Source organism: Paenibacillus ottowii, from assembly GCF_050516475.1.
Lineage (GTDB): Bacteria > Bacillota > Bacilli > Paenibacillales > Paenibacillaceae > Paenibacillus > Paenibacillus ottowii.
In genome coordinates this window covers 1,912,261-2,026,481 of record NZ_CP191577.1, presented here as the reverse complement: position 1 = coordinate 2,026,481, position 114,221 = coordinate 1,912,261, and the positions used below count along the sequence as shown (strand labels likewise).

General features: G+C 43.9%; 113 protein-coding genes, 10 tRNA genes, 3 pseudogenes, 1 CRISPR repeat array and 1 riboswitch (1 of these 128 running past the window's edge). Of the genes and pseudogenes, 81 read left to right on the top strand and 45 right to left on the bottom strand.

Annotated elements, in window-relative coordinates:
* On the top strand, window positions 1–203 hold the end of the coding sequence (locus ACQQ6X_RS09660; RefSeq protein ID WP_305165152.1) for an MFS transporter. Its footprint begins 1,051 nt before the window's first position; only the last 203 of its 1,254 coding nucleotides appear in the window; its start codon lies off the left edge, out of view; its stop codon occupies window positions 201–203.
* A 70-nt stretch (window positions 204–273) separates the two neighbouring features.
* Here the strand turns inward: ACQQ6X_RS09660 and ACQQ6X_RS09655 are convergent, their stop codons facing one another.
* Window positions 274–1,512 carry an NAD(P)/FAD-dependent oxidoreductase gene (locus ACQQ6X_RS09655; protein ID WP_305165151.1) on the bottom strand — a complete coding sequence of 413 codons (1,239 nt, stop codon included), beginning with the start codon at window positions 1,510–1,512 and terminating at the stop codon, window positions 274–276.
* Window positions 1,513–1,625: 113 nt separating this feature from the next.
* On the opposite strand from ACQQ6X_RS09655, the gene ACQQ6X_RS09650 reads away from it, so the two are divergent.
* From ACQQ6X_RS09650 to ACQQ6X_RS09595, 12 genes are all read left to right on the top strand, one after another.
* Entirely contained in the window at window positions 1,626–1,862 is a 237-nt protein-coding gene (locus tag ACQQ6X_RS09650) for a hypothetical protein (protein WP_142611785.1), read from the top strand.
* 32 nt (window positions 1,863–1,894) lie between these two features.
* Entirely contained in the window at window positions 1,895–2,281 is a 387-nt protein-coding gene (locus ACQQ6X_RS09645) for a spore coat protein (protein ID WP_305165150.1), read from the top strand.
* A 143-nt stretch (window positions 2,282–2,424) separates the two neighbouring features.
* Window positions 2,425–2,925: an Lrp/AsnC family transcriptional regulator gene (locus tag ACQQ6X_RS09640; RefSeq protein ID WP_013370105.1), complete on the top strand. Its 501-nt coding sequence runs from the start codon at window positions 2,425–2,427 to the stop codon at window positions 2,923–2,925.
* 12 nt (window positions 2,926–2,937) lie between these two features.
* Complete coding sequence (locus ACQQ6X_RS09635) at window positions 2,938–4,149, top strand: aminotransferase class I/II-fold pyridoxal phosphate-dependent enzyme (protein WP_142611786.1); 1,212 nt, start codon at window positions 2,938–2,940, stop codon at window positions 4,147–4,149.
* A 114-nt stretch (window positions 4,150–4,263) separates the two neighbouring features.
* Window positions 4,264–4,470 (top strand): aspartyl-phosphate phosphatase Spo0E family protein, encoded by a 207-nt coding sequence (locus ACQQ6X_RS09630; RefSeq protein ID WP_063209923.1) that lies wholly within the window; start codon window positions 4,264–4,266, stop codon window positions 4,468–4,470.
* Between the two features lie 100 nt (window positions 4,471–4,570).
* On the top strand, window positions 4,571–5,140 hold the full coding sequence (locus ACQQ6X_RS09625) for a hypothetical protein (protein WP_305165149.1): 570 nt from the start codon (window positions 4,571–4,573) through the stop codon (window positions 5,138–5,140).
* A gap of 18 nt (window positions 5,141–5,158) precedes the next feature.
* Entirely contained in the window at window positions 5,159–5,722 is a 564-nt protein-coding gene (locus ACQQ6X_RS09620) for a cob(I)yrinic acid a,c-diamide adenosyltransferase (RefSeq protein ID WP_025676377.1), read from the top strand.
* 21 nt (window positions 5,723–5,743) lie between these two features.
* Window positions 5,744–6,703 (top strand): RluA family pseudouridine synthase, encoded by a 960-nt coding sequence (locus ACQQ6X_RS09615; RefSeq protein ID WP_305165633.1) that lies wholly within the window; start codon window positions 5,744–5,746, stop codon window positions 6,701–6,703.
* Between the two features lie 44 nt (window positions 6,704–6,747).
* A complete protein-coding gene (locus tag ACQQ6X_RS09610; RefSeq protein ID WP_142611787.1) occupies window positions 6,748–7,113 on the top strand; it encodes an arsenate reductase family protein in 366 nt (121 codons plus the stop codon).
* Window positions 7,114–7,184: 71 nt separating this feature from the next.
* A complete protein-coding gene (locus ACQQ6X_RS09605) occupies window positions 7,185–8,081 on the top strand; it encodes a 5'-3' exonuclease (protein ID WP_305165632.1) in 897 nt (298 codons plus the stop codon).
* A 220-nt stretch (window positions 8,082–8,301) separates the two neighbouring features.
* A complete protein-coding gene (locus ACQQ6X_RS09600) occupies window positions 8,302–9,180 on the top strand; it encodes an ROK family protein (RefSeq protein ID WP_149035910.1) in 879 nt (292 codons plus the stop codon).
* Window positions 9,181–9,343: 163 nt separating this feature from the next.
* Entirely contained in the window at window positions 9,344–10,351 is a 1,008-nt protein-coding gene (locus ACQQ6X_RS09595) for an HRDC domain-containing protein (protein WP_305165148.1), read from the top strand.
* 123 nt (window positions 10,352–10,474) lie between these two features.
* On the opposite strand, the gene corA is transcribed toward ACQQ6X_RS09595, so the two are convergent.
* Complete coding sequence (corA, locus tag ACQQ6X_RS09590) at window positions 10,475–11,410, bottom strand: magnesium/cobalt transporter CorA (protein WP_063209916.1); 936 nt, start codon at window positions 11,408–11,410, stop codon at window positions 10,475–10,477.
* A 548-nt stretch (window positions 11,411–11,958) separates the two neighbouring features.
* Window positions 11,959–12,084: riboswitch (SAM riboswitch) on the top strand.
* A 117-nt stretch (window positions 12,085–12,201) separates the two neighbouring features.
* Here corA and metA point away from each other — a divergent pair.
* The 4 genes from metA (at window position 12,202) to mqnC (ending at window position 17,046) form a co-directional block, all read left to right on the top strand.
* Complete coding sequence (metA, locus tag ACQQ6X_RS09585; RefSeq protein WP_063209915.1) at window positions 12,202–13,119, top strand: homoserine O-acetyltransferase MetA; 918 nt, start codon at window positions 12,202–12,204, stop codon at window positions 13,117–13,119.
* Between the two features lie 124 nt (window positions 13,120–13,243).
* A complete protein-coding gene (locus tag ACQQ6X_RS09580; protein ID WP_305165147.1) occupies window positions 13,244–14,428 on the top strand; it encodes a PLP-dependent transferase in 1,185 nt (394 codons plus the stop codon).
* On the top strand, window positions 14,425–15,603 hold the full coding sequence (locus ACQQ6X_RS09575; RefSeq protein WP_305165146.1) for an aminotransferase class I/II-fold pyridoxal phosphate-dependent enzyme: 1,179 nt from the start codon (window positions 14,425–14,427) through the stop codon (window positions 15,601–15,603). Before ACQQ6X_RS09580 ends, ACQQ6X_RS09575 begins: the two co-directional genes overlap by 4 nt.
* Window positions 15,604–15,912: 309 nt before the next feature.
* Window positions 15,913–17,046 (top strand): cyclic dehypoxanthinyl futalosine synthase, encoded by a 1,134-nt coding sequence (gene mqnC, locus ACQQ6X_RS09570; protein WP_305165145.1) that lies wholly within the window; start codon window positions 15,913–15,915, stop codon window positions 17,044–17,046.
* Between the two features lie 147 nt (window positions 17,047–17,193).
* Here the strand turns inward: mqnC and ACQQ6X_RS09565 are convergent, their stop codons facing one another.
* The 4 genes from ACQQ6X_RS09565 to ACQQ6X_RS09550 form a co-directional block, all read right to left on the bottom strand.
* On the bottom strand, window positions 17,194–18,054 hold the full coding sequence (locus ACQQ6X_RS09565) for a YitT family protein (RefSeq protein ID WP_305165144.1): 861 nt from the start codon (window positions 18,052–18,054) through the stop codon (window positions 17,194–17,196).
* Window positions 18,055–18,138: 84 nt separating this feature from the next.
* On the bottom strand, window positions 18,139–19,365 hold the full coding sequence (locus ACQQ6X_RS09560) for a cation:proton antiporter (protein WP_305165143.1): 1,227 nt from the start codon (window positions 19,363–19,365) through the stop codon (window positions 18,139–18,141).
* Between the two features lie 4 nt (window positions 19,366–19,369).
* The gene (locus tag ACQQ6X_RS09555) at window positions 19,370–19,864 is read right to left on the bottom strand and encodes a cation:proton antiporter regulatory subunit (protein WP_305165142.1); all 495 of its coding nucleotides are present in this window, start codon (window positions 19,862–19,864) and stop codon (window positions 19,370–19,372) included.
* Window positions 19,865–20,060: 196 nt separating this feature from the next.
* Window positions 20,061–20,456 (bottom strand): hypothetical protein, encoded by a 396-nt coding sequence (locus ACQQ6X_RS09550; RefSeq protein ID WP_305165141.1) that lies wholly within the window; start codon window positions 20,454–20,456, stop codon window positions 20,061–20,063.
* A gap of 239 nt (window positions 20,457–20,695) precedes the next feature.
* Here ACQQ6X_RS09550 and ACQQ6X_RS09545 point away from each other — a divergent pair, with 239 nt between their 5' ends.
* The 12 genes from ACQQ6X_RS09545 to ACQQ6X_RS09490 all read left to right on the top strand — a co-directional run bounded on the left by ACQQ6X_RS09545 (window position 20,696) and on the right by ACQQ6X_RS09490 (window position 33,463).
* On the top strand, window positions 20,696–21,577 hold the full coding sequence (locus ACQQ6X_RS09545; RefSeq protein ID WP_305165140.1) for a putative sporulation protein YtxC: 882 nt from the start codon (window positions 20,696–20,698) through the stop codon (window positions 21,575–21,577).
* Between the two features lie 61 nt (window positions 21,578–21,638).
* Complete coding sequence (locus ACQQ6X_RS09540) at window positions 21,639–22,214, top strand: 3D domain-containing protein (protein ID WP_305165139.1); 576 nt, start codon at window positions 21,639–21,641, stop codon at window positions 22,212–22,214.
* An 84-nt stretch (window positions 22,215–22,298) separates the two neighbouring features.
* Window positions 22,299–22,607, top strand: coding sequence for a hypothetical protein (locus tag ACQQ6X_RS09535; RefSeq protein ID WP_305165138.1), 309 nt, complete (start codon window positions 22,299–22,301; stop codon window positions 22,605–22,607).
* Between the two features lie 196 nt (window positions 22,608–22,803).
* Window positions 22,804–24,387, top strand: coding sequence for a S1C family serine protease (locus tag ACQQ6X_RS09530; RefSeq protein ID WP_305165137.1), 1,584 nt, complete (start codon window positions 22,804–22,806; stop codon window positions 24,385–24,387).
* Window positions 24,388–24,534: 147 nt separating this feature from the next.
* The gene (locus ACQQ6X_RS09525) at window positions 24,535–25,224 is read left to right on the top strand and encodes a response regulator transcription factor (RefSeq protein WP_305165136.1); all 690 of its coding nucleotides are present in this window, start codon (window positions 24,535–24,537) and stop codon (window positions 25,222–25,224) included.
* Between the two features lies 1 nt (window position 25,225).
* Window positions 25,226–26,704: a sensor histidine kinase gene (locus tag ACQQ6X_RS09520; protein WP_063209905.1), complete on the top strand. Its 1,479-nt coding sequence runs from the start codon at window positions 25,226–25,228 to the stop codon at window positions 26,702–26,704.
* A 110-nt stretch (window positions 26,705–26,814) separates the two neighbouring features.
* Window positions 26,815–27,771 carry a 4-hydroxy-3-methylbut-2-enyl diphosphate reductase gene (locus tag ACQQ6X_RS09515; RefSeq protein WP_305165135.1) on the top strand — a complete coding sequence of 319 codons (957 nt, stop codon included), beginning with the start codon at window positions 26,815–26,817 and terminating at the stop codon, window positions 27,769–27,771.
* Between the two features lie 265 nt (window positions 27,772–28,036).
* Entirely contained in the window at window positions 28,037–29,074 is a 1,038-nt protein-coding gene (gene aroF, locus ACQQ6X_RS09510; RefSeq protein WP_305165134.1) for a 3-deoxy-7-phosphoheptulonate synthase, read from the top strand.
* A gap of 271 nt (window positions 29,075–29,345) precedes the next feature.
* Window positions 29,346–30,770: a type I glutamate--ammonia ligase gene (gene glnA / locus ACQQ6X_RS09505; protein WP_063209902.1), complete on the top strand. Its 1,425-nt coding sequence runs from the start codon at window positions 29,346–29,348 to the stop codon at window positions 30,768–30,770.
* A 268-nt stretch (window positions 30,771–31,038) separates the two neighbouring features.
* Window positions 31,039–32,130 carry a 3-phosphoserine/phosphohydroxythreonine transaminase gene (gene serC, locus ACQQ6X_RS09500; protein WP_149035924.1) on the top strand — a complete coding sequence of 364 codons (1,092 nt, stop codon included), beginning with the start codon at window positions 31,039–31,041 and terminating at the stop codon, window positions 32,128–32,130.
* 243 nt (window positions 32,131–32,373) lie between these two features.
* Window positions 32,374–32,838, top strand: coding sequence for a tRNA (uridine(34)/cytosine(34)/5-carboxymethylaminomethyluridine(34)-2'-O)-methyltransferase TrmL (gene trmL, locus ACQQ6X_RS09495; RefSeq protein WP_149035925.1), 465 nt, complete (start codon window positions 32,374–32,376; stop codon window positions 32,836–32,838).
* A 376-nt stretch (window positions 32,839–33,214) separates the two neighbouring features.
* Window positions 33,215–33,463, top strand: a complete 249-nt coding sequence (locus ACQQ6X_RS09490; protein WP_014599574.1) for an AbrB/MazE/SpoVT family DNA-binding domain-containing protein — start codon at window positions 33,215–33,217, stop codon at window positions 33,461–33,463.
* Between the two features lie 100 nt (window positions 33,464–33,563).
* Here the strand turns inward: ACQQ6X_RS09490 and ACQQ6X_RS09485 are convergent, their stop codons facing one another.
* Both ACQQ6X_RS09485 and ACQQ6X_RS09480 read right to left on the bottom strand, forming a co-directional pair.
* Entirely contained in the window at window positions 33,564–34,631 is a 1,068-nt protein-coding gene (locus ACQQ6X_RS09485) for a phosphodiester glycosidase family protein (protein WP_305165133.1), read from the bottom strand.
* A complete protein-coding gene (locus ACQQ6X_RS09480) occupies window positions 34,628–35,035 on the bottom strand; it encodes a hypothetical protein (RefSeq protein ID WP_305165132.1) in 408 nt (135 codons plus the stop codon). The genes ACQQ6X_RS09485 and ACQQ6X_RS09480 overlap by 4 nt, the downstream gene beginning before the upstream one ends.
* Before the next feature lie 271 nt (window positions 35,036–35,306).
* On the opposite strand from ACQQ6X_RS09480, the gene ACQQ6X_RS09475 reads away from it, so the two are divergent.
* Entirely contained in the window at window positions 35,307–35,963 is a 657-nt protein-coding gene (locus ACQQ6X_RS09475) for a response regulator transcription factor (protein ID WP_149035928.1), read from the top strand.
* A gap of 49 nt (window positions 35,964–36,012) precedes the next feature.
* Window positions 36,013–37,266 (top strand): PLP-dependent aminotransferase family protein, encoded by a 1,254-nt coding sequence (locus tag ACQQ6X_RS09470; protein ID WP_305165131.1) that lies wholly within the window; start codon window positions 36,013–36,015, stop codon window positions 37,264–37,266.
* A 6-nt stretch (window positions 37,267–37,272) separates the two neighbouring features.
* Here the strand turns inward: ACQQ6X_RS09470 and ACQQ6X_RS09465 are convergent, their stop codons facing one another.
* Window positions 37,273–38,118, bottom strand: a complete 846-nt coding sequence (locus tag ACQQ6X_RS09465) for a DUF2161 domain-containing phosphodiesterase (protein WP_305165130.1) — start codon at window positions 38,116–38,118, stop codon at window positions 37,273–37,275.
* A 282-nt stretch (window positions 38,119–38,400) separates the two neighbouring features.
* Here ACQQ6X_RS09465 and ACQQ6X_RS09460 point away from each other — a divergent pair, with 282 nt between their 5' ends.
* Window positions 38,401–40,296, top strand: coding sequence for a PrkA family serine protein kinase (locus ACQQ6X_RS09460; RefSeq protein ID WP_149035931.1), 1,896 nt, complete (start codon window positions 38,401–38,403; stop codon window positions 40,294–40,296).
* Between the two features lie 258 nt (window positions 40,297–40,554).
* Window positions 40,555–41,577, top strand: coding sequence for a globin-coupled sensor protein (locus tag ACQQ6X_RS09455; RefSeq protein ID WP_305165129.1), 1,023 nt, complete (start codon window positions 40,555–40,557; stop codon window positions 41,575–41,577).
* Window positions 41,578–41,639: 62 nt separating this feature from the next.
* Here the strand turns inward: ACQQ6X_RS09455 and ACQQ6X_RS09450 are convergent, their stop codons facing one another.
* Window positions 41,640–42,536 (bottom strand): phosphotransferase, encoded by an 897-nt coding sequence (locus ACQQ6X_RS09450; protein ID WP_305165128.1) that lies wholly within the window; start codon window positions 42,534–42,536, stop codon window positions 41,640–41,642.
* An 18-nt stretch (window positions 42,537–42,554) separates the two neighbouring features.
* The gene (locus tag ACQQ6X_RS09445) at window positions 42,555–43,565 is read right to left on the bottom strand and encodes an aminoglycoside phosphotransferase family protein (protein WP_305165127.1); all 1,011 of its coding nucleotides are present in this window, start codon (window positions 43,563–43,565) and stop codon (window positions 42,555–42,557) included.
* A gap of 295 nt (window positions 43,566–43,860) precedes the next feature.
* On the opposite strand from ACQQ6X_RS09445, the gene ACQQ6X_RS09440 reads away from it, so the two are divergent.
* The 3 genes from ACQQ6X_RS09440 to ACQQ6X_RS09430 all read left to right on the top strand — a co-directional run bounded on the left by ACQQ6X_RS09440 (window position 43,861) and on the right by ACQQ6X_RS09430 (window position 47,437).
* The gene (locus tag ACQQ6X_RS09440) at window positions 43,861–44,547 is read left to right on the top strand and encodes a response regulator transcription factor (protein WP_305165126.1); all 687 of its coding nucleotides are present in this window, start codon (window positions 43,861–43,863) and stop codon (window positions 44,545–44,547) included.
* Entirely contained in the window at window positions 44,544–46,127 is a 1,584-nt protein-coding gene (locus ACQQ6X_RS09435) for a sensor histidine kinase (protein ID WP_305165125.1), read from the top strand. Before ACQQ6X_RS09440 ends, ACQQ6X_RS09435 begins: the two co-directional genes overlap by 4 nt.
* Window positions 46,128–46,252: 125 nt before the next feature.
* Window positions 46,253–47,437 (top strand): TolB family protein, encoded by a 1,185-nt coding sequence (locus ACQQ6X_RS09430; RefSeq protein ID WP_305165124.1) that lies wholly within the window; start codon window positions 46,253–46,255, stop codon window positions 47,435–47,437.
* 68 nt (window positions 47,438–47,505) lie between these two features.
* Here ACQQ6X_RS09430 and ACQQ6X_RS09425 read toward each other — a convergent pair whose 3' ends face one another.
* The gene (locus ACQQ6X_RS09425; protein ID WP_305165123.1) at window positions 47,506–48,948 is read right to left on the bottom strand and encodes a SpoVR family protein; all 1,443 of its coding nucleotides are present in this window, start codon (window positions 48,946–48,948) and stop codon (window positions 47,506–47,508) included.
* Window positions 48,945–50,111: a sporulation protein YhbH gene (gene yhbH / locus ACQQ6X_RS09420; protein WP_305165122.1), complete on the bottom strand. Its 1,167-nt coding sequence runs from the start codon at window positions 50,109–50,111 to the stop codon at window positions 48,945–48,947. The genes ACQQ6X_RS09425 and yhbH overlap by 4 nt, the downstream gene beginning before the upstream one ends.
* A gap of 163 nt (window positions 50,112–50,274) precedes the next feature.
* On the opposite strand from yhbH, the gene ACQQ6X_RS09415 reads away from it, so the two are divergent.
* From ACQQ6X_RS09415 to ACQQ6X_RS09395, 5 genes are all read left to right on the top strand, one after another.
* Window positions 50,275–50,994, top strand: a complete 720-nt coding sequence (locus ACQQ6X_RS09415) for a response regulator transcription factor (RefSeq protein ID WP_305165121.1) — start codon at window positions 50,275–50,277, stop codon at window positions 50,992–50,994.
* A 131-nt stretch (window positions 50,995–51,125) separates the two neighbouring features.
* The gene (locus ACQQ6X_RS09410) at window positions 51,126–52,061 is read left to right on the top strand and encodes a sensor histidine kinase (RefSeq protein ID WP_305165120.1); all 936 of its coding nucleotides are present in this window, start codon (window positions 51,126–51,128) and stop codon (window positions 52,059–52,061) included.
* A 144-nt stretch (window positions 52,062–52,205) separates the two neighbouring features.
* Window positions 52,206–53,129 (top strand): ABC transporter ATP-binding protein, encoded by a 924-nt coding sequence (locus ACQQ6X_RS09405; RefSeq protein WP_305165119.1) that lies wholly within the window; start codon window positions 52,206–52,208, stop codon window positions 53,127–53,129.
* On the top strand, window positions 53,126–53,833 hold the full coding sequence (locus tag ACQQ6X_RS09400) for an ABC transporter permease (protein WP_305165118.1): 708 nt from the start codon (window positions 53,126–53,128) through the stop codon (window positions 53,831–53,833). The genes ACQQ6X_RS09405 and ACQQ6X_RS09400 overlap by 4 nt, the downstream gene beginning before the upstream one ends.
* A 13-nt stretch (window positions 53,834–53,846) precedes the next feature.
* Window positions 53,847–54,581: an ABC transporter permease gene (locus ACQQ6X_RS09395; protein ID WP_305165117.1), complete on the top strand. Its 735-nt coding sequence runs from the start codon at window positions 53,847–53,849 to the stop codon at window positions 54,579–54,581.
* Here the strand turns inward: ACQQ6X_RS09395 and ACQQ6X_RS09390 are convergent, their stop codons facing one another.
* On the bottom strand, window positions 54,582–54,914 hold the full coding sequence (locus tag ACQQ6X_RS09390; protein ID WP_305165116.1) for an AzlD domain-containing protein: 333 nt from the start codon (window positions 54,912–54,914) through the stop codon (window positions 54,582–54,584). It abuts the gene before it with no gap.
* On the bottom strand, window positions 54,911–55,636 hold the full coding sequence (locus ACQQ6X_RS09385) for an AzlC family ABC transporter permease (protein WP_305165115.1): 726 nt from the start codon (window positions 55,634–55,636) through the stop codon (window positions 54,911–54,913). The genes ACQQ6X_RS09390 and ACQQ6X_RS09385 overlap by 4 nt, the downstream gene beginning before the upstream one ends.
* A 166-nt stretch (window positions 55,637–55,802) precedes the next feature.
* On the opposite strand from ACQQ6X_RS09385, the gene ACQQ6X_RS09380 reads away from it, so the two are divergent.
* Both ACQQ6X_RS09380 and ACQQ6X_RS09375 read left to right on the top strand, forming a co-directional pair.
* A complete protein-coding gene (locus ACQQ6X_RS09380; RefSeq protein ID WP_063212977.1) occupies window positions 55,803–56,351 on the top strand; it encodes a helix-turn-helix domain-containing protein in 549 nt (182 codons plus the stop codon).
* 46 nt (window positions 56,352–56,397) lie between these two features.
* A complete protein-coding gene (locus ACQQ6X_RS09375) occupies window positions 56,398–56,913 on the top strand; it encodes an acyl-CoA thioesterase (protein ID WP_063212976.1) in 516 nt (171 codons plus the stop codon).
* Window positions 56,914–57,023: 110 nt separating this feature from the next.
* Here ACQQ6X_RS09375 and ACQQ6X_RS09370 read toward each other — a convergent pair whose 3' ends face one another.
* Window positions 57,024–58,490 (bottom strand): RICIN domain-containing protein, encoded by a 1,467-nt coding sequence (locus ACQQ6X_RS09370; RefSeq protein ID WP_305165114.1) that lies wholly within the window; start codon window positions 58,488–58,490, stop codon window positions 57,024–57,026.
* Window positions 58,491–58,717: 227 nt separating this feature from the next.
* On the opposite strand from ACQQ6X_RS09370, the gene ACQQ6X_RS09365 reads away from it, so the two are divergent.
* Together ACQQ6X_RS09365 and ACQQ6X_RS09360 are read left to right on the top strand one after the other, a co-directional pair.
* Window positions 58,718–59,416 (top strand): 4'-phosphopantetheinyl transferase family protein, encoded by a 699-nt coding sequence (locus tag ACQQ6X_RS09365; RefSeq protein ID WP_305165113.1) that lies wholly within the window; start codon window positions 58,718–58,720, stop codon window positions 59,414–59,416.
* 47 nt (window positions 59,417–59,463) lie between these two features.
* Window positions 59,464–61,053 carry an amidohydrolase gene (locus ACQQ6X_RS09360; protein WP_305165112.1) on the top strand — a complete coding sequence of 530 codons (1,590 nt, stop codon included), beginning with the start codon at window positions 59,464–59,466 and terminating at the stop codon, window positions 61,051–61,053.
* A gap of 69 nt (window positions 61,054–61,122) precedes the next feature.
* Here ACQQ6X_RS09360 and ACQQ6X_RS09355 read toward each other — a convergent pair whose 3' ends face one another.
* The 3 genes from ACQQ6X_RS09355 to ACQQ6X_RS09345 all read right to left on the bottom strand — a co-directional run bounded on the left by ACQQ6X_RS09355 (window position 61,123) and on the right by ACQQ6X_RS09345 (window position 64,263).
* The gene (locus ACQQ6X_RS09355) at window positions 61,123–62,751 is read right to left on the bottom strand and encodes an S-layer homology domain-containing protein (protein WP_305165111.1); all 1,629 of its coding nucleotides are present in this window, start codon (window positions 62,749–62,751) and stop codon (window positions 61,123–61,125) included.
* Window positions 62,752–62,905: 154 nt separating this feature from the next.
* Window positions 62,906–63,757 carry a DegV family protein gene (locus ACQQ6X_RS09350; RefSeq protein WP_305165110.1) on the bottom strand — a complete coding sequence of 284 codons (852 nt, stop codon included), beginning with the start codon at window positions 63,755–63,757 and terminating at the stop codon, window positions 62,906–62,908.
* A 32-nt stretch (window positions 63,758–63,789) separates the two neighbouring features.
* On the bottom strand, window positions 63,790–64,263 hold the full coding sequence (locus ACQQ6X_RS09345; RefSeq protein ID WP_305165109.1) for a hypothetical protein: 474 nt from the start codon (window positions 64,261–64,263) through the stop codon (window positions 63,790–63,792).
* A gap of 217 nt (window positions 64,264–64,480) precedes the next feature.
* Here ACQQ6X_RS09345 and ACQQ6X_RS09340 point away from each other — a divergent pair, with 217 nt between their 5' ends.
* The gene (locus ACQQ6X_RS09340) at window positions 64,481–64,864 is read left to right on the top strand and encodes a DUF423 domain-containing protein (protein ID WP_305165108.1); all 384 of its coding nucleotides are present in this window, start codon (window positions 64,481–64,483) and stop codon (window positions 64,862–64,864) included.
* Between the two features lie 103 nt (window positions 64,865–64,967).
* Here ACQQ6X_RS09340 and ACQQ6X_RS09335 read toward each other — a convergent pair whose 3' ends face one another.
* From ACQQ6X_RS09335 to infC, 3 genes are all read right to left on the bottom strand, one after another.
* The gene (locus tag ACQQ6X_RS09335; RefSeq protein WP_305165107.1) at window positions 64,968–65,516 is read right to left on the bottom strand and encodes a hypothetical protein; all 549 of its coding nucleotides are present in this window, start codon (window positions 65,514–65,516) and stop codon (window positions 64,968–64,970) included.
* Window positions 65,517–65,941: 425 nt separating this feature from the next.
* Window positions 65,942–66,721 (bottom strand): ANT(4')-I family aminoglycoside nucleotidyltransferase, encoded by a 780-nt coding sequence (locus ACQQ6X_RS09330; RefSeq protein WP_305165106.1) that lies wholly within the window; start codon window positions 66,719–66,721, stop codon window positions 65,942–65,944.
* A 201-nt stretch (window positions 66,722–66,922) separates the two neighbouring features.
* Entirely contained in the window at window positions 66,923–67,432 is a 510-nt protein-coding gene (gene infC / locus ACQQ6X_RS09325) for a translation initiation factor IF-3 (protein ID WP_305165105.1), read from the bottom strand.
* A gap of 172 nt (window positions 67,433–67,604) precedes the next feature.
* Here infC and ACQQ6X_RS09320 point away from each other — a divergent pair, with 172 nt between their 5' ends.
* Both ACQQ6X_RS09320 and ACQQ6X_RS09315 read left to right on the top strand, forming a co-directional pair.
* Window positions 67,605–68,600 carry an ABC transporter substrate-binding protein gene (locus ACQQ6X_RS09320; RefSeq protein WP_305165104.1) on the top strand — a complete coding sequence of 332 codons (996 nt, stop codon included), beginning with the start codon at window positions 67,605–67,607 and terminating at the stop codon, window positions 68,598–68,600.
* Complete coding sequence (locus ACQQ6X_RS09315) at window positions 68,597–70,645, top strand: iron ABC transporter permease (protein WP_305165103.1); 2,049 nt, start codon at window positions 68,597–68,599, stop codon at window positions 70,643–70,645. The genes ACQQ6X_RS09320 and ACQQ6X_RS09315 overlap by 4 nt, the downstream gene beginning before the upstream one ends.
* Here ACQQ6X_RS09315 and ACQQ6X_RS09310 read toward each other — a convergent pair.
* A pseudogene (locus ACQQ6X_RS09310) lies at window positions 70,626–70,682 on the bottom strand (hypothetical protein); the annotation flags it as partial. The gene ACQQ6X_RS09315 and the pseudogene ACQQ6X_RS09310 overlap by 20 nt on opposite strands.
* Before the next feature lie 93 nt (window positions 70,683–70,775).
* Here ACQQ6X_RS09310 and ACQQ6X_RS09305 point away from each other — a divergent pair.
* The 8 genes from ACQQ6X_RS09305 to ACQQ6X_RS09270 all read left to right on the top strand — a co-directional run bounded on the left by ACQQ6X_RS09305 (window position 70,776) and on the right by ACQQ6X_RS09270 (window position 78,658).
* On the top strand, window positions 70,776–71,087 hold the full coding sequence (locus ACQQ6X_RS09305; protein ID WP_014599587.1) for an ArsR/SmtB family transcription factor: 312 nt from the start codon (window positions 70,776–70,778) through the stop codon (window positions 71,085–71,087).
* A gap of 74 nt (window positions 71,088–71,161) precedes the next feature.
* The gene (locus tag ACQQ6X_RS09300) at window positions 71,162–72,337 is read left to right on the top strand and encodes an MFS transporter (protein ID WP_305165102.1); all 1,176 of its coding nucleotides are present in this window, start codon (window positions 71,162–71,164) and stop codon (window positions 72,335–72,337) included.
* 233 nt (window positions 72,338–72,570) lie between these two features.
* Window positions 72,571–73,095 (top strand): hypothetical protein, encoded by a 525-nt coding sequence (locus tag ACQQ6X_RS09295; RefSeq protein WP_305165101.1) that lies wholly within the window; start codon window positions 72,571–72,573, stop codon window positions 73,093–73,095.
* A 133-nt stretch (window positions 73,096–73,228) separates the two neighbouring features.
* Window positions 73,229–73,684 carry a GNAT family N-acetyltransferase gene (locus ACQQ6X_RS09290; protein ID WP_305165100.1) on the top strand — a complete coding sequence of 152 codons (456 nt, stop codon included), beginning with the start codon at window positions 73,229–73,231 and terminating at the stop codon, window positions 73,682–73,684.
* Between the two features lie 222 nt (window positions 73,685–73,906).
* Entirely contained in the window at window positions 73,907–75,238 is a 1,332-nt protein-coding gene (locus ACQQ6X_RS09285) for a helix-turn-helix domain-containing protein (protein WP_305165099.1), read from the top strand.
* A 445-nt stretch (window positions 75,239–75,683) separates the two neighbouring features.
* The gene (locus ACQQ6X_RS09280; RefSeq protein WP_305165098.1) at window positions 75,684–77,057 is read left to right on the top strand and encodes a helix-turn-helix domain-containing protein; all 1,374 of its coding nucleotides are present in this window, start codon (window positions 75,684–75,686) and stop codon (window positions 77,055–77,057) included.
* Window positions 77,058–77,348: 291 nt separating this feature from the next.
* Window positions 77,349–78,425, top strand: coding sequence for a WXG100 family type VII secretion target (locus ACQQ6X_RS09275; RefSeq protein ID WP_305165097.1), 1,077 nt, complete (start codon window positions 77,349–77,351; stop codon window positions 78,423–78,425).
* Window positions 78,426–78,436: 11 nt separating this feature from the next.
* The gene (locus ACQQ6X_RS09270; RefSeq protein WP_305165096.1) at window positions 78,437–78,658 is read left to right on the top strand and encodes a hypothetical protein; all 222 of its coding nucleotides are present in this window, start codon (window positions 78,437–78,439) and stop codon (window positions 78,656–78,658) included.
* Between the two features lie 141 nt (window positions 78,659–78,799).
* On the opposite strand, the gene ACQQ6X_RS09265 is transcribed toward ACQQ6X_RS09270, so the two are convergent.
* Window positions 78,800–79,033 (bottom strand): hypothetical protein, encoded by a 234-nt coding sequence (locus tag ACQQ6X_RS09265; protein ID WP_305165095.1) that lies wholly within the window; start codon window positions 79,031–79,033, stop codon window positions 78,800–78,802.
* 129 nt (window positions 79,034–79,162) lie between these two features.
* Between ACQQ6X_RS09265 and ACQQ6X_RS09260 the strand changes: the two genes are divergently transcribed.
* From ACQQ6X_RS09260 to ACQQ6X_RS09235, 6 genes are all read left to right on the top strand, one after another.
* Window positions 79,163–79,708 (top strand): hypothetical protein, encoded by a 546-nt coding sequence (locus ACQQ6X_RS09260; protein WP_305165094.1) that lies wholly within the window; start codon window positions 79,163–79,165, stop codon window positions 79,706–79,708.
* Window positions 79,709–79,864: 156 nt separating this feature from the next.
* Window positions 79,865–80,503, top strand: a complete 639-nt coding sequence (locus ACQQ6X_RS09255) for a restriction endonuclease (protein ID WP_305165093.1) — start codon at window positions 79,865–79,867, stop codon at window positions 80,501–80,503.
* A gap of 385 nt (window positions 80,504–80,888) precedes the next feature.
* Window positions 80,889–82,052, top strand: a complete 1,164-nt coding sequence (locus ACQQ6X_RS09250) for a WXG100 family type VII secretion target (RefSeq protein WP_305165092.1) — start codon at window positions 80,889–80,891, stop codon at window positions 82,050–82,052.
* A gap of 13 nt (window positions 82,053–82,065) precedes the next feature.
* Window positions 82,066–82,317 (top strand): hypothetical protein, encoded by a 252-nt coding sequence (locus ACQQ6X_RS09245; protein WP_029516580.1) that lies wholly within the window; start codon window positions 82,066–82,068, stop codon window positions 82,315–82,317.
* A gap of 140 nt (window positions 82,318–82,457) precedes the next feature.
* A complete protein-coding gene (locus ACQQ6X_RS09240) occupies window positions 82,458–83,006 on the top strand; it encodes an RNA 2'-phosphotransferase (RefSeq protein WP_305165091.1) in 549 nt (182 codons plus the stop codon).
* Window positions 83,007–83,201: 195 nt separating this feature from the next.
* On the top strand, window positions 83,202–83,504 hold the full coding sequence (locus tag ACQQ6X_RS09235; protein WP_305165090.1) for a YunC family protein: 303 nt from the start codon (window positions 83,202–83,204) through the stop codon (window positions 83,502–83,504).
* Between the two features lie 144 nt (window positions 83,505–83,648).
* On the opposite strand, the gene mtnA is transcribed toward ACQQ6X_RS09235, so the two are convergent.
* Together mtnA and mtnK are read right to left on the bottom strand one after the other, a co-directional pair.
* Window positions 83,649–84,758: an S-methyl-5-thioribose-1-phosphate isomerase gene (gene mtnA / locus ACQQ6X_RS09230; RefSeq protein WP_305165089.1), complete on the bottom strand. Its 1,110-nt coding sequence runs from the start codon at window positions 84,756–84,758 to the stop codon at window positions 83,649–83,651.
* Window positions 84,755–85,987: an S-methyl-5-thioribose kinase gene (gene mtnK, locus ACQQ6X_RS09225; RefSeq protein WP_305165088.1), complete on the bottom strand. Its 1,233-nt coding sequence runs from the start codon at window positions 85,985–85,987 to the stop codon at window positions 84,755–84,757. The genes mtnA and mtnK overlap by 4 nt, the downstream gene beginning before the upstream one ends.
* A gap of 306 nt (window positions 85,988–86,293) precedes the next feature.
* Between mtnK and ACQQ6X_RS09220 the strand changes: the two genes are divergently transcribed.
* From ACQQ6X_RS09220 to ACQQ6X_RS09175, 10 genes and pseudogenes are all read left to right on the top strand, one after another.
* On the top strand, window positions 86,294–86,761 hold the full coding sequence (locus tag ACQQ6X_RS09220) for a Dps family protein (protein ID WP_305165631.1): 468 nt from the start codon (window positions 86,294–86,296) through the stop codon (window positions 86,759–86,761).
* Window positions 86,762–87,178: 417 nt separating this feature from the next.
* A complete protein-coding gene (sufC, locus tag ACQQ6X_RS09215; protein ID WP_063213735.1) occupies window positions 87,179–87,961 on the top strand; it encodes a Fe-S cluster assembly ATPase SufC in 783 nt (260 codons plus the stop codon).
* Window positions 87,962–87,984: 23 nt separating this feature from the next.
* Entirely contained in the window at window positions 87,985–89,289 is a 1,305-nt protein-coding gene (gene sufD / locus ACQQ6X_RS09210; RefSeq protein WP_305165087.1) for a Fe-S cluster assembly protein SufD, read from the top strand.
* Complete coding sequence (locus ACQQ6X_RS09205; RefSeq protein ID WP_305165086.1) at window positions 89,286–90,509, top strand: cysteine desulfurase; 1,224 nt, start codon at window positions 89,286–89,288, stop codon at window positions 90,507–90,509. The genes sufD and ACQQ6X_RS09205 overlap by 4 nt, the downstream gene beginning before the upstream one ends.
* Window positions 90,499–90,921, top strand: a complete 423-nt coding sequence (gene sufU, locus ACQQ6X_RS09200) for a Fe-S cluster assembly sulfur transfer protein SufU (protein WP_305165085.1) — start codon at window positions 90,499–90,501, stop codon at window positions 90,919–90,921. Before ACQQ6X_RS09205 ends, sufU begins: the two co-directional genes overlap by 11 nt.
* Window positions 90,922–90,951: 30 nt before the next feature.
* Entirely contained in the window at window positions 90,952–92,349 is a 1,398-nt protein-coding gene (gene sufB / locus ACQQ6X_RS09195; RefSeq protein ID WP_064798183.1) for a Fe-S cluster assembly protein SufB, read from the top strand.
* Window positions 92,350–92,882: 533 nt separating this feature from the next.
* A complete protein-coding gene (locus tag ACQQ6X_RS09190) occupies window positions 92,883–93,059 on the top strand; it encodes a hypothetical protein (protein ID WP_305165084.1) in 177 nt (58 codons plus the stop codon).
* A gap of 496 nt (window positions 93,060–93,555) precedes the next feature.
* Window positions 93,556–93,777: pseudogene (locus ACQQ6X_RS09185) on the top strand (DUF2750 domain-containing protein); the annotation flags it as partial.
* A gap of 135 nt (window positions 93,778–93,912) precedes the next feature.
* The gene (locus ACQQ6X_RS09180) at window positions 93,913–94,161 is read left to right on the top strand and encodes a transposase (protein WP_305165630.1); all 249 of its coding nucleotides are present in this window, start codon (window positions 93,913–93,915) and stop codon (window positions 94,159–94,161) included.
* 115 nt (window positions 94,162–94,276) lie between these two features.
* Complete coding sequence (locus ACQQ6X_RS09175) at window positions 94,277–95,224, top strand: NAD(P)-dependent oxidoreductase (RefSeq protein WP_305165083.1); 948 nt, start codon at window positions 94,277–94,279, stop codon at window positions 95,222–95,224.
* Window positions 95,225–95,290: 66 nt separating this feature from the next.
* On the opposite strand, the gene ACQQ6X_RS09170 is transcribed toward ACQQ6X_RS09175, so the two are convergent.
* Both ACQQ6X_RS09170 and ACQQ6X_RS09165 read right to left on the bottom strand, forming a co-directional pair.
* Complete coding sequence (locus ACQQ6X_RS09170) at window positions 95,291–95,530, bottom strand: hypothetical protein (RefSeq protein WP_430493572.1); 240 nt, start codon at window positions 95,528–95,530, stop codon at window positions 95,291–95,293.
* A 591-nt stretch (window positions 95,531–96,121) separates the two neighbouring features.
* Window positions 96,122–96,620: a CRISPR direct-repeat array (repeat unit 32 nt; unit sequence ATTTCAATCCACGCACTCACATGGAGTGCGAC).
* Window positions 96,621–97,531: 911 nt separating this feature from the next.
* Window positions 97,532–97,981, bottom strand: a complete 450-nt coding sequence (locus tag ACQQ6X_RS09165; protein ID WP_305165081.1) for an Lrp/AsnC family transcriptional regulator — start codon at window positions 97,979–97,981, stop codon at window positions 97,532–97,534.
* Window positions 97,982–98,103: 122 nt separating this feature from the next.
* On the opposite strand from ACQQ6X_RS09165, the gene ACQQ6X_RS09160 reads away from it, so the two are divergent.
* The 3 genes from ACQQ6X_RS09160 (at window position 98,104) to ACQQ6X_RS09150 (ending at window position 99,377) form a co-directional block, all read left to right on the top strand.
* A complete protein-coding gene (locus tag ACQQ6X_RS09160; protein WP_305165080.1) occupies window positions 98,104–98,511 on the top strand; it encodes a carboxymuconolactone decarboxylase family protein in 408 nt (135 codons plus the stop codon).
* A gap of 121 nt (window positions 98,512–98,632) precedes the next feature.
* Window positions 98,633–99,073 carry a sigma-70 family RNA polymerase sigma factor gene (locus tag ACQQ6X_RS09155; protein WP_305165079.1) on the top strand — a complete coding sequence of 147 codons (441 nt, stop codon included), beginning with the start codon at window positions 98,633–98,635 and terminating at the stop codon, window positions 99,071–99,073.
* Window positions 99,074–99,155: 82 nt separating this feature from the next.
* Window positions 99,156–99,377, top strand: a complete 222-nt coding sequence (locus ACQQ6X_RS09150; protein ID WP_305165078.1) for a hypothetical protein — start codon at window positions 99,156–99,158, stop codon at window positions 99,375–99,377.
* 451 nt (window positions 99,378–99,828) lie between these two features.
* Here the strand turns inward: ACQQ6X_RS09150 and ACQQ6X_RS09145 are convergent, their stop codons facing one another.
* Window positions 99,829–100,680: a hypothetical protein gene (locus ACQQ6X_RS09145; protein WP_305165077.1), complete on the bottom strand. Its 852-nt coding sequence runs from the start codon at window positions 100,678–100,680 to the stop codon at window positions 99,829–99,831.
* Window positions 100,681–100,708: 28 nt separating this feature from the next.
* A complete protein-coding gene (locus tag ACQQ6X_RS09140; protein ID WP_305165076.1) occupies window positions 100,709–101,317 on the bottom strand; it encodes a hypothetical protein in 609 nt (202 codons plus the stop codon).
* A 1,110-nt stretch (window positions 101,318–102,427) separates the two neighbouring features.
* Here ACQQ6X_RS09140 and ACQQ6X_RS09135 point away from each other — a divergent pair.
* The gene (locus tag ACQQ6X_RS09135; protein ID WP_305165075.1) at window positions 102,428–102,841 is read left to right on the top strand and encodes a nuclear transport factor 2 family protein; all 414 of its coding nucleotides are present in this window, start codon (window positions 102,428–102,430) and stop codon (window positions 102,839–102,841) included.
* A 681-nt stretch (window positions 102,842–103,522) separates the two neighbouring features.
* On the opposite strand, the pseudogene ACQQ6X_RS09130 reads toward ACQQ6X_RS09135, so the two are convergent.
* Window positions 103,523–103,901, bottom strand: a pseudogene (locus tag ACQQ6X_RS09130) (IS110 family transposase); the annotation flags it as partial.
* Here ACQQ6X_RS09130 and ACQQ6X_RS09125 point away from each other — a divergent pair.
* Window positions 103,900–104,196, top strand: a complete 297-nt coding sequence (locus ACQQ6X_RS09125; RefSeq protein ID WP_430493571.1) for an aldo/keto reductase — start codon at window positions 103,900–103,902, stop codon at window positions 104,194–104,196. The pseudogene ACQQ6X_RS09130 and the gene ACQQ6X_RS09125 sit on opposite strands and share 2 nt — an antisense overlap.
* Before the next feature lie 214 nt (window positions 104,197–104,410).
* Here ACQQ6X_RS09125 and ACQQ6X_RS09120 read toward each other — a convergent pair whose 3' ends face one another.
* The 3 genes from ACQQ6X_RS09120 to ACQQ6X_RS09110 form a co-directional block, all read right to left on the bottom strand.
* Window positions 104,411–105,016: a CPBP family intramembrane glutamic endopeptidase gene (locus tag ACQQ6X_RS09120; RefSeq protein ID WP_305165074.1), complete on the bottom strand. Its 606-nt coding sequence runs from the start codon at window positions 105,014–105,016 to the stop codon at window positions 104,411–104,413.
* Between the two features lie 474 nt (window positions 105,017–105,490).
* Window positions 105,491–106,339: a hypothetical protein gene (locus ACQQ6X_RS09115; protein ID WP_430493570.1), complete on the bottom strand. Its 849-nt coding sequence runs from the start codon at window positions 106,337–106,339 to the stop codon at window positions 105,491–105,493.
* A gap of 334 nt (window positions 106,340–106,673) precedes the next feature.
* A complete protein-coding gene (locus ACQQ6X_RS09110) occupies window positions 106,674–107,375 on the bottom strand; it encodes a hypothetical protein (RefSeq protein ID WP_305165072.1) in 702 nt (233 codons plus the stop codon).
* 338 nt (window positions 107,376–107,713) lie between these two features.
* Between ACQQ6X_RS09110 and ACQQ6X_RS09105 the strand changes: the two genes are divergently transcribed.
* On the top strand, window positions 107,714–109,129 hold the full coding sequence (locus tag ACQQ6X_RS09105; RefSeq protein ID WP_305165071.1) for a helix-turn-helix domain-containing protein: 1,416 nt from the start codon (window positions 107,714–107,716) through the stop codon (window positions 109,127–109,129).
* Between the two features lie 572 nt (window positions 109,130–109,701).
* Here ACQQ6X_RS09105 and ACQQ6X_RS09100 read toward each other — a convergent pair.
* Entirely contained in the window at window positions 109,702–110,442 is a 741-nt protein-coding gene (locus ACQQ6X_RS09100) for a Crp/Fnr family transcriptional regulator (protein ID WP_142614966.1), read from the bottom strand.
* Window positions 110,443–110,741: 299 nt separating this feature from the next.
* Between ACQQ6X_RS09100 and ACQQ6X_RS09095 the strand changes: the two genes are divergently transcribed.
* The 3 genes from ACQQ6X_RS09095 (at window position 110,742) to ACQQ6X_RS09085 (ending at window position 113,083) form a co-directional block, all read left to right on the top strand.
* Window positions 110,742–111,191, top strand: coding sequence for a GAF domain-containing protein (locus tag ACQQ6X_RS09095; protein WP_305168262.1), 450 nt, complete (start codon window positions 110,742–110,744; stop codon window positions 111,189–111,191).
* Window positions 111,192–111,333: 142 nt separating this feature from the next.
* A complete protein-coding gene (locus tag ACQQ6X_RS09090) occupies window positions 111,334–111,987 on the top strand; it encodes a response regulator (protein WP_016818376.1) in 654 nt (217 codons plus the stop codon).
* The gene (locus ACQQ6X_RS09085) at window positions 111,980–113,083 is read left to right on the top strand and encodes a PAS domain-containing sensor histidine kinase (protein ID WP_305168261.1); all 1,104 of its coding nucleotides are present in this window, start codon (window positions 111,980–111,982) and stop codon (window positions 113,081–113,083) included. The genes ACQQ6X_RS09090 and ACQQ6X_RS09085 overlap by 8 nt, the downstream gene beginning before the upstream one ends.
* A 209-nt stretch (window positions 113,084–113,292) precedes the next feature.
* Here ACQQ6X_RS09085 and ACQQ6X_RS09080 read toward each other — a convergent pair.
* From ACQQ6X_RS09080 to ACQQ6X_RS09035, 10 genes are all read right to left on the bottom strand, one after another.
* A tRNA-Gly gene (locus tag ACQQ6X_RS09080) sits at window positions 113,293–113,363 on the bottom strand.
* Window positions 113,364–113,372: 9 nt separating this feature from the next.
* Window positions 113,373–113,446, bottom strand: a tRNA-Pro gene (locus ACQQ6X_RS09075).
* Window positions 113,447–113,468: 22 nt separating this feature from the next.
* Window positions 113,469–113,545: transfer RNA gene (locus ACQQ6X_RS09070), tRNA-Arg, on the bottom strand.
* Between the two features lie 26 nt (window positions 113,546–113,571).
* Window positions 113,572–113,642, bottom strand: a tRNA-Cys gene (locus ACQQ6X_RS09065).
* A 10-nt stretch (window positions 113,643–113,652) separates the two neighbouring features.
* A tRNA-Gly gene (locus ACQQ6X_RS09060) sits at window positions 113,653–113,727 on the bottom strand.
* A 6-nt stretch (window positions 113,728–113,733) separates the two neighbouring features.
* Window positions 113,734–113,821 (bottom strand) — tRNA-Leu (locus ACQQ6X_RS09055).
* A 15-nt stretch (window positions 113,822–113,836) separates the two neighbouring features.
* Window positions 113,837–113,912: transfer RNA gene (locus ACQQ6X_RS09050), tRNA-Lys, on the bottom strand.
* A gap of 4 nt (window positions 113,913–113,916) precedes the next feature.
* Window positions 113,917–113,991: transfer RNA gene (locus ACQQ6X_RS09045), tRNA-Gln, on the bottom strand.
* An 18-nt stretch (window positions 113,992–114,009) separates the two neighbouring features.
* Window positions 114,010–114,082: transfer RNA gene (locus ACQQ6X_RS09040), tRNA-His, on the bottom strand.
* Between the two features lie 17 nt (window positions 114,083–114,099).
* Window positions 114,100–114,185, bottom strand: a tRNA-Tyr gene (locus tag ACQQ6X_RS09035).
* Between the last annotated feature and the right edge of the window lie 36 nt (window positions 114,186–114,221).

The following is a 114,221-nucleotide window of genomic DNA, read 5'->3' as shown; positions in this document are numbered from 1 at the left end:
GCCGGTTGACGGGAACACTGATTTTCTTGGGTGTCCTAAGTATTAGCAAGGCTCCGACGGCAATGATCTGGTTATTGATTGGACTTGCATTGATGCCAGTGATTGGGTGGATTTTCATGCGAAGTGTGCTAAAGATGGAACAAAAAACGAAACAAAGCAAGTCCCATTCCCACGCTCGACGCTGGCACAAGCAAACCGAATAATTAAAAATTCAATACCAAAGAACCTCCCAATCCGTTGATATAGGAAAAGGAGGTTCTATTTGTATTATATTTAAATCATCGGTTCTGTTGTCCCGGGCGAGGGTTTGGTGGGACGGGTCAGAGAAAAAAGCTTCATTTCAGGTCGGTGGGTGCCCGTCAGTTCATCAGCCAAAAGCTGTGCGGCTACCATACTCGTAACCGTCCCATTCCCCCCGTAACCCTCCAAAAAGTAGCAGTTAGGGAAACGTGGATGTGGACCAATATAAGGCAAGCCATCGTGGGAAGTGCCGAATACAGCCGCCCAAGCATAATCGATTTGAAACGGGACACCTGGAAAATGCTCCTGTAGTGCTTGGAGCAGCTTGTGTTGTTGGTGTAACAGCCTGATTTCGCGCTGCTTGGCATCTAGTACAGGTTCATCCAAACCACCAATAATGATACGCCCTTCCTGGGTTGAGCGCATATACAGATAAGGACGAGCAGTTTCCCAGATCAGACACTGCTCATGCCATAAGGGAGCATCTCCGATGGGATTGGTGGCGATAGCATATGAGCTTTCTAGCACGGCTCCGCGATCTGTTTTAATCTCTTGTGTTTCATAACCCGTTGCAAAAATAACTTTTTTTGCTCGGATCATCCGGCCGTTGGCATGGCAAACGACCTCCTTATCGTTGAATTCAAAATGCTTAGCTTCTGTATGCTCATATAAGCGAACACCGAGACGGCTGGCCGATTGCAGCAGTCCCTGGGCAAATAAAAACGGATTAACCTCGGCATCTTCGTGCGTATACAAGGCTGCTGGTTTTCGAAAAGGGAATCGGGCAGCAACCTGATGCTCATCCCAGTATTCCACTGGAAATCCAAAACGGGTTAGCTGTTTGTATTCTTCCTGAAGCACCTGTACATCCTCTTTTGTACTTGCATAGTACAGGCTGCTGCGGCGAATAAAGGAAGGGTCCCTATCCAGTGTGGCAGCCAGTTGATCTAGCTGATCCAGGGCATCCCTGCACATACGGTAAAATAGTACACCGTTGGTCTCGCCAAACGTATTAATAAAAGAGGTTAAAGTCTTGTCATTGCTATATTGCAGCAATCCAGTATTGGCTGAAGAGCTTCCATGTGCCAGCCTTCGCTTGTCAATAAGTACAGTGTCGATCTGTCGTTCTCCCAATAGCCGGGAGCAGAGGGATCCGCCCATCCCGCCTCCGATGATCAGTACATCACAATTTATATCCTCTGCTAATGGAGGATAATCCAGCATTTGCTCCAAAGTAGTCGGCCAAAACGTATTCCCGCTTATCAATTCCATATAAATAGCACTCCCCACAGGCAATATGTAGTATCTCTTATGTGTACATAGTATTTCGCCAAACGGACAAGATAACCAGCGTGCAACAAAACATTTAAGGAGGCACGGAGATTATGCAATCTACGAACATGCAACCCCTGACAGGCAAAGAGCTGGAGTACATCGTGGACTCCATTTCCAATGAAGAACTACTGCTCAAACAATGTGCGGCGACAGCGGCTTCTATTCAACAACCAGCCATTCAACAAGCCTGTTTGCAACTGGCAAGAACTCATGAACACCACTTGAATGTGCTTTCCAATGCTCTTCAACAGCATCAGCAGCTTGCTCCAATGCAACCGCAGCAGTAATTTGCATTTACCAATAAAGGAGGTTTGACAGAATGTATCCACAAAACAATATGTCATTTATGCCTGAAGAAGATTTGCTCTATAGCATTCTTGCCGATATGAAGCGTACAGTGCGCGAGTACACAACAGCGACGACAGAATCCAATTGTCCGTCTGTGCGTCAGATGTTCACCGACCTTACGAATGACACGTTGCGTATGCAAGGGGATTTGTATCGTCTGATGAGTCAAAACAATATGTACTCCACTTCGTCTAAAGCGCTGCGCGTCGATTTGGACAAACAGATTCAAGAAGCTCGCAAGACCCAACAGGAATGCCAACAGTTCATTCAGCAGAAGTCATCATCCATGGGAGCATATGGTCAGCCTATGCATCAGCATGGCCAGTCTGCTCACCAAAGCAACCCTTATTATATGTAAACGGGATTTTCCGTTTTTGAAGCAATTTCCCATAACAGCCGTCCGTCTGCCGGGTTTTCCGGGGCGGACGGTTTTTCTTTGCAGGTTTAAAGGGCGTATTGTATGATGTATAGTAATCTCTTTCGATGGAGGCCTTATGTAGAATGACAGAGCTGAATGAATTGAAATTAAAAGTGCTGGAATTGTTAAAAGAAGATGCAAGAAGAACACCAACTTTGTTGGCTACTATGCTGGGGGTAGACGAGCAGGATGTACGTACCTCGATTAAAGAGCTTGAAGACCAACACGTGATCGTCAAATACGCCGCTGTAGTCAATTGGGACAAAGTCGACGACGAAAAGGTTACCGCTTTGATCGAAGTACAGATTACACCTGAACGTGGAAGAGGATTTGAAGGAATTGCAGAACGGATTTATTTGTATCCGCAAGTTAAATCAGTTTATCTCATGTCCGGTGCCTATGATTTGCTGGTAGAGGTGGAAGGCCGCAATCTCCGTGAGGTCGCTAATTTTGTGTCAGAGAAGCTATCGCCTATCGACTCGGTTTTGTCTACCAAAACTAATTTTACGCTTAAAAAATACAAGCAGGACGGAATTATCTTTGAGGACCATCAGGAAGATAATCGTCTGATGATTTCGCCGTAAAGGAAGATCATGATGAATCTCAAAACAGAAGCATTTACCGACAACAACAAAGCCATGAGTTCTTATTTATCCCCATTGGTACGCGAGATCCCATCATCGGGTATCCGTAAGTTTTTTGACCTGGTGGGTGGCAACAAGGATATTATTACCCTCGGGGTAGGCGAACCGGATTTTACAACCCCTTGGCATATGCGGGAAGCCTGTGTCTATTCATTGGAGCGGGGCTTTACTAGCTATACGTCTAATGCGGGAACACCGGAGCTGCGTGAAGCGATTAGTGATTATCTGAATGAGCAATTTGACGTCCGTTATGATCCTAAAAATGAGATTATCGTGACCGTTGGGGGTAGCGAGGCGATTGATCTCGCGTTGCGCGCGCTAATTGTGCCTGGCGATGAAATTCTCGTACCTGAGCCGTGCTACATTTCCTATTCGCCAATCACTTCGATTGGAGGCGGGATTCCGGTCGGCATTGAAACGTTTGCCAAGGATGAGTTTAAGCTGACTGCTGAGGCGCTGGAGGCAAAAATTACACCTAAATCCAAGGTGCTGATTTTATGCTATCCGAGCAACCCGACCGGGGCTACGATGACTTACGAAGATTGGCTTCCGATTGCGGAAATCGTGGAAAAGCATGATCTGATCGTCATCTCTGATGAAATCTATGCTGAATTGAACTATGGCGATAAGCATGTCAGCTTTGCTTCGGTACCAGGCATGATGGATCGTACGATTCTCGTCAGTGGTTTCTCCAAAGCCTTCGCTATGACCGGCTGGCGTATTGGCTATACATGCGGGCATCCTGATTTGATTGCTGCTATGCTCAAAATCCATCAGTACACTGTCATGTGTGCGCCTTCGATGGGGCAAGTTGCAGCACTGGAAGGCTTGCGAAATGGTATGGGTGAGAAAGACCGTATGGTTGAAGCCTATAATCAGCGTCGCCGTCTGATGGTTGAGGGATTCAGAGAGATCGGCCTGGAATGCCATGAGCCAAGAGGAGCATTTTACGTTTTCCCTAGTATCCAAAGCACAGGACTTAGCTCGGATGAATTTGCACAGCGTCTATTGACAGAGGCTAAAGTTGCGGCTGTACCGGGCAATGTGTTTGGTTTGGGAGGCGAAGGGTATCTTCGTTGCTCATACGCGACTTCTGTTACCCAGTTAACGGAAGCCTTGGATCGGATTGGTCACTTTGTAGAAAAAGTGAAAAAAGAAGGTTAAAATTATTTTTTTATGGGTAATTCATAGAAAATAGTCTTTTATTTCTAAATTTCTATGCTATAATTTGAAATCGGAAGCAGGAAGTTCAATTTTTCAATTACAGGAGGAGTGCTCATGTCATATGTTGGATATAAGTCACCGAGTTCAATAGGATACGACATTTCCCTGGAAGATGAAATTTTGTTCCTGCGCAATGAGATGATGCGGACGTTTCAGGAAGAGCAGTCCTTCACCTCTGATCTTGTCATCGAGATTAGCTGCAAGCTTGATTTGAAAATCAATGAATATATGAAGCTGTATGGTACCGAATGCAGGGTGTAACTGTGTGGAGTCACCGTAGCTACGAAGAAGGCCGCAGGGCCTTCTTTTTTTGCGTTCACAACTTATGATATATTAATGGCATGGAAGAGGGGGCGTACATATGAGAGCAGCGCTAAAAAGGCTATCGCCATGGATCATCGGAATAATGGTACTTATACTACTGGCTGGATGTGGGGGACGGGATAAAGACAGCTTTTCCATATTTATAATGGATAAAGGGGATGCTTCAGCTATTCGTGACGAGCTGGCACAAAAGCTTAAGGATAAGCTGGGCGAACAGGCTCCGACGATCGAGATTTCAGTCAGCCCGCTGTATAACCAGCAGAAGCTGGTCGTAGAATATGCGGCCGGAGAGCATGATCTGTTCCTCTTGCCGGAAGAGGATATGAAGTTGTATGGACAGAATGGCTCGAATCTACCGTTAGATGATGCCTTTGACAAAAAGACGTATACCCGGGGTGTGTTCGAGGGCGGCGTATTTAAGAAAAAAGAGCAAGGTGAAGAAGGAACGGATGTAATCAAAGAAACTCATTTGTACGGAATTCCGGTAAAGCAGATGAAGATGTTTAAGGACCTAAAATATAACTCAAACACATTATTTGCAACCATACCGCCACGCACAAGCAATAAGGAAGAAGCCATCAAAGTCCTGAAAGCACTCACGGAATAATAAAGGGGATAGAATGATATGGGTATTTATACCAGAACAGGTGATGAAGGACAAACCTCTGTGATCGGCGGACGAGTGTCCAAAGATGATGACCGTGTGGAGGCGTACGGTACCATTGACGAGCTGAACAGCTTTGTAGGACAAGCAATCAGCTTTGCCGAAGGGGAGAAGTTTGCGGATATTCGGACTCAATTGGAGGAAATACAGCAGGAGCTGTTTGATTGTGGTTCGGATTTAGCGTTTGTAAAAATCAATGAAAGCAAATACAAGGTGAAAGACGAGCTGGCAGAGCGGCTGGAAAGCTGGATTGATGCATGCCAGGAAGAAAATCCAAAAGTGGAGCGTTTTATTATTCCGGGAGGCAGCACCTTATCTTCGACATTACATGTTTGCCGTACGGTTTGCCGACGCGCGGAACGCCGTGCAGTTACACTAGGTAAGCACACAGATATCAATCCTGCGGTACGTCGGTATTTGAACCGCCTGTCCGATTATTTCTTTGTTGTAGCCCGCACGGCGAATGTACGCCAGGGTGTGCCCGATGTCGAATATGTGCGCAGCAAAAAAGTGTTCCGCAAATAAGGAGGCAATCGGGAATTTGTGATGAGCTTGTATTATGAACCTATCGTATATACAATCCCTCCTGAGGAGGAGGGCATGCTGTTGAAGACCATTCTACAAAAGCGTATGAATATCTCTCGCAAGCTAATATCCAAACTCAAGCTGACCGAACAGGGGATCATGTTGAACGGGAAACGTGTGTATATCAGTGAAAAGGTGAAGTCCGGGGATCGAGTAGAGATTCGCATGGAGCGCGAGCGTTCTGATGATATTTTACCCGAACCCATCCCTTTTGAGATTTTGTTTGAGGATGAACATCTGTTAGTGGTGAACAAGGCGGCGGGCATGATTGTCCATCCGACTCACGGTCATTACACAGGGACACTGGCTAACGGGGTCGTGTATTATTGGCAGACCAAGGGAGAACTGTATCGGTTTCGTCCTGTTCATCGTCTTGATCAGGAGACGACGGGCGTACTGGTTGTAGCTAAAAATCCGTATGTTCACCAGCATATTTCCGAGCAGATGATTGCGGGAGCGGTGGACAAGCGCTATACAGCTCTGGTGCATGGGTGTCCTGAGCAGCCGGAAGGCAGGGTGGATGGACCGATTGATCGCAACCCGGATAATCCGCATTTGCGTATGGTGACTCCAGATGGTTATCCTGCACTTACGCTATACAAGCTGGAGGAAGTGTGGAACGGAGGAAGCCGTATCGGTCTAAAATTGGAATCTGGACGTACGCACCAAATTCGAGTGCATATGACATATATCGGGTGCCCGTTGATTGGAGATAAAATGTACCGGATTACACCCGATGACGCTGTGCAGCGTGAGCAATATGATCAACTTGATGCCCGAATGCCTCGACAAGCCCTGCATGCTTCAGAATTGTCTTTGGTACATCCTGCATCCGGGGAGCGGATGACATTTTACGCTCCTTTGCCGGATGATATGATTGCAATGCAAGAGCTGTTAAGAGCTCAATATCATCTGGAATAGAATATTCAATAAGAGATTGAAACCAAATGGAGGTTAATCTAGCGATGAGCCAACTGAAAGTATATCAATATTCTAAATGCAGCACCTGTCGTAATGCAGTGAAATGGCTGCACAACAAGGGGCATGAGACGGAACTGATTCCTATTTTCGAACAACCGCCTGGTCCGGAGGAACTGGAAGACTTGATTAATAAAAGCGGTCTGGAGCTGAAAAAGTTTTTCAACACAAGCGGTGAAGTATACAAAGAGTTACAGCTGAAAGATAAGCTTGGAAACATGAGCCGTGAAGAGCAAATTTCGCTTTTATCCTCAAATGGAAGATTGATCAAACGTCCAATTGTAACCGACGGGACTAAAGTAACGGTAGGATTCAAAGAGGAAACATTTGAGGGGACATGGGGAGCTCAGTAGAGCCCAATTAACCCTCACAATATGTTATACTGTGGGGGTTAAATATTATGATGAATGGAGCAATACAATCTGTGACACAACGCAATGAACAATCCGTAATGCTGGTTGACGGCATGGCTCTGCTTTTTCGTGCTTATTATGCAACCGCCGCAAACGGTTATATCCGTCGTACAAAAGCTGGAGTACCCACGAATGCTATATATGGCTTTATTCGATATTTTTGGGATGCAGTTCAAACCTATAACCCTACTCATGTTATTTGCTGCTGGGACATGGGCGGAACAACATTCCGTGGGGAACATTTTGCTGCATATAAAGGAAACCGAGCTGACGCGCCAGACGATTTGATTCCTCAATTTACTTTGATCCGTGAAGTGACGGATAGCCTCGGCATTCCCAATATTGGGGCGGAAGGCTTTGAAGCGGATGATTGTATCGGTACGCTCGCACGCCATTATTCACAAAATGAGGACATGGATGTCATGATTCTTTCGGGAGACCATGATTTACTTCAATTGGTGGATGAGCGGACACGGGTCATTATTATGAAAAAAGGACATGGCAATTATATGGTATATACCCCGGAGACGCTGCTGTCTGAGAAAGGGCTTAAGCCGCGACAAGTAGTTGACCTCAAAGGTTTGATGGGTGATGCAAGTGACAATTACCCGGGAGTACGGGGAATCGGTGAAAAGACGGCTCTCAAGCTGGTGCAGGAATACGACTCCATTGAAGGCATTCTGGAAAATCTGGATCAATTGACACCATCGGTCCGTAAAAAGATCGAGAGTGATTTGGATATGCTGCATCTTTCACGCAAGCTTGCTAAAATTCACTGTGATGTGCCTGTTGCGTGTGCTTTAGACAGCTGCCTGCTGACGCTGGATCACGTGCAAATTGTCGATAAATTTGAACAGCTTGAAATGAAAAGCTTATGTTCGTTGATGGGTGTCGCAACCGGATCATAATGAGACTGTTAAGCTTGAGATGTACATTTCAGGTGGGCTAAGTTTTATAGGGATGCTGGCGGCGCTCGGTGCGCTAGTGTCCCTATTTGTATGCAATTATGCCAGCGAAGATATTTAGCCATGTGAAGGATTTTATACAATTGTGATAAGGGGATTGACCTTAGGCTCTTTTCAGGTGAATATAGTTAATAGAGATCAGGGAGAGGGGATTACAGCAGCTATGACAGTATTGGGAGCAATTGAGGCAGGCGGTACCAAATTTGTATGTGGAATTGGAAATGAACGAGGGGAAGTATTGGAAAGAGCTAGCTTCCCAACAACGACTCCAGCAGAAACTATGGAGAATGTCATTGCATTTTTTGAAGGCAAGGGGATTGAAGCGCTGGGCGTAGGCTCATTCGGACCGATTGATCCTATCGAAGGCAGTGATACATACGGTTATATTACAACAACGCCAAAGCCGCATTGGGGAAATTACAATCTGATTGGCAAACTGAAGGAGCATTTCGATGTACCTATGGGGTTTGACACAGATGTGAATGGAGCAGCGCTGGGTGAGTCCATTTGGGGTGCGGCTAAAGGATTGGAAAACTGTCTGTATATTACAATAGGTACAGGCATCGGAGCGGGTGCTTTGGTTGGCGGAAAGCTGGTACATGGATTATCCCACCCGGAAATGGGACATATTCTGGTACGTCGTCATCCAGAGGATCACTATGAGGGCGCATGTCCATATCATGGAGATTGTCTTGAAGGACTGGCAGCGGGTCCGTCGCTCGAAAAAAGATGGAAGGTAAAAGGACACGAGCTTTCTGTTGATCACCCAGCCTGGGAAATGGAGGCGCATTATCTGGCACAGGCTTTAATGAGCTATGTATTAATCCTGTCACCGCAAAAAATCATTATGGGCGGCGGAGTAATGAAGCAGGATCAATTGTTCCCACTCATTCGTACCAAGCTTCAAAAACTCTTGAACGGATACGTACAGCATTCGAGTCTGACTACAGAAATTGAACAATATATCGTATCTCCGGGATTGGGTGACAATGCTGGATTGTGCGGTGCTTTGGCTTTGGCAAAGGAAAAGCTCAATTCTTAGAATTTGTGGTTGACGGTTCTCCAAGGTCTGGTTATCATATAGACAACAGCATAGTACGGATCAAAAGGGAAGCACCTTTCTTGCGAATACGCAGGATAGGTGCTTTTTTTGCGTTTTTGTATTGTGCGGGTCAGTATTTCAACCATATAAGGGAGGAAGAAACATGGAGATTGTATTTTTAAACCGCTTGTCCAAACGGAATGAACAAGGCTGTGAGGACTTTGCACAGGTATGGATTGGGCAACATGAAGGGAGATGGAGCGCAGGCTGGAGCACACACCATGTGCCCGATGAAAGTATAGACGACCTTTGGTATGAAGGCAGCTTGTGGCAGGAACTACTGCATGTATACCGTCATGAGCTGGCACTCAAGATGGCTGAGGGCTACAGGCCTTTAATTCATGGCGTTTTTCATGAGCAAAAAGGATCATCAGGACGAGGACAAACACTACAAAAGCTCTATTGCTATAGTGATTTGTTTCCACGTGATGAGGTGTATGAACAATTGACAATGTGGAGACGGCAAAAGGCAGCAACTGAGCGAAAAGCACCTTATTTTATCGCTACAAATCGGCTGCTTCGTCTCATCAGCGTCTATCTTCCTCATACTGAAGAAGAATTGTTAGAACTGCCCGGTATGGGCCAGGGTAAGGTGTCGCAATATGGGGCGGAGCTATTGACTATAACGAAGCAAAATGATCGAACCACGCCATTTCCGCTGGATTGGGTAACGGAAACGTTAGAAGAAGAAGTTTTTTTGTCATGGCTGTACAAGCAAAAAGAAAACCAGTACAGACAGGAACTGAATAAGTTTAGCCTGACTAGAGCAATTATCGAAGGCATTGCGGATGGTCTTTCACTGGAGCATATCGGAATAAAGACAGGCTTGCACCGTAAAGAAGTGATTGAAGCTGTGGAGCATTTGGATAGAGATGGAATGGATATGGAAAAGTTGATCCACAAGGAATTAGAACATGTGTCTGAGGAGGAGCAAACAGCCATCTGTTCTGCTTATGCAGAGTTGGGAGATACGCTGCTCAAGCCCGTTATGTTAAAAGTGTATGGAGAAGAAAAAGCAACGGAAGCAGGACTGGATCAAATTTATGAGCGATTGCGACTAGTCCGTATACGGTTCCGCCATCAGGAAGTACCTGATCGACATGTTGGATAATATAGAGACGCATAGAAGTGTCATAAAGTAGTACAAATAGGTACAACAAAGCAAAAGCAGCAGCGAGTTCCTCACAGGACACGGCTGCTGCTTTTGATGACCAAACTTGAAAACCGAAAAAATTCAAACCCAGTCCTTCTTGCGGAAAATACAGAACATACTGACACCTAGTGCCACCATAATCCCGATGACGACAAAATAACCATAACGTGTATGAAGCTCAGGCATATTATCAAAGTTCATCCCATATATTCCGGTAATGACCGTCAGCGGCATAAATACAGTTGTAATGGCCGTAAACACACGCATAATTTCATTTGCACGGTTGGCGATACTTGATTGATAAGCTTCTCGAAGGTTCCCCATCAAGTCGCGGTAAGTTTCGAAAGTCTCCGAAATTTTCACAGCATTTTCATAAATGTCGCTAAAATATTTTTGCAGTTGATCGTCGATCAGTCGCAAATCCCGTTTGTTCAGGGTGTTAATGACTTCCTTTTGCGGACCGAGCACTTTTTTTAGCCACAGAATCTCACTGCGCAAGCCGATGATTTCGTTCAAATGCGACTTTTTCGTATGCATTAGAATGTCTTCTTCCAGCTTTTCAATGCGAACCTCAATCCGGTCACCAACCAGAAAATAGTTGTCAACGATCAAGTCAATCAACAGATACATAAAACGGTCAGGCTGGCTGACTTCCTGCTCCCACAACAAAGGCTTGAGGGTACGAAGCTCATTGATTTTCTGCTTGGTCACCGTAATGATAAAATGGCGGCCGAGAAAAATATTTAAAGCACGCAAAAATATTTCTTCATCATCAAAACGAATGCTATTTACAACGATAAAATAATGGCTTTCATAAATTTCAATCTTTGGGCGCTGTTCTTCTTCACTCAAACAGTCTTCTACTGCAAGATCATGCATGGAAAATAAGGGCTGAAGCACTGCCAGATCCTCGACATCGGCATCAATCCAATAAAAGCCTTCTGCCGGTGCAGTGAGCGCCATTTCAATTTCTTCGACAGGGGTAAAAACCCCGTTGTTGACCAAACGGATTTTCATATATAGTCACTCCTTATGCTCCGTCGTAACGGAAATACGTTTACCTTAAGCATAAGGAATGGACTCAGTTGCCAGTTAGCCGGTTCGGGTAAGCGTGCATAACATCAAAAGCAGGAGGCTTTTGGAGCATGCAGAGCCTGGCGTCCCGTCTTTCGGCAAGCTGAAGTCATTCCTATGCTGTTGTTCAGGGATCGCCGCCTATTCGGACTCGGGTCGCCTTCCATTCCGGATTCACCTCACAAATGTTCTTTTTTAGGTTGCCACAGTACCGCAGAAAACACTCTCAACTACACTGCTGCACCATATTTTTGCCTATTAGCACTTGTATAGTATAACGCTCGACCTACGGCCTTTCAAGCGCAAAATCAAGGGCTAAATGAACAGCAATCATATGAGCTTCTGCGATAAGGGGATATGATTTAACCTATGGAAAAGGTAGACAAAAGGTGAATGCAGGATACAAATTTACAAACCCATCTTGACGAAGCCCAGCCGATGCATTAAAGTGAACAACAAGAACTTTGTGAACGCAAAATGAATATAGCGAAATCTTATCAAGAGCAGGTGGAGGGACTAGCCCGATGATACCCGGCAACCGGCGATTTTAATCGCACGGTGCTAATTCTTGCAGGACTCGCGCTTTGTACAAAGAGCGCAGCCCTGACAGATGAGAGAGGCGCATATGGATACAAATATGACCTTTCTCTAACCGAGAAAGGTCTTTTTATTATATGCCCGGCATCTCTACCAGACGATTTTCGCACAACTTACCGATCAAGGAGTGAGTTTACATGCCGATTAAAATTCCAGACACACTGCCTGCTAAGGAAGTACTGGAGGGCGAAAATATTTTCGTAATGGATGAAAGCCTGGCCTATCATCAGGATATTCGTCCGTTGCGCATCGCCATTTTGAATTTGATGCCTACAAAGGAAACAACAGAAACTCAACTGTTGCGTCTGGTCGGCAATACGCCGTTGCAAGTGGATGTCACGTTGGTGCATATGAAGTCTCATGTATCTAAAAATACATCGCAAGAATATTTGAATATGTTCTATAAAACGTTTGATGAGATCAAGAACAGTCGTTTTGACGGCATGATTATTACAGGAGCCCCTGTAGAACAACTTGAGTTTGAGGATGTGACCTACTGGGAGGAAATCCGGCAAATCTTTGAGTGGACGAAAACAAATGTTACTTCGACCATGCATATCTGTTGGGCCTCACAGGCAGGCTTATACCATCATTTCAATGTTCCAAAATACGGGCTCGACAGCAAATGCTTTGGGGTATTCCCACACACCGTTATTAAACCTAAAGTGAAACTGCTACGCGGCTTTGATGAACTGTTTTATGCTCCTCACTCTCGGCATACGGAAGTTCGGCGGGAAGATATTGACCATATCGCCGAATTAGAGGTTTTATCCGAATCCGAGGAAGCTGGAGTGTACCTGGTAGCCACGCTTGATGGTAGACAAATCTTTGTAACAGGGCATTCAGAATATGATCCGCTTTCACTGAAATGGGAATACGACCGCGATGTGGCCAAAGGACTGGATGTTGACGTCCCCAAAAATTATTTTCCTAACGACGATCCTGAACGCATACCGCCCTCGATCTGGCGGGCTCATGCCAATTTATTATTTTCAAATTGGCTTAACTATTATGTATACCAAGAAACACCTTATGATATCGGACCCCAGATTTAAAAAGGGGCTTGTCGTTTACCCTTACACAGTACCACCTTGCAGTAGTGCAGCAGTATAGTCTTAGACATCCATTTTTGCAGCATATGTTATAGCACCTACTATGGAAGTGAACAGGAGGATTCATATGAGTGAGAAACAGTGGAAAATCGAAAGCAGATTGGCACAAATCGGTTCCATTGAGGAGCCAGTAACCGGGGCTGTGAATTACCCGATTTACCAATCTACAGCGTTCCGCCATCCCCGTCTGGGTCAAAGCACTGGGTTTGATTACATTCGGACGATTAATCCCACGCGAAAGGTATTGGAAGAGGCTGCTGCTGCACTCGAATCTGGTGATGCAGGCTTTGCTTGCAGTTCAGGTATGGCAGCGCTGCAAACTGTATTTGCATTGTTTGGACAGGGAGACCACCTCATTGTATCGCTGGATCTTTACGGCGGGACCTACCGTTTGCTGGAGCGTATTTTATCTAAATTTGGTGTGACCGCAAGCTATGTGGATACAAACGATCTTGAAGCACTCCAACAGTCATGTCGACCCAATACCAAAGCTGTATTCATAGAAACGCCTACAAACCCGTTAATGATGATTACTGATATTCAGGCGGTGGCTGCATGGGCATCGCAACATGAGTTGCTTACAATTGTAGATAATACGCTGCTAACACCATATTTCCAGCGACCATTGGAACTGGGCGCGGATATTGTGGTACATAGCGCAACCAAATATTTGGGTGGGCATAACGATGTGCTGGCAGGGTTGATTGTTTCCAAAGGAAAAGAACTGTCAGCTGAGATTTCCTTTCTGCACAATTCCATAGGAGCCGTGCTTTCGCCAAGCGACTGCTATCAGTTGATGAAGGGGATGAAGACGTTAGCACTGCGTATGGATCGACATGAGCATAATGCAACAGTGTTGTCTAACTATTTATTGACGCACCCGGCAGTGGCAGAAGTATTTTACCCGGGGCTTGAAGGTCATCCGGGTCGTGAGATACAAAATAAACAATCCAGCGGAAATACAGGGATTTTCTCTTTTAAAGTAAAGGATGCTCGCTATGTGGAGCCTTTGCTTCGTCATATTAAGCTTATTGCGTTTGCCGAAAGTCTGGGTGGTGTGGAGTCGCTAATGACTTATCCCGCTGTGCAGACACATGCGGACATACCAGCAGAAATCCGGGATGCAGTCGGGGTAGATGACAGGCTTCTGCGTTTCTCGGTAGGCATTGAGCATACAGATGACCTGATTGAAGATTTGCGTTCGGCACTGGAAGCGGCACGTCAAGAAGTAGAAGGAGGGGAGCAGCAATGATAGAGGATGCGAGGGGAATCGAAGTAGATCTGGGCAAAGAACGGAAATTCGCAACCAAGCTGTTGCATTTTGGCTCTGAAATTGACAGTGTTACTGGGGCATCGAGCGTCCCGATCTATCAAGCTTCAACCTTTCATCATCATGATATTTTTAATCCTCCACAACATGATTATAGCCGTTCAGGCAATCCGACACGACAAGCTTTGGAAGATTATATTGCCTTATTAGAAGGCGGAGCTTGTGGTTTTGCCTTTGCATCAGGCATGGCTGCTATCTCCACAACATTTATGCTCTTATCGGCTGGAGATCATGTCATTGTTTCGGAAGATGTATATGGAGGGACATATCGTCTGCTGACCTCCATCTTGAAACGAATGAATATCGAAACAACCTTCGTCGATATGACGGATCTCAACCTTGTAAAAGAGGCGTTGCAGGAAAATACAAGAGCTGTGTATATGGAAACCCCCTCTAATCCGACACTCAAAATTACCGATGTAGCTGGAATAACCGCTTGGGCAAGGGATCATGGGCTGTTGACGTTATTGGATAATACTTTTATGACACCTTATTATCAACGCCCGATCGAGCAGGGGGTCGATATTGTATTGCACAGTGCGACCAAGTTTTTGGGTGGACACAGTGACGTACTGGCAGGACTTGCGGTAGCTCGTACCGAATCGTTGGGAAGACAAATCAAGCAGCTTCAGAATGGATTGGGTACCGTGCTGGCTCCGCAAGAGTCTTGGTTGCTTATGCGTGGGATGAAGACACTGGAGGCGCGTATGGCTCATAGCGAAAAAAGTGCAGCCAAACTCGCAAACTGGCTGAACGAGCGCAATGATATTGAAGCGGTATACTACCCGGGGTTGGAGAACCATCCAGGGCGTGCAGTTCATGAGAGCCAATCCAGTGGGTATGGTGCAGTGATATCGTTTGATGTAGGTTCTGGTGAGCGTGCCAAAGCAGTCCTCAGTCGTGTACGCATTCCCATTGTGGCGGTGAGTCTTGGAGCAGTGGAAAGTATCTTGTCGTACCCGGCTATGATGTCACATGCGGCTATGCCGCAAAGTGTACGCTTGGAGCGCGGGATTACGGACGGACTACTTCGTTTCTCCGTTGGTCTGGAGGACATTGATGACCTGATCAGCGATCTGAATGAGGCGCTGTGCTAGTGCGTTAGCACACCCGCAGCATCATGGCATTTTCCGAAGGAAGCAAATATGTGTAGCCCTCAGCAGCAGGTTTCCGATATTCAGGAGACTTGCTGTTTTCTATATACAGGGGGAATAAGTATGGTTCCTTACCTAAAGATATGTTAGTATTATCATTAGGTTTTACTATGCTAAATAGCACAGACAACATACAAGGCTAGTCATGAACATACATTACGACAGGGTTCGAACGCAGGTTTGTGAAAGCATTCTCATTCATAAGTCCTGTCTTTCATTTCGTCGCCCTGTGACAGCGAAGGAGGATACACCATGAGTGTAATCGACCATATTTTAGATAAAGCCCTACGTGGCGAACGCCTGAATTTAGAGGATACTGTAGCTTTGTTCGAATCAGACGAGGTTGAAAAAATAGGCCATGCGGCCAATAAAGTCATGAATCGCATGCATCCTGATCCCATTAAAACCTTCGTCATCGGACGAAATATTAACTATACGAACGTGTGTGACGTATACTGCCGTTTTTGCGCTTTTTACCGTAGACCGGGTTCCGATGAAGGCTATGTTTTGCCGGATGAGGTGATTTTCCAAAAAATTAAGGAAACGCAGGATGTAGGTGGCACCGAAATCCTAATGCAAGGCGGTGTAAATCCAAATCTGCCGTTCAGCTATTATACCGATTTGCTGAAAGCTATTAAGGAACGTTTTCCCAATATCACGATGCATTCCTTCTCCCCAGCTGAAATTCACAAAATGAAGGAGAAATCCGGTTTATCCATGGAAGATACGATCCGGGCTATTCATGAAGCTGGATTGGATTCTCTCCCAGGTGGGGGCGGAGAAATTTTGGATGACCGCACACGCCGCAAAATCAGCCGTCTCAAAGGCTCCTGGCGTGATTGGATGGATGTTATGCAAACAGCTCACAAGGTTGGTATGAACACGACAGCTACGATGGTTATCGGCTTTGGCGAGTTGATGGAGGAGCGTGCGCTGCATTTGTTGCGTGTCCGTGATGCTCAGGACGAATGCATTGAAAACAAATATAACTCTGAAGGATTTTTGGCCTTTATTCCTTGGACCTTCCAACCAGACAACACCAACCTGAAGAAGGAACGCCAGACGCCAGAGGAATATTTGAAGACTGTAGCGATCAGTCGTCTTGTTTTGGATAACATCAAGCATATCCAGTCTTCGTGGGTAACTATGGGACCAGAAATCGGTAAAAAATCGCTGTACTACGGTTGCGATGATTTTGGCAGCACCATGATTGAGGAAAACGTAGTTTCCGCTGCTGGAGCAACGTACAAGGTTAACATTGAATCCATTTTACAGCTGATCCGCGAGACGGGCCACATTCCGGCACAGCGCAATACCCGTTATGATATTATTCGTACTTTTGACAGTGCTAGCAGCATTGAACATGACTTTATTATGCAAAATTAGAATTAGCTAATATAACGTACGTTACAAAACGCTTATCTTTCACTATTCCATGTACAAGGATAGTGAAGATAAGCGTTTTTGTGCTGAAGAATGAAAATCCTTCAGTATCATACTTTCTTTGTATTACGGTAAATATATTTGGCTTAGCTACTGTTCCCATCGTTTCATATACATGATCTCAGCCTCAGGGTCTGCCATTTGAATGACTGTCTTAAAACGCTGCAAATCCAGGAGATGAACGCTGTAAATGGTAGCCATTTGTTCTTTTTTATCTGATTGGCTTTTCGTCTTGCCCTCTATTAGGGTAGAGCTTCTAATAGGTGTGCTGTGTAAGCGCAGCCTGCGATGTATGGCATCTTCGACAGCTTGCTGTTTTTTGCTGACAACACAAACCATACGGCTCAGACCGGTAAACATCAGCCGGGTCGTTTCATAAGCAGCGAGACAGGATAAGGCAGAATAGAGAGCTGGCTTCCAGCCTAGCACAAAGCCAGCCGTAATAAGCAGCACACCATTACACAACATTACAATCTGTATTAACGGAATTTTCCGATGGGTTAGCATCAAAGTAGAAGGACGACCATCGTCAGACTCATTGAGTCCTAGTGAATCAAGCAGCCCACCGTGACGAGCCGCCAGTCCTGCGCCAAGTCCAATACAGATTCCGCCTCCCAAAGCGCATACCACTGGATGCCCGCTCACTGCCGGAAAAGGTGAGAGAATGATGGCTGAGCCTGAAAAGGCAAACAAACCAGGGAGTGCACGAAGCAGCATGGGCTTGTGAGTAGACAAAGAATACAGCAGCATTAGTGGCAAGTTCAAAACGAATAGCAGTAACCCAAAATGCTCCTTTGTATAAAGCGACATGAGTCTGGAGATTCCGGTGACGCCTCCAGCGATCATATCGTGCGGATGTAGAAACAATTCCAGACCGACGGATGCGGTAATTCCGCCAATCACCGTATAAAAGACAGGGAACCTGCTCGCATCTCCTGAAGCTGGCCTCACAAACCGCCTCATAGAGCTTCGGCATGTTTTACCGCGTGCAGCATAGCCTTCCCTCCTATGGATTGTCGTATCTAGCTTTTACTTTTACGCCGATTTGCTTTCTTCCTTTCGTACGCGCGAGTCCTTGAATTTAAATATTTTGTTTAACATATTAAAAATAGGCTTTGACTGTTTGGTCAGAAGCGGCCCAAGAATCGCTAGTATGAGCACATAGATGGCTGCAAAGGGTTGAACTATATCAAGCAAACCGCCCTCTTTACCCAAGTTGGCCATGATGATCGAAAATTCGCCTCGCGCGACAATAGTCAGGCCGATATTTACGGATGCTTTGGGAGATAAGGAAGCTGTGCGCCCAGCTAGCATACCCGCCCAAATGTTACCGAATAGGGTGAGAAGGACGGCTGCCAGCGCAAGCCATACGGCGTTTCCCCCTAGGGACAACGGATCAATGGATAATCCAAAGCTGAAGAAGAACAGTGCACCGAAGAAATCGCGGAAAGGAACAATTAAATGCTCAATCCGTTTGGCGTGTTCCGTTTCAGCCAGTACCAGACCAACCAACAAGGCTCCTATAGCTTCCGCGACATGAATCGTTTCCGAAAAACCAGCCACCAGGAACAGAGAGCCAAAAACAACAAGTCCGAATACCTCATTGGAGCGGATACGGAGAATCCGATTTAGCAGAGGGACGGCTTTTCGACCGATGATAATAACTGCCAGCATAAAGCCAAGCGCGATGAGTGCCGATAGCAGTACACCCCCGAGTGAGGAAGAGTCGCTAAGAACTATTCCGGAGAGGATGGAGATGTAGACGGCGAGGAAAACATCCTCAAACATAATGATGCCTAAAATCATTTCCGTTTCAGCATTGGCGGTACGCTTGAGATCAACCAGCACCTTGGCTGCAATCGCACTGGATGATATTGTCGTAATTCCGGCAATAACCAGTGTTTCTGCTACAGGAAAGCCGCTCAGAAAGCCGAGAGCCAACCCCAATGTGAAATTAATGCCAATATAAATGGTACCGCCCACGGCAATGGAACGACCTGATTTAATCAATCGGCCAACTGAGAACTCCAGTCCTAAGTAGAAGAGAAGAAACAGCACTCCGATTCTGCCCATAAAATCAATAAAAGGGGCGCTTTCGATAAACCGAAAATCAAAATGCCATAGCTCCATCGCATGCGGTCCAACTGCCATTCCGATCAGAATATAAAAAGGGATGACCGAGAAGCGCAGTTTGGAGGAAATCAGTCCGGCTGCAGCTATTAAAGCGATGGCCAATCCTACCTCAAATACCAGATGATCCATCCAATCACCCGCTTCCGTTCATAAGGATTTGTTTAAAGCGTTTTTGCTGGTCACGTTCTCCGACAACAACTACAGTAGCATCATCGCTAATCATCACTTCGGGACCGGGATTTACATATTTTTTTCCCTTTTTCTCTACAATCGCAATAACCGTGGCCCCCGAGTTTTGTCTTACATCCAGCTCCCCGATGGATTTGCCAACACTTGCAAAGTGTGATTCCACTCTGTACCATTCAATAATAAAATCGTCAAATGTCATTTCTACACTTTCAAGCTGCTTGGGCTTATACGTCATGCCACCGATTATGGAGGCTACCATTCGTGCTTCCTGATCATTCAGGGTTGTCATAGAAATGCTTTGCTCCAGATCCTCGTAATCAAAGTGATATAGCTCACGTCTGCCATCATCATGAATAATAATGACAATTCGATCGCCGCTCTCCGCATCTATTCGATACTTCATTCCGATTCCTGGCAAAATAGACTCTCGAATATCCATGTATAAAGCCTCCTGTATAATACGTTTATTTAAGTGAATGATATGAGAAATAAATCACATACTCTGAAAGTGACCTCAAAAATAGAATAATATCAAATTTTTATTAAAAAATGGAATATTAAATTTCATACATGAAATGAATAGGAAAAGTTAACAAAAAGACATGCCATGTGGTGATGTGCATGCTAAAAGGGGGTTAAGCCACATAACTAGAGGTAAATTTAATGGGGAACAAGAACAATTGCTTCTTTAGCTTACAGATAACTGGAATAAAAGGCAGACGTAGCTTGGGGATGCTCAATAGCAGCACAAGCGCTATCAGAATGACAAAGGGAAGTGATTTGGTCGCAGCAATCACCAGATGCAGTAACGGGGAGGATTTGCGTACCGCTGGTTTGGAATGATGCTCCAGCCCGTGGGTGTCCGTTTCTAACGAAGTAACATCGTCATGAAGCATAAGTGATGATTCTGCAGTAAACTGAAGGGATTGAGTGGTGTCTTCCGCGTGGAACGTTACAGGAAGGGACAAAATCTGAACGAAGCTCAATATGACGATTATGAATGTACGCAGCATGTTCAGCATCGTTGACATCTTATCCCTCCCTCTTGTGAAAAATTCATATCACTATAACCTTAACATACCCCATCCTAAATATTCAAACGTCTTTCGATTTTTACTTATCACGGTAATTGTTTATAACACGCTTAACACCTCTTTGAAACCTGATCAGCCTCTTTTGTTCGTATGTCTTTCTGTTTCCAGTCGTTCACTTCGTATAACCCTTCAGAGGCCGCCATATACTGAAAGCAGTGATCGAAAGGAGTGAGCCAATGGAACTGTTTACAGTGTGGACCAATACAGACGGGGATCAGGAAACCGACCGTTTTTATGAAGTGGTCAAAAGTAGAACCAAGGGACTACATATGTCACGGCGCGGATTTCGATTCACTTTCAGACAGCTTGACAACAAAGTGGCATGGACCTGCAAGGGCACTGAAAGCAATTCGGCGTTTGAAAGCTTTCTTCCCTGTGTATACAGCATCATGGCTTCGGCAATAGCGGATTATATTATTGAAGTTAGGGAGTGGGGGATACTCGATCTTATTCTCACCAAAGCCTGTTCTCTGCTGGAGAAAGAGGACGTTGAACAAATTCGGAGCATGATTCGCTCACTGTTAAATGATGACGGTCCCCGAGGGCGTCTCAAACGCCACGGTAAGCTGACCACTCTCCTGGAAAGGGACTTCAGGGAGCTTCATGTGATCAATTTGGAAGGGCTTATTCAATTTAGACTGCATGCGTATAAAAAAGAGCTTGAAGAAATCGTTGACTATGCCATGGAAGAATTCTGGGCAGATCGGCAATACGAAGAATTTATGGGGTTGCTTAAATATTTTGTGTTTTTTCAGGAGAGCAAAGTTCCACTCGTACATGTACTTCACCAAGGTGGGCATAATTTCACCATTCTCGATAATGCCATGGTGCCCATACCGACTCCTGATGCAGATGACATTATTGTAGAAATGCCGGGTATTGAACTGGAGATGGAGGTCGAGGATCGAATTGTCAGCACCCTTATTTCGATATCTCCTGCTTCCATTATATTGCATACAGACGATGAGCACACCCCTATTGTGCGGACGCTCCTGCATATTTTTGAAGACAAAGTGAAGCTGAGTAAACTTTATCCAGGTCAGGATGTTCAAAAATAATCAACCGTTCGTATAAACTCATGGATTTCTGGAAAGCCTTTGCCTCAAGGGGAGGTTTTTTATGAGATCCATGTTGGTATGGAAACGAATTTTAGGAACCATATTCATCGCAATCTGCCTGGTATTGCCCAGCAATGAGGTTTACGGTCACAAAGAACCGGTCCAGCATAAGAAATGGCAGTCCACACCTGTTTTAGCTCCACGTGAAGAGCAGGTGATTACGACCATGACGGTCACGGCAACAGGATATACAGCAGGCTATGAATCCACTGGCAAACGGCCGAATCATCCCGGTTACGGTATTACGTATTCCGGTGTAAAAGTGCGACGTGACAAGAATACACTGTCCACGATTGCGGCTGATCCCAAGACGTTTCCATTGGGCAGCATTTTGTACATTCCAGGTTACGGCTACGGGATTGTAGCAGATACAGGTTCAGCGATTAAGGGCAATAAAATTGACTTGTATTTTAAAACAACCCGACAGGTGTATTCTGAATGGGGCAAGAAAGATGTGGATGTTCAAATTATAAAAAAAGGAAACGGAAAGTGTACGGAAAAAATGATAAAGTCCCTGCAAAAGGCGATAGAAACGCATAAGACCATTCCGCCCGAGACACTGGATGCTTCCATATAATCCTTGCATATTGTTTTTCCTCACTTCACATACTATGTTTCGGGATAAGCTTATCCCGCAAACCATACTGGGAGGTTGAATAATATGCCAAATCAAGGCGGAAATTCTTTTATGAACAAAGGCTTTAAGGCAAACACCGGAAATCAGTTTAAAACGGAATTTGCACAAGACGATACGGTAGGCGTTGTTTCTCAAAAGGTAAAGCAGTCTGAACAAAATAAAATTCAAGACAACTTCCAAACACCTAATGAGAAGTATGACGAAGAATTTGCAACAGATCAAGGCAGCACCAATGTAGTAGCGCAAAAAGTTCAAAACTCCAGTCGCAATAAAATCCAAGGCAATGCACAAACACCGAACGAAAAGTTCGACGAGAACTTTAACACAAAATAAAAAAAGCATATAAAAACAATGCTCCGGATATATTTCCGGAGCATTTCGCGTTGAGTATAAGTGGCTAGAACCTATAGAGGTCTAAGGTTTTATCTCCTTTTTAATTGTTTTTAAGGTGGAATTAAGGTTTAAAGTGCAAAATAAAGTCAGTTAAACAACACCACCTAGAAGCATAGGGTTTGGGAGGAGATATACAATGGACGAATTTAAAAATAATAATTCCGGGCGCCGGAACGATGATGATCAGGTTGATAACGATAAAGCAACTCGGCAAAACGACTCAAATGGTTCCTCGTATTACTATTCCTATGGCCCTTTTTCCTCAGTGCAGTCGGACGGACAACGCAGGGAAGGCCAGTCGGTGGAGGATGTTGAGATTACGCCACCGCAGGCAGTGAGACCTCTTCCTTCTTCTTATCAACGTGCTATGCACGAGCAACAGGACGGTTCAGGTCGGAATAATGGCAACTGGCAATTTAAACCGAATAAGCCCAAGTCGCAAGTGAAAACGATCTTTTTATCTTTTTTAGCCGGAATGTTGGTCATTACGGTATTAATGTATACAGCTGATCGAACCAATATGTTCACACCAGAGACAGCGTTGACTTCGGCGGCAGCTGAAAGCGGAGAAACGACGAATTCAGGAACCACCAACTCCAACTCTGCTCCAAGTGCAGTTCCGGCTGTGATGCCTTCAGGTACGGCTGATGTTCAGTCTGTGGTAGCCAAGGCTGGTCCAGCAGTCGTCAAAATCGAAACGCTGGCCAAGCAATCTAGTGGAGGCAGACAAAGCAGTCCTTATTACAATGATCCGCTGTATCAATACTTTTTCGGCAATCAGTATGGCGATAGTGGCAGCAGCGGCAATAGTAACGAAAATGAAGGTAGCAACAGTGGACAGCTAACCCCGCTGGGGATCGGTTCCGGTTTTATTTTTGATAAATCGGGCTACGTCCTGACCAACAACCATGTTGTGGAAGGTGCAAGTGTAGTACAGGTTACAGTAGAGGGAACCAACAAGCCTTACGAAGCCAAAGTTTTGGGCAAAAATGCAGATCTTGATTTGGCGGTTCTTAAAATTGATGGTAAAAATAATTTTCCAACTGTAACCTTGGGGAACTCCGATAACGCTAAAGTGGGCGAGTGGATGGTTGCGATCGGTAACCCAGAAGGCTTCGAACATTCGGTAACAGCCGGGGTGTTGAGTGCGAAAGAGCGTACGATCACTATTAATAGTGAGTCCACCGGAAAACCGACGCAATACAAGCATCTTATTCAGACGGATGCCTCCATTAATCCTGGTAACTCTGGCGGACCGTTGCTGAATCTGCAAGGACAGGTTATCGGTATGAATGTAGCTGTAAGTGCAGACGCCCAGGGGATCGGATTTGCGATTCCGTCCAATACGATTTTGGAAGTCGTCGATAAGTTGAAAAATAACCAGCCTATTCCGAAAGAACCTGTACCCTTCATTGGTGCAAGCCTCTTAAACTTGAGTCCTGAAGTAGCCAAGGAATTAGGTACATCTCTGACCGAAGGCTCGGTTGTTCGGGATATTATATACAAATCACCTGCTTATCAGGCCGATCTGCGTCCTTACGATGTAATTATCGGAGCCAATGGCACGCCTTATAGCACATCACAAGAGCTCATTCAATTCATCCAAAAACAAAAAGTGGGTACAGCTTTGACACTTAACATTGAACGAGCTGGGCAGAAAAAAGATATTCAGCTGAAAATAGGCAACAAAAATGACTTTAGCTCTACGCTTCAACAGTAAGAGAATAACTTAAAAAGTGAACATGAACGCAAGAAACGGAAGGAAGACCCTTCCGTTTCTTGCTGTACGCAGTGGCAAGATGCTACACGCGCCTACTCCTGCTACAATAGAGGAAAAAGAAGAAGAGACAAAGGAGTTTGATCGTGTATGCGTTCTACTATTCTGATCATTGATGACGATGAAAAAATTGTATCCATGCTGCGCAGAGGGCTGGCTTTTGAAGGATATGAAGTGCTGACAGCCGCGAACGGGGCAGAAGGACTGAATAAAATGCTGACAGCTGAGCCTGATCTGGTCGTGCTGGATGTCATGATGCCGCAGGTCGATGGTTTTGAAGTATGCCGTCGTATGCGGGAGGGAGGAAGCACAGTACCTGTCCTGATGCTTACAGCCAAGGATGAGGTGGAGAACCGGGTAAAGGGTCTGGATCTAGGGGCCGATGATTATCTCGTGAAGCCGTTTGCTCTGGAGGAACTGCTGGCACGAGTACGAGCGCTTTTGCGGCGTAAAACTGAACAGCAGGACAATAATGCAAATCGGCTTACCTTCGAGGATTTACAACTGGATAACGAATCGCGCGAAGTGGTTCGTGGCGGCAAACGCTTGGAACTGACGGCCAAAGAATTTGAATTGCTCCATTTGTTTATGCAAAACCCGAAACGTGTTTTGTCGCGTGATCTGATTATGGATAAAATATGGGGCTATGACTATAGCGGGGAATCGAATGTGCTGGAAGTATATATTGCCATGTTGCGACAAAAAACGGAGCAGGATGGTGGCAAGCGGCTTATCCGTACAATTCGGGGAGCTGGCTATATTTTAAGAGGTGATGTGTAATATGTCTATTCGGTGGCGGCTGACAGCTTGGTATTCAAGCATCTTGGCTATAGTGCTTGTCATTTTTGGTCTGGCTATTTACGGACTAGTATATTACTACACATATAATGAAGTGAAAAGTCAGCTTATGACTCAGGCGCCACAGATTAACAAGCAATTACGCCTTATTATAAAAGGGGGCTTGTTTGAGGTCCCTAACCTGGATCTGGGCTTAGAGCAGGGGCGTGGAATAGATGACTCACAGCTATATGTCCAAATTTACAATTATACGTCTGGTGTAACCAAAACGACCCAAAATATGAAAGACCTCAATATCACCTTCCCTGTTCCGTCTACAGCAACAGGAGCAGTTCAAAGTGAGGGAGTTCGGCGTGTGAACGTAAATGGCGATTCCTTTATGATCTATCAACAGCCGATCAAATCCGAGGAGCTGGGCTTGGTGGTCGGGCTGCTTCAGGTAGGGCAATTCACAGGCTCACAGGACCGACTTATGAACAGGTTACAAAATGTGCTTGTGTATGGTTCGTTATTTGCCTTACTCGCTGCTGCGACCTCTGGTCTCTTCCTGGCTCGTAAATCTATGAAGCCACTGGTCAAAGTCATTGAGGGGGCCAATCAGATTCAATCGAGTAATGATTTGAGTGTTCGGATTGAATATGACGGTCCGCCAGATGAAATTGGACAATTGATCGGGACAGTTAACAACATGCTGGGGCGTACAGAAGTGTTTTACAAGGAGCTTGAAGATGCTTATGGTGCGCAGCGTCGCTTTGTAGCCGATGCATCCCATGAACTGCGCACACCCTTGACGACGATTCGTGGCAACGTTGATTTTCTACTCAAAATGTGGACGACCGAACCGGATGAGCGACCGAATATGGATGAGGCTATGATTCGCGAGCTTTCTATGGAGGCGCTGAGTGACATGGCGGATGAAGGCAAGCGAATGAGCCGCTTGGTGAACGATATGTTGTCACTCGCGAGAGCGGACACAGGGAAAACGTTCGATAAAGTGCCTGTTGCGCTGGAACCGCTCGTAACCGAGGTTGCTCGCCGTGCTCAGTTTTTGGAGCGAACGGCCGAATGGAATGTGGGCGATTTTTCGTTGTTGAATGGTATTTATATGGATGGAAGCAAGGATTATTTGCAGCAGATGCTATTCATTTTCATTGATAATGCGTTTAAATATACCCCTGAAGGCACAGTGCGATTTGATGCGATTGTATATCAGGGACAGGTGGGGCTACGAATCAGTGATACAGGCATTGGAATGGACAAAAGTGAGGTTCCCTTTATTTTTGACCGATTTTACCGGGCAGATGAATCACGCGGTGTGACGGAGGGAATTGGCTTGGGGTTATCAATTGCCAAGTGGATTATTGACGAACATCACGGGTCTGTGGAAGTGGTTACGCGCCAGGGAGAAGGAACGACCTTTGTCATCTGGCTTCCAGTCAGCTTTTCCGCGCCTTTGGAATAGGCTATAATAGGAGGGTAACAACATCATAGAATTGGCCGGTAGAGGCATAAAGCCCACAGCTGTCCAGTGATTGGAGCTGTATACTGTGTCGAAGAAAGCGGGGGCTCTTTTTGGAGGTACTCAGAATTTCGCCCCGGGGTTACTGCTACGGCGTAGTCGATGCCATGGTACTGGCTCGTCAGGCAGCCAGAAATTTGGACTTACCCCGGCCTATTTATATATTAGGCATGATTGTTCATAACAGTCATGTTACTAATTCCTTTGAAGATGAAGGGATTATTACATTGGACGGACCGAACCGTATGGAGATTTTAAGCCAGGTAGAGAGCGGTACTGTCATCTTCACTGCTCATGGCGTATCACCAGAGGTTCGCAAGCTGGCGCGGGACAAGGGATTGACTACGGTTGATGCAACCTGTCCTGACGTGACGAAGACACATGATCTGATTCGGGAGAAGTCTGCCGAAGGCTATCAGATTATTTATATTGGCAAGAAGAATCATCCAGAGCCAGAGGGAGCTATGGGTATTGCCCCTGACCATGTACATCTGATTGAAAAGGAAGAAGAGATCGACAGTCTTACACTGTCAGGAGACAAAATCCTGATTACGAATCAGACGACCATGAGTCAATGGGATATCAAGCATATAATGAAAAAGCTGCTGGAGAAGTATCCAGGTGCCGAGATACACAATGAAATCTGTTTGGCGACGCAGGTACGTCAGGAAGCGGTAGCTGAGCAGGCAGGACAGGCGGATCTGGTGATCGTGGTCGGTGACCCGCGAAGCAACAATTCAAATCGATTGGCTCAGGTGTCGGAAGAAATAGCTGGTACCAAGGCTTATCGTATTTCTGATGTAACCGAGCTGAAGAGGGAGTGGCTTGAGGACGTGGCCAAAGTAGCGGTGACTTCCGGGGCTTCAACACCTACGCTGATTACCAAAGAGGTCATTACGTATTTGGAACAGTATGATGCGGATAACCCGGAAACATGGGAGATTCGGCGAACCATTGATATGAAAAAGCTGCTGCCTCCTGTACGAGAAAAGTCAAAAACAACGAAATAATATATGTTTGATTACAGCCGTTATTCGGATACAAGCATCCGGATAACGGCTTTTTTACATTGTTTAAGCGCCGATGTTATTCAATTAAGCCAGGTTCACTAACTCGAAAAATAGAATAATTCGGGACAATTAAGCCTTGACGAGTCGAACTAAAACAGGTATAGTTGCTTTAACGAATAAAAGCTTAAAAGCGAACAAGCGTCTAAGTGACATAATATTATTCAATATGGTTAATAAAATATAGTTTATAGAGAGGAAGAAAAAAATGATCGTTATCGCTGGTGTTCACACACCTGAAGAACATATCCAAGCTATTGTTGAAGTTATTGAAAAAGAAGGATTGCAGGCTCATGTATCGCGAGGATCAGATCGTACGATTATCGGACTGATTGGTAACGTAGAACCAAAGCTGTCAGAGCATCTACGCCAAATGAAGGGTGTAGAAAATGTGGTTAAAATATCGAAATCCTACAAATTGGCCAGCCGTGATTTTCACCCGGAAAATACGGTGATCTCCATCAAAGGTGTAAATATCGGCGGGGGCGAGCTTGTCGTTATGGGGGGACCATGTGCTGTTGAGTCTGCTGCACAGATCGATGAAATTGCCGGATTGGTCAAAGCTGCAGGTGCACAAGTTCTGCGTGGAGGTGCTTTTAAGCCGCGTACAGGGCCATACAGCTTCCAAGGAACGGGTGTAGAAGGTTTAATCATGATGGCTGAGGCGGGCCAGAAGCATGACCTTTTGACCATCACGGAGGTCATGACACCTGAATATGTAGACATCTGTGCGGAGTACGCTGATATTCTGCAAGTAGGTACACGTAATATGCAAAACTTCGATCTGCTGCGCAAGCTGGGAACCTGCGGTAAGCCCGTATTGCTCAAGCGCGGTTTCAGCTCGACTTATGACGAATTCTTGAATGCTGCCGAGTACATCTTGGCAGGTGGCAATCCGAATGTTATGTTGTGTGAGCGCGGTATCCGTACTTTCGAAACCTACACCAGAAATACGCTCGACTTGTCCGCGATTCCTGTATTGCAACAGTTGAGCCATTTACCAGTCATTTCCGACCCTAGCCATGGTACAGGTAGACGTGAATTGGTTGTTCCTATGACAAAGGCCTCGGTAGCTGCCGGAGCGGATGGTTTAATTATTGAAATGCACACAGACCCTGACAACTCGATGACAGGCGATGGCGTACAGTCTTTATTCCCGGATCAATTTGCAGATTTACTGAAAGATTTGGAACGGTTGGCGCCTGCAATTGGTAAAACATTCCATACACCTAGTGTCGTTTCTTAAGTTAATTATTTACACTAATGCATAAAAGTTTTGCAGCAACGCAGTAAATAGGAGTAAAATCACCTAAAAGCCCGATGTTTCGGGCTTTTTGTGTTGTGCAAATGTTATCAAGGGCGTAAGCATATCTAACATTAGTTTAAAAAATACCTTACATAGCTATTGACCCGTGTCATGTTTGAGATTTATAATGACGACAGAAAAAAACATTCGATCATGAACATTTCAGGGTTGTATAAGACTTAATGTTCGGAAAAATTGGGAGGAAGAAGACATGTCCGTTGAAAACGTATTGAAAACAATTCAGGAAAATAATATTGAGTGGGTAGATTTTCGTTTTGTAGATTTGTCTGGTCGTGCTCACCATATTTCATTGCCAGCTTCCGAAGTAGATGAAGAAACATTTGTTAACGGTGTTGCTTTCGACGGTTCTTCCATTCCCGGCTATCGTGGCATCGAGGAATCCGACATGGTTATGCTGCCCGATCCGGAAGCGGTTTTTATTGACCCTTTCACTCAGCATCCTACGCTGAATATTCTGTGTGACATTGCTACGCCAGACGGCGAAAAATATGACCGCGATCCTCGTGGTATTGCAAAAAAGGCTGAGGAATTTTTGCAATCTGCAGGAGTGGGTACAGCGGCATTCTTTGCACCTGAATCTGAATTTTTCATTTTTGATGATGTTCGCTACGAAAGCGGCATGAACAGCTCCTCCTTCTTCGTAGATTCCGAGGAAGCAGCTTGGAACACGAACCGTAAGGAAGAAGGCGGCAACCTGGCCTTTAAAGTGGGCGTGAAGGGCGGCTATGTACCTGTAGCACCAGTAGACACCCAGCAAGACATTCGTAGTGAAATGTGCCGTTTGCTTGAAGAAGCTGGTCTGAGAATTGAGCGCCATCACCATGAGGTGGCTACGGCAGGCCAAGCGGAAATCAACTTCCGTTTTGATACACTCAAGAAAACAGCAGACAACCTGCTCGTTTATAAATACATTGTACACAACACAGCTCGTCAATATGGTAAAGTGGCAACATTCATGCCGAAACCGATTTTCGGGGACAACGGAAGCGGTATGCACGTTCACCAATCTATTTTCGATGGCGATACTCCTTTGTTCTACGAAAAAGGTGGCTATGCTAATCTGAGCGAAATGGCTCTTCACTACATTGGCGGTATTCTGTACCATGCACCTGCGCTGATCGCTTTGACAAATCCAAGCACCAACTCGTTCAAACGTCTCGTTCCTGGCTACGAAGCGCCGGTTAACCTGGTATTCTCCAAAGGTAACCGTTCTGCGGCTGTACGTATTCCAGTAGCGGCTGTTACGCCTAAAGGCTGCCGAATCGAGTTCCGTACACCGGACTCCACAGCTAACCCATACCTTGCTTTCTCAGCAATGCTGATGGCAGGTCTGGATGGCATCAAGCGCAAACTGAATCCAGTCGAATTGGGCTATGGTCCACTCGATACCAACATCTATGAGCTGTCTGACGCTGAAAAAGGCAAAATCCGCAGTGTACCTGGTTCACTGGATGAAGCCCTGGACGCTCTAGAAGCCGATTACGAATTCCTGACTGAAGGCGGCGTATTTACGAAGGACTTTATTGATAACTATGTAGAGTTCAAACGTTCCGAAGCAAAATCGGTGAACATCCGTGTTCATCCACATGAATACAGCTTGTATTTTGATTGCTAATACTACATGGGTAGCATAGCTGATTTGAATAACACTCATTAGCCTGCGGGGAATAGTTGTTGTTCAAGATAGGTCTCCGGTCTTATACCGGAGACCTTTTACCATTATGATAAATACTACAAAATAAAGATGTTAAATATATTAACATTCACAGCTTTGTCACATCATAAAGGAATTCAGAAACATTTTTATACAAGTCTTGAACGCATTTATGAATACTGCTATCATAGCGATAATATCCACACCAGAGTAGAGAAGGGATGGGAAATTGTTGAGTAAGAGAGCCTACAATTTTAATGCAGGACCGGCGGCATTGCCGCTCAAAGTACTGGAACGTGTACAAGCTGAATTCGTAGATTTCCAGGGAACAGGGATGTCCATCATGGAAATGTCTCACCGTGGAGCCGTGTATGAATCTGTCCATAATGAAGCGCAGGAACGTCTGCTATCTTTGCTGGGCAATCCGCAAGGCTACAAGGTGCTGTTCCTGCAAGGGGGCGCAAGCACGCAGTTTGCCATGCTGCCTTTAAATTTCTTGAGTGAAGGGCAGATCGGAAGCTATGTTATGACAGGTAGCTGGTCGGACAAGGCATATAAAGAAGCTAAGCTATTGGGCAAGGCTCACATTGCCGCCTCCTCCGCTGATGAGAAATACATGCGTCTTCCGAATGTGGATGCCTTGGACTTGCCTGAGAATACTGCATATGTGCATATGACGTCCAACGAGACGATCGAAGGTACACAATTTAAGCAATTCCCCGATACGGGTTCCGTACCGCTGATTGTGGACATGTCCAGTGATATTTTTTGCAAGCCATTTGATGTTACTCAATTTGGATTGATTTATGCTGGCGCGCAAAAAAATCTGGGACCTTCTGGTGTAACGGTTGTGGTTGCTCGTGAAGAGCTGCTGGCTTCCTCACCAGCTCATATTCCTACGATGCTGCGTTACAGTACTTATGAAAAAAATAACTCTCTCTACAATACTCCCCCATCCTTTGCCATATACATGGTGAATGAAGTGCTGAAATGGATCCAGGAGGAAGGCGGTTTGGAAGGCATCGAGCGTGTGAACCAGCAGAAAGCTGCTTTGCTGTACGACCGTATTGACAGAAGCGAAGGCTTCTATCGTGGTTGTGTGGACAGCGCTGATCGCTCTATTATGAACGTAACTTTCCGCCTTGCGAATGAGGATCTGGAAAAACAATTTATTAAAGAATCCGAACAAGCGGGTTTCATCGGATTGAAGGGGCATCGCAGTGTAGGAGGGCTTCGCGCCTCGATTTACAATGCGGTTCCACTAGAGAACTGTCAAGCATTAGCCGAGTTTATGGATGGATTTAAGCAACGTAACAGTTAATTATACGGATATATATTTCGATACACGATATTTAAAATCGAAAAAGTTAAAGAAGAGCCTTCCCTGAATGTGTATAGGGGAAGGCTTTTAGTGGTGTAGGGATATTGATATTTTTTTGTCAGTTGATGTCTATATTCCTCTGATTTTGTTAAAATGAAGAGAGTGTATGTTTTCATGTACACTTTTTGGTTAGACTTTAGGTTATTTGTCTGATGAATTTAATGACGAAAGGAACGAAAACTGATGCCATTACATATTGTGCTTGTCGAGCCGGAAATCCCAGCTAACACAGGAAATATCGCCAGAACTTGTGCGGCAACCGGAACGCATCTGCATCTGGTTAAGCCACTGGGCTTCCGAACAGATGATGCCACGTTAAAACGGGCGGGGCTTGATTATTGGTATGCTGTCCACATCGAGTATCACGAGTCTTTTGCTGAAGTACAAGAGAAATATCAAGAAGGTCGTTTTTTTTATGCGACGACAAAAGCAAAACAGCACTATAGTGATATTGAATTTCAGGATGGAGACTTTTTGGTTTTTGGTAAAGAAACGAAAGGTTTGCCTCCTGAGCTGTTAGCTGCAAATCCTGATACATGCATCAAGATGCCTATGTCGGATAAAGTGAGATCTCTAAACTTGTCGAATTCCGCTGCGATTATCGTATATGAAGCACTGAGACAATTGGATTTTCCAGGTTTATCGTAACGAACATCAATTGTTTAAGTATAAATGCGAATAAAGAACCAGGACCTTAGTTGCTCATAAAAGTTGCACTATTATTGCTCGAAAGTACATGACAGTAGAGCTTATATAAAGGATATAGGGTCATAAATTTGCGGAAATTCTCGTTGAAAGCTAATGATAATTGGCTTTCCGGTCGATAAAAATATTATAGACATTCTGTACCATACTTTGTTATGGTTCATGATTTTATGAAAAAATGTAATAAAATTTCCTGTGATCAGCAGGATTCGACAAAAAGACAGCGAATACTACATAAAGAATAGTGTCTTTGTACCTAGTTTTTCGTCTGAAAAGAAAATTGTAAGTTATTACTTAATAGGAGAGGTGTACGATCACGATGAAACCTGCCGGTGTGGTACGTAAAGTTGATCAGTTGGGGAGAATAGTTCTGCCTAAGTCACTGCGTAAAAGATATCAAATGAATGAGGGAGATCCTGTCGAAATTTTGGTTCAAGGCGACCATATTATTTTGGAGCGTTATCGTCCAAAATGTGTATTCTGCGGCTCAATCGAACAAGTAAACGATTTTAAAGAACGTTATATTTGTGCTCAATGTCTGACAGAAATGACACAGTACTCCTCCTAAATGAGGCAAAAAAGCATCACGACATTCGTTCGTGATGCTTTTTTTCGGATAGAGTTATGCTGAACAGCATATATTTATTTTGATAGTAAACTACACATAACTATTTATAGAACAAAAAATGAGTAGGGACTGGACGCAAATTACCATCTGACGGTTTGTTTACGACTCGACCATTTAGTATAAGGGATGATGAACCGCCGCCGTCCAAATTATAAGCATCTTGAACACCCAGATTGTACATCTTCCCTTGGAGTTCTTCGAGCGTTGCACCTGAACCCCCGCTTTCATCGTAGCCGTCTACGACAATAATAAGCAGCTGATCATCCTTATAGTTGCCAATGACTGTGCGTGGAGCCCGCTTGGGAGAGACTCTCCATTTGTCAGGAACAGGCACTTTTTGGCCTTTTTGTAATAGAACGGGGACAAAGGTGGCTCCAAAGGCAGGTTTTAAGCTGTCAAGAATATCTTGGTTGTAAAATTTGCCCCCAATCAGCTTGCCATTGTTACTCAATCCGACGAATGACAAATCCTTGAAGCTTGACTGAAAGCCAGTAAGGTAACGGCCGTTCAAGACAGTGGTGCTTAATGGATAGCGTTTGCCGTCTCCATCTGCAAAGCCGCCTGCGTTGATGCCTGCAACAGCTCCGTGTCTCAACACTGCACGCAGGGTTGTTTCTGAGCCACCCAATTTGTCATTTCCCAAAGACATTTTCATTGCTGTAGGATCTTTAAGTTTGACTTTCATAGCGTATCCATGATAAATTCCCGGGTTTACCTTAAACAGCTCAATGGTAATCCGGTTGCTATCTACCCGCTCATAAGGAATCCCCAGTTTGGCGGTGATACGCCGGTTGTAGATGACCTCGGGGCGTTTGGACTGCGTAGAGGCAGTCGCAACAAGCTGATTCATCGTTTGGGTCGTTTGTTTGTAGAGCTCAGACGTCCGGCGAATCGTAGATAAGGTGTACGCTGCTGTTTCCTTGGCATCATCAAGCTGGGTTCCTACTGATTGCGTTTGTAAAGTGATTTCAGCTTTTTGCAGACTCGGAGATGTAGATTCAGGAAAGCTCAATGGGGGATGCACTAACAAAATACACCCTAACAAACCGATAAAAGGAGCAAGGGCCAACATAAAGAACCGGTTGACTAGCTTTGCGTCTATATTCATTTTAGCAAGTCCATTTTTTTCTGAAGTGTATTGAGCTGCTGCTTGACTTCGTTTAATTGGGTATACAGCTTATTGCTATTATCGGTCTTGTTATTGGCATTATCCTTTGTAAAGGTCAGTAGCTCGTTGAAGGACTGAACTTTACCCTGTAACCCGCTAACTTCCTTGGAAAGTGCTGTCAGTTGCTTTTCATAGTCGGATTTGAGTGCCTGAATCTGTTGGTTTGTATGGGTTTGCATTTCGTTTAGCATTTGCTGCTTCAAGTGATTGCTATACAGATAGGTTGCGAGAGCACCTAGTATAATAAGAATGAACCAAAATAGCAGAAAAGTCTTTACGGGCAACCCCTTTTTTGAATTGCTCCGTCGGGCTTCGGCAGAAGGACGTTCAGGTGAAGCTTGCATGCGATTTTCAACTCCCGTATAAATTCAAAATTCCAGTCTTTATTTGCAGTTCCAATTCTATCATGGGCCTATTTATTTCGCAAAAGCGAAATAGCCATATAAAAATATTGGAAAAAGAGATTGCATCGGAAGGAAGTCCTAGGATACAATTTCCTTAAATCGTTTTCGCTTCCTATACGTTCACATTTACGCAATTCTACATAAGCAAGCTCTAATTTTTCGATTATTTTCGCTAACTATGTATTTTTTTGTTAAATCAGGAGGTTTAGATATGAGAAAAGTATGGCAGGTGGTCATCATAGATATCCATCCTACAAGTATGCTGGGAACAAAGCTTATTTTGGAAGACCAGCAGGATTTACTTGTCAGAGGGATGTCTTCCTCCGGCACAGAAGGCCTGGAGCTGGTTTGCTCCATTCGGCCGGAAATTATTTTAATGGACCATAGGTTGCCTGAGGGAACGGCAGAACCGTTTTTGACACAAATGCGGGTCTTGTCTCCGGACAGCCATATTGTTATTATGACGGATGAGGACAATATTACGTTGTTTCAGCAGTTAATTTCACTTGGGGCCAATGGAATGCTATCCAAGCAGGCATCACCGAGTCAGTTAATTCACCTGATCAACGGTTTGCGCGAAGGATTTGCTTCTTTACCAATGGATTGGATTCGTTGTGGAAATTGGCCATTTATGCCGTTAATGGCTGCTGAGCCTTTTGACGAATTGACGCAAACTGAAGTTTTTATTATGGAACGTATTGTACAAGGAATTACATATGACAAAATTGCGATCGAGATCGAAGTTAGCCGGCGCTCCATTGATAATTATTTACGTAAAATTTATGCAAAACTAGGTGTGTCCAGCCGGGCGCAGGCGATTGAACGTTATGCCTTATATGCGCGTCAGACGAAGCAGCTATATGCTTGACGCGTCAGCCCGGAGAACATGACTATTTTTCAGGAGAAGGAGGATGTTCATGCAATATTCCTTTGCTTCACGAACGGCTGCGATGTTGGCTTCTCCAGTGCGTCATATCCGGGAAAATGCGAGAAGACATTCCTTTATATCTCTGGCTGAAGAGTTGCCTGCACAAGAGCTGTTTCCGGTGAAACTGTTGGAAGAAGCGGCTCATGATGTGTTTGGCTCCGGCCCTGACGCCCTCCAGTATGGTGAACCGGAGGGCTATTTTCCGTTGCGGGCATGGCTTGCAGGAGAGTGGGAACAGCGTAAAGGAGTAAGAGTACCACCAGGTCAAATCCTTCTCACCACAGGCAGTCAGCAGGCCATTGACTTGATTGTAAGGCTGATGGTGGATGAGCGTGATCCGGTATTGGTTGAGAACCCGACATCCCCTGGATGTCTGCAGGTGCTATCGATGCAAGGGGCGCAGATCGTTCCTGTAGAATCGGATGGGGAGGGCGTTATTCCCGATAAGCTTGAAGCTTTAATGATTCGTTATCGTCCCAAGCTTTTTTTTGCTACGCCAACGTTTACGAATCCAACAGGCTCCTTATGGAGCGCGGCTAGACGGCAGGAAATTTTGGACCTGTGCAGGCGTCATGAGGTGCTGGTCGTTGAGGAAGATTCTTACGGCGAATTGCATTTTAAGCAAAAACACGAAACACATGATAAAAGTCCGCATGCCCAGAGCCGAAAGTTTGCAGAGGCTTACCCTTCACTATTCGCACTGGATCATGCAGGTCAGGGCGGCCAAGTGCTATATATCGGTTCATTTAATAAAACAGTTGCCCCTGCACTGCGAACTGGCTGGGCAGCTGGTCCTGCGCCGCTGATTGAAGGGATGTATGCTTTGAAGCAATTGGCTGACGTGCAGTCCAGTACGATGAACCAACGGCTGCTGTTCCAATTGCTGACCAATTCGCGTTTTCAATGGCACGAGCACTTGGCGATGTTGAACAAGGAATACTCAACTCGACTCCAATTACTGCTAGAGCTGCTCAAGCGCCCGTTTTGGAAAGACGTGACGTATCATATCCCATCCGGTGGGATGTATGTGTGGGTGAAGTTGCCCGCAGGGCTGGACAGCGCCTTGCTGCTCAAAGCAGCGCTACCCAAGGGTGTAGCCTTTATGCCAGGGGCTTTGTGTGCAGTTGGCGATGAAGGTGCGTCCCATATTCGCCTTAATTTTAGCCACCCGGGCCGAGAACAACTGCTTATGGGCATGAATTTGATCGGTGAGACGATCGGTGAATTTACTGCGCGAAGCTAGCTAAAGTCACCACCGGGGCGAGTCATCCTCTGCCTCTGCAACATTGGTGGAATAATCGCCGAATGCTTCCACAATGTGCAGCTGTTCACCACCCTCGTTAAACTCTGCCGCCACTCCAGCGGCCGTTTCAATCCCCTGCTGCTGGAGCACTTCCGCATACTCGCTCAGAGCGGCTTCACCGTACGGAGTCAGCCGATAGCGACCGCGGGCTACACGCTCAAACCAGCCGTAGTAATTGCGCTGGAGCACGGCTGCAGCTCCGCTGACAGCTGCTGTACGGACGAGCTGTGCCGGGGCGGCTTCCCCCAAGCCCTGCAAAGCAGCGGCTACGCGCAGCGCTTTTTCCCGGTAGGCGGTGACCAGCTTGCGCCGGGTGCTCCCGCCCACATTGTGGTCACCGCTGCGTGCGTGAAATTCCCGCAGCAGCTTTTCCTTGCGCGAGCCGCGGCGGACGGCAGGCGTTTTGTGAACATTATCGCTAGGTCCCACGGGCTTACACAGTATCTCAACGAGTGGAGGCTTTGTTTTAAAGTGCGTGACGGTGAGCAAGCCAAGCCCCAATTGACGGCACAGTCCGATCAGCTCATTCCAGCGTTGATTCACCGCCCCTTTTTTGGCACGATTCCGTTCTACGGCTACATATACATTGCTGCTGAGCTTCAAGCGCTGCATACCTTGCAGCACCAGCGCCAGGTTAAACGTCTTTTTTATCTCCACAATCAGTGGCGTTTCCTGTCCTGGCTTGATCCCCACCAAGTCGCAGTTGCGTACTTCTCCCTTGACTTCATATCCCAAGTTTTCAAAAAAGGCTTTGACCGGAGCATACAGCTCCGTCTCATGCCGAACTGCCATGGACTCTCCCGCTCCTTTATCCCATTATTCCGAGCTTTTATTGTACCATAACGTTTCAGATCCGTGTCGTTGTTGTCTATTTTAGCACAGTGAATCCCTTTGTTTTTGGAAAAAGCCTAGAGACCTGTCACAAAAAATAGGTCAATTCTGAAATCAATCTGCATAGGTATGTATTACACTTTTTTTAAGAGGATCGCATCATATCCTGAAAGGCGTGACGAGTGTAGCCATAATCATCAAGAGTGGAGGATAGTCATTACGCAGTCATGGGAGGAACCGAGCATGAATATTTTTGACCGCCTTGCGGAGTACCGAGCGGAGAACAACCGCTTGGCCTGGAACGGCACTTTTAGAGAGTATATCGAGATACTCAAGAAAGACCCGACACCGGCGATGACCGCTCATGCACGGGTTTACAAAATGATTGAATCTTTTGGTGTAGAAGAGGTTGGGGGACACAAGCGATATAAATTTTTTGAGCAGGAGATATTTGGGCTGGATCGTGCACTAGAAAAGCTGGTGGAGGAATACTTCCACTCTTCAGCCAGGCGGCTCGATGTCCGCAAGCGCATCCTTCTTTTGATGGGACCTGTCAGCGGAGGGAAATCGACACTGGTCACTTTGCTAAAGCGTGGTCTGGAGAAGTTTTCAAGAACGGATCAGGGAGCCGTGTATGCCATTGAGGGCTGCCCTATGCATGAAGATCCCCTTCATCTTATTCCACATGAGCTGCGCCCTGACTTCGAAAAGGAGCTAGGTGTGCGCATTGAAGGTAATCTGTGCCCATCCTGCCAGATGAAGCTGCGTACAGAATTTGATGGCGATATCGAAAAGGTGCGTGTAGAGCGGGTATTTATATCAGAAGAAAACCGGATCGGCATAGGTACGTTCAGTCCTTCTGATCCGAAATCACAGGATATTGCTGATTTGACAGGCAGCATCGACTTTTCCACCATTACCGAGTATGGTTCAGAGTCTGATCCGCGCGCCTATCGATTTGACGGAGAGCTGAATAAAGCGAATCGCGGACTGATGGAATTTCAGGAAATGCTGAAATGCGATGAGAAATTTTTGTGGAATTTATTGTCTCTGACCCAGGAGGGAAATTTCAAGGCTGGGCGGTTTGCGCTCATCAGTGCTGATGAATTGATCGTAGCTCACACGAATGAGTCGGAATATAAAAGCTTTATTGCCAATAAAAAGAACGAGGCGTTGCAGTCACGGATGATTGTAATGCCAATTCCCTATAATTTAAAAGTATCCGAAGAAGAAAAGATTTATGCCAAGCTCATTGGGCAAAGTGACATGCGGCATATTCACATCGCTCCTCATGCGCTGCGAACGGCTGCCATTTTCTCTGTGCTCACCCGGCTGAAAGAAACCAAGAAGCAGGGGATGGATTTGGTTAAAAAGATGCGTATGTATGACGGTGAGGAGGTCGAAGGCTATAAGGAAGCCGATCTGAAGGAGATGCAAAATGAGTTTCTGGAAGAAGGCATGTCCGGCGTTGACCCAAGATACGTCATTAATCGTATCTCCAGTGCACTGATTAAGCAAAATGTGGAGTCCATCAATGCTCTGGATATTTTACGCGCCATTAAGGATGGGCTAGACCAACACGCCTCCATCACCAAGGAAGAGCGGGAGCGTTATCTGAATTTCATTTCCGTGGCTCGTAAGGAATATGATGAATTGGCTAAAAAAGAAGTACAAAAGGCTTTTGTGTACTCCTTCGAAGAATCAGCCAAGACGCTGTTTGACAACTATTTGGATAACATCGAAGCTTTTTGCAATTGGGCAAAAATCCGCGATCCGCTTACCGATGAGGAGCTCGACCCGGATGAGCGGCTTATGCGTTCCATTGAGGAGCAAATCGGGGTGTCGGAAAATGCGAAAAAGGCATTCCGTGAAGAAATATTAATTCGCATTTCCGCCTATTCCCGCAAGGGGCGGAAGTTTGAGTATCACCATCATGATCGGCTGCGAGAAGCCATTGAAAAGAAGCTGTTCGCCGATTTGAAGGATATTGTGAAGATTACGACTTCGACCAAAACGCCTGACGCTAATCAGCTCAAACGTATGAATGAGGTTATTAAGCGACTAATAGAGGAGCATGGCTACACAGCAGCTAGCGCCAATGACCTATTGAGATATGTAGGTAGTCTCCTGAATCGGTAAGGCGAAATAATATGTACAGTATGATGAAGATGAATTGAAATGGATGGTGACACGAAGGCAGTGAGATATCTAATCAACGTGTTTCCTATAAGGAATCCGGCAAGCACAGAGTGTTTCAGGTGCGGTCGGATTCTTTTTTTAACTGAAATTACTATGAAAAAAGTTATAATCAATCTTGTGCTTTTTTAACAATTTATTAAAAGTTGCCGATAAATATGGTAATGTAAAATCTATGTAAACTATGATTTGGAGGGACTTATGATTCATGTTGCTGAGAGTAGATTAAAACAGATACAATATATTGGTATAACTGATGACGATTTGACTTTATTACATCATTATCAGGGACTATTCCAATCGATTGTGAATGAAGTCGTGGACCGTTTTTATGAGCATGTAGAAAAGGTTCCCCATCTCATGTCGATTATCTCTAAATGGTCGAATATTGAGCGACTAAAGCAAACACAACGTGAATACTGGCTTTCTCTTGCAGATGGGAAAATAGATGATTCGTTTATCGAACACCGCCTTTTTGTGGGACAGGTACATTCCCGGATTGGATTGTCTTCCGATTATTATTTGGGTACGTACATTGCTTATCTTGATATTGCAGTAGACATTTTCAAGCGTTCGGGGATAGAGGATTGGCATTCTATTGTGCACGCTCTTTCTAAAATGTTCAATCTGGATTCCCAGCTTGTGCTGGAAGCTTATCAGGAAAAGGAACAGGAGCAAGTTAACGAGCTCGCCGATGAACAAACGCAGATGCTGACTGTGGTGTCCCGGATTGCGCAAAATTTGACAGGGATGATTGCCGAACTTAGGGAAAATACGGATAATATCGCGGAGAGTGCCTGTAACACTGCTTCTTCGCAGGAACATACAGAGGAACTGGTACTGCAATTGAGCGACGAGATTAAACATATTGAACAGATGAGCAGTACAATTCGAGAATTGTCCGATCAGACTCATCTGCTGGGACTGAATGCGGCGATTGAGGCAGCCCATGCGCAAGAAGCAGGACGTGGGTTTCAAGTGGTGGCACAGGAAGTGCGAAAGCTGGCATCTAATTCAAAGCAAGCACAGGAGCAAATTCAGCGCAAGGTACTGAAAATTGCCCGTATGCTTGACAGTGTTCAATCCGAAGCCGCTACCACAACAGCCAGTGCCCGGCAACAGGCCTCCAGCTCGGAAGAATTGGCTTCCTTCACCAAGCTGATTGAAAACATGGTGAAGGAATTGGAGATGCTGCAGCATTCCTCAGAAATGATAAAGGTATAAGATACACAAAAAACAGACCTTACCACCGGGTCTGTTTTTTTACTTAGTTCCACCCCAACTGATTATAGCAGCGCTCTAAGTTCACGTCGGTATTTGTTCAAATGCACAAACGACGGAATGACACGCTTCGCAGAACGAAATCCACCTATTCTGATGTTGCGAACGACATGATAGGGAGAAATCAGCAACGCGTGTAGCAGACGCAAGTCCTGGGTGCTCAATGGTCGGTATCGTTGATAGAAGTCGATCGCGCGCAGCATCTTTGTCGCATTCCAAAGACAATTCCGATGAAGAAGATGAGAGAGATCTTTCATCCTTACATGTAGGGAACAATTTTCAAAGTCGATCAAATAGATTTTGAACTGCCTGTCTTTGATCAGATTGGGATAGTTATAGTCACCGTGTATAAATGCAGTCGCTTTTTGTTCCTGCTGGATTGCTTCTCGAACTTTGGACTGCTGTAGACGATCTAATACTTCTTCACAAAGAGCTACGAGATGGGCTGTGCCTTTGTAAAGGCTGAGGCGTTTTTTATATCCAGCTACTTCATCACTCAAGCCTTCGTAACGGATCCTGGAAGGCGGTGCTTCCGTGGCAGGAAAGCCTGCGGCATGAGTGTGGAATTTGGCTAAAGTAGCAATGCCCTTTTTAAAGTCTATTCTTTTTGTAAATTCCGGTCTGGGTCCATGAACCCAATTGGTTAATGTATACGATATACCTTCATAGGTCATATAGGCAGTTTGCTGTACGGTTGGATAGACCTTTTGGCTACGTGTAAACCCGCGCTCATCCAGGTAGGACAAGACACGTGTAATAAAACGGATCTCTTCTTCCGGGAATTTATAAGGTTTTAAGCAATAGGTTGTATTAGCGGTCTCAATCTTGTGAATGTCCTTCATTTGACGGCTACGCTGAATTTTGATTCCATACATCTGCTCTACGCTTGATAAAATCGACATTTTGCCCCTCACTTTCTTTTATGGACGGGTCCATTCCTGCAAAATATGGATGATTTGTAATCGAAGAGGCCACGACTGATCCCAGTTGTCTAGGATTTCGCGGTCTCTTGAACGATTTGGATGCCGGGAAGCATGCCAGGCTTCTCGTGGCAATTTATATAAAGCTGTAACAATCTTCCGTTCGGTACGGCTTAGTGGTTTACGTTTTTGGTATCCTTTTAACAAGGATTGCACAAATTCAGGATTGAATTGGGTCGTATTCATAAGAGCCTTTGCCAAATCAGCATAGACTGAGCCAATCTTAACCCGATCCCAATCAATGATTTTGAGCTGACCGTCATCAGAAATAATGACATTCGGGATGGTGATATCACCGTGAATCAAGGAGGGATGCCGACGTTCCGATCGAAGCAGCCTTATGATGGATGCGTCCTGCAAATCCTTCCATGCCCGCCTGGATAAACGGTTACAGTCTTTGCCATGAGTGTTGTACCAGTTGCGGTACTCTTTATCCTGGCGGCTGACTTTTGTCATTTTTTTTTGGAAAAGTCGGTCTTGGTTTTTCCATATCCGCAATTGTTGAATGGTCGGAGGGGGCGTTCCTTTCTCCGTCCAATGCAAGCCAGTGGATATGGTATGAAGGGTGGCGAGGGCCAGCCCCAGTTTTTCATAATCGTCAGCGGTTTCCAGTCCTCGTCCTTTGATCCACTGACTTACATAAAATGGTGTTCCTTGATCTAGTGTCCATAGCTTGCCGGCATGAGTGGGGAGCCATGTAGGCATGTAGGTATACTTTCTCTTTTTCAAAAGCCTTATATAGCTCGCAACTCGTTCCATCTGTTGAATCGTATTTGAATATACCACCTTTGAACGACTAAAGGGCTTTAATGCATAAATCCCCTTTTTCGTTTTCACTTGGATGACTGCATTTTTTCGGTATAGAGATGAGACTAAGCTTGATTTTAAGGGGATCAGGCCGAAACGACGGGTGATTTTGCGAATTTGTGCTTTGGTATAGGATTTCGCCATAAGAACCTCACTTGACTTTTAATTGAAGAAAAAGGTAATCCTCTGTTAGTTATCAGTCTATTCATGAGGAAATAATAGGTGCAGTTTTATGTAGTTATTCTCAGCCGATACGGAAGTATTTTAGCGTATACAGACAGTAAGACATTCGGTAAAATACAGACTGGAACGATACACGATATGACGAATTTTGATCTTGACGATTCAAGTGAGCAGTTTATATGCCATACATGCTGATTCATTATTATTTGCGGGAATATAAGTAGTTGAACGTTTTTTTGGGGCAGGAGGGAAGGACATGGATAAAAGAATACTGATAGCGGACGATGAGGCGAGTATTCGGAATGCGCTAGCCTATGCATTAAAGCGGGAAGGTTTTTTGGTGGAAACTGCCGTGGATGGAGAGGACGCATTGGAAAAAGTACATATGTTCCACCCGGATGTGCTTATACTGGATGTGATGATGCCCAAACTGGGCGGATATGAGGTGTGTCGTTGTTTGGAAAGCCGGAAGGGCGTGGGTATTCTACTGCTAACCGCTAAAAACGATATCGTCGATAAGGTGCTCGGCCTGGAGCTGGGAGCAGACGATTTTATGAGCAAGCCGTTTGACCTGAGAGAATTGCTCGCACGTACTAAGGCATTAGTAAGGAGGCTGGAACGAGAAGGAGCACCTGCGCCGGAAGGAACAGAAGTAATACTAGGTCCATTACGAGTGCGTCCATCCAGCCGAACGGCTGAACTTGGAGCCAAGGCGTTGGACCTGACCCCCAAGGAGTTTGATGTGCTGGCTCTGCTCGTGTCCCATGCCGGGAGGGTGTATACGCGGGACGATCTACTGGAACAAATATGGGGCATCGATTATATGGGGGGGACGCGGACGGTGGATATTCATATTCAGCGCTTGCGCAAAAAGCTGGAGCCGTACCAATCGATGCTGCAGACCGTGTATGGAATCGGTTATAAGGCGGAGAAAATGACGTGAACGAACATCATTCACTTCATCCACAAGGAAGCTTGCAGTCTACGGACCCGCAGAAGCGCAAACGTAAGCGTACAGGCTTGAGTCTACGCTGGAAATTTCCGCTGGTACTGGCGGCTTTACTGCTGTTTACAGTCGGTGTACTGAGCTGGCTCGTGCTTACTGGCATTCGTGCTAATCAGACAGACCAAATGGAACGCGGCTTAAAGCGTCAGGCGGAAATCGTGGAAATGCGCGTAAAACAGTCTTACCTGTTGGGATCTCGCCAATTACCCGAAGACTTCATGAAAAAGCAAGCGCCTCAGCTTGCTGTGGAACTGGGCGTATCCAGTAATATGCGCGTTATTTTATATGATGGCCAGGGGCATGAGGTTGGGAATTCTCTACCACTGGCTTATAGAACAGATGTCAGCCAGGCGCTTTCTTATGCGCTCCAAGGGAAAATTGCATATATTACAGAAGGTAGCTCAGTTACTTATCTGGCTCCGCTTCAAGGTCCAGACGGCCTGCTGGGAGTGGTGCAGCTTCATAGCTCAACAGAAGCGCAGCAGCAGTTTTACCAGGCCATTGCCCGCTTGTTTTTATGGACAGGAGGGGCGGTGTTGGTCTTAAGCTTTATTCTGGGCTTAGTTTATGTCAGCCGCCAGACGAGGGACATCGGACGACTGACTCGCGCTTCTGAGCAAATCTCGGCAGGGAACTATCCTGAAGCCAGATTGCTGCGACGACAGGACGAGCTGGGAAGGTTAGATGAAGGGATGCTCCAGATGAGTCATGTGATCCGGACAAGTATTACCGCGCTCGAAAATGAAAAGCTTCGCCTGGAAGAAGCGGTTCAGCGTTTGGGAGAGTTGGAGCAGCAGCAAAAGGCTTTTATTGGCAATATCAGCCACGAACTGAAGACTCCGTTGACCTCTATTCAGGCTTATGCTGATTTGCTGGATATGTATGGAGATGATCCCGAATTGCTGCGGGAAGCGAGAGAAAGTATCGCTAAGGAAACCAAACGTTTGTATGAGCTTGTCGAGGATTCGTTGAGACTAGCTGTGCTGGACAAATATGATTTTGAATTACATACGGAGGAAGTGGAGTTGCATTTGCTGCTCGAAGATGCTGGTAGTCGAATCCGCGGGAAGGCTGCGGCACGTGGACTGAATTTTTCGATGGATACCCTTCCTGCCAAGGTGTGTGGAGACCCTAAGCATCTGATGCATATTGTACTGAATTTACTGGATAATGCAGTGAAATACAATCGGGACGAAGGCTGGGTTACGTTATCCAATCGAGTGGAAAAGGACACCGTGACCGTGTATGTGCGCAATTCCGGTCCATGGATTCCGCGGGAAAAATGGGACATGATTTTTGAGCCGTTTGCTACCTTAAGCCATGATCGTTCTCGTCAGGGTAGTGGCACGGGACTAGGTTTGCCTCTGGCACGCAGACTGGCAGAGCGCATGGGTGGAGAGCTGCGGCTTACAGCTTCGGAGGATAGTAAGTTGGAGAAGGACAATGGTCATTCAGGTGCAATTGGCAATGAATTTTCGCTCAGGCTACCCCTATTGGTTTACGAAGGCTTCGAGTAATTAAGTCGCTCTACGTCTTTAGGGCTGAGCATGGTGTCTTGTTTACAACTTGGAAACAATTCGATGTATTCATGAGATGTTCAGGTATTAAGCTGGGGGTAACGATAACAAGGAGGCCGTTATACATGATGAAGAAAAAACTAGACAGCTATGGACAAAAGAACGGTCTTCCTCGGCCCGAACATCCCTATGCATGCTTTTTCAGACACAAAGTCACAGGGTTGCTCATGACTGGCTTGATCGCTGTAGGGTTGTTCAGTGGCTGTAGCATTAAAAGCGCAGGAGAGACCCATCCATCATCTGGTATGAAACCGGGGCAAAAGCTTACTGTAATTGACATGAATGCAGCTCAGCAGCAAGTATCGGACGAGCTGGTGGTACAGTCCATTGACAGGCTGGGGGATGTCTACGCGAGGTCATGGCTGAGTGATAAAGAGTTGATTGTGGAGCGTCGGAATCAGTTATGGATTCATAATGTAAAGACCAACCAGGAGCGAGTTTTAACACCAGGTCGTAACGCTCTACAGTTACTTGCTGTGGTATCACCGGATCAGCGGCATGTCTTTTTTACGGAGGGCAGCGCCAGCAGCAAGTATGATATTCAGGGCTATATTTTAGAGCTAAGCAGCGGTAAGGTTACATCGATTGGCCAGCTGGACATGACTAACGAAGTAAGCTGGGGCGATAAGGATCATCTCATTACAGGTACACCAGACGGTAAGATACATCTGATTGGACTGGATGGTAAAGTTAAAGAATTGGGCTTTCAAGATCCGAATCGCTCAGAATTAATTGCTCATGTCGAGAAAGTGGGTAACGCCATATTTTATACAAGCCATGATAAACAAGGGTATCCGGTGCTGAATCGGTTCACTCTCAATCATCCTCAGGTTGTGACTGTTGCAGAGGGAGCCATGTCCTTTGCTGTGTCGCCTGATGGTAAATCTATTGCCATTGAAAAGCGGAAATGGAATACATCCGAACCAGCCCGTATGATCATTTTGGATGAACAAGGTAAAGAGAAAGGAAGCGTTGGTCAAGGGACTTTAATGAGTCGTGGAAGCTGGTCCAGTGACGGGACCAAGCTTGCTTTTTCCATTTATGATGAGGATCAGCAAGGAATGAGAGGGCTCTATGTATTTGACCAATCCACAGGTAAAACCACTCCCGTTACGACTGATATCCAATCCTATGACAGCCCAACGGTATGGAGCCCTTCCGCCCGTTTATTATCCATGTACCAGAACATTTCGGAAGGTGGAAAGCAACTGAATCAGAGTTATATTGTCGAATTTAAGGAAAAACAGTAAAAAAAGGAGCGACTCCTTCTTCGGAATGCCCCTTTTTTTAATTATGCTGACTATTCGATTGTGTACCACTATACAAACTTGCGATGATGCTTTTTCCCATCATATGAAAATAAGGCGAGCTTCCCCTCAATCATCGTTTCCAAATGAACGGTACGCCCCCACAGTTGATATACATATGGAAGCGTGCGCTCCATATATTTTAAATCCAGCTCAATGCCTTCATACTGATGCTTAAGCTTTAACTCGCCCGTATGCAGATAGTCTCCGTCCTCAACGACGATGTAAGGGGAGCCTCCATTTACGCGTGAGAACACAAGCTGATCCCGTATGTTTTCCCAGGACTTATCGGTAATTTTCCAATCCGGTCCCCGTTTCTCAAACACGTACAAATCTAAATCCTCTGTTAGCTGCTTGGTCATGTAATTGCGTATAAAAGAGGTATCCGAATCAAACTCTCGCACCTCGAATATTTTAGCCCGGCCCTCGCCCGGTTTTCGTCCTTGGCGCTCTTGCTCCTCACGGGTTGGATTATCCCATCGCTTTTCAATATCTTCAAATATTTTTAGTCCCAAATAATACGGATTCAAGCTTTGCTTGGAAGGCTGTACAACGGAAGCGTTCAGCATGGCAAATTCAACAGTTTCATCCCCGGTCAAATCCAATTCCCTGACAATCCGTTGATGCCAATAAGAGGCCCAGCCCTCATTCATGATTTTGGTCTCCATTTGGGGCCAGAAATACAGCATTTCATCCCGCAGCATCGTCATGATGTCCCGCTGCCAATCCTCCAGTACCTCGGAGAATTCCTGAATAAACCAGACGATATCTTTTTCAGGTTCCGGTGGGAACTGGCGTACCTTAATACCCTCGGTCTCGGCCGAATCATGCTGCTTTACTGTGTCCAGTGACCACAGATCATCGTAAGGTCCGACGGGGCGCTGGCGTTTTTTAGGTTCTTTTTGCTCCTTGATTTTGAGTTCCATGTATCGTTGTTTATCTAGATGCCTTGGTTTGATGAGCTGTGGGTCTACATGCTCTTGTATCGCCAGTACAGAGTCAATGAAGGATTCCACGGCCTTTGAGCCGTACTCCATTTCATAGCTGCTGATCCGTTCTGCGGTGGCAGACATGCTCTCGACCATATTGCGGTTGGAGGCCGAGAAGCGGGCGTTGTGTTTGAAAAAATCGCAGTGCGCCAGTACATGAGCGACAATCAGTTTATTTTGAACCAACGAGTTGCCATCCAGTAGAAAGGCATAGCAGGGATTGGAGTTAATGACCAACTCATAGATTTTACTCAATCCAAAATCGTACTGCATTTTCATCTTGTGAAATGTTTTTCCAAAACTCCAGTGGCTGAAGCGCGTAGGCATACCGTACGCCCCAAATGTGTATACAATATCCGCTGGACAAATCTCATACCGCATCGGATAGTAGTCGAGCCCGAATCCATCAGCAATCTCCATAATTTCTGATATCGCGTATTCCAGCTCTTTCTGGTCGGTACTCATCCCACCGTTCCTCCTTCCCGTTTGCGAAAAAAGGTACGTAGGGCCTGGTATACCTCACCTTTTTCCTTGATGACATAGTACATAAACTGATCTGCCTTAATATTCTTGTAGGCTGACATTAGCGTGCTGCTGCGATTATATTGGTTCACTTCTCCATAGCCGAACATATTGCTGCGTTTCATAAGCTCCTCAATTAGTTTCACACACCGTTCATTGTCTGAGCTTAGGTTATCACCATCGGAGAAATGGAAGGGATAAATATTATAAGTGGAAGGAGGATAGCGCTTGTCGATAATCTCCAATGCTTTCAAATAAGCAGAAGAGCAGATGGTGCCGCCACTTTCACCACGAGTGAAAAATTCTTCCTCCGTAACCTCCTTGGCTTCGGTATGATGCGCAAGAAAGACCATTTCCACCTTTTCATATTGGCGACGCAAAAAGCGGGTCATCCAGAAAAAGAAGCTGCGGGCGCAATATTTTTCAAAAGATCCCATGCTGCCTGAGGTGTCCATCATAGCGATAATTACCGCATTGGATTGGGGAATGGTTTTCTCTTCCCATGTTTTGTAACGAAGATCATCTGGACTAATATGATGAATGCCCGGATTCCCCTCACGAGCGTTGCGACGCAGATTTTCGAGAATGGTTCGCTTTTTGTCAATGTTCGCTTGCATGCCTTTTTTGCGTATATCATTGAATACGATAGATTCAACCTCGATTTGATCCTTATCTTTTTGCTGCAAATGCGGTAATTCCATTTCCTCAAACAGCATATCTTCGAGTTCTTCTATGCTGACTTCAGTTTCCATAATATCGTATCCCGGCTGGTCGCCTGCTTTCTCACCTTTACCTGGCTTCTGGGAAGCAGGATCACGTCCGATGACATCCCCCACCTGACTGTCGCCATCCCCTTGGCCCACGTGCTTTTGTTTTTGGTAGTTATAAATGAAGCGATATTCATCCAGACTGCGAATCGGCACTTTAATAATCTGTTGACCATCCGACATTATAATATTTTCTTCCGTAATCAGATCGGGTAGATTTTGCTTAATAACATCTTTGACCTTCTGCTGATGGCGTTGCTGGTCCTGGTACCCTTTGCGATGCAGCGACCAATCTTCGCGGGATACGACGAATGAATATGGCTGGCGTGGTTCCGGCATTGTTAGGCACCCCCCAAGTGGATACACGGCACAGTTTGGCCTTGTTGGTTATTAAGTATATTCACGGGGATGTACGATATGTGATGGAACTCGATTTAAATTCTGCCCGTTTACTTTTATAATGAAAGTAAAAAATGTAAAAAAGGAATGGAGAACCTTGGTTATGGAAGAAATTGCAGTGCTTATCGTAGACGATGAACAGGGACTGCGAGATATGCTGACAACGGTATTAAAAAAAGAAGGGTTTCTTCATGTTAAGCATGCAGCCACGGGTCAAGAGGCGTTGCAAATCGTGATGGAGTCTCGTATTGATGTGATTGTACTTGATGTTATGCTCCCTGATTACGATGGGTTTGAGGTGTGTCGTCAGATGCGTGTATACACGGAAGCTCCTATTCTTTTTTTGACAGCAAGAGATACAGATCTGGACAAATTAATGGGCTTTGGTATTGGAGGGGACGATTATATTACCAAACCGTTTAACCCGTTGGAAGTAGTTGCGCGTATAAAAGCCCGAATGAAATATCGAAAAGTGACGACAGCGGATATGAAGCCTGTCTTACGAATCTTAGATTTTGGATATTTTTGTCTGGAGCTAGACTCAGGTGTATTGTACGTGCAAGACCAAGTGGTCGATTGTCCTGCACGTGAATGGCTGCTGCTGGTATTTTTATGCAAGCATCCTAACCGTATATTCAGTGTGCGTCAGCTATACGAAGCAATATGGAGCGAGACCTTCTTGGGTGATGAAAAGACCGTAGTCATTCATATCTCCCGTTTGCGAAAAAAAATAGAACCTGATCCCAAGCACCCGCAATTTTTAGTTAATGTAAGAGGGCTAGGTTATAAAATGATATCAGCCAAGAGGGGGGAGCAAGAATGAACTCTTTAGTCAAGATGTCCTTTCGATTTATAAAAGTAACATTATGTTTTGCACTAGCCTATGTTCTTTGTTTTGTTATCTGCACTATTATATATATTTTTATAAAAAGTACATTTGATACCTCTCACAATATGAATATTGATCTTTTCTGGATCGGACTTGGAATCGTGCAGAGTGTTGTGTTCATAGCTGTCTATGGATGGTATATAGGCAAACCCTTAGTGTATGTAATTAAATGGATTGGAAATATAGCAACAGGGGAATTCCAAGCGCCGCTAAGTGAGCTAGAACTGCCAGAGCGCAAAAAAAATCAGAGAAATAGTTATAAGCCTCCGTATCAGTTGTATAAAGAAGTATTCGAACAAATGAACATCTTATCTGCTCAATTGCGCAGCAATGAGGAAGAGAGAATGGAACTAGAAAAGCGAAAACAGCAGTGGGTAGCAGGCGTAAGCCATGATCTCAAAACACCGTTATCTTATATTGAAGGATATGCAGCCATGCTGACTGCTCAAGAGTATGATTGGTCCGAGGAAGAAAAAAGAAGCTTTAGCATGGCTATCAGTGAGAAAGTGACGGAAATGAAGCAGTTGATTCAGGATTTGAATGCTTCTATGCAGCTCAAGGAGGGGGCCTTGCCGATTCAGTTGAAGAAGGAGGACATTGTGGAGTTTCTCCGCAATACGGTGTTAGATATCGCTAACCATCCTTCGGCCGAGCAATATGAATTTTCTTTTATGTCATTGGAGTCAGTATGTACCATGCCCTTCGATAGTAAATTATTAGGTAGAGCGTTGAGGAATTTTTTAATGAACGCAATCATTCATAATCCTCCAGGCACACATGTTTCAATGGAAATAACTAAAGAGAGCGATAAGCTTCATATTTCTATCGAAGATGATGGAATAGGCATGGATCCAACTGAATGTATACAGATGTCTCCTTCCAAAGAGCATGGGATACCTATTGCCAAAAGCTTTATTGAAGCCCATAACGGAACGCTTCATATTCTTCCAGGAAGTAAAGGGGGGACCAGGATGGAAATTACATTGCCGCTGAATAGGTAACTCCTTAACATCTGTGCCCTCACATTTTAGAGTTCGCTCGTTTTTTTGCCTGTTGTTTAGGAACTGTTTACTTGATGTTAACTTTCTTTCAGTAAACTGTATGTAACTAAACTTCAGCATCAAAAGTCGAGAGGAGATCAGGAAATGTCTGAATATGTAATACGTACACGTCAGCTAACTAGGCGTTTTGGAAAAAGGGAATTTGTCAAACAAATAAATCTCCAGGTACCTGAGAAGCAAATTTATGGATTTTTGGGACCAAACGGAGCGGGGAAAACAACCACAATTCGTATGCTGCTCGGGCTGATAAAATCCACATCCGGAGAAATTGAGATATTTGGGAAAAAGCTCAAGGATCATCGCATGGACATATTAAAGGATGTGGGTTCTCTGGTTGAATCACCTGCCTATTATGCCCATTTGTCCGCATATCGAAATTTGGAAATCGTTACAACGATGCGTGGGCTGCCGACCCGAAAAATTCATAAAGTGCTGGATTTGGTGAGATTAAGTAAGGATGCGTACCGTCCAGTAAAAGGATACTCCCTGGGAATGAGGCAAAGGCTAGGAATTGCCATGGCATTGATTGCCGATCCCAAATTGTTGATTCTTGATGAACCGACGAATGGTTTGGACCCGTCCGGAATTCAGGAAATTCGGGAGTTAATTATGAGCCTGCCCGATGCTTACGGAATGACAGTATTGGTTTCGAGCCATCTATTAAGTGAAATCGAACAGATTGCAACCTATGTAGGAATTATCAATCAAGGGGAAATGATTTTCCAGGGAACGATGAAAGAACTTACAGATAAAAGCAAGCCTCAACTATTTATTGAAACCCAAAATCCTTTTCAGGCTGCTGGAGACCTGATGCAGCATGGATGGATTGCCGGAGCTGAATCTATGGAGCAAAAAGAAGTCATAACTCCTATAGTAGACCGTGAGCAGTCATCGGAGATGATCAAAGTGTTGGTGGAGCATAATCACCCTGTCTACCGGGTAAGGGAGAAGAAAAAAACATTGGAGGAAATATTCCTGGAGCTGACGGGTAAGGAGCGAAGCTTATGATACTCCAAGTTATCAAGGCGGAAGGATATAAGCTGAAAAAAATATGCTGGTGGCTTCCTCTAATACAGGGCTGTGTCCTTACAGGGATGACTGTGATGGAATGGTATCTCTACTTTCGTCAGGGGCCAGGAGGGGTCTATGCTGGTTTTGCTGTTATGTTTATGTTCATCTCGTTTGTAATGCTGCTTGGCGGTACACTTCTAGCAAGTATTATGGCGGGTACAGAGCATGATACCCAAACATGGAAGCAGCTTATGGCCATGCCAGTTCCCAGAAGCTGCATCTACTTATCCAAAATGTTATGGGTTGTGATTTTGCAGTTTGGCACCGCCTTGATCACGATAGCAGGAATGAGTCTCATCTGGGTGTTGTATACAAACGAGCCCATTCCTTGGCGAGTTATGCTGCTGCAGCCGATTAACGCCAGCTTGGCAACTCTGCCTGTACTTGCAATTCAACTTTGGTTGTCTACGCTTTTTACTAATCAGGCATTTCCGTTAGCATTTGGCATATTTGGTTCTATTGCCAGCTTGTTTTTGGCACGAACAAGTATTTTTTGGATTAAATTATTGCCTTGGTCGTATCCGGCTCTATCAAGTCCTCTAATAAAGGGATACGTAATGTGGGTGATCATTGCTTTATGTGCAGGGATTATCTTCACAGGACTCGGTACTCTACAGTTTAGAAAGCATGAATTCAAATAGGAGGAGGAAAAGTATGGGATCCATTTTACGCGTGGAAGCGATGAAGGTTCAATGGGTCATGGTATGGATTCTCATTATATTAGATGCGGTTATCAATTCTTTAATGGGAGCCCTGGAACTGAACGATTTGAAGCAGTTTTATGAGCCTAGCTGGTTAATGCTATACACCTATGCGGCGCAATTTCACTCAATGTTTTTTTATCCACTTTATTGTGGAATTATCGCTTCTCTTTTGTGCGCATACGAACATCGGGACGGAGGATGGAAGATTTTATTGAGCAGTCCATATCCCCGTCAGCGAATCTATTATGCAAAATATATATTGCTCATTCTCATACTGTTTCTTGATCAGCTTACATTCATAATAGGATATTTTGCAGGTGGATATATAGCAGGTGCTCCAGGAGAAATCCCTTGGACTCTCGTCCTTTTTACTGGATTGGGAGGGTGGTTCGGGATTCTTCCATTGGCAGCCCTTCAGCTTATGCTCTCAGTAAAAATCCGTAATTTCGGAGCTTCACTAGGAATAGCTATTTGCTGTGTGGTGCCTAATATTGTTATGACAGGCTTTCACTCTTCCATAGGTGCATGGTTTCCTTTTACGATTCCTTATTATATCATGTTGCCGCAAACAGCAAGCTATGCTCCTAGAGTTGAGCCTTATAGTCTTGGCTTGATTGTACTTGTTACGTTCCTAGCCTATCTATTTGGTGGAAGAAAGATGTTTGTGAATAGGGACTGGTCATAGTTAATGTCCCAACCATAAAAGTCGAACTACGGCCATACTCACAATACCGACCACCACAGTAGCCAGCAAATTTTTGCTCCACAAGGCGGTTACCAGTGTAGGAAGGACTGCTATGAGCACTTGCCCATTAAGAGTGACCGAGGTTTCGGTTCGTACGAGCAGGTTTTCCATGACTAGTGCTGTGAAGATGCAAATAGGGATGTAGGACAGCCACTGCAACACAGGTTTGGGCAGTGTCAGTTTTTGCAGCACGATGAAGGGAATGATTCTTGGAATTGCCGTGACAATCATGCCGCCGACAATGATATACAGGACATTGGGATTAATATTCATTTGTCGGTTAACACTCCAATCGTTGCGGTGATCATGGTCGATACAATGACGGCGATATGTGATGGCACCCACCAGGACAAAAGGTACATTAGAACGGCCATACATAGCACAAGCAGCAGACGATGCTTGAGTTTAGAGGTCTGGACACTTTGGAGCTGGGAGATAAGCAGGGCAAGGAACATTGCAGGCAAGGCAAAGTCCAGACCAAACATCTCTGGCTGGGAAATCCAATTTCCAAGCACTCCTCCAGCCACACAGGAAGCAATCCAAGCGAGATATGCTGTGATATTAAGCCCGTTCATCCAACGATCACTGACCTGTCCGCCCTTAGCCAATTTATCCGACGCCACCCCAAAGGATTCGTCTGTCAAAAGAATACCGATGCCTATATTTCTCCACAGCGAATATTTAGAAAAATAAGGGGCCAACGACGCACTTAACAGCAGATGGCGGGCATTCACTATAAATGTCGTTAAAATAATGACAGACAGAGGACTGGCTGTAGCCAGCATGGAGCACATAATAAATTGGGAGGCGCCAGCATATACAAGCGCTGACATTAGGCCAATTTCCAGGGTGCTCACCCCTGATGAAGCGCCCACAATGCCCGCCGCGAACCCAATGCATACATAACCAAGCAGTGTAGGGATACAATCTTTAACCCCTTGTAAAAAGCTGAGTGTATCGTGTTTCGTTCCGCTCAACTCTGAAGCTATGGACATGTCAACCTTCCCCCAGAACACAAATTTTATAATAGTATATAACGGAATTCTATAAGCATCAATATATTATACATTTGTATGTTATATTGAATAAACTCTATAGCAAACATACCATCTTTTGTGTATTCTTCATATATAGACTTATGGATACCAGGAGGGACAGTCCGTGGATTCAATGCAGTATATTATTGGCTCTAATTTAGCTCAAATCAGGAAGACTAGAGGACTTAGTTTGGATAAGGTGGCTGAATTGACAGGGGTCAGCAAAGGGATGCTGGCTCAAATTGAAAAGGGAAAATCCAATCCTACAGTAACCACGCTCTGGAAAATTGCGAATGGCTTGCATGTATCTTTTTCCACCTTTCTTAAAGAAGACCCGCCGCAAATCACAAAGATTCGGAGGGCGGATTTGCATCCAGTTATTGATGAGGACGGTAACTATTTTGTTTACCCAGTATTCCCGTACCACTCGGAGAAGAAGTTCGAGGTATTTACGGTAAGTCTGAAGCCAGGCTTTACACATCAGGCAGAGAAGCATCTGGGAGAGGAAACGATTCTCATGATCCGTGGGGAAATGTACTTTGAGATGCAGGGGCAGCAGCTCAAACTGAGTGCAGGGGATGCGGTACAATTTCAAGTGTCTGATATCCATGCTTATCGCAATGATTCAGATGAGGATGCTGATTTTTATGTATTGATTTATTATGCGGATTAGTGGGAAGATTAAAAGAGAGCAACGAGGAAAAGAGAGGAAAGAACCCATGGAAAGCAAGTACATTCGAGAAACCTACTGCTGTAAGACGTCCCGAGTATTTCCCAATGATATCAACAATCATAACACGCTCTTCGGAGGCCGATTGATGTCTTATATCGACGATATCGCATCTATTGCTGCCTCCAAGCTGTGCCGTACGAACACCGTTACAGCCTCGACGGATTCGGTGGACTTTTTGCTGCCTATCCACCCAAGCGATTCTGTCACGCTGGAAGCGTTCGTAACTTGGACAGGCCGCAGCTCGATGGAGGTGTTCGTAAAGGTGATTCGCGAAGGATTAATGACTGCTGACCGCAAAATTGCAGCCACCGCCTTCCTGACCTTTGTGGCGTTGGACGAGAATAACCGTAAGGTGACTGTCCCACAGGTGATTCCCGAAACAGAAGAGCAAATGCACTTACACCAAACGGCTCCATCGCGTGCAGCCATACGGCGTCAGCGGAGGGAAGAAAGCAAGCAGCTGGCTAGTTTCCTGACGACAAATTTCCCGTGGGAAGTGTAGTGCACTAGGCATCAGCCGTCTTTTTGTTTTTACGTAAAAAGGAGCCGTTTATCCGTTAGAGATCGCTAAGATCTGCTCGGATTACGGCTCCTTTTGAAAAATGTTCTGAGCTATTCCACTTTAACTATACGGAAATGCTGGTTTGTCCCGCCATTATCGCCCCATTGAATGGCTTTAGCTCCATCGGCGGTCGCACCTTCGGAAATGTCGATCAGCTTGCCAGTTGCCCGATTTTTCAGCTTGTAATAACCTCCGGTTACGGATACCAGCTGCCAATGCTGGCTGGACCAGCCCCCATCATTCCACTGTTCGATAACTGCGCCGTCCGCTGTCGCACCGTTTTCAACGCCAATCAGCTTCCCGCTGTTCCGGTTTACAATTTTATAATATCCATCGCCTGTATCCTTAAGCTGCCATTGCTGACTTGATGCACCGGAATTTGCACGCTGCTCCAGATCTGCTCCGTCTGTCGTCGCATTGCCAATGATGCCTAGCGGCTTGTTGCTCTTGCGGCTTACCAGCTGATAATAAGCATTCGGGTCGATGACCATCGGTGTAGTTACGCCCTCCACCACACCACTGGCGGTATCAATGTTAATGCTGTCGAACCAATCCATGGCTAATGAGGTCGCAGTTGGAAAACGCAGCGGCAGCCATACATATTGTGAGTCCTGCACAGGACCACTCCAAGCCCCTGCCCAACGGTCGCCCAAATACAGGTACGAGGTCGTCTGCGTACCTTCAACAGGAATGACGTAGGCCGACTGTGAACCATAGGTTGTACTATCCCCGAAGTTCATCGTGTTGCTCCAGGTTCCTTCAATACTGGATGCGGTAGCATACTTGGCCTGATTGGGGTTCCAACCAGTTGCCCCGGATGTAATCAGGAAGTAGACATCTCCTTTTTTGAACATCGCCGGAGCTTCACGATATTGTCCTGGCCAGAGTGTTGCCACCAATGATTCAACTTGTAGAAAATCCGGTGTCAAACGATAAATGTTCAAATCCGCGTTGACACGGGTAGCGGAGATCAGGTAAGCAGTACCGTTATCGTTATATACGGTCATATCGCGCGAATCATAATCCAGCGGACGGAAGCTGCCCTGATACGTATAATCGCCGTCTACGGTATCCGAAGAGGCAACTGCTACTCGGGCCTCGTTATAATTAATCCCGTTTTCCTTGTGCATCCACAATACGTATTTGCGTGTTTTTTCATTATAAATTACTTTCGGACGTTCAATATTTGATACATTCAGTTCGGCGGCCGAACTGCTGGTCAGCACGTTTTTGCGAAACTCCCAGTTTTTTAAATCCGGGGAACGATAGGCGGATACCGCCTTGAACGTACCGTTGGGATTACGATTTTCACCAAACCAATAATAATAACCATCTACTTTAATCATCCCGCCCCCATGGGCATGAACCACGTTTCCATTTGTATCTTTGAACTGAATGCCGTTCACAACATTGGATGAAGCGGCTGAAGCGATCTTAGGTGAAAACATCTGAAAAATACTTAACGAAAGCAAAATAGTAAGCATAATACACAGCAAGCGGGCAAAATCATATTTCATTGTTTCGTCCTCCTCTGTATGCGTTATTTTAAAGCGCTTTCATTAGTAGGTCCTATGAAGTAGCTTTGATATAGCTGCCTATCCCAATTGTATCCATATTGAATTGAAAGTGCTAGAGTAGTATATTGACCATGTATATGGAAAGCATCATCCAAATTTGACAGACTTCCATCGAATGGTGGGTATTACCAACAACTGAAATTCATTAGGATATACGGGAGGCGACTATGGAAATATACGCGATTGATACGACCAAGCCGCAGGCTGAGGAACATTATGAATTACTGGTACATCAGGTCTCACTGGAAAAACAGCACAAGTTGGATCGTTTTTTACATCGTGAAGACGCTTTGAGGGGATTATACGCTGATGTGTTGTTAAGGTGGTTGGCTTGTCGCCAATTAAAAATGCCAAATGCTAGCCTTCAGTTTACATACAATGCTTTTGGCAAGCCCTCCTTGTTGAATGCGCCGGCATTTCATTTTAATGTTTCCCATTCGGGAAAATGGGTAGTATGCGCCATTGACGATCATCCGCTTGGTATCGACATTGAACAGCTCCGTCCTATTGATTTTGAGGTAGGCAAGGTATGCTTTTCAGACACAGAGTATGATGCATTAATGCGTCAGGAACCAGAGAGTCGCTTATCTTATTTTTATGATCTTTGGACGCTTAAGGAAAGTTTTGTGAAGGCCGAAGGACAGGGACTAACACTGCCGTTAAAGTCTTTTTCATTCGAGTTGGAAGCACAGCCGTCTATAGGTTTCACGACAGAGGGTTTTACTACGGAGTATTGCCATTTTAAGCAGTATGAGCTGGACCCGGATTATAAAATGGCTGTCTGTGCAGCTCATGAGGACTTTGCACAGGAGGTACAGCAGGTAGATATAAATACACTACGTTTGGAAGTGGCAACCCTGGCGTAATATGCACCAGATCGAGCATATCGTTGGAAAAAAGGAGATGAGTGACGTTGACATTCGTTTTGTTTAGGCATGGCAGGTTATATGGGGATTGGGCTTCCAAAGGAGACTCCATTGTTGTGCAGCATGGCCGCATACAGGCCATTGGATATGCCCGGGAGCTTGAATTGCAGTTGTCCGGTAAGGAGTATGAAACCGTGGATTGGGAGGGTGCCTATGTACTGCCGGGCTTAACCGATGCACATATGCATTTGTCTATGCATGGTATGAAGCTGGCTATGCTGGACCTAACCTCAGCTACTTCCAAGGACGAAATGCTGGCTATGCTGCGCAAGCGGGTCGCTGCAACACCGCCAGGAGAGTGGATTTTAGGACTCAATTGGAACGAAAATACGTTTAAGCCTGTTGAAATTCCGAATATAGCGGAGCTAGATGCCATTACAGATCAGCACCCGGTATATCTGACCCGTACGTGCTTTCATACGTTTTTGGCCAATTCAGAGGCATTTCGGCGTGCAGGTATTCACGAGAACACCCCTGATCCGGCTTCGGGTGCCTATGGACGAGATGCAGATGGACGGTTAAATGGATTAATTTATGAGGAAGCATCCTTTGCCTTTACAAGCGTACAGCCTGAGCCGGATTATGCGGTGAAGAAGGATACGATCCGGCGAGCGTGTCTGGACGCGCTACGGCTTGGTCTGACTGCTGCGCACACGGAGGATTTACGTTTTTTGGGCAGCGTGGAGACAATGCAGCGAATTTACAGGGAGCTAAGAGAAGAAGGCCTTGCATTTCGCACACACCAGCTCATCTATCATCCGTTTATGGAAGAAATGAAAGTACAGGAGCTGCGTGCAGGAACTGGCAATGAATGGTTCAAAATCGGTGCGATTAAAATATTCGCTGACGGCGCTATTGGCGGGAGAACGGCTTTATTATCCGAACCTTATAGTGATGCTCCGCATACGTGTGGAATGGCGATTCAACCGCAGTCACAGCTGAATCAAATGGTGGCAGCAGCCAGAGCCGCAGGCTTTCCAGTCGCGGTACATGCCATCGGAGATGGGGCGGCGCACATGATTTTGACAGCGATGGAGGCCCATGGACTAACGGAGGGAAGCGGGTTGCCGGATCGTCTGATTCATGGGCAGGTGCTAAGGGCTGATTTGGTCAAAAGAATGGCGAAGCTGCCGCTGATTGCGGACATTCAGCCTCGTTTTGTCGCAAGTGACTTTCCATGGGTACTGGATCGGGTTGGGAAGGAGCGAACCGAATATTTATATGCCTGGAAAAAGCTGCTGCAAGCAGGTATTCCGTGTGCCGGAGGCAGTGATGCGCCGATTGAGCCGCTAAACCCATTTTTAGGTATACATGCGGCAGTGACTCGCGCCAAGCCGGAAGAAATGCATGAGGGCTATCTTCCCGCTGAAAAGCTAGATGTTCAAGAAGCTATTCATCTGTTCACTATGGGGAGCGCAGTAGCAGCAGGGGAAGCTGATGAAAGAGGGACAATCGCTGAAGGCAAAGCCGCTGACTTTACCGTTATTGACCGCGATGTGTCGCAAGGTCCCCAAGCTCTACTGGATGTTAAGGTACGAATGACCGTTGTGAACGGGCAAGTTGCATATCGGACGTAGGCTGGTATTACGTATGTACGGCAAAAGCCTTCAACTTCACTTTTCACGTGAGGTTGAAGGCTTTTGATCTTACAAGCCACGCTGTATAAAGCGGTCCGCATTTTTCACACTGGACCACAGGTCAGAGCTTGCGCCACCTGTATACCAGTAGGCGAAACCAGCAAATCCCTCATCCTGACCCAAACGGTACTTGCGTGTAAAGGATCGCCCTTCTTCCAGCCATAGCTTATGAAGCTGAGTATCTTTGTATGATACGGTATACTGCTGAATATCCTCGTGCCAGATCGGTTTGGAAGAGCTACGGGATACCAACTGATTTTGTTGATCCAATGAAATATCAGAGGAAGCGACTGACTGTCCGCTAGCGTTAAGTGTCCAGTTCCGTGTAAATAACGGCAACGCCAAAATCGCCTTCGCCGGATCGGTCGTTTGTACAAAGCGCCGCACGCTTTCACGCAGCCATGGCAGTGAAGACACAGAGCCGGGTATGGAACTTCCTCCCCAATGCTCGTCATATCCCATCAGGATGAGATAGTCTGCTGCAACGCCAAGCTGTTCATAATCAAAAGCGGCCGTCCAGTCCGTTCCATAATCAGGAGATACACACAGCGCCAACACCGCATTTTGACTTTTCAAGGCAGTCTTTAATTGTTGGATGAACAATGTAAGATAGGCCTGGTCTTGACCGTCTACATTTTCAAAATCAATGACAAGCCCGTCCAAATCATGTACAGATACAGCATTGGCAAGTTGAGTTATAGTTTTAGCCCGTAGAACCTCACTGGACAGAATTTGGTGCGTCAGCGTCAGATTGGAGCGGTTGCCTACCATAGCCCAGATCTTTTTTTGATGTTGCTTGGACCAGGTAAGCAGCGAAGAACTGGTGTAATCGCTGATAATGCCTGTTTCGTTTAGAAAAAACCAGCGTGGTGATAGGGTGTTGATGTTGGATTGAAGCACTGTATTTTCAAACTGCTGATCAGTTTGGTCATATTGCCAGCCTAATCGAATCGAAGAAGCAGTGGAAGCAGCTTGGCGAGCATGCTGTGTTGAATACGTCAGCAGACGTTCCAATAATGCCGCTGTTTCTTCACGAGTAAGGGAAGATGCTGGACGAAAATAATTGTTTTCGCCTTTCATAAAGCCGTAAAGATTCACGGTGGTTACCCCTTCAAGAGCCCAATCTGCAATTTCGTCGCGATCTGTGAAAGAGGAAGTAGCGTCACCTGATCCGTCCGAAGAGCGGATGAGACGGGCAATCATTAAGGCTGCTTCTTGCCGGGTTATAGGACTATTAGGGTGAAATGTAGCGGAAGATCCTCCCTGTACGATATCAAGCTGCGAAGCCGCCTCAATCCAACCGTAGTACCACGCCTGTTTGGGAACATCCCGATAGGAGGAAACAACTGCTTGTACAGGTTCTAGACCGAGTGTACGGTCCAACGCGGTAACCCATTCGGCTCTGGTAACGGCCTTTTTAGGAGAGAAATAACCAGGCTGTGTGCCTGTTAAAATTCCTTTAGCATACAGGGAGATAATAGACTGATAGGCGTAGCTGTGTGAGATATCTTGAAATGCTATGCCGGATGCTGCTGCCGGAGCGGCTAAGTATGAAGTGAATGTGGTGAATAATGTAATTATGGCTGTAGCTGCTGATAAAATAAGTTTGGTTACCCAACGTGATCGTTTGGAACTCATACCCAATAACCTTCTTTTTGATAGATTGGAAGTGTATATATCATTACTCGACGAATAATACTATCAAAAAGAGGAAAGTTATTCATTGCTAAATTGCTGGAAAAAACCAAAAAACCCGCTACTCAATGGGTAGCAGGTTTAAAGATTGGTTAAACTATGCTTTTTTAGCATACATAATACCGATCGTTTGTGGGCCACAATGACTGGATATAACGCAGCCTGCTGTTGTTAGCAGTACCTCTTGTGCGTTCGTTTCCGCTTGCAGGCGTGCTTGCAGCATTAGCGCATCTTCTTCAGCCAAAGCATGTACGACAATGATCATATCGTTATCCATTACATCCCGATGCATCAGGGCATTTTGCAGTATTTGATCCAGTGCTTTTTCACGTTTGCCGCGGACCTTATAGGCAGGCGTCATTTTTCCATCAATTACTTTGATTACAGGACGAATTTTGAGCAGGCTGCCGATTAGATTTTGCATGCCTGAGCATCTCCCGCCTTTATACAAGTATTCGAGTGTATCGATGACAAATTCTGTGTCGATTAGCGGTCTGGTTGCCGTCAACATGTCTACAATCTGCTCTATCGTACTGCCATTTGCTGCCGCGCGAGCAGCTTTCATCACAAGCAGGCCAAAGCCGCACGACAAATTCAGGGAATCAAAAACCGTAACGCGACCTTCAGGGAATTCGGAGGCAGCAAGCAGCGCATTCTGGTACGTGGATGATAGCTCGGAAGACAGACTGATGTATAAAATGTCATCCCCTTGTTCTATGTAGGGCGTAAAGGCTTGAATGAAATCTGCCGGAGAAGGTGCGGCGGTACGAGGTAAGCGTCCCTCGCGGCTGACACGCTGAAATAACTGTTCTGGGTGGATATTCACCCCATCTTGCAATGCTTCATCACCAAATACTGTATAGAGTGGCACAATGCTAATCTCGTACTGCTGACGCCAGTGGACAGGAACATCACTGGTACTGTCTGCAAAAATTTTAATTTTGTTCATACCTTAAATCCTCTCTGTGAGATGCAGAAAAATCATAAAGATTGCACGGAGGAAGGATAAATATCCGCTGTGCTATTCGGAATGGCAAGACCGATGGCAAGTAGTGCAATAAAGCCTACAATAATGAGTGCATTAATGATTAATCCTGTAATAGCAAAGGTTTTCTTACGGTTTTTTAACGCAATGCCGATGATCCCGACCACAAGTCCACTACAATTCAGCAACAGGCTGCCTAAAAAGATAAAGGGAATCATTACCGTTCCAGTTTGCTGCAAAGCGACTTCCGGGTTCATTGTTTGGTATTGGCTGAAATGAGCCATCAGATTAATGACCATAATAGCCAGAATAATATATCCGATCAGACTGACGAGCGACATAATAAAAGAGGCAATTCCGGGACCGGAATGCTTGAGCTTGACCGGAGGCTGGAAAACAGGAGCTTCTGAAAAAACAGGATGCTCCTCAGACGCAGTAGGCTTTTGCCAATTAGGATCTTGGTTACTCATTTTTTCAACTCCTTGAACATAGTCCGAACAGGTACTAATTTTCCACAAAATAAGCAAAAAAGCAAGCCATCTTACACATTACCCTTCAATAGACAGGGGTTAATCATCAAATTTGGTATGCGGTTTGTTCCCACACACTGGCTGGTAAACTTCATGCTATTCCGATAAAATAAGAAGAACATTCGGGTAAAAGGATCAGTGAAAAGGAGTATAAAACATGCAACGAAGATGGATAATGGTAGGATCTATAATGATGATGTTGGCAGTAGCCATTGGAGCGTTCGGAGCGCATATTGTAAAAGCACGGATCGACGCGGATGCATTGGCCATATATGAAACCGGTGTGAAATATCACATGATTCACGCTGTTGGTTTGCTGATCGTTGCGTTGGCTGCCGGACAGTGGGGGCCTTCGACCCGTTTAAGATGGGCAGCGCGTCTGTTGTTCACGGGTATCATTTTGTTTTCTGGCAGCTTGTACGTGCTAAGTTTAACCGGAATCCGTGTGCTGGGGGCAATTACCCCATTAGGAGGCGTATGTTTTATTGCAGGATGGATATTCCTGGCATGGGCTGCTGCTGCTCTAAAGAAAGAGGACTAGAAAGCCTATTGGATCATACCAAAAAGAGAATCGAGGAAAAACATTGCGTCTTTCCTGTCGATTCTCTTTTTTTCATGCTTCATCTTTTGTGAGATGTCACCGCTTATGATGTGATTTCATCGATCTCATTCATTTTAAAGGAATACACTTGCTTCTCATCGACATGATACACACTCAGCAGGCTATTATCATGATCCAGATTGAGTATGCGGCAAGGAATGCTGCGCTGTCCGCCATAGCGGTTCACGATTAGCCGTACAAGTGTATTGTCTTGTATATAGCGTTTGATCCATTCATACGTACTATGGTCTTGTTGTGTTGCAGGCTTTGGCTGTACGTGGGATTGTTTGATCTCTTGAATAACGGGCGTCTTGTTCGTAACTGCGGCTGACCTCTTTTTGGAGAATCTTTCCGCAAGCGTAGCGGCTGCATCAGATGGGCTATTAACGGCCGACTGTTTTTTTAGATACAATGCAGCTTCAATTAAATTGCCAAGTTCGATACCAGATTGAATGCGGCTATCTGCAATTTGTTCGTTTTGGCTTAAGAGATTAAGCAGGAACTGAAGGGCCTCTACATTCGAACGACCTTTAACTAATACATCAACATTAAATAAATAACTGGTTTCGTCTTGATTTGATTCCTTTTTCATACTTCCTCCAGCCCAAGCCCTGGGTAATTAGTCTTTTGTAGTATCTATCAATATATCATTAAAATGTAATCTGTCATAGGGCCTAGGGCCCTGTTATTGGATATTAGCAAAAAAAGCTCTATATAAAGACCTATGCGTTAAATTTTCTCTAATACACAGAAAATACACCTTCTAGCAGGTGCATATGAATAAGAGATTTATATGAGAAGATTAACAGAGCCAAAGTAGGCATATACCGAGAATAAGTGAGATGGGGGATTAAATCAAGTGATTTAAATTTTAAATATTTTACAAAAAATATAGGTAGCATGTCTGCAAAAAGGATCTCATCCGCTTAGCAGAAAAATGAAAATCCCCCTTAAATGAAAGAGGGATTTTGGCATATCGAAAACAGGGTATTAGCGTAAGCGAAATTAATGTAGACTTTATTCCCGATTAAATGGGATTCGTTGTGAGTTCATATGATAATCATGTTCGACTGCCCAGCTCACAAGACCGCTCCAAAAATTTTCGCAGGCTGAGATGATCTTCGTAGGTTCCGCCAAGTCACCGGACATGACCAGCTTAACTACATGCTCAAACCCTTGTGGACGACTCGGCAGCTCCAGTGCCTCTGGTAGAACCATTGAACCCGTTGAGAAAGGCTTCCGATTGTGTAACCCAACTAACATAGCCCCACAATGGGCAAACTGCATGATCAAGTAAGGCAAGTAGGTATGAGGGCCATTTATTTGGACATTTCTAAGTTTTCCAATAAACTCATACATTTCACCTACAAGCACTTCGCTGATTGCATGCTTGAAATCTTCTGTTGTTGGGGATTCGGCCGCTTCCTTTAATGTAGAAAAAAAGTCTTTAGGATCATCTAGACGAAGTGGGGAAAAGAAGGGTCCATGTGTCAACGGCCAGTCGCCCTCAACAGTAGAGGCATATTTAAGAAGCAGGTCTGAACTACAGACGTTCACCTCAGCTTTCCAAGGTCCCGCCGACCATTCATGGCTAAAATCTACGGGGTCGCTTGAGTCCCTTAATACACAAAACATTTCAATGTCTGAAAAAGGGCCATCAGTCCCTCTGGCAACAGACCCATAGACCCCTATAGCTAAGATTTTGTCTCTGTATACCTCGTGCAACCTAGCAGCTATTTCGTGGCAAGTCTGAAGTCTCTCCATTCGAGAAATGTGAATAGGTCCATTCATGTTCATTAGTAATTCTCCCTCCGATTGATTGGGGTGAGTTGAAACTAACACATGGATGGAGGAGCTCGGGCTTAACGGGGGACATTTTTTGGCTGCATTCAAATTCCTCCCAAGGGATTTTTTTTACGGGGATTGTACCCGAACAGGTTTATTTTGGCAAGTATGTTAATGAGACTAAGAGACTCGTCCAATCTACCAATTCACCATTCAGCGAGGGTTTAATTTCACCTGTGAGCCCTTGCCGCCCATCTGGATTCCAGTTTCCTTAACGCCGACTTCCTTCAGGTCGCCCAGTAGACGCTCCAGCAATGCTTTGGCGACGGGGGCTTCTTTTGCGCCTGACGCCTTAACGACCAACTGCACCGGTTTACCAGAGCGCAGCTGTTTGTCTGCCTGACGCAGCTTCGTGTCGTAATCATGTTCCTCAATGTGAGCCGTGAAGCGAAGCTCCTTGACCTTTTCTTTACCGCTGGCGGCTCGTCCGTTGTTTGTTTTGCTTGCTCCAGCTTTTTTTTGCGCAAGTGCTTTTCCTCGCCCCTTTGCAACCAAACTGCACGGTGGTGGACTACTCATCAGTGAGGTGCAGACTAGATCCGCTCCTTGGGATCGGGCCATAGCCAAGGCTTCTGACTTGGAAACAACACCTAGATTCTCCCCAGAGAGTCCAGTAAGCACCACCTCATCAGCTTTAATTTGCTCGTTGATTAATACTGCCACTTCAATGTAGCCCCCCTTAAAACAATGATACAGCTATCATATACGGAACCTGAGTGCGATTCAATTGAACTTCGATATATCCTTATTGACAAAAATCACTAACCCCTATACTCTTTTACTGATAATGATTATCATTTTCCAATGCATATACATACAGGGGTGATTGAGAGAAATGAAAAAGATGTTAAATAGCCTATTGTTATTTGTAGTTTTTGCAATTGTATTGGCAGGCTGCGGTTCGGCTGGGGACAGCTCGAAGACAGAAGGTGCTCCAGGGTCTGAACAGGCATCTACAGCGGCTGGTCCAGTAACGGTTAAGGACGACCATGGTGAGGTGAAACTGGACAAACCAGCAGAACGTGTCGTTGTACTTGAATGGACGTTTACCGAAGATCTGATTGCACTTGGCGTACAGCCAGTCGGGAACGCGGACAATGCAAATTACAAGCTGTGGGTGACACCAGAGGCGAAGCTGGCTGATACCGTAACAGATATCGGTACACGGAGCGAACCCAATCTCGAAGCGATTGCGGCACTCAAGCCAGACCTTATTATCTCTAACGCCGATAACAATGCAGCGATCTATGCACAGCTTAAGGGGATTGCACCAACGATAGAGTTCGATCCTTACAAGGGGAACGGCTATGATTACGATCGTATGGTCGAAATTTTCAAGCAAGTTGCCGTGGCTACCGGTAAAACGGAACAGGCTGATAAAGTCTTAAGCGAGCTTGACCAGCACTATGTGGAGGCAAAGGCTACATTGAAGAAAGCGGGTAAAGCTGACTTTCACTATGTGCTGACACAGGCCTTTACAGCTCAAAATGCTGCCAGTCTGCGAATGTTCAAGGATAATTCGGTTGTAGCGGGAACGCTCGCGAAAATCGGACTGGTGAACGACTGGAAGTCGAACCAGACTGAGAAGTATGGATTTAGTACCGTAGGCATTGAAGCTCTTCCAGCTGTACAGAACAGTAATTTTATCTACATTACGCAAAAGACGGACGATGTATTTGGTGCTGCAATGAAGAACAATTCAGTATGGAACGGATTGAACTTTGTTAAAGAAAAACGCACCTATCCGCTAGATGGTACAACTTGGACATTCGGTGGCCCAATCTCATCGAAAGTACTGGTTGACCAGGTAGTTGGGGCTCTGACGAAATGACTCGAACGGACACAACGGGTTTATCGAAGACTTGGCGTATAGGAGGCATCTTTGGGGGTGGATTGCTCGTCCTCATCGTGCTTTTTTTTGTAAGCTTGTGTTATGGGGAGGCTCCGATCCCGCTACATACAGTCATCGAGGCGTTGACCCAGCGTCAGGATACGCTGGAGCATAACATGGTGTGGGATCTCCGGATGCCGCGCACGGTCATTGGCATCCTGGCCGGCGGTGCGCTGGCCATTGCGGGCGCTTTGCTCCAGGCTATTACCAAAAATCCACTGGCCGCTTCTGACACTCTAGGGATAAACGCGGGTGCCTACTTTGTGGTCGTACTTGGTGCGGTGATGTTTCCTGGCTTGCTGCACCAGGCGCCGTTTCTATTTGCCGCCGCTGGCGGTCTGCTGGCAGCGGTACTGGCTTACTTTATGGGCGGGGGAAGAGCTGGAACCCCGATTCGCTTGGCGCTGGCCGGCTTGATCGTATCTATGGTTCTTGGCTCGTTTACCGGAGCGCTGCATATTTTTTATTCATTTGAAACACAGGGACTGTTTCTCTGGGGTTCCGGCTCACTGGTGCAAAACGATTGGAGCGGGACGACGTACGCTTGGCCTTGGGTTGTAGGACTCTCGGTTATTGCTGTTATGCTGTCAAGGCAGTTTGATGTGCTGGATCTGGATGAGTCCACATCCACGTCCCTTGGACAAAAGGTTAGTCTGACCCGGGCGGTGGGCATTGTGCTGGCGGTTCTGCTGTCGACCATTACAGTCAGCGTCATTGGCCCTATCGGGTTTGTAGGTTTGGTGGCTCCGCATTTGGTTCGTTTGAGCGGGCTGAAAATGCATCGGTGGGTATTGCCCGGTTCCTTCCTATGGGGTGCACTGCTGTTGATCGGCGCAGATGTGCTGGCGAAAATGGTTCACCAATCAAGCATGGATCTGCCAACCGGAGCGGTCATGGCCTTGATCGGGGCACCTTGGTTAATTTGGCTGATTCTGTGGAAGATGAAGCTGCCGTCCGGTATCGGCGGACAGTCTTCCATGAACATAGGTGTGCGCTCTCGGAAATTACCGTTTGGCCGGCTGGTTGCATTATTTGCGTGCTGTGCCGTGCTGCTAACGGTATTCAGCCTGATGTTTGGAGGCATGCGCATTCCGGTGGGGGATCTGCTGACCGGCCTGTTTGGCGGGGAGAGTGCGAATTCGGCTTTGCTTCAATTTAGAATACCCCGCACGTTGGTGGCCGCCGGGGCTGGTATCGCGCTTGCAGTCAGCGGCGTTTTGATCCAACTAGCGGTTCGCAATCCCTTGGCAGATGCCTCGATCATCGGGGTTTCTTCAGGGGCCGGTTTCGGCGCGCTTGCAGTGATTATTGTCTGGCCTGGGCTGCCTATTTATATGCTGCCTATCGCGGCGATTGCCGGGGCGACGGTGTCAGCAGCGGTAATCTTCTTCTTGTCGTGGAACAAGCAATTAAACCCGTCTGTGGTCATCCTGCTTGGTATTGCCGTATCCGCCATCGGATCAGCCGGTATTCAGGTACTAATCATCCAAGGTTCGCTCTGGGGTAGCACCGGCTATATCTGGCTGACCGGTAGTACCTACGCTCGAAACTGGGGACAGGTGGTAACTATCCTGGTCTTCCTGCTCGTGTTGTTGCCAGTAGCGTGGTGGCTGGCTCGTCGTTTCGACCTTTTGGTATTTGACGATAGCAGTGCCATGGGTCTGGGACTTCCGGTGCGCCGCACCCGGCTGTTGGCGATGGGAGTGGGTGTGCTGCTGGCGGGCGGAGCAGTAGCCTGTGTGGGCACTATTGGCTTCATCGGGCTGATTGCCCCGCATATCGTGCGTACGTTAATCGGACACCATGTACGTCGTTCCATTGTTCTGTCGAGCATCTTGGGAGCGGTCATGCTGGTGCTGGCGGATACAATTGGACGGACAGTGCTTGCGCCGACCGAAATTCCTTCTGGATTGCTGATTGCACTGATCGGTGCACCGTATTTTCTATACTTGATGTATCGCTCCAATAAGAGTAAGTCAGTGTAACGGAGGATGCACACGAACAGGCTGTTTCCCAGCGGATTTTTCGTGGGGAAGCAGCCTTTATTATTTATTCTTTTACGCCGTCATGAGGCTTTATATTTACAAATCTAATAAAATAGATATAATGTGATGTATGGAACCGTCATTGATTTATAAAGCTTTGTCTAACGAAACTCGTCGTCTGATTATGCAGTGGTTAAAAAAACCGGAAGATTATTTTGATGAGCAGGCTTATTTAAAGCAAGGGCTTAATTTTCAAATTGGTGTATGTGTGGGAGATATTCAGGCCAAATCGGGACTCGCACAGTCTGTAATTTCAAGTTATTTATTAACGATGCAAAAATCCGGTTTGTTAGAGTCTGAGCGAGTAGGGAAGTGGACGTACTATCGTCGGAATGAAAAAACAATACAGGAATTTGCCGAGTACATCCAAAAAGAACTATAAACAGAAAGGAGTTTTTTTTCACATAACATATCTATGAATCTATATATATAACTAAATGGAGGCTTATATTTAATATGAAAAAGGTTAACCCGTTACTTATTCTTATTTTAGCTTTAGGCGTGTTCGGTATTATTACAACGGAAATGGGGATTATAGGCGTTCTTCCCCAAGTAACTCAAAAATTCAATGTATCAGCTGCCCAGGCTGGTTGGCTCGTCAGTATATTTTCTTTAGTGGTTGCCATCTCAGGCCCGTTTTTGACCTTACTCGTTTCTGGCATGAATCGTAAAGTTATTCTTTTACTCGCCGTATTCAGTTTTGTTATTTCAAATATTGTCTATGCCTATACTACTCATTTTGAGGCCCTGCTCATTTTTCGTGTTCTCCCTGCTATATTTCACCCTGTCTTTTTTTCGGTTGCCCTCGTGACCGCATCTTATCTTGTCCCCCCTGAAAAGAGCAGTAGAGCCGTCACCAAGGTTTTTGCCGGAATTACGGTAGGCTTTGCTTTTGGTGTGCCCTTGACTTCTTATCTTGCTGAGAAGATAGCGTTAGAAGCTGCTTTCTTGTTGGGAGCTGTCGTGAGCATAATTGCATTTATTGGAATACTCATATGGCTTCCTTCCCTGCCAGTTCAGGAAAAGATGTCTTATGGCAAACAGCTTGGTATATTACGCAAGCCTCAATTATGGTTCAATATTGTGTCTGTTATTTTTATTTTTGCAGCTATGTTTTCAGTGTATAGCTATTTTGCCGAATATCTTGGAAAAGTAACTCTGATGAACGGATCATGGATCAGCATAATGCTGATGGTCTTTGGAGTCGTTATGATTTTTGGGAACTTTTTATTTGGAGGGTTATTACATAAAAATCTGACCAAGACCGTCATCACGTTCCCGTTGCTATATATGGCCATTTACGTATTCACTTATGCTCTGGGTACATCTTTCCTACCGATGATCATGGTTGTACTTATTTGGGGAGCCGTGCATTCTGGAGGGCTTATTATTAGCCAAGCATGGTTAACCACTGAAGCGACAGAAGCTCCAGAGTTCGGTAACAGCCTGTTTGTCTCCTTCTCTAATCTGGGTATTACGATGGGATCTGCTATAGGCGGGTGGTTTATCTCTCACTTGGGCATACACCAGCTCATCTGGAGCGGGCTGATGTTTGCGCTGCTAGCATTCTTATCTATCACGATAAAAATAAAAATGTTCAAATCAAATGCAACGGAAGCAAACGTGCGTTAAAATATGGAGAGACATGAAAAGAAACTCTACATGATGACCATAAAATGATGTAGGGGGTGATGTTGATTGCATTTCGTATGGACTTCGATCCTAATGACCCTCGTAATCATCAGCGGGATCTTGGCGTTGCTCATCTGGGGAGTGATATCCTTAATTAAGCGTTTTCGCTAATCACAATCAAGAAATAGATATCTCTATGTGTTGAAATTATATTATCTAAGGGGAGGAGTCTGGTGAACATTCGAATGTATCACGATCTGGAAGCTCAATTGGAAGAAACGATTTGGGCTCTTGGAGAGGAAGCTGCTCTTGCACTCCCATTAGATAGCAGCATAGCTGAGGAAAAAGCACAGAAGGCTTGGGATCTCATCCCCGAGCCTAAACATACATGGGGCATTACAAGTGTAACCTTGCATCTGTATGTTCAAATTCTTAATTATAACAGTCATATGCAGCGATCAGTAGAGCTTTTAAATGAGGAAATTTTAGACTTGGAGAGTGCGGGGTATCGGATTATATATGTGGGGCCTTACATTCAAATGGCGGAAACGCTTCTTCTTCAGAGCAAGCCTGCATTAGCTCATGAATATCTCCAGAAGGCCTACTCGACTGGGAGTGCAAGGGCATTTCGGGATCAACCCAAGCTGTATCTCGAAATGGCGAAAAGTAAAGCTCTGGATAAACAGGATATATTGCTTCGATTTAAGGCGTTGGATGTGAATGCCCAACTTTTGAGCGAACTAAAAGATAATCCATAACGAATGTAATGGTCTCATCTTTTACATTTGACGAGGACGATTTGAGACCAACGTAAGCCACTACCCCGGATTTCTGGATCGAATTAATAAGTGGGAAAATTCGGGGATAACAATACATAGAGGAGAGGAAAGAATGAATATTAGACTGCTTCATTCAAATGAAAATTATCCGTTAGAGCTCTTGTTACTAGCTGATCCGTCGCGCCAACTTGTTGAGGAATATTTGAAAAGAGGACAGTGCTATGTAGCAGAAATTGACCATCAGATTGTAGGAGTCTATGTACTTTTACCGACAAGACCCGAAACAATGGAGATAGTGAATATAGCAGTTGCAGAAGTCATGCATGGTAAAGGGATAGGCAGACAATTAGTAACCCATGCCATTGAAACAGCCCGGACGCAAGGCTATAAAACGTTAGAAATCGGTACAGGAAACTCTAGCATTGGACAGTTGGCTCTTTACCAAAAATGTGGTTTCAGAATTGTGGGTATTGATCTGGATTTCTTTGTCAGACATAATTATTCAGAAGAAATTTATGAGAATGGCATACAGTGTAGAGATATGATTCGTATGTCTCAGGATTTATAAAATTTGATTGTTGTGCAAACCTTTTCAATACATCTTAAGTAAGGTTCTGAAAGGTATATGATATTGTGCCAAAAGATGGTACAATGAACTGCGGAAAGGCTATACAATCATTGGATTGCAATAGTCCTTTTTTAATGAGTTGATATCCTAATAAGTTCCTGATAAGGGGTGGTTACTTTGTACAACACAACAACCACGATACTCACAGAGATAACAAAACATATGAAAGATCATGATTTAATCCTAAGCGATCTAGCTAGAGAAGCTGAAATGAATCCGGGCACCATGAGCAGTATTATTAATGGAAACCGCACACTTTCAGTCGATCAGCTAGATCGAATCACACAAGCGATGGGCTATCCCGTTGGTTATTACTATGAACGCTATGTGTCTGAGTATTTAACAGAGGCTAATCCGAATTGGCGTCGAATGAGTCCTTTCATACATAACTGTGCAAGACTCAATAAATTGGACTGTATTCATGAAGTTGTTAATTTATTGATGGATAAACTAGGTTATTCAGAATCTTTATTTGAGCTTGCCGAAGAACTTTTTAGAGAAGGGCTTTACGAAGCGGCAACTATTCTATATGAGAATGTGGCTTTAAGTGAGAAAAAGCAATATTCAGAACGTCTGGCTATGTGTCAGTACCGTTTGTTCCATACAAGGCAAGGAGATAATCAAGAGAAAAACTATGAAGCAGCGGTTCAATTTGAAATATACGTTGATCGGCTAGATGAGATAGAACAGTTAGATGCATTAAAAGATCTGGCGAATACATACCGTTCGTTACGAAAATGGGACAAAGTAGAATTATTCGCTAAAGCTCTGGGAGACAAGGCTAAAATTCAATATAACATGGAGCAACAACGGCAGCCATCCAAGAGAGAAAATACTAAGAAACCAAGCTTTCCTCTGTTTGCTTTTTGGGCTTTTTCCCATTTGCTACGTGCTGAAGCTTGCGAAGCGAGGAAAGATTATCAGAAAGCACTACAACACACTTATGCATATGCCGATTTAAGTTGGGTGAAAGATTCAGATGAAACTGCTTTAAAATGGAAAAGGCAATATGAAGAGTGGGCTGTGGGGAATACCTATTTGAATAAGATTCTTGCTGGCGAAATAAGCGTTCTATCTGATTATTTAGTTTATTTATCATCAAGAAAAGATGAGATTCTTCCTGCACTTGATATTATAGTGAATTCAGCTAATAGATACCACTTTGATGTCGATGATATTTTAAAGCAATTCGAGGAAGAGATTTTAACTTTTCTAGAGCAACAAAAAATCGAGAGCTTTTATACTAAGCGTTTCATAACAGAACGATTTATGCATTTTTCAAGGGAATTATCGATCTACTATTTGACCAAAAAAAGATTTTCTGATGGCTTTAAATTTTTATTAAGTTGCTTGGAAAAATCTACATTAATCAATAATAAATCATATATAATTAAATGTATGCGTCTGTATGAGTGTTATCGAGAGTATGCATCATCTGATGTGAAGACAACGTACAGAAATTTGATTAATGAGGTGGATAGGTATGAAACGTAAAATAATTTTAACTGTATTGGTAACAAGTTTTATGTTGTTGACAATAGCAGGTTATCAAGATGCTGAACATAACTATCAACCTGCACAGCACGGCGAAATGTAATTATTCCTAATAGGATAAAGATGCTTGATATTTAAAGCAATTAAATTGTACAGCACATTAAACTAAATGGACGATGGAACAGGTTAGATGGAATGATCCGTCTAGCCTTTTTATTATCTGTTTTGCTGTATATAAGCAATATGCATCAATCTTCTTTTGAGAAATATATGTAAAAAGTGCAAAAATGTTATGTGTGTTGGTGTAAACAACTGAAGAGTGTATGGCTTTGTTCCAAAGACGACAATTATGTTGATAAAGTAATCTTTACTAACCATTTCACTATTACATCGTTTAACTATATATCGTATTCCGAGTATGTTGAATGGAAAGGGTGGTATATCTATGGAGATCACACCTACGATTAGAGCAGAAGTTCAAACCTATCTGATACGGAAAAGTTTAACCATGACCGAATTTGGTCACATGATTGATTTGAATGTAGGTACAGTTAGTGGTATCGTGACGGGCAACCGATCTATTTCTGTTCACCAGCTAGATCGCATCACTATGGGAATGAATTTACCACCAGATTATTTTTATGAACGTTATATTGTTGAGTGTATTGAAGAAGAACCGCTCAACTGGCGAAGAATCAGCCCTTTTTTGTACCGATGTGTGGAGCTAGGACGACTTGATTGCTTGCGAAGAGTTGTAGGTATGTTGCTAGATAATCCTGTTTATCTTCCTTCACTTTTTGAAGTAGCCGAAGATTCTTTTAAAAAAGACTATACTGAAGCAGCGGCATTCCTTTATGAAAGTGTGGCAGAAGGGGAAAGGTATCAGTATTCAGAACGATTGGCGATTTGCCAGTATCGATTGTTTACGATTCGTATAGGAGACGATCAAGAGAAAAACTATGATGCAGCCGTTCAATTTGAACCTTACGTTGAACGGTTAGATGAGATAGACCAGTTAGAGGCATTAAAAGACTTGGCGAATACTTACCGTTCGTTACGAAAATGGGATAAAGTAGAACAATTCGCTAAAGCTATGGGAGATAAAGCGAAAATTCAATACAAACTGGAACAACAGTGGAATCAGCTGAACAAAGAGAAATCAAAGAAACCAAGCTTCCCTCTGTTTGCTTATTGGGCATTTTCTCATTTGCTTCGGGCACAAGTCTGTGGTGAAAGAAAAGATTACGAACGGGCGTTTTATCATATCACAAAATATGCTGATTTAAGTTGGGTTACGGATACTGATGAAGAAACTATGATTTGGAAAAATAAGTACGAAGATTGGGCGATAGTAAATACGTATGTAAATAAGCTTCTTTCTGGCGATAAGAGCGTTCTATCTGATTATGTAGCTTATATTTCTTCAAGAAAAGATGAGATTCTTCCCGCACTTGATATTATGATTGAGGCAGCTAACCGATACCATTTTGATGTAGATGATATTTTAAATCAATTCGAAGAAGAAATCATCTCCTTTCTGCAGCAGAAAAAGGTTGAAGGATTGTATACTCAACGATTCACAACAGAGCGATACACTCATTTCTCAAGGGAATTGGCGATCTATCTTTTACGTAAGGGGAGGTTTTCAGAAGGTTTCGCATTTTTGTTCAGTTGTTTGGAAAAGTCTGCTGAAGCTAATAATAGGATACAAGCAATCAGATGTATGAGACTGTTCACACATTTTAAAGAACATGCATCTGCTCACACGAAGGCAGTCTATGGAGAATTGATTAAAGCGGTTAACGAAGATGAAGAGTAAGTTGATCGCATCATTCCAATTGCAAATAAAATGCTTTTAAATTCAAAACTACGCCTGACATGATTTCTGAGTTGTAGGATATGGTTGTTCGAGATTTGAAAGCTAATAGTGCTGCTCATTGATTCAAATAACTTATAACAAGGGAGTATGATACTTAAGACATAATAAATCTGTTTATTCAGTTCAAATGTCATAAGGATTAAAAGGAAATAACAGGATAGTAGATGGATTTTCCTAAATCAACCCTTCTGATAAGATTATTTCCATCTAAATTAAAGTGGGCGTGGTAGAATGGGGAGAATATTAGTTCCACCTGACAAGCTAATGGAAATAGCTGATCAGTTCTTACAAGGAAAGCATGAAATGGAGCGTATGCTGAACTTTTTGAGTGGACGAATTGATTTTGTCCAACAAGGCTGGTCAGGAGCTACCCGAGAAAGATTTTTTCAAGAATTTCAAGTTTCTCGACAATCCATGAATGTGACGATTGAACGACTATCGACAGTAGCACAAGAACTTATTTTTATTTCAAAAAACTTTACACAGGTGGACGGGGAAAAAGTCGTATTGGATGTGCCGTGGCTCGGAGACTCTGTTAAAACGGCTTCCACAGGTGAAGGTTGGTTACATAAAATTTTTGAACAAATCGGACGAGCTGAGATCACCAAGGCTGAAGCCCAGATGGAAGCTAGCAAGCTTCAAGGAGAAATCCTCTGGGATACTGCACAGGGAGCAAAAAGTGCTATTCAGGAAGATTTAACCTTAGGGATGTTACCTGATAAAGAACGGGATTATGATCATCCGATGGCAGCTAAAGTAGGTGAAATTCTCGGTCATGTAGCTACAACATTGCAGGGAGCTGGTGAGGTAGTAGCTGGATTAGGTGGAGAAGGATTATCAGTTGCAGTTTCATCTACAGGTGTAGGGAGTATAATCGGAGTACCCGGATTAATTGGATCGGCAGCTTTGACGGCGCATGGAGCTACAACTGCGGTTAAAAGTGCAAATGGAGTAGGAGAAAAAACAGCGGAATTGTGGCAGATGGCGAGAGGAGAAGATGCGGGCTCAGCTAAACAAACACTTACTTCCAACAAGGGAACGTCAATAGATGTTACTCCATCATCTAATCATACAAGTACGACAACAAATCCACATCCGGCTAAAGGTGAACCTAACTCATCTGTTGATATTCTGGATAAAAAAACAGGTGAGATAAAAACGAGAAGATATTATGATGAGAATGGAAGAGCTATGCGAGATGTTGACTATACGAATCACGGGAATTCAAAACAGCATCCAGAGTGGCCTCATGAGCATATTTTTGAGTGGAAAGAAGACGGAACATTTAAAAGAGTCAACAAAAAGTAGGAGGGATTGTTTTGGAATATACTGAACTAGTAGAACGTTTTAAGATGGGGGAGGAGTTTCAGTTCTATTATAAAAACGATAGCTACTGGATTAGCCATAATGAAGAAAAGTATTTTCTTACTCGGGAAAGAGACAGTTTTTCGCAGTCGTTTCAATCAGTCAGAGAGTTGTTTGTTAATGGAAAGATTGACGATAAGACTATTTTAGAATTGTGGGATAACATAGAGATTTGAGAAGGTATATTTTGGGCTGGCTCATTTTTAGCTTCTAGACGATCATTTTATTTGTTTTCATGATGTTTATAATTATAAGTACCATCATCTACTCCTTTAATAGGGGCTTGGTTATACTGAATAATTTTACCTTGCTCCTTTTTATAAAAATACCTTGCTTGCATTAATTTCGTCCTTAAATATAACTTGTGTACTAATTAAGGGAGCTTTAGCTATTTGAGTTTCAACTGAATAAATTTCAGGTGGTTTGTATCCTCGAGCTTTTACAAGATAGCTGAATACTTCGTTTTGGGTATAACTTTTAGTGTAACTACTAAGTATCCAAATGCTCGCAAATAGAGTTACTATAAAGATTGCTATTCCATATTTCTTCATAACGATCTCCTTTTTTTAATTGAAAAAATAGAAATAATTCAATTTTTCTTCTAATGCTTTTTAATTGTATTTACTCATACCTTTATTTCCCTTATGATAATTGTAATACTAGCAGATAAGGGGATACATATGAAGAAAGCTATTTTATTAATGCTCATGTTTGTTGTTTTAATTCCATCACAAGTATTGGCAGCAACATCTATAAAAGCTATGTCAACTAGTGAAATCGAAAGAATATATTTTGAGAATTACAAAGATCGTGTAAAAGAAATTAAAGCTGCACAAAAAAAGCTTAATGCTGTTCTAGGGGCAGAAGTTCGTGAGCTAACTCAAAGATTAAACCAAGCCTCTGCACGTTATAAAAATGAAGTGAAAAATAAGTCTAGTAAAGCAGTAATAGCTCAAGCCAAGGCTGATTGCGATAAATTAAAGAAACAGCTCAGCGTGGCGAAGGTGGAACTAAGTAAAAGTATTAAAAATTACAAACGAGAAAGTGACCAAATTTTAAAGGATATTGCAAAACAGAAAGCAGGTCTTATAAAATTTATTAAGAATCACACGGCAGGAAAAGATAAACTTACGGAATCTCAATTTAGCCAACAAGTTAATGGAGAAATTATGTCAATCGACAATTCATTTACTGAAGCTTTAAAAACATTAGCGGAAGCTGAATAATAGGGTGTAAGGCAGCAGGATTACCTGTTGCCTTTTTTATTTAGGCTCTTTTTTGTTTCTAATTCACTATATTTATAAATTTCATGGGAAGTTGTACCTATTTGTTGTATTATAAGCAAGTGTGGAAAAGAGTTGAATAGCTAAGGAGGAGCAGGGTTGTACATATTTATAGTTGTTGGTGTCATTGCTGTATTACTTGCTTTGGCGCTGTTACGTTTTCTTAAAAAGCCTAAAGTCCAAGAGCGATATAAAGTAACGCAGGATATTGATCCTTACAAAATCGGCATAAGTGAGATAGATCGTATGGAAGATGGCAAGGATTTTGAAATTTATTTGTGCAAGCTGTTCAATTGCTTGGGTTATAGTGATGTGTATAAGACACAAGATAGTAGAGATTTTGGAGCAGATTTGGTATTTACAGATCGTGAGGGATACCGTAATGTCCTTCAGGCCAAACGGTACGCAGTCACCAATCCTGTTGGGTTGGGTGCGGTTCAAGAAGTGTATAGCTGTATGCGATTTTACAGAGCTAAGAAATCTATTGTGATTACTTCAAGTAAATACACAAGCTCGTGTGAACAGTTAGCCAGTTATAATGGAGTGAAGCTGCTGGATCGCAATGATTTAATTCGAATGATCGAGCTATTCCAAGAACAACAGCACAGCAAAGTAAAAGATATCATCGAAGCAGAGCCTTACTTGAGTCTGGATTCATGGGATGATTATAGGAATAACAGTAAAGTGATTAAAAAGGATCGTAAGACTGAAAAATACGAGAAACAAACTGTGTTGTAACGAAGGAAAATAGGACCGGAACGGATAGGGATACCCCCTTACCAGTCCGGTTTTCACTTTTTTCATGCAAAAACTGTCTATGATCGAAGAAAAACTACTTTTGGAAGAGATCCATTTGTAGACGGAGGGCTAAACAAGAAGGGATGTGCATATAGAGTCAAACAAATTGCAGAAGGCAGAAGTTACAAAAACGCTTCTCACATTATTCCTTTGTTACAGATTAAAGATTAAAGAATGAAGATGAAGATTAAAAAACGATGAATTTAAGCCTTTAGACATAGGTAGAAAGGTTAATCCTTCATATAACAATTAGGAATTAAGTTTATTTTCCATAAATCGGAATAGTGTTACTATGTCATAACGAACTCATGACTAGAGGTAAACTATGACAACTATTAAAGTGACACCTGAGCAACTTATGACTGTCTCCAAGCAGTTTGAGTTAGCACAGCAAACGACAACTCAAATGAATAGCAATTTAGTACAACAAATTTCATCTATGGGACAATTGTGGGAAGGACTGACTAAAGAGCACTTTTACTATTCCTTCCAGACCTCTCAGAAGAATATGAATGACTTTGTTACCCTGATGGATTCTATTGCTAGGGAGTTACGTCACCATGCAGATAAATTCAGATTAGCGGACCTGATGGAAGCAGGTAATATTGACGCAAGTTGTTTACCGCCTCCGCCGAATTCATGTGCTGTTCCTTCTCCAGATACACGAAATGCATTCCAGAAATCGGTAGATAGCTTAACTGAACTAGGTCAGGATTTTGTAGATGCTAATTCAGTACGGTATGAGAAAAAGTTTGATTCGGTTTGGAGCTTCTTAGATTATATGTCGTATGGTATTCCAAAAGGAATGTATCAAGGGTACATGGAACGAGCAGCTAAACAAAACGATTCGTGGAATGACATGCTCAATTTCGGTACATTTGGAATAACGGGCATGATTCAGGGAGCATTTAATCCTACCAATGCGTGGTCAAAGGAACACTGGGCTAATATGATCGGTACAGCAGGACTGTTTGGAGGAGTCAGCTCAGTTATTAAGCCTAAAATTGGTTTGAAACCATCTATTCAGTATGAGATTCCGAAGAATAATACAAGTTCCAGCTTACGGAATTCAATAGAATCTGAACCTAAAACAGAAGTACAAACAGGTGGGAGAAACGATCTTTCAATTGATGAATATTTTCGTAGAGAAGCTGAAGCAGATGAGATGTATGATCAAATCAGAGCTTCAGATAGTGATGTAAGAGCAATAGCTGAAAATTCTGGAATGAAGGAAAGTAGGATTCAAAGAATCAAAGAACACGTTTTCATAAAAGAACACATAAAATCAAGTGGTTATGGCAGATTTCATTCTGATTACGAAATAGCTCAAGCATGGGATAGATTACAAAAAGGGGTACAAACAGAAAAAGATATGGATTTGCTTAACCATGAATTGTTTGAATCTAGATTTGAGGGTATATTTAAAACAGACTATGAGACTGCTCATAACGCTGCGGTAAGGTCGGGTCGTCCATGGGAAATAGAATAGAGGAGATTTTATAATGGGAGCATTTGTTTTACTTTTTAAAGAACATGAAGATGATACAGTAGTTATTTATAAATATGGTCCAAACGAACACACTATGGGGAAAATTCAATTAAACAAGGATACTAAGCTGTTCTCTGAAATTGAACCTTTACCAGATTCGAATCATTCAAACAAATTTTATTTTGATAGGGCTGCACAGCGGATGGCACGTTGCTTCGTTAAAGAAGGTGGTATATTTCCTGACAAGATGACATTTGAATCATAAAGTAGCTTCAGGAATACGAACCGAGCTTGCTCCATTGATAATAAAATGAGAGTAAGCTTTTTTCATTGCAATCTATCTGATTAAAGAGGAAAATTTTTATCCACCCTAGAATTAAGAGACGATTTTAGAAGGAGCATACCATGTTAACGCCAAAACAAGAAGAGAGCCTAAGCAAATTTATGAGTAAGATTCTTAGGCATACACCAGAACAGTTTGGTCTTGAGCTGGATCATGAGGGTTATTGTGACATTCAAGACCTGCTTCGAGGAATAAGATCAGAGGATAGATGGTCTAATATTAATGAGTCGGATATCAAGCAAGTAGTAGGCCATTGTCCCAAACAAAGATATGAGATGGTTAATGGGTACATAAGAGCTAATTATGGGCACAGTGCGGGCAGATTAAATTATGAGGAAGCCACTCCACCAACGATTCTCTATCACGGTACAAACACAAAGGTAATTCATAACATTTTCACTGAAGGAATTAAGCCGATGGGCAGAAAGTATGTACATCTGACTGAATCCCTTGAGTTTGCCATTTTAGCAGGCAAAAGACGTGGAGAACTAGTGATCCTCGAAGTAGACACAGCAAAGGCATTAGCTAATCAAGTGAGGTTTTATAAAGCTAACCATGGTGTTTGGCTTGCTGATCTTGTACCCCCTCAGTACTTAAAGAAATTTGAATAAAGCGTAACCCTAGACCATTAACGATGATGACAGAGACTAGATGGAAAAAATCCGTCTGGTCTTTTTAATATCGCTTATTTTGCTGTACATATATCTCCCTCTAATATTTTGAATGTATCCACGGGTGTCCACACTTACCCGCAAATGCCGCATAAAATATCCCGGATGAACAAAGAGGAGGTGCATGAAATCACCATGATACACATGGAACCTATTCAAGTGGGTGAGTATACATTTATCGGAGTTGAGGTCAAACTGCCAAAAACAACGCTGTTGACGATCTCTAACTCCCGTGGTTACATCATGTGTGGTGCGCTGGATGTCGGATTGCTTAATGAACGGCTGGCGGATCGGAAAATTCTGGCCGCACGAGCTGTGGGGGTCAAGACGCTGAAGGAATTGTTAGAGGCACCGATGGAGTCGGTGACGAAGGAAGCCGAGCAACTTGGAATTAAGCCGGGGATGCCAGGTTATGAGGCACTATTGAAACTGGTGTAAGAAGCTTAGTAGTAGTTGTTGTTGAATAAAAAACAAAAAAATTAAAAACCGGGCGCTGTGGCTCCGGTTTTTTCTATGAGAAGTTTCATTTTATCGGGTATAACCATTTGAATTTTATACGAAGTGTATGACCTGTAAGAACGATTAATCTGCAAACAAAGCGGTGAGATTCTCGTTAAAAGGGGCTTGAACGATTCCCTTTTCAGTAATGATGGCGGTAACGTACTCATGAGGTGTAACGTCGAAAGCTGGGTTGTAGACTTTAATGCCTTGCGGGGCAGTTCTTTTGCCAAAGCTCTCGGTCACTTCCTCCGCAGAGCGCTCCTCAATCGGAATATCTGCACCTGTGGCAGTCTGCAAATCAATGGTAGATAACGGCGAAGCAACATAAAAAGGGATACCATGCGCCTTCGCCAGTACAGCCAGGCTGTAGGTGCCGATTTTGTTGGCTACATCCCCATTAGCGGCGACTCGATCCGTACCGACGATGACAGCTTGCACCCATCCTTTGGCCATGACCATGCCTGCCATATTGTCACAGAGCAGGGTGACATCTATACCTGCTTGCTGAAGCTCAAAGGCGGTCAGACGTGCACCCTGCAATACAGGGCGAGTTTCGTCAGCAAATACTTTCAGATGGATGCCGCTCTCCTGTGCAAGGTACATTGGTGCGAGTGCTGTCCCGTATTTCGCTGTTGCCAAGCCGCCTGCATTGCAATGCGTAAGCACGCCCATCCCGTCCTCGAACAGAGGTAAAGCATGGATGCCGATTTGGCGACAGACTTCTTCATCCTCTGCCTGAATGGCTATAGCTTCACACTCCAGCCCTGCATTCCAGTCTTCGATCTGGCCTCCCTCAGCCTCTGTGATGAGTTCGCCAGCTCGCTTCTTCATGCGGTCCAGAGCCCAGAACAGATTCACGGCCGTCGGCCGTGAGGTGGCCAAATGCCCGCACACCGCATGTACATGCTCCAGCCATCCAGCAGCGTCGGTACCGCGATAGGAGGTAGCCCCTAGCACAACACCATAGGCTGCGGCCATCCCAATAGCAGGGGCCCCCCGTACCTTCATGGCATGGATGCCATCCCACACTTCCTCAGTTGTGAACAAATCCAGCATGACTATCGTTTCAGGCAGTAGACGCTGATCCAGCATGGACAAGTGGTTACCCTTCCACACCAGCGATGATAGAGCTTGTCCGGACACAGCTGCTTTTCGGGAGGATGTAGGGAGAGATTCCTTATTTTCACTCATACTCTTGATGCTCCTTTAGTTTGGGTCACTGTCGCTGCCCGAACAATGTCTCCTAGTTCCCGGATCGAATGAAGCTCACGATTGCGCAGAACCAGGGTTTTTCCAATCGATAACGCCAGACGTTCTGCGGCTTCCTTAATGTCAGGATCGGCAATGGTCTCGATATCCGCCACATGCGACAGACTGATGATCCGGCGGATCACTTTGCACCCTGCAAAACCAATCGTATCTTGCAGCACTTTCTGGAGATACAGGTCCTGATATCCGGGTGTACGTGCCAAATGATCAGTGACGTGCTCGTCCCACAGTGTACGGAACCTGCTTTCAAACTGCTCCCATACTTGCATGGCAGTCTCCAGGAGCCAGTCACGTCGTTCTTTTAGCGCCTTTTCGCCAGAAGTCCATCCAGGCTGTGCTGCATAGTTCAACAGCAGATTGGCGATGACCGCTCCGATATCAAACCCCATGGGGCCGTAGTAGGCAAATTCAGGATCAATGACTTTAGTCGATTCAGTCGTTACAAAAATGCTGCCAGTATGAAGGTCACCGTGTAGAAGCGCTTCTGTTCGTGTCATGAACTTTTCTCGCAGTAAAGCCACTTCCAGGTGAAGCGCCTGATTTGAACGGAGTGCCTCTGCTTCGTCTTCAATATACTCACCGTAGTTGTTATTGTCGGAAAAGCGATACGGTTCATCCAAAATCAGATCCTCAGTTATTTTACAAAGTTCAGGGTTGATAAAGCGTTTGACCAGCTCTTTTTTATCCTGCTGATTCATGCCCAAATCTGAGGTGAAAAAGAGTGTGCGTGCCAGAAATTCCCCGATATGATTAGCAAAAAGAGGATATGTGTTGCCTTCTATTAGCCCCTTGCGCATGATTGTGTGGGAGCTAAGATCCTCCATTACGGTTAAAGCAAGCTCATTGTCATAGCCCACAACTGCAGGAACTAATTCGGGACAAAGCTGGTGTTCTTGCTGAAGTGCCTCGCGTTCAATACGGGCGCGATCCAGCGACAACGGCCAGGATTCACCCACAATTTTTACATAGGGAAGTGCCTGCTTGGCAATGATACTTTTGTTAGAGTTAGAATCCGTAATATGAAAAACCAGATTTAAGTTGCCATCACCGATTTCTCGGCATTCCAGATGAGCTTCCTGACTAAAAAATCCGGGGATGTTCTTCACAAATTCGATTGCTTCTTCAGTCGTTAAAGGATGATATTTGGACAATGAGGTCACCTCCGTAAATTGTGCACATGTAAATGGTTGATCAATATCACAATATTAAACCAAGTATTTTGATAGGATAGAACAAGTATAACGAAAATCACTGAATTTTTGTACATTTTTTTTATGATGAATTAGAAGCGAAGGTAACTCTTCTTTTTGTTTCGTCTCTGTATTGAAAGGGTAAATATGAAACAGACGTCCGGCAGGTGATATTCAACTACCCGCTGGCGTCTTACCGTCAACAGTACGGTGATGGATACTTAAAGGCTTCTGAAAGTCAATTTGATAAAAAGGAAGGGATTTATGATGGCTAAAACAACAAGTAACTCGAAAAATACGCAAACCAAATCGGTGGAGGAACTGTTAAACCGTCAAGTCGCTAACCTCAATGTGTTATATGTAAAAATTCATAATTATCACTGGTACGTGAAAGGCTCCAGTTTTTATACACTCCATGTCAAATTCGAAGAATTATACAATGAAATAACATTGAAAATGGACGAGATTGCCGAGCGTCTGCTCGCCTTGAAAGGTTCTCCTTCCGCAACGTTGAAGGAATACCTGGAACTGTCCTCAATTGACGAAGCCACTGGCAATGAAGATGCTCCAAAAATGGTGCAAACCCTGATTGAGGACTTTGCGACTGTATGTGAGGAGTTTCAGGAAGGGATCGAATTGGCGGAAAGTTCCGATCAGCCTACTGCAGATTTGCTGATCGGCTTTAAAGCCGATCTGGAGAAACATATGTGGATGCTCCGCTCTTATTTGGGCTAACTCGTCAAGTTTTGGCTCAATCGCACAAGGTTTAGACTGACGAATATATAACCCCTTACATGTAAAACGCTACTGACGTCATGCTGTCAGTAGCGTTTTTATGGCTAAAAAGTGATGATGTATCCCATGGTTTTTTGTACTACACTATAACTATATAATCATCCGTAGGATATATTTTGTCATTTGTGCGCTTGGTAGGATGAACATTTTATGAAGAAAGGTGGATAACGTGCGTCTGTTGGTTGCACCCTTAAAGATATTTATTATAAAATAACTTGAGAATCATTGAGAATCAGTTTAGAATGATTATAAATAAATTTTAAAATATTACATTTGCTTGAAATCAGGGGGCTCCCCTGTTTAGATATACTTTCTGATTTCGACACCACACTACATTTTTTGGAGGGTATTGCAAATATGGCTACAAACTTTAAGATTGAAGGTCTCAAAGCGACCATCGAAGGCAAGGAAATTTTGAAAGGTATTAACCTCGAAATGAAGGGCGGAGAAATCCATGCCATCATGGGTCCTAACGGAACGGGTAAAAGTACACTTGCGTCTGCTTTGATGGGTCATCCTAAATATGAAGTCACAGATGGCAAAGTAACTTTGGATGGAGAAGACGTGCTGGATATGGAAGTGGATGAGCGTGCACGTGCAGGATTGTTCCTGGCGATGCAGTATCCAAGTGAGATTGCAGGGGTAACAAACTCCGACTTTTTGCGTAGTGCAATCAACGCGCGCCGTGAAGAAGGACAAGAGATTTCCCTGATTAAGTTTATCCGTCAAATGGAAGGCAAAATGAAAGAGCTTGAAATGAATCCTGAGTTTGCTCACCGTTACCTGAACGAAGGGTTCTCCGGTGGTGAGAAAAAGCGGAATGAAATTCTGCAAATGATGATGCTTGATCCGAAAATTGTCGTTCTGGACGAAATTGACTCCGGTCTGGACATCGATGCTTTGAGAATTGTAGCTAACGGTGTAAATGCTATGCGTTCTGAAGATCGTGGCTTCCTTGTGATTACTCACTACCAACGTCTGTTGAACTACATCAAACCAGATTTTGTACACGTAATGATGCAAGGACGTATCGTCAAATCCGGTGGTCCTGAGCTTGCAGAGCGTCTGGAAGCAGACGGTTACGACTGGATCAAGGAAGAACTGGGTATCGTTGATGAAACTGTAGGACAAGAGGCGTAAGCCGGAAGCGAGGAGGAAAACTGATGACAACACAAACAATCCTTCCGGTAGATTCCGAGCAACTGCGTGTTCTGTCCGAACGTAATGGTGAGCCAGCATGGCTGGCTGAAGACAGACAAAAAGCACTTGGGCTTGCAGGCCAACTGGAGCTTCCGGTATTTGAAAAAACAAAAATCGAGCGTTGGAATTTAAACGATTACGGTCAACATAAACTGAGCGAGGTCATTGCATCGGTAGGGCAGGTTCCTGCGGCTATTGCTGATCTCGTCAAAGAACAGCAGGAGGGCGGTCTGATTATACAGCGCAACTCCGGCGCGGTATACGTGAAGCTGAGCGAGGAACTGGCGGCGCAAGGCGTCATTTTCACAGATTTGCACACGGCGGTTAAAGAGCATGGCGATTTGGTCAAAGCTCACCTCAATACTGTTATTAAAGCAGAAGAAAATTCATTGTCTGCACTACATGCAGCACTCTGGAACGGTGGAGTATTTGCTTATGTGCCTAAAAATGTAGAATTGAACGTTCCACTTCAAGCTGTGTTCCTCACGGATGATGCGACTGCAACATTTGCGCCGCATGTACTGCTCATCGCTGAAAACCATAGTTCAGTAACGTACGTAGACAACTATGTATCTGCGGATTTGACAGCACCTGTTCTTCATAACGGTGCGGTAGAAGTGGTAGCAAATGCTGGCGCTAAAGTGCGTTATGCCACAGTGCATCAGTTTGGAGAGCAAGTAACGGATATTTCCATTCGTCGTGCTACGCTGGGAAATGATGCTGCTATCGAATGGATTGTAGGCGAAATGAACAACGGCAATACAGCGAGCAATACCATGTCCGTGCTCAAAGGCAATGGTTCCAACTCGGATGCCAAGGTTATTGCTGTAGGCTCCGGTTCACAAAAGCTGAACTATACGACACAAGCACAGCATTTTGGTAAAAATTCCGCTAGTCAGATGATTACGCGCGCAGTTATGCGTGAAGAAGCGTCTTCCATCATTAACGGAATTACGAAAATTGAAAAAGGCGCTACTAAAGCAGATGGTCAGCAAACGGAACGTGTTCTGATGCTCAGCCCGCAAGCACGTGGTGACGCTAATCCGATCCTGCTAATTGATGAAGACGATGTAACAGCAGGACACGCAGCTTCGGTTGGTCAGGTGAACCGTGAGCAAGTGTATTACTTGATGTCCCGCGGAATTAGCCGGGCAGAAGCTGAACGGTTGATTATTTATGGCTTCCTGGCACCAGTCGTATCTGAGATTCCGCTTGAAGGACTTCAACATCAGCTGCAAAGCCTTGTTGAAAGGAAGTTAGGCCAATGAACACTGCATTGATCCGTGAACAATTCCCGATTTTACATCAGGAGATTAACGGTCATCCGCTGGTTTATTTGGATAATGCGGCCACTTCGCAAAAGCCGCTGGCGGTCATCGAGGCAATCAAGCACTACTACGAATTCGATAATTCGAATGTGCATCGTGGTGTGCATACCTTGGGTAGCCGAGCTACGGATGCTTATGAAGGTGCGAGGGAGAAGGTAGCCCGCTTTCTGAATGCCAAGCGCAGTCAGGAAATCATTTTTACACGTGGTACAACAACGGCGCTGAATCTGGTGGCTTCTTCGTACGGGAAAGCTAACTGTAAGGAGGGTGATGAAATTGTCATCACTCAGATGGAACATCACAGTAACCTGATTCCGTGGCAACAGGTAGCCAAAGCTACCGGTGCGACTTTGAAATATATTCCACTTCAAGAGGACGGTAGCGTTGATCTTGCGGACGTGGAGACAACCGTCACAGAAAACACAAAAATTGTAGCAATTGCACATGTCTCCAATGTACTTGGTGTTGTAAATCCGGTCAAAGAGATTGCTGCTATTGCACATCGCAAAGGAGCAGTCATCGTTGTCGACGGTGCGCAAAGCACGCCACATATGAAAGTAGACGTGCAAGACATAGATGCTGATTTTTATGCTTTCTCTGGTCACAAAATGTGTGCTCCTACAGGAATTGGTGCACTCTACGGCAAGAAGGCGCTGCTGGAAAATATGGAGCCCATTGAGTTTGGCGGTGAAATGATCGACGATGTGGGATTGTATGAATCCACATGGAAGGAACTACCTTGGAAATTCGAAGGTGGTACCCCGATTATTGCTGGAGCTGTCGGCCTGGGTGCGGCTATTGATTTTCTGGAAAGTATCGGGCTGGACGCCATTGCACAGCATGAGAGCCGTCTATCCAACTATGCCCTCAAACGTCTTCGGGAAGTAGAGGGTTTGACGATTTATGGACCTGCTGAACGTCATGTTGGGCTCGTAACATTCAACCTGGATGATGTGCATCCGCATGATGTAGCTACCGTACTGGATAGCCAAGGGGTGGCCATACGTGCGGGTCATCATTGCTGCCAGCCATTGATGCGCTGGTTGAAAGCCAGTGCAACTGCCCGTGCCAGCTTTTACCTCTATAACACAGAAGAAGATGTCGACGCTCTGGTCAGCGCCTTAATCCAAACAAAGGAGTATTTTGGCGATGCAACTTGATGACTTGTACCGACGCGTGATTATGGATCATTATAAAAATCCGCGCAATCGCGGACGTTTTGAGGACGATGCTGTTACGGTGGATTTGAACAATCCTACGTGTGGTGACCGGATATCCCTTCAACTCAAAACGAAAGACGGCATAGTCGAGGATGCCCGTTTTACTGGCGAAGGCTGCTCGATTAGTATGTCCTCGGCTTCGATGATGACAGAAGCGGTCAAAGGTAAAACGGTTGATCAGGCCTTGGATATGGCGAGTCGTTTCTCCTCTTTAATGAAGGGCGAAGCCGTCGAGTTTGAAGATTATGAAGAATTGGAAGCTTTGTCAGGCGTTAATAAGTTTCCGGCCCGCATTAAATGTGCGACCTTGGCTTGGAATGCGCTGCGCAAAGGGATTGACGAAGATAAATAATTTAAATAGGACAGAGGAGGTTTGAGAAACATGGCCAAGAAAGCACCGGAAATGGAAGAGTATAAGTATGGCTTTCGTGACGAGCACAAGTCCATTTTCCAAACAGGTAAGGGTCTCACTCCGGAAATTGTAAAAGAAATCTCCAAAATTAAGGGTGAACCGGATTGGATGTTGGAGTTCCGTCTGAAAGCATTGAAGCAATTTGAAAAAATGCCAATGCCAAAATGGGGCGGAGACATGGATGAACTGGATTTCGATGATATCCAGTACTATGTAAGACCTTCTGAGAAACAAGGGAAAACGTGGGAAGAGGTTCCTACAGAAATTAAGGAAACCTTTGATAAACTGGGAATTCCTGAAGCGGAGCAAAAGTTTTTGGCTGGTGTATCTGCGCAGTATGAATCTGAGGTTGTCTACCACAGCATGCAAAAGGATCTAGAAGAGCAGGGTGTCATTTTCATGGATACCGATACGGCTTTGCGTGAGCATCCTGAGATTCTGAAAGAGTACTTTGCAACAGTTGTACCTCCTGCGGACAATAAGTTTGCAGCACTGAACAGTGCGGTATGGTCAGGCGGTAGTTTTATCTACGTGCCTAAAGGTGTAAAATGTGAAATTCCATTGCAGGCTTACTTCCGTATCAACTCGGAAAATATGGGTCAATTTGAGCGTACGCTCATTATTGCTGACGAAGACAGCTTTGTGCATTATGTAGAAGGCTGTACAGCTCCAATTTACAGCACGAACTCGTTGCATAGTGCTGTGGTGGAAATCATTTGTAAGAAGAACGCACGCGTTCGTTATACAACGATCCAGAACTGGGCTCCTAACATCTACAACCTGGTAACCAAACGTGCGGTAGCTGAAGAAAATGCAACGATGGAATGGGTCGATGGAAACATCGGTTCCAAGCTGACAATGAAGTATCCTGCCGTTGTATTGAAAGGCCGTGGCGCGAAAGGGATGGTCTTGTCCATCGCTGTTGCAGGCAAAGGCCAGCACCAGGATGCTGGTGCGAAAATGATCCACTTGGCACCAGATACTACATCCACTATTGTATCCAAATCGATCAGTAAGCACGGTGGTAAAGTAACATACCGCGGATTAGCTTCCTTTGGCCGTCAGGCTCAAGGTGCAAAATCGAATATTAAGTGTGATACGTTAATTTTGGATAATCAATCAACTTCGGATACAATCCCTTATAATGAGATCATGAATGACGATATCACGCTTGAGCACGAAGCAACGGTGTCCAAAGTATCGGAAGATCAGCTGTTCTATCTGATGAGCCGTGGTCTGACCGAAGCTGAGGCAACGCAAATGATCGTTATGGGCTTTATCGAACCGTTCACCAAAGAACTGCCGATGGAATATGCGGTAGAAATGAACCGTTTGATCAAGTTCGAAATGGAAGGCAGTATCGGTTAACGGAAAAGCTAAGCGTATCGGCTATTCTTGGTTTTATTTATTGGTCATGATACCGAAATGATACCGATTAGTCGAATACGCTCATTGCTTCACGTTTTCTTTCTACGTAAAGGTGGCCGTAGGGTTGGCTGTTTGCTTGATGTCGTCGTGTCGCATCAGTTCCTTTATGAGCTAGATGTCCACGCCTTTGTAAATCAAGTATGATGCGTAGCTGTGACACAAGTCATGAATTCGCAATTCAGGGGAAAATGTTTGCGAAAGTGGAATAGGGCCACTACATCGAATACAAGCATATTATTATTGAATCCGTAGATTTTCTTTGCGGGTTCTTTTTTTATGCGCTCTAGCATTTAGCCTATAAAGGCAGGAAACGGAACGTAACCTAAGGATGACAGGGCGTTTGATTGCTTGAAGCAAGAACATTATGATCAGACGGACCGAAATTAATTATTGATACACTGGATCAACCGAGCGCATAAACAGAGGTCTTTTGACCACTTACCCTATACCCCTATATAAGGAGCGAACAAGCAATGAGGTATTTCAAAATGATGAACAACGGTGAGCTTTCAGCTCTATTTCATACTACTTGCTCACGTAGGTTGGAATATTATCAAGAACGATTCAAACTCATAATCGTTACCGAGATTGGAGAGAACAAATACAAGAATCTGACTGGAGGCGGTAAAGGTGAGGGAACGGACATATAAGCTGTAAAAGGGTGATCAGGTTGTAACGCACGGTTGCTATGAAGCTGTAGGGAGAAGTACAAGGACAAGGTATGGACAGTAGATCTGAGTCTTGGGACTTGTGTGGTTCGGAGGTTGTGCGGCTCGAAGGGTACAGTGGAGGATTTGCTACAGAATATTTGAAGAGGGTTGAGGCGTAACAGCCTTTACCCCCATACTCTAAATCCCTTCAGATTTATAAACTACTCTCAGCAACTTCATTTGGAGATAAACGGCGTAGGGCTGTTGTTAACATAGCAGATAGCCTAAAAACAAACCGTACATTAGATTTTGTCACCATCAACTATGGTCGGGGACGAAACCAAGAAGGAGAAAATTGGGCTAAGGATGCCAAAAGTAAATTAGACCGTAAGGGCTTAAGCCTTTGCGGTCTTGATTATAGGTGTCTAAAGTTCTAGACTGAAAAATAAAGTATAAGACTGTTGCTCCTCATTAAGATAACGGGGACTTACTAGTTCCATTCTGGCCAAAAAGGGAATTTGCAGAGTATTGTGCATTTGAAGAATGGTCAAATTGTACAGCAGAAATCATCCCTTTAAACGCATTTATAAGAGAGCTCTTACCCAAACTAAAGGAAGATCGGTATAAGCCCTCGATATTCTGGAATAGAGAGGATGGAGCGGTTCTAGAAATTAATGCTTTATTAAAAGATTTGGAACAGGAACTTGAACAGTATTGAAAATCGTTGAACTAATGGGGGAACGATAGTTAAACAGACACAGTGAGCAACTGGTAAATATGATCGGCTGCTTTTTGTTACGGCGTTGATTTCCATTAAGGATGTGGCTCAAATAGGTTTGCGTATAGGCTCTACCTGAATAACGGACGCATTCATCATACAGCCCAAGTGCAAGATTTCTTGAAGCAGCATCACCGATTACAATTTGTTTTTCTGCCGAAGTACTCGCCTGACCTTAGCCTGATTGAAGGCTTGTGGAAGTGGCTAAAGAGCGATGTCGTTCACAACGTATTTTACAATAAGTTTTATCATATTCGAATCCATATTGCAGCCTTCATGAAACGTGTCAATGACAAATCGTTGGAGGTCATTGATCGCTGGTGAATACGAATGTTATTCAAAAATTATTCAGCTATGTAGAATTTATATAAACTATCAATTTTACAAATATCAATAAACATATTATTGTAAAAACAAAGAAATTGAAGGTGGATAGACAATGAAAATTCTTATAGTAGGCTATTTTACACAAATTTCAAAATCAAATATTAAAAAATATTTTCCTAATGACTGGGACATTGCGATTGTGCCGCCGGGAAAAGAAATGCTGCATCATATTGGAGACTGCCAGGTAATCATACCTGAACATATCAAAGTGGATCGCGACTTACTTTCCATGGCAAAAAAATTGAAACTGGTACAGACGGGTGCAGGGTATGATAATGTAGATATTGATGCCTGCACGCAACTAGGTATTTGGGTAGCTAATGCTGCAGGAGTGAATGCGCAGGCAGTGGCCGAGCATGTAATGGCGCTGATGTTGTCTTATTATAAAAACATACCCTACCTTGATAGATTCATGAAAACCAGAATAGATGAAAAACAGTTGGATTATACAGGAAGTGAATTAAAAGGTAAAACGATAGGAATTATCGGCTTTGGTGCTATCGGTAAAAAAGTAGCTGAGTTTTGCAGGGTTTTTGATATGAATGTGCTGGTTAATGCTAGACATGCCGTTGTACAACCTGACAGCTTTGTACAAATGACGGATTTCGATAATCTTGTAAGCGTATCAGATATAGTCACTGTACATGCGTCACTGAATCCGCAAACCAAACAACTGATTGATAAAGGAGTATTCAAAAAGATGAAGAATACCGCACTTTTTATCAATACGGCTCGCGGTGGGATTGTCAATGAAAATGACTTAATAGCTGCTTTAAAAGATAAAAAAATTTCAGGAGCATGCTTGGATGTGTTTGAATCTGAACCGCTTTCAATTGACAGTGAACTAAGGGATCTGAGTAATGTCATACTTACTCCCCATACTGCCGGCATGCCAGATGGCGTCAAGTTGCATAAAAAAAGATATGATTTCTTTGTGAATAATATAAAACATATAAAAAACGGTGAAGAACCCGAAAGCAAGCTTAATCAGGTGTTATAGTTCTGATAATTTTTCATTTTATTAAAAAAGCAGTCGATCAATTGGCCGTTCTTTATCGTATCCTGGTCATACGCCCGCTTCCTCCTCCGGTCTCGCTTGCTCGGAATCCATTACCGAATCATCTGCCTGTCCCAGTGTCAACTCAAAGCGGAGCGGATTCCCCAGCATCAACCACGAACGCCAGAAAAAGCTGTAGGCTGAAGACCAAGGGCCATTATAATCGGGTAAATACTGCCATGAAGCACCGATACGGCCGATCATACAGCTTAATTCAAGTAGTGATGAGGTTAAATGTTGGCCAAACATCAGCGAAAACTTAAATGTATATATGGGTTCACGATTAGATACTGCAGCCCCTTTACGATAGGCCTTCCAAGCAGCAAATGATTTATGCCATAGGAACCCCTTAATCCGTATTTAGTGACTCATGGGGATATGATTTTTCGACGATACAATTCGATTTCTGAAGCAAGATTCTTTTGATCAGGCTAGAGAGTACATAGCTAAATATGCAGATTTGAGTTGGTATGAGAACAAAAGCCTAATGGACCACTAGAAGTCGCTTCTGGTGGTCCATTAGGCTTTTCTGTGCATTGGAACGTTACTCTCTGTTCGTTTGAGTAAAAAAGAGAATTGTGAGTTCCTTATGGTATGTAATCCTTCTGATTGCCGCAAGGGGCTGCCTATTGGCACTTAATGTTGTTGCTATTAAAAGACAATAAAGTATTAGACTAATGATGCGTCATTAAGCTAACCGGTGGCATAGTTAAACAGATGGAGTGCATTTGTGTTTATTTACGTCTATAAAAATAAGACGATGGCTGTCCGAGCAGTCATTGTCAACTCAAGTAGGTGCGACGAAGTATTAACCTATGCAATAGGCATTAAGCTTAATTGATTTCAATCCACGCACTCACATGGAGTGCGACATATTGACCGGACGCAATGATAATTGGACTCTTACTATTTCAATCCACGCACTCACATGGAGTGCGACTATCCGAGGCGGAACATTCCTTTTGTTTTAATTTATTTCAATCCACGCACTCACATGGAGTGCGACAATGGGAGGGCTATGGATGGAGGCGGTGCAAATGATTTCAATCCACGCACTCACATGGAGTGCGACTTCAAAATATCTATGTACCCCTCTTTCGTCTGCGATTTCAATCCACGCACTCACATGGAGTGCGACGCCCCCGGTCATATGCTCTTTGGAGTAAAGGCCGATTTCAATCCACGCACTCACATGGAGTGCGACCCCGTAATCCTCTAATTTCATTTTTCCTAATTCAATTTCAATCCACGCACTCACATGGAGTGCGACGATGTATTAGACTTGCACCTAAGTGGTAAATTGGAGAATTTCAATCCACGCACTCACATGGAGTGCGACAGCGAAAATGCAGTAATTCATACCCTAATGGTATCAATTCCTCACATTATCGCAAAAACTGATGCCAAAAAGGCTTGGATCAACCATTGACTTTAACTGAGGGTAACTGATCAGTTACTTTTCAACAAATTTCGAGGTGCGAAAGACCCGGGGTTTTTATGTGAGCTTCACATTCGCACCTTACAAACCCAGTGCGCTTTCCATACTGCAGGATCAGCTCCTCCCATACAGAATGGTACTAAACCGTCGTCTCGACTCCAAATCCCGTAAAATGTTCGTTCATCTACTCATACGACCAGGTGGCGGCTGCTCTGTCATGATCCATGCACTCATAATAGAGTCGACCAGTTTTTATAGTTGGTTCGGCTCCTTATGCCTTTCAATTTTAATCTAGGACTTAAGTAGAATTCTACTACAATCCCTAAAGGACAAAGGGATGAAATAAGGGATATTTTTCAATCAACGCGCTCATGTAGAGTGCGTTGATTGAAAAACTACGTATCCAAGTGACTCCTAATCTACATTGTAGCGCGCAACAGTAAATGTGGTAACTAGATTATGCTAAACTCTTTAATTTAATTAACGTATATTTTACCTTTTAATACTACTATTGATATCCTTGTTTTTTCCGTAATTCACGGACACGTTGTCCCATTAATCTTAGTACGGTTTGTGCCACACCTATAATTTTCTAAACAATTCAAAACACTTGATACAATTAATTGTAAGACGACAAGAGCGTTCACGCTTAATAGCCGCGTATTATCTAAAGCCTTTTTTTGTTTTTACGATAGATGTCTTGCCAAAACCAGAGGACAATAACATCTATGGTTAAACGTTATTGATACGAATTATCGATTACGAGGTTGGTCTTATAACGTTATCAGGTTAATTAGCTATGACTCTTCATTCTATTTAGTTAGCTGCTGCTTAGTACATGTAAGAATGTTTATCTCGGAAAAAATGATATGAGTCAAAGGGGATGCGTAAGAGGCAATACTGTCTACAAAGTCCTGGATTTCCTCTAAGCTGGCAGCACAAAGCTTAACAAAATAACAGGCCTGGCCGGCAGTTCTCCAGCAACCCAGAACGCGTGGATGGTTCTGAACAAACGTTTTTAGTTTTTTGTAGTCTCCATTTCTAACCGTGATTTCCATGATACATTCCAATCCGAAACCGAGTTTTTTTCGATCAAGCCCGATTGTATACCCGGTGATTACCCCTTCATTTTCCAACTTCCGGACACGTTCTGTTACAGATGGGGGAGACAGGTTTATAATTTTCCCCAATTCTCTCATGGACAATCGAGAATCTCGTGCCAGTTCATCAATAATAAGCAGATCTATGCTATCAAATTTCATATAGAACCTCCAATTTAAAAATAAATGTTATATGTTAATGAATAATACATATTTCTTTTCGAATGTAAAGGATTATCATGAGATTTAAATTTATAATTTTGGATAAGGAAGGAGAGGATTGTGTGGTTAGAATACCGTATTCGAACATAGGGAACACGAAGTTTCAACGGCTTCTCGGGCACAACGAGGAAATTTTAAAGTATTGGAGTAAGCTGGAGGATGCTTTCTATGAGCATGGAAATTTAAGTGCTGAGCTGAAAGAACAGGTTCGTCGTACGCTTGCTTTTGGTAACGACTGCAAATACTGTCAGGCTAAAGGTAAGCCGGAGCAGAATATAGAGGATTCGAGAGTCAGTCTGGCTATTGCCTTCGCTGATTTATTTCTGAAAAGTCGAGATTCCATTAACCAGGGAACATTTGATATGTTGCGAAGGGAATTTACAAATGCTGAAATCGCAGAGTTATGTTCTTATATATGTTTTACCACAGGGAATCAAATGTTTGGCGCTTTGATGGATTTAGAGCCTTAGTGAAGGATATCAATTGTGAGATTCTGCCAAATTTTTTCGTTTCGTTCAACCTTTGGGAACTCGCATCTAAAAGGTGTTCCAATGAATGACATGCTGAATACGGTCAAAGGAGCAGAAAAGAGTGAACGTGAAAGAAGAGGTGAAAAAAGCAAGGAAGGGAGACCACGATGCATTTATCCGGCTTGTGCTTGCTATCAAAGTGAAAATGTACGGGCTTGCGTCCTCGATCCTCCGCAGCGATGAGGATTGTGCTGACGCCATTCAGGAGACGATCTTGAAGGCGTATAAGTCTCTTCATATGCTAAAAAAAACGGAGTTTTTTCATACCTGGATCTCTAGAATACTGATCAACGAATGTCGCCAAGTATTGAGAAACAAAAAACGGCTGATCCCGATAGACGACATGGAAAGTATGGATAAACTGAAGCCCGTTCCCGATTATGATTCGCTGGATATCCGGGATGCTGTGGAACAGTTGGACGAGCCGCTGCAGACCGTTATCCAGCTGTATATGGTACTCAGCTTTCCAACAATGTACTCAGGATGTGCAACAGCAGGGTAAGAAGGGGAAGTTGTACTAAGCAACGCGGATACTTCTTGGGCTCCTGAAAGCATCATTTTCAAAAAGAATGGGTTCGAATATATTGGAAGATGATGATGTTCTTGAAACCCAACCTACAGCACGTAAATGGAACATGACCAGCAAGGGTAAAATGCTGTTTGAAAGTAAGAAGGATATGAAAAAGCGTGGGCTCAAGTCACCAGACCGAGTTGACGCTTTTGTGTTGACGTTTGGAGAATATTTAATGGGACCAGATACACATATTATGACTCCTTCAATAGGTAGTGTGGCAGTAAAGAGATAATAAGCTACACTTAGTGATGTAAGGATAGCTGGAGAGTTAGGCAGTATCGGCAGATTGATTTCATAATTTGTGGAGATTTGGGCTTGAACGACAGGACATTCCGCCGTATAAAGTCGGAAGCCCTTAATATTCTTGCCGCTGCCTTGAGAGTCGAAGTATATGAGGTGGGAAATGCAGAGAGGTTGTATAGCTGATTCATTGGTGCAGCCCATCTACCTGTTTTTTTGTTTTCAGAGTTGTGAAGAAGGATTGCAATTATGAGGACCAATAAAATATGGTAGTCTCATCACCTTAATCACATGGACATTAAACAGAGAGAAAATTACCTTCTACTTATTTAAAGGTACTGGGTGGAAATTTTTCGGTACCTTTTTCTTTTATGAATTATTTTAGTAAGGAAGGCGTTCCCCGTTTTAATGAGGAACGCCCTTTTCAAATTACTTTATAATCTTTATCTTTTTATTTGGGGCTCTTCCAAACCGTTATTATCTACTCTGGATGGTTCAGCAGTATTTCCTTTTTCAAGTGTTGCCTCTACTTTGTCTTTACTGTTAGCAGACTTCTCACTTTCAGGTCCGGAGTTCGTCCAAGTTTCACCGCCTAAAGCATCTGATTGCCACCAATAAAAATCACGATATACTAAATCTGCTGTCAAGTAGAATAATACTTCATTATCTTTACCATTGATAGTCAGATCGTATTGAGAAATACCACTGCTGTCTTTAGCGTCATTTAACGCCATTATCCACTGTTCAATTTTAGGAACCAGACTATTGATCTCTGAGACATCCGCTGCAATTACAATCTTTGCCAGCTTTCCACCAATAACGCTATCTGTAATATCTACCGATTTTACATCCATACCGTTTCCTTGAAGTTCACCATATACAGCTTCCAGGACCTTTGTCGACTCCATGGAACCTTGGATTTTTTTCGAAAAGTCTGGGATATGAGTAACATCATTAGAAACTTCATCATAAATCGTTTTTCCATTTGCAGCTTTAATAGCTAAATCAATATTTTTGATTTCATTGGTTCCGTTGACTCCACTCCGTACTTCATTTCGAACCGCGCGAATCGCTTTAATGTCATCAATTGTAGCTTTTCCAGAACTAGAAACTGATTTCGTTTCCACTTTTAAGTCCTCCTGTTGAGCACTAATGCTTGAAATGGATACTCCTTGCTGAGAAAGCTTGGTTTGGATAAGCTCAGTAGGACTCTCGGCAGAAATGGAATTTATATAAAAAGCCCCACTAAAGATGCCCAGTGCAGCCCCAACGATCAGCAACTTTTTATGTTTCATTACTTTCGACCTCCTTTAAAATTATTGGTTAATAGACTTTGAAATTTGAATTATCCGTTTTGCTGACATGATATGGACTATCGGCACGTGGGGCTGTATCATTTGCTTTCCACACACCATTTGTATTTTTGTATTGCACACCTGTAAATTGGAATGGTCCCATTTGGGTATTTGTAGAATGGGTTTCTGCATTCGCTTGTACATTATTATTTGTTCCTAAGCTCCAGCTCCCCTTATCATAACCTCCAATATATGCATGCCATTTACCGTCAGAACCATATTGAACCATATATTTTACAGATGAAGATAAAAGGTGAGTCCCTATTTCCTGCATGCCATAAGCTCCATTAACAGTATGTTCAACGTAAGTTGCAAATCCCGGATATCCTGAATAAAATCGGATACCTGTTTGAATCCAATCTCGACTTGGAGTGACATTTGTTACCCAAGCTGACTCACCGCTAGTACCAAGTGTAGGTAATTTACTCGGAGTTGTAATGGTAGCAGTCATACCCATATACTGACTTCCGGGCTTCGTGACTCCAGCGTAATAACTCTCTGCATAAGTTGAACTAGAGCCAAAAAGGAAGAAAACTGTGCAAATAACAGAAAATAAAGATACCCACTTTTTCGTCATAAACTTTCCCTCATCCTCTCATGATATAGCGATAGGCTTCCCCTCATCTACATACAGGAGTTTGAATAAATTTGCACTTACTTTCAATATTAATTATATTTGGAAAAAAAGCCTTCTTAGATAATAGACTGATCATAGATGGAAAAAGTTGCGGAGAAAAAACACTTTTCATAGAAAAGTTTTTCGTGTCCTATTTTTGTCCTTAAAGTGGCCTCTAAGTGGCCCGTCCCTGGACTTTTGCTGTGATATATTTGTATCATGGAAAATCAAATAAGGAACGAACCGCAGCTTTCGAGCCTCGGTGATCAGGTCGGCCAATGTGCCGGCCTTTTTGTTTTTTTTCAATAAAACATATTAGGAGGACATAATCATGTCTACTACACAACCACGATACGCAATTCTCAGTTCTGACGGTATCCTGCATCTCATGATGAAAAACACACAGCACAACACGGCAAACACGTACAAACATCCCTGACGGATGATGAAAGTGGCTTTCCGATCGTCGAGGGCCAAGGCGTTGTTTACTATGCTCGTGAGGACAAAGCTTACGTTAAAGGCAACAAAAAAGATGGTCAACTCATCCCAACACCGTTGGTGCTCAAGCACCTCGCAGCAGAGCTTCTGTAATCCAGCAGCATCCAGGATCATCCCCGGATTATTCCGGGGCTTTATGGCACGCGCAGGCGGCAAGGAACCAGTTAATCAGCGGAAACAATAACAGCCTGGTCAGAACCTTTGCGCGGTTCAATTCCGCAGCGTGTCGATGGGAGCGGTACTTGTGAAAAAGAGTCCGAAAATAGGAAAATGTATGCTTTGCAATGACTCTAATCCGAACCCAGAAAACACAACAATGGGCGCATCCTTTTGGATACATGTTGGGACGTAATGAAATCCGATGATGAGGATAAATTGAGTAAGAGAATCGTGTGGGACGAGTGTCTGATGAAAATAAAGTTATAGACTGAGAAAATAAAGTGTTAGACCGTAAAAATATAGTTCTAGACTGGCAGCGGCGACGTTAAGCCAACGGGCAGGATGGTATATAAATATGTTATTATTGGATTGTGCAAAACTTATTCCGCCTATTCGAAGGGAGATTAGTAGAAAATGCAAAGTGCCCAACAGGTGCTAACAAGTTATTTTCAAGCATTAGGAAGCAAACAGATAGATAAAGTGATCGAATTGGTTCATGATGAAGCGAAATTTATTATTCTTAAAAAAGAGTCCTCTAATAAAATTCCTTTATACGGCACATTTCATGGAAAAGAAGGTGTTAGAAATTATTTAAACATATTAGAAGAAGCAGAACAAATAGAGAGGTTTGTCCTTCACAAACTCATCGGTAATCAGGAAGCAGCGTGTGCATGGGGGAATTTCCGCATCAAGGTCAATGTAACCGGGAAAGTGTTCGAGAGTGATTGGGCAATTATTTGCGAAGTAGAAGAGGAAAAGATAAGGTTTTTTCAAATCTTCGAAGATACCGCTGCACTAGAAGAAGCTTTTGATTTAAGAGACTGTTGATATGTTAGTGCACCTACACAGCACTATGCTGAGTAATCATACGAAAACGTAGTTATTGGCTGGAACATATCGAATTTAGTCAAGTAATGCATTACGCTAACGAAGAACGTTAGTAGAATGATAACAGCGGCAGTCTAAGACTTTATTTTCAGTCTTGGTCCGCCGCTGTCTCATTTTTGATGATCAGTCTAATACTTGTTTTTCAAAAGCTGACGATTATTCAATTCAATAACCGCAAAAAGTTAAAGAGTTTTACTAAAGGCTCCGTTGTTTAAAGAAAATAGAGTATTTGACTCGATGGTGTTTCATTAAGCTCCCTCAATATGATTTAGTTTTCTCACTCAGGCTCATGAATTCGCAGGATTTCACCTTTAGCAAAGTGTCAGATAAAAAGGAAACATAGGAGCTAGTAGCTTGGAACAATTGAAAGGGCATGTTGAAATAAAGGTGAGAGTATATCACCCAATTTGTTCCATATCCTGCACGTCTCCATGTCACCCCTAGCGATTTTCACTCCCATGTCTCAACGGGTCAAGCCCTTTCATTCCTTCGTCACATCTAACTAAGGGGTGGAGGTCGGTTTTTCTAACGGAACGGGTCCGATCCCTTTTGTTTAATGCCTCCCGATACTCCGTGCTTCTTGTCCATCCTGCGAATGCATCAGCTGGTGAAATAACGCGCCTAAGCGGCTTGCGGAAATACTTTAACTGAACTGTAAGCTTCGCTGCTCTTGGCCAGGCTAACAAGCATTCGGCCACCTTACCACATAATTTCATAATAGATTTCATTTTTTTGAGCTTTTCACGTCGACATTGTGATGGTGCAGGGCTCTAATATCCGGATTGGTCATAACCATACACATCGTCATGAGGTAAAGGAAACGCCGGAGACGAGGGCGGCCTCGCTTGCTAAGGACCATTTTCCCACGCCATTTTCCGGAGCTGGCCTCAGCCAGGTTTAAACCTGCATGGCGAAGCAAGGCATTTCCGTGGGTATAACCACTTAGATCACCGGCTTCCCCTAACACACCAGCCAAGCTCGTTGCATTTACTCCTCGAATGGAACGTTTCCAAGGAGAGAACTTCCAGAAGAACGTGGAGATCGTCGACAAGATCAAAGAGATCGCCCAGGAGAAAGATTGCACGCCGTCCCAATTGGCAATCGCTTGGACGATCGCCAATGGAGCACTGCCGATCCCTGGAACGAAGCGAATTAAGTATCTGGAGGAAAATGCAGCTGCCGCGGATGTCCTACTTACGAAAGAGGATTTAGAACGCATTGAAGCTGTTAGCCCTAAGACTGCTGTCGCAGGGGAACGTATGACTGCAGAAGGTATGAGCGAAGTTAACCTATAATTAACCAAAGTTAATTCACGGAACTTCATTAGATTAAGACCCCTCGATATTTTCAATATCTAATTAACAAATCTAATATACAAAAGAAAAGAGGATATATGCTCATATATTGAACATAAAATCCTCTTATTAGTTTAGTCTTTTTAAAAACTTTTCCTACCTTCTTTTTTTGTTACAGCATTAAAAAGAAGTTTACTAAAAGAAATAGGTATATTCACTGCCTTAAATAAATAAGAATATTATAGACACTATGTGCAATCGTTGGAGCCCATATCGAAGAAGTCTTTTTATATATAAATCCAAGAATGTATCCTACGAGAAATATGGTCACATAGTTAAGAAGTGAATATCCTGAAATAATACCTATTGGAAAGTGTATGCCCATAAAAAGTATGGCTTGTATAAAGTTATATCCTTTTACCCGATGGTCTCTTAGTTTATTCATAACGAATCCCCGAAACACTACTTCTTCAGAAAATGCAGTTAACGGTGTAATAATCCATCTGATTCCTATGTCCAATCTAAAACCATTAAAGATAGTAACCTCGATTACTACCAATAATAATCCAATAATTCCGCCAATAAATACTCCCCTGAGAATATTTTGTTTTAATTTTATGTAGTCAATGATTTGTTGCAACTTTACTCGATCGATATATACGAAATAAATGACCACTAGCCCAATCCAAAAAATCATTTTTATCAAGAAGGATATCAAATAAAGCTCCAAATCAGTTATTTTTGGATGGAATGTTAGCTCCTTAATTGTCCAGCCTATATAAAAAAACAATATAAAGAGAATAAGTTTACTTTTAGGCATCTTTTTGTTTCCCTCAATAAATTTCAGCTGATAGTTTGATATTACCATAAAATGTTCAGAAACTCTAATATCTGTAGTGGTCTTGGATTGGAGTATCGTATTATCCTAAGTAGAGTTAAGGCCCTGCAATTGAGAAGGCATATCTAGAGTATAAGGCCAAAACAAAAGCGGCACAGGCTGCTGAAGCACAGCCAAACAAGAATGCAGCACAGGCAGCAGCTAAGGAAGCTGTATCTGGTCTGACTGCAAAGCTTAATGATTTCTTGGATCAGGCTACGGCAGAGGTATCATCCGGCTAAAGTTTCAAAGTAAACACTAAAAGCTCTACTGGCCAAGCTAGTAAGAGAAGAGTGCTCAAAGGTGCGACTGTGGGAGAAGTTACGCAATAGGTTTAGTGATTGGAATTCAGATAAAGAAAGCCGGAGAGAAAGAGTAAGCTTCTTTCCGGCTTTTTGGCATAGTTCAACAGAATAATTACTTGTTCAGCAGTATGAAGTTATTGATAAAACCCTCTTCTTGTATGAAAATGGGGGTTTGAATTTTCGATGTGAAATCATAATAATATACGCCGCGTCTTTCTGCCTGATTTTTCTGAGAAGTGCTGCCCAAATAATAGACCCCCTTGCCGTCCGGGGACATATAGACAAATTGGCGGGATAAAAAGGGCAACTTTATTTTGGTACGTTTACCTGTTGCAATATCAACCAGACTATACTCGGGATTGCCGTGATTAATGAAACGAGTGGTTATGAGGAGCAGCTTATCATTACTGCTGGACATTGAAGTTATTTTCTCTTTTTTTAGTGTAATGATAGAACGCTCTTGCTTGGTAACGTTATTGATTTCTGTAACCTTGTTGTCCGGGGGGACCATAATGGTCTGTGTTCGGTCTGAGATGTCACCTTGTTTATCTCGCTCCCTCTCCGAATACTGTGAATTGTAAATTGTATTTTTTTCTGAATTATAGGCTATAGACCAAGTGATATTATCTTGGTTTTCATCATGCATAAATTTCATGGCGTGCGTTGATTTATTGTAGAACATAGTTTTAAGTATACGTTCTCCTTTTTTGACCGCAACCAGAACGAGTGGGCCATCTGGAGTAGTTGGTACGATACGATTGATGGCAAACAAATTATCGGTAAGCTGTTCGATTTTTTTGGTATTCAAGTCATACGAAAATAATTGGTCTCCCTTATCACCAACATCAGCAGAGTAATAAATTTTGTGATCAGGCAAGGACACTACAGAAAGCGGGTATTGAGAGGTATAAGGAACATCGGCCAGCTTGGTCAATTTTTTGCTGTTTAAGTCGTATGTCATAACTCGCATAACCATGCCTTGATCTGTGTTCTTCCCATTCACATACTCTGTATAAGTCATGGATAGATACTGGCCTTTCCCGGGCGACACTACTTTTTCATTTGATTGGGCCTTTTTGGGTACAGATGATTCTGCTGGTGGGGTAGAAGAGGGAGAGCAGGATGACAATAAAGCTGGCACGAGCAGGGAAAGTATAAAGAATCTAAAAAATTTGTAGCTGCTTGTTCTCAACACGAAGCATCCTTTCTGAGATAAGTGATGAATCAAACTGAAGATGATAACGAAAAGGGAAAGGATAGGACGCGAGATCCTATCCTTTTTTGGTATAAAGATCTTAAAAATCATAGGAATATCTTGCTGAAAATGAGACGTACGAATGCCATTCTAAACCTAACTTCTCTACACCCGTTTTCCAAATATCAATGACTGCATCTGGAAGACTCCCGTTATCAGCTTTATAAAAATTAGCTACCTCATTATAATCATAATTCCTTACCCGAATTTCTGCCCCGAAGTCGGGATTATCAATGGCTCCTTTTGTTGCACAGTCACCTCTTTGGAGTTTATTGGAATTTTCCCCATACGTGTCTGTGAAGTTTGTTCCTCTCCCTGTGCCTCGAACATAGCCACTAGATGTTCCGTTAATTTTAATTTCATTATCATGATCTCCATATGTATAAGTCCCAGGCGATTTGCGTGTACCGCGTGGTAATGCTTGAAGTGAAACATTATTAGTAGTAATCGCATTTTCTTTTTGTTCAGGCAAGATAATATCTTTGATAAAACCTTCGCCGTCATAAATTACTTTTAAACCAGGCTGAGGGTCAGGGTTATCAATATGATATACCGGCAGTGATTTGGTTGCTTCTTCGATCTCTTTATCCTGTTGTTTTTCTTTTTCTAGCTCAACCTGTTGTTCAGCAGTAAGTGGGGCAATAGCAGCTTTAGATTTTTGCTGTTCAGGTACTGGAGTTCCTTTTTCCAATACAACCATGTTATTGTTCTCATCATATTGGATGATTGTACCCGCTAACATTTGGTCAGGGATTTCCCCCCCCTTTCTCAGCATGAGAGATCGCCGGGCTGACGACTCCCAAAGAAATGAGTAACGTTGCAGCTAGAAAAGCTTGTGGTAGAAATTTTACGTTCAAACAAAACGCTTCCTTGAAATATTTGTAAATCCATAATAGCATAAACCGGTCTATCAATATCGTCAACCTTTTTATGGAATATATGAATATATTTAATGGATTCGTAGGTGGGTATAGGCTTAAAATGCAAAAAAGAAGGTTATTGACAACTGTTAAATTATGAACAACAATAGAATGCAATAATAAAAAGTTTTGGAATTTCTGTATGGAAGGTGGATATGACATGAAGCATACACCTACGATTCGAGCAGAATTAGATAGTTACCTACAACAAAAGGGTTTGAGCCTAGCGCAATTCGGACAACTTGCAGGCATGAATAGGGGAATAATAAGTGCTATTGTGTCAGGAAATAAGTCTATGTCAGTTAACCAACTTGACCGAATCACTGAGGCTATGGGTTTACCAGAAGGGGAGTTTTACGATCTGTTTATAGATAACTTCATCATCGACCACCCCCCAAATATGAGGCGAATCGAGCCGTTTTTGTTTCGCTGTGCGGAGTTGGATCGGTTGGATGCGATCCGTCGAGTGGTGGGAGCCATCATGGACAATCTACTGTATTCACCCAAGCTATTCGAAATTGCAGAAGGATTGTTGGCGAAGGGACGACATGCGGCTGCATTGCTGCTCTATGAGGGGGTAGCTGAAACGGAGAGATATCAACACTCTGAACGTTTGGCAGTCTGCCAATATCGTATATTCACAATCAAAATCGGTGATGATCAAAGCCAAAATGTTAGGGCAGCAGCTGTTTTTGAAGCTTTTGTCGAACGCCTAGATGAAATAGAACAGCTTGACGCATTGAAGGACTTAGCTAACGTGTACAGGTCTTTGCGTAAATGGGACAAGGTAGAGGAAATAGCAAAATTAATGAGGGCTAAAGCGGAAATTCAATATAATTTGAAACACGAACATAAGAGTCGAAAACATACTGAATGTACTGATAAGCTAAACCGTCCATTGTTTGTATACATTTCCTATGCTGACCTGCTGTGTGCAGGTGTCTACGAAGCCCAAGGCGATTATCACCAAGCTCTACAATATACATACGCCTATGCTAATTTAGATTGGGTTAAAGAGACAGACGAAGATACCCAACACTGGATTGGCTTGTTTAAGCACTGGTCAAAAGCCAATATTATTGTGAATAAGCTTTTATCCGGAGATATAGAGGTGCTACAAGATTATATTGAATACATTGATGCAGTAGAGGATACAAATCAAGAAGATAAGGTCATCCAACTGCTGAATATTATGATAGCGGCTAACCGATATAATATTGATGTTAGTAACATAATTAAACGCTTTGAAGCGGATATTGTATCATTATCGCAACATTCACCAAGTAATATGTATACTCAACAAGTGGTACCAGATTATTTTGCATGGTGTGGTTACGAGTTGGCTCATTATTATTTACATCGAAATTCTTACGATGATGGTTTTAAACATTTGATGTATTCTATGGTAAGTTATCATACACTAAATAATGAGACTTATTTCATAAATTGTATGGGGCTATTTTTACATTTTCGAGAACATGCTACTCCTGAAATCAAAGCAAATTTTTTAAATCTTATTGAAAAGGTGTGGATGAACAATGTTGAAAAAAATGGCACTGTTGATCGTCGCGGCTAGTTTTTTGTTAATTGTTACTGTACCTATTCACTCGCATGGTATAGAGCCTCAAGTACAGCATGGAGGGGCTTAAACGTAAGTAAAGCAAATCCCCGCTAACCTTAATGAACCGCACCCCAAATCTTAGACACATGATATAATCCTCTAAGAAGAAAGGGTGCGGATTTTACTTTATGGTCAAATACAGCGAAGAAATACGAATAAAAGTTGCTATAGATGTACTTGAGGGAGGATTTTGCGAACAAAATCAGTTTACTCACTCGTTGTTCAGTTTTCAAAGATCAAACTTTTTCTTCGCTGCGTTTTTCAGCAGCTATAAGATCATATCATGTTCATTTCAAAAATGCAAGGGTTATTTTTTTCTTCTTTCTTACGAAGATTATTTGGCCCTATTTATCATCTTGTGAAACGGCTGTTTTATTGTCAGCTCAAATAATATATCATTTTGAACTATAAATTACAACTTGTAATAAATTACAGTTCCCATGATACTCATTCCTTTTATTTGCTTATGGTCAGAACTTACAATTAGACGGAGTTTTTTTAGCCCCCGCCTAACGTTACTCATCATTTTATAGTCTACAAATCTCATGAGCACATTGACCATACGAAGGACAACAGCACATGCCACGTAGCACCTTGAGGTCATGAATGACGATTTTTCCGTCTCTGGTATCCAGAGTTCCCTGTTCTTTTAACGAGCTTAGCATCCGGTTCACACTTTCGCGTGTTGCTCCAATCATTTCTCCTAGTTCGGAGTGACTTAGCTTCATATTTAGTAAAATGCCATCTTTCACAGCTACACCACATGTATTACTTGCACGGATCAATGTAGACGCTAGTGCCCCCGTTTTGCCATACAATAGTAAGTCTCGAAAACGTGATTGCATAATCCGTTGTTTCATCGCCATCCACTGTATGAACTGAAGTGCCATCTCCCCATTTTTAGACAGGAGAGATTCCAGATCCTTAACAAACACGACACCTAATTCACACACATCGGCTGTTTCTGCAGTGCAACTATACTCTTCTCCATCTATCCCACTAAACTCCCCGATCAAATCGCCTTGATGCTGAATAGTTAGAATCAATTCTTTGCCATCTTCTGTCGATTTACGGAGTTTAACATGACCTGAATGTATATAATAAAGCTGCTCCGCATCATCCCCCTCCCTAAAAAGCATAACGCCTGCCTTTACCTTCTTCCAGGACATGATATCTTTTAACAGTTCAAAATACTCTTCCGTCAGAAAAAGCTGAATCCCCGTGCGCTGCGCTTCGTCTCCAAACCGTTCCATACAAGTGGCTTGCATATTAGCGTCCTCCTCGTGTTTACCTGATATCCTTATCATAATGTTTTGATGGTTGGGTTGTTATCGGGAGAACACCTGATTTTGCACCTCCCTACTCCCTGATTTGCAGTGATAAATATCACTTCCAAGATTATCTAACTGCCTATTTATCGCTCCTTCTCTTATTAATTACCTACTCTAATGAAAAGTCAGTGTTTCCTGAACCTATAGATCAGGGGGTTCCCTGAATTACTTTTGTACCTGTCGGAATTACAATAAATTAGAGCTACAGTTTGGTTAAGAAAAAGGATGTGTCCTCTATGCTACAAATAACGGATGAAATGCGAAAAGAACTGAACCAGTTGCGAGATCATATTTATGGGGATCTCACTGCCCTTGCATTTATGACCAATTCAGGGGGTAAGTTGCATTGGTATTATGCCTCCGGCAGTCGAAACAATCGCTATCGCCTTATCTCTTTTAAAGTCGGGCATGGGATTGCCGGGATGGCTGTTCGTCTGGGACGTACTTTAACCGTTAGCGCTTTAATATCTGGTAGTATACGTTTACGTCAAGAATGTGCGCTTATGCTGGCCGAACAGTTACATTCTGCAGTAGCCATTCCCTTTTCCAGTACAGGAGACTTGCCCAACGGTGTGCTACTTCTTGGTAACCGTGAAGTGAGAACATTCAGCGATTCTGATGTAGCCCAAGCGACTCAAGTCGCTCATCGCCTTGGCCAGCTATGTGCCCTCCCTCTCACTCCATAAATTGATAATTGAATATAAAATAAATTATAAATTAAGTCCATATGAACGGATCATCTAACGATCTCTGTTGATTGAAATCCCTAAAATTTGCTATGATTATGACAAAACGCACGGTTTTTTTACCGTTCGAGGGGATGACTAATTGATTCGTATACTTGTAGTGGATGATCATGTTGTCGTACGTTCTGGCCTCATGGCCCTATTGGACGGCAAAAACGGTATTAAGGTAGTAGGAGATGCAGCAGACGGGGATGAGGCGATCCGCAAAGCAGTGGAACTACAACCTAATGTTGTGCTCATGGATTTTAGTATGCCACCTGGCAAAGATGGCCTCACCGCAACCACTGAATTAAAAAAACAGTTGCCAGATACAGAAGTGCTTATTTTAACAATGCATGACGACGAAGAATATTTGTTCCGAGCCATTCAAGCCGGAGCATCTGGATATATTTTAAAAAGTGCGCCTCACGAGGAATTACTCGCTGCCATCCAGTCTGTGGCCGAAGGTAGTGCCTATCTGTACCCCAATGCAACCAAACGCCTGATGAGTGAATATTTGGACAAAATCAAACAAGAGGGCATAGCTGGACCCTACGAATCCCTGTCTGAACGGGAAAAGGAGATCCTATCATGGGTAGCCAAAGGATATGCCAACAAGGAAATTGCTGAGCACCTGGTGATTAGCGTCAAAACCGTAGAGTCCCATAAAAGCAACCTTATGGAGAAGCTTAACCTGAAGACACGACCTGAGTTGGTCAAATTTGCACTGAAAAAGGGGCTGCTCCATTATGAATGAACCTTCTAACCCTCTACTGTTGCCTGACTTTGGGGAATCTACCGATAAACTGCTGGGTGATTTGGAAAATCACGTGCGAGATTCCCCTTTTCTTCATGAACTGCGTAATTCACTCCACCAACTATCCAATCTCAAATTTGCTTTAGATACCTCTTCCATCGTTGCTCTGACCGATCATCGAGGCATTATTCAGTACGTAAACGATAAGTTCTGTGAAATTTCGCAATATACTCGTGAAGAATTGATCGGGCAGGATCATCGTCTCATTAATTCGGGCTATCATCCCCCCGCCTTTATGAAAAACCTGTGGACTACAATCCGTTCAGGTAAGGTATGGCAGGGAGAAATACGGAATCGTGCTAAAGATAACAGCTACTACTGGGTGAATACTACGATCGTTCCATTTATGGACGACGAAGGTAAACCCTATCAGTACTTAGCGATCCGCAATGAAGTAACTAAATTAAAAAAAGTAGAGGCAGAGCTTCAAACCATGATGACGCAAGTTATGCAAATACAGGAGGAAGAGCGTAAACGTTTTTCAAGAGAACTTCATGATGGGATTGGGCAAAGCCTGTTTTCACTTATTATTCAACTAGATAGCCAACTAGCCGAACAGCCCAGTGATACTTTGGAAAATCTGCGCACACAGGTAACCGACATCATAAAAGATGTTCGTGGTCTAGCATGGGAACTCCGTCCCTCCGTTCTGGATGATTTAGGCGTAGTACCAGCCTTACGAACCTATATTGAAAACTTCTGCTCTCATTATGGAATCGAAGTGCATTTTCAATGTACTTTACGTAAACGCCTTGATATCCGAAAGGAGATAGCAATCTATAGAATTGTACAGGAAGCACTGACCAATGTGGCCAAGTACGCAGATGTAGCAGAAGCATACGTTGATGTAGAGGATCAAGACGAAATAATAAAAGTAATTATTCGGGATGAGGGTATCGGCTTCTCTGGAGAATCCAAAGGAGAGGGAGTTGGATTGTTCAGCATGGAAGAACGAGCTAGAGGAGTGGGTGGCTTCATGAGCATGACCTCTGCACCAAATCAGGGAACTTCTATTCAAGTAACCATTCCAGTGTAAAATCTGTATACTAAATCAGTTATCGGTGTATCTCTCTTCTCCCGCAGGAACAGGAGAGATACACCGATGGCAAGTACTAACGATAGCCCTCACTTTGTGGAATCTATGGAATATAAATGCACAAAAAAAGAGAGAGCTCTGTCCCCAGACAGGCTCTCTTTATTTATAAGGTGTCACCACTGAGGCAACAAGAATCCGCTATAGCAAAAAGCGGGTGATGGGAATCGAACCCACGCTACCAGCTTGGAAGGCTGGAGTTCTACCATTGAACTACACCCGCAAATCAGTATCGGGATGACACGATTTGAACATGCGACCCCCTGGTCCCAAACCAGGTGCTCTACCAAGCTGAGCTACATCCCGACATTATACATTTTTTAAGAAATGGCGCGCCCTGAGAGATTCGAACTCCCGGCCTTTTGATTCGTAGTCAAACGCTCTATCCAGCTGAGCTAAGGGCGCATATTAAATTCCATAATGAGCAGTCAAGGCGCCACCCAGATTTGAACTGGGGATGAAGCTTTTGCAGAGCTTTGCCTTACCACTTGGCTATGGCGCCGTATGGATAATGGAGCGGACGACGGGAATCGAACCCGCGACCCTCGCCTTGGCAAGGCGATGCTCTACCGCTGAGCCACGTCCGCAAAATATGGTGCGGTCGAGAGGACTCGAACCTCCACGGGGGGTTAGCCCACACGGACCTGAACCGTGCGCGTCTGCCAATTCCGCCACGACCGCAAAACAATTTATTAATGGTGAGCCATGAAGGACTCGAACCTTCGACACCCTGATTAAAAGTCAGGTGCTCTACCAACTGAGCTAATGGCTCTTAATGGCTGGGGATATAGGATTTGAACCTATGCATGACGGAGTCAAAGTCCGTTGCCTTACCGCTTGGCTAATCCCCATTAAATTAAAAATCAAAGGGCGGCCGATGGGGCTTGAACCCACGAATGCCGGAGTCACAGTCCGGTGCGTTAACCACTTCGCCACGACCGCCATATGATTATAAAAACTGGTGGAGGATGATGGATTCGAACCACCGAACCCGTAAGGGAGCAGATTTACAGTCTGATGCGTTTGGCCACTTCGCTAATCCTCCAAAATGGTGCCGGCGAGAGGACTTGAACCCCCAACC

Excerpts from the sequence above, each read along its gene's own strand:
- ACQQ6X_RS09355 (WP_305165111.1), bottom strand. The coding sequence starts at position 62,751 with ATGAGTTCCAAACGATCACGTTGGGTAACCAAACTTATTTTATCAGCA.
- ACQQ6X_RS09640 (WP_013370105.1), top strand. The coding sequence starts at position 2,425 with ATGACAGAGCTGAATGAATTGAAATTAAAAGTGCTGGAATTGTTAAAA.
- ACQQ6X_RS09480 (WP_305165132.1), bottom strand. The coding sequence starts at position 35,035 with ATGCAAGCTTCACCTGAACGTCCTTCTGCCGAAGCCCGACGGAGCAAT.
- ACQQ6X_RS09190 (WP_305165084.1), top strand. The coding sequence starts at position 92,883 with ATGAGGTATTTCAAAATGATGAACAACGGTGAGCTTTCAGCTCTATTT.
- ACQQ6X_RS09335 (WP_305165107.1), bottom strand. The coding sequence starts at position 65,516 with ATGAAAAAGGAATCAAATCAAGACGAAACCAGTTATTTATTTAATGTT.
- ACQQ6X_RS09600 (WP_149035910.1), top strand. The coding sequence starts at position 8,302 with ATGACAGTATTGGGAGCAATTGAGGCAGGCGGTACCAAATTTGTATGT.
- ACQQ6X_RS09615 (WP_305165633.1), top strand. The coding sequence starts at position 5,744 with ATGAGCTTGTATTATGAACCTATCGTATATACAATCCCTCCTGAGGAG.
- ACQQ6X_RS09465 (WP_305165130.1), bottom strand. The coding sequence starts at position 38,118 with ATGGCAGTTCGGCATGAGACGGAGCTGTATGCTCCGGTCAAAGCCTTT.
- ACQQ6X_RS09105 (WP_305165071.1), top strand. The coding sequence starts at position 107,714 with ATGAAGCATACACCTACGATTCGAGCAGAATTAGATAGTTACCTACAA.
- sufU (WP_305165085.1), top strand. The coding sequence starts at position 90,499 with ATGCAACTTGATGACTTGTACCGACGCGTGATTATGGATCATTATAAA.
- ACQQ6X_RS09530 (WP_305165137.1), top strand. The coding sequence starts at position 22,804 with ATGGACGAATTTAAAAATAATAATTCCGGGCGCCGGAACGATGATGAT.
- ACQQ6X_RS09555 (WP_305165142.1), bottom strand. The coding sequence starts at position 19,864 with ATGGATATTCGAGAGTCTATTTTGCCAGGAATCGGAATGAAGTATCGA.
- ACQQ6X_RS09485 (WP_305165133.1), bottom strand. The coding sequence starts at position 34,631 with ATGAATATAGACGCAAAGCTAGTCAACCGGTTCTTTATGTTGGCCCTT.
- ACQQ6X_RS09545 (WP_305165140.1), top strand. The coding sequence starts at position 20,696 with ATGGAACTGTTTACAGTGTGGACCAATACAGACGGGGATCAGGAAACC.
- ACQQ6X_RS09405 (WP_305165119.1), top strand. The coding sequence starts at position 52,206 with ATGTCTGAATATGTAATACGTACACGTCAGCTAACTAGGCGTTTTGGA.
- aroF (WP_305165134.1), top strand. The coding sequence starts at position 28,037 with ATGATCGTTATCGCTGGTGTTCACACACCTGAAGAACATATCCAAGCT.
- sufB (WP_064798183.1), top strand. The coding sequence starts at position 90,952 with ATGGCCAAGAAAGCACCGGAAATGGAAGAGTATAAGTATGGCTTTCGT.
- ACQQ6X_RS09540 (WP_305165139.1), top strand. The coding sequence starts at position 21,639 with ATGAGATCCATGTTGGTATGGAAACGAATTTTAGGAACCATATTCATC.
- ACQQ6X_RS09650 (WP_142611785.1), top strand. The coding sequence starts at position 1,626 with ATGCAATCTACGAACATGCAACCCCTGACAGGCAAAGAGCTGGAGTAC.
- ACQQ6X_RS09110 (WP_305165072.1), bottom strand. The coding sequence starts at position 107,375 with ATGTTAGCGGGTACAATCATCCAATATGATGAGAACAATAACATGGTT.
- ACQQ6X_RS09400 (WP_305165118.1), top strand. The coding sequence starts at position 53,126 with ATGATACTCCAAGTTATCAAGGCGGAAGGATATAAGCTGAAAAAAATA.
- ACQQ6X_RS09115 (WP_430493570.1), bottom strand. The coding sequence starts at position 106,339 with ATGACATACGACTTAAACAGCAAAAAATTGACCAAGCTGGCCGATGTT.
- ACQQ6X_RS09445 (WP_305165127.1), bottom strand. The coding sequence starts at position 43,565 with ATGGCGAAATCCTATACCAAAGCACAAATTCGCAAAATCACCCGTCGT.
- ACQQ6X_RS09460 (WP_149035931.1), top strand. The coding sequence starts at position 38,401 with ATGAATATTTTTGACCGCCTTGCGGAGTACCGAGCGGAGAACAACCGC.
- ACQQ6X_RS09625 (WP_305165149.1), top strand. The coding sequence starts at position 4,571 with ATGAGAGCAGCGCTAAAAAGGCTATCGCCATGGATCATCGGAATAATG.
- glnA (WP_063209902.1), top strand. The coding sequence starts at position 29,346 with ATGTCCGTTGAAAACGTATTGAAAACAATTCAGGAAAATAATATTGAG.
- ACQQ6X_RS09290 (WP_305165100.1), top strand. The coding sequence starts at position 73,229 with ATGAATATTAGACTGCTTCATTCAAATGAAAATTATCCGTTAGAGCTC.
- ACQQ6X_RS09240 (WP_305165091.1), top strand. The coding sequence starts at position 82,458 with ATGTTAACGCCAAAACAAGAAGAGAGCCTAAGCAAATTTATGAGTAAG.
- ACQQ6X_RS09265 (WP_305165095.1), bottom strand. The coding sequence starts at position 79,033 with ATGAAGAAATATGGAATAGCAATCTTTATAGTAACTCTATTTGCGAGC.
- ACQQ6X_RS09120 (WP_305165074.1), bottom strand. The coding sequence starts at position 105,016 with ATGCCTAAAAGTAAACTTATTCTCTTTATATTGTTTTTTTATATAGGC.
- ACQQ6X_RS09450 (WP_305165128.1), bottom strand. The coding sequence starts at position 42,536 with ATGTCGATTTTATCAAGCGTAGAGCAGATGTATGGAATCAAAATTCAG.
- ACQQ6X_RS09135 (WP_305165075.1), top strand. The coding sequence starts at position 102,428 with ATGCAAAGTGCCCAACAGGTGCTAACAAGTTATTTTCAAGCATTAGGA.
- ACQQ6X_RS09655 (WP_305165151.1), bottom strand. The coding sequence starts at position 1,512 with ATGGAATTGATAAGCGGGAATACGTTTTGGCCGACTACTTTGGAGCAA.
- ACQQ6X_RS09470 (WP_305165131.1), top strand. The coding sequence starts at position 36,013 with ATGCAATATTCCTTTGCTTCACGAACGGCTGCGATGTTGGCTTCTCCA.
- mtnA (WP_305165089.1), bottom strand. The coding sequence starts at position 84,758 with ATGAGTGAAAATAAGGAATCTCTCCCTACATCCTCCCGAAAAGCAGCT.
- ACQQ6X_RS09630 (WP_063209923.1), top strand. The coding sequence starts at position 4,264 with ATGTCATATGTTGGATATAAGTCACCGAGTTCAATAGGATACGACATT.
- trmL (WP_149035925.1), top strand. The coding sequence starts at position 32,374 with ATGCCATTACATATTGTGCTTGTCGAGCCGGAAATCCCAGCTAACACA.
- ACQQ6X_RS09260 (WP_305165094.1), top strand. The coding sequence starts at position 79,163 with ATGAAGAAAGCTATTTTATTAATGCTCATGTTTGTTGTTTTAATTCCA.
- ACQQ6X_RS09305 (WP_014599587.1), top strand. The coding sequence starts at position 70,776 with ATGGAACCGTCATTGATTTATAAAGCTTTGTCTAACGAAACTCGTCGT.
- sufD (WP_305165087.1), top strand. The coding sequence starts at position 87,985 with ATGACAACACAAACAATCCTTCCGGTAGATTCCGAGCAACTGCGTGTT.
- ACQQ6X_RS09635 (WP_142611786.1), top strand. The coding sequence starts at position 2,938 with ATGAATCTCAAAACAGAAGCATTTACCGACAACAACAAAGCCATGAGT.
- ACQQ6X_RS09410 (WP_305165120.1), top strand. The coding sequence starts at position 51,126 with ATGAATATTGATCTTTTCTGGATCGGACTTGGAATCGTGCAGAGTGTT.
- ACQQ6X_RS09580 (WP_305165147.1), top strand. The coding sequence starts at position 13,244 with ATGAGTGAGAAACAGTGGAAAATCGAAAGCAGATTGGCACAAATCGGT.
- ACQQ6X_RS09535 (WP_305165138.1), top strand. The coding sequence starts at position 22,299 with ATGCCAAATCAAGGCGGAAATTCTTTTATGAACAAAGGCTTTAAGGCA.
- ACQQ6X_RS09300 (WP_305165102.1), top strand. The coding sequence starts at position 71,162 with ATGAAAAAGGTTAACCCGTTACTTATTCTTATTTTAGCTTTAGGCGTG.
- ACQQ6X_RS09370 (WP_305165114.1), bottom strand. The coding sequence starts at position 58,490 with ATGAAATATGATTTTGCCCGCTTGCTGTGTATTATGCTTACTATTTTG.
- ACQQ6X_RS09175 (WP_305165083.1), top strand. The coding sequence starts at position 94,277 with ATGAAAATTCTTATAGTAGGCTATTTTACACAAATTTCAAAATCAAAT.
- ACQQ6X_RS09125 (WP_430493571.1), top strand. The coding sequence starts at position 103,900 with ATGGAACGTTTCCAAGGAGAGAACTTCCAGAAGAACGTGGAGATCGTC.
- ACQQ6X_RS09250 (WP_305165092.1), top strand. The coding sequence starts at position 80,889 with ATGACAACTATTAAAGTGACACCTGAGCAACTTATGACTGTCTCCAAG.
- ACQQ6X_RS09365 (WP_305165113.1), top strand. The coding sequence starts at position 58,718 with ATGGAAATATACGCGATTGATACGACCAAGCCGCAGGCTGAGGAACAT.
- ACQQ6X_RS09430 (WP_305165124.1), top strand. The coding sequence starts at position 46,253 with ATGATGAAGAAAAAACTAGACAGCTATGGACAAAAGAACGGTCTTCCT.
- ACQQ6X_RS09595 (WP_305165148.1), top strand. The coding sequence starts at position 9,344 with ATGGAGATTGTATTTTTAAACCGCTTGTCCAAACGGAATGAACAAGGC.
- ACQQ6X_RS09525 (WP_305165136.1), top strand. The coding sequence starts at position 24,535 with ATGCGTTCTACTATTCTGATCATTGATGACGATGAAAAAATTGTATCC.
- ACQQ6X_RS09275 (WP_305165097.1), top strand. The coding sequence starts at position 77,349 with ATGGGGAGAATATTAGTTCCACCTGACAAGCTAATGGAAATAGCTGAT.
- ACQQ6X_RS09560 (WP_305165143.1), bottom strand. The coding sequence starts at position 19,365 with ATGGATCATCTGGTATTTGAGGTAGGATTGGCCATCGCTTTAATAGCT.
- ACQQ6X_RS09390 (WP_305165116.1), bottom strand. The coding sequence starts at position 54,914 with ATGAATATTAATCCCAATGTCCTGTATATCATTGTCGGCGGCATGATT.
- ACQQ6X_RS09415 (WP_305165121.1), top strand. The coding sequence starts at position 50,275 with ATGGAAGAAATTGCAGTGCTTATCGTAGACGATGAACAGGGACTGCGA.
- ACQQ6X_RS09340 (WP_305165108.1), top strand. The coding sequence starts at position 64,481 with ATGCAACGAAGATGGATAATGGTAGGATCTATAATGATGATGTTGGCA.
- ACQQ6X_RS09475 (WP_149035928.1), top strand. The coding sequence starts at position 35,307 with ATGAGAAAAGTATGGCAGGTGGTCATCATAGATATCCATCCTACAAGT.
- ACQQ6X_RS09425 (WP_305165123.1), bottom strand. The coding sequence starts at position 48,948 with ATGAGTACCGACCAGAAAGAGCTGGAATACGCGATATCAGAAATTATG.
- ACQQ6X_RS09315 (WP_305165103.1), top strand. The coding sequence starts at position 68,597 with ATGACTCGAACGGACACAACGGGTTTATCGAAGACTTGGCGTATAGGA.
- ACQQ6X_RS09520 (WP_063209905.1), top strand. The coding sequence starts at position 25,226 with ATGTCTATTCGGTGGCGGCTGACAGCTTGGTATTCAAGCATCTTGGCT.
- ACQQ6X_RS09575 (WP_305165146.1), top strand. The coding sequence starts at position 14,425 with ATGATAGAGGATGCGAGGGGAATCGAAGTAGATCTGGGCAAAGAACGG.
- ACQQ6X_RS09100 (WP_142614966.1), bottom strand. The coding sequence starts at position 110,442 with ATGCAAGCCACTTGTATGGAACGGTTTGGAGACGAAGCGCAGCGCACG.
- sufC (WP_063213735.1), top strand. The coding sequence starts at position 87,179 with ATGGCTACAAACTTTAAGATTGAAGGTCTCAAAGCGACCATCGAAGGC.
- metA (WP_063209915.1), top strand. The coding sequence starts at position 12,202 with ATGCCGATTAAAATTCCAGACACACTGCCTGCTAAGGAAGTACTGGAG.
- ACQQ6X_RS09440 (WP_305165126.1), top strand. The coding sequence starts at position 43,861 with ATGGATAAAAGAATACTGATAGCGGACGATGAGGCGAGTATTCGGAAT.
- ACQQ6X_RS09235 (WP_305165090.1), top strand. The coding sequence starts at position 83,202 with ATGATACACATGGAACCTATTCAAGTGGGTGAGTATACATTTATCGGA.
- ACQQ6X_RS09320 (WP_305165104.1), top strand. The coding sequence starts at position 67,605 with ATGAAAAAGATGTTAAATAGCCTATTGTTATTTGTAGTTTTTGCAATT.
- ACQQ6X_RS09170 (WP_430493572.1), bottom strand. The coding sequence starts at position 95,530 with ATGTTTGGCCAACATTTAACCTCATCACTACTTGAATTAAGCTGTATG.
- ACQQ6X_RS09280 (WP_305165098.1), top strand. The coding sequence starts at position 75,684 with ATGGAGATCACACCTACGATTAGAGCAGAAGTTCAAACCTATCTGATA.
- yhbH (WP_305165122.1), bottom strand. The coding sequence starts at position 50,111 with ATGCCGGAACCACGCCAGCCATATTCATTCGTCGTATCCCGCGAAGAT.
- ACQQ6X_RS09350 (WP_305165110.1), bottom strand. The coding sequence starts at position 63,757 with ATGAACAAAATTAAAATTTTTGCAGACAGTACCAGTGATGTTCCTGTC.
- ACQQ6X_RS09165 (WP_305165081.1), bottom strand. The coding sequence starts at position 97,981 with ATGAAATTTGATAGCATAGATCTGCTTATTATTGATGAACTGGCACGA.
- mqnC (WP_305165145.1), top strand. The coding sequence starts at position 15,913 with ATGAGTGTAATCGACCATATTTTAGATAAAGCCCTACGTGGCGAACGC.
- ACQQ6X_RS09490 (WP_014599574.1), top strand. The coding sequence starts at position 33,215 with ATGAAACCTGCCGGTGTGGTACGTAAAGTTGATCAGTTGGGGAGAATA.
- ACQQ6X_RS09285 (WP_305165099.1), top strand. The coding sequence starts at position 73,907 with ATGAAAGATCATGATTTAATCCTAAGCGATCTAGCTAGAGAAGCTGAA.
- ACQQ6X_RS09395 (WP_305165117.1), top strand. The coding sequence starts at position 53,847 with ATGGGATCCATTTTACGCGTGGAAGCGATGAAGGTTCAATGGGTCATG.
- ACQQ6X_RS09140 (WP_305165076.1), bottom strand. The coding sequence starts at position 101,317 with ATGACGAAAAAGTGGGTATCTTTATTTTCTGTTATTTGCACAGTTTTC.
- ACQQ6X_RS09385 (WP_305165115.1), bottom strand. The coding sequence starts at position 55,636 with ATGTCCATAGCTTCAGAGTTGAGCGGAACGAAACACGATACACTCAGC.
- corA (WP_063209916.1), bottom strand. The coding sequence starts at position 11,410 with ATGAAAATCCGTTTGGTCAACAACGGGGTTTTTACCCCTGTCGAAGAA.
- ACQQ6X_RS09620 (WP_025676377.1), top strand. The coding sequence starts at position 5,159 with ATGGGTATTTATACCAGAACAGGTGATGAAGGACAAACCTCTGTGATC.
- ACQQ6X_RS09085 (WP_305168261.1), top strand. The coding sequence starts at position 111,980 with ATGAATGAACCTTCTAACCCTCTACTGTTGCCTGACTTTGGGGAATCT.
- ACQQ6X_RS09550 (WP_305165141.1), bottom strand. The coding sequence starts at position 20,456 with ATGTCAACGATGCTGAACATGCTGCGTACATTCATAATCGTCATATTG.
- ACQQ6X_RS09610 (WP_142611787.1), top strand. The coding sequence starts at position 6,748 with ATGAGCCAACTGAAAGTATATCAATATTCTAAATGCAGCACCTGTCGT.
- ACQQ6X_RS09205 (WP_305165086.1), top strand. The coding sequence starts at position 89,286 with ATGAACACTGCATTGATCCGTGAACAATTCCCGATTTTACATCAGGAG.
- ACQQ6X_RS09095 (WP_305168262.1), top strand. The coding sequence starts at position 110,742 with ATGCTACAAATAACGGATGAAATGCGAAAAGAACTGAACCAGTTGCGA.
- ACQQ6X_RS09375 (WP_063212976.1), top strand. The coding sequence starts at position 56,398 with ATGGAAAGCAAGTACATTCGAGAAACCTACTGCTGTAAGACGTCCCGA.
- ACQQ6X_RS09220 (WP_305165631.1), top strand. The coding sequence starts at position 86,294 with ATGGCTAAAACAACAAGTAACTCGAAAAATACGCAAACCAAATCGGTG.
- ACQQ6X_RS09645 (WP_305165150.1), top strand. The coding sequence starts at position 1,895 with ATGTATCCACAAAACAATATGTCATTTATGCCTGAAGAAGATTTGCTC.
- ACQQ6X_RS09345 (WP_305165109.1), bottom strand. The coding sequence starts at position 64,263 with ATGAGTAACCAAGATCCTAATTGGCAAAAGCCTACTGCGTCTGAGGAG.
- ACQQ6X_RS09330 (WP_305165106.1), bottom strand. The coding sequence starts at position 66,721 with ATGAACATGAATGGACCTATTCACATTTCTCGAATGGAGAGACTTCAG.
- ACQQ6X_RS09145 (WP_305165077.1), bottom strand. The coding sequence starts at position 100,680 with ATGAAACATAAAAAGTTGCTGATCGTTGGGGCTGCACTGGGCATCTTT.
- ACQQ6X_RS09245 (WP_029516580.1), top strand. The coding sequence starts at position 82,066 with ATGGGAGCATTTGTTTTACTTTTTAAAGAACATGAAGATGATACAGTA.
- ACQQ6X_RS09455 (WP_305165129.1), top strand. The coding sequence starts at position 40,555 with ATGATTCATGTTGCTGAGAGTAGATTAAAACAGATACAATATATTGGT.